Below are 115343 nucleotides of genomic sequence, written 5' to 3'. Positions count from 1 at the left end.
AACACACGGCGCTAAAACTTTTCTGGATCCGGCATTCCGGCAAAAGCACCAAGTTATTGTGGTGTTTCCGCAATGCCCTCAGGATAGCTACTGGTCAAACGTGGAAATCAAACCAGCTACCGCTACCAATCCTGCCAGAACATTTAGTTTCCAAAAAGGCGGCAAGCCAACCAAAGCCATGCATGCTTTGCAGGGCTTATTGTCCGATTTGCTTCATCAACCTTACGTAAATAAACATCAGGTGTATGTAGGCGGTTTGTCTATGGGCGGAATGGGAACGTTTGAGCTGTTGAGGCGCAAGCCTAAAGTGTTTGCAGCTGCTTTTGCCATATGTGGTGGAGGTAGTGCTGAAACGGCAAAAAAGGTTGCCAAACGTGTACCTATGTGGGTGTTTCATGGCGCCAAGGATGATGTTGTGCCAATTGTTAATTCCGAAACGATGGTACAGGCCATTAAAAATGCAGGTGGCGACCCTAAGTATACGGTTTACCCCAACGCCAACCATAACAGTTGGGATAACGCTTTCGCCGAGCCGGAACTATTCAGTTGGCTGTTTAGTCATACCAAAAAGTAATAATTATAATTATTCCTGTTCAGGTGGCTTAGGTTTAATCAGTTTAGGATTAAACCTGGGTTTATATGCGGGCTTGGTTGCAGGTGTTTCAGGTGATGGAACATCAGATTCGGATGGTACAGATATATTATTTTCCTGTATCGGATCTTCTTGTACGGCAGGCTGTGGTGTTACCTCAGGCTCTGCTTTTGTTTCTTCTACAACCTTGGGCGGTACCGGTGCTTTGAAACGAGGTTTGAAACCCATCTGGGGCGTTGATGGAGCCTCTGCAGATGGCGCAGCAGTGTCATCTGCAATCTCTGCTTCGGATGACTCTATTACCGTTGATGCTTTAGGTACTTGTTCTGTAGTATCTGCACTGTCGGTCTGCGTTGGTATCTCAGTCGCTGCCTTAGGGACTATGTTTTTGGCTTGAAAGCGCGGTTTGTAAGCTGGCTTTGGCGTAGCTGATGTTGTTTTTGCTGCTGGCTTCTCAGTATTTTCTGCGGGTGTAACAGCAGGTACCTCGGCTGCTGGAGGTAACTCAGCTGGCGTTTCTTCCACTGGCTTGGCTGGTGCAGCTTTAAATTTAGGTTTAAAACCTAATTTAGGCGCAGGCGTTACTGGTGCTTCATTTTCTGCGGTTGCTTTCTGCTCGGTTGGTGCGCTTGGCGTAGTGGGTACATTTTCTACTGGTACATCCTCAGCCGGTTTTACAGGTGCTGTAGTTCCTGCTTTAAACTTAGGTTTAAAGTCCAGTTTAGGTGCAGCATCACGCGGTGTTGGCTCCGTTAAGGTATCCGCTACAGTTTGTTCGGCTACTTGGTTTTCCATGCGCGACTTTTCGGCTTTTACCTCTGGTGGCAGTGGATATAGGCGGCGCAGTTTATTGAACCAGTATTTTTTGGTGTGGTCAAAGCTTTTTTCGCCCATCTGTTCATAGTGTTCCTTAAATTCCGAAAAAAGTGCCGGCTCGCCCTGTTCCAAGGCAATAAGGCTTATTTTCTTCTTTTTAAAAAACTCTTCAAACAGCATGGTATGATTTTGAATTTCGAATGTTCAATTTCGAACTTGTAATAATTGAACTTACCAGAACATTGTCATTGCGAGCGATAGCGTGGCAATCCCGTCGCTTGCTTATCCATGTGACGGGATTGCTTCGTTCCTCGCAATGACAAGTTTATTATTAAAGGAAACAGGTAGATTGAAGTCTTGTTTCTGATTTCCCGGCTCTAAAACAAACTTACTCAGCCATGTTATGATACACGGCCTGCACGTCGTCGTCTTCCTCTAATTTGTCAATTAGTTTCAACACATCCGCTGCATCTTCTTCGCTAATTTCGGTGGTAGATAATGGAATGCGCTCCAACTTGGCCGATTTCAATTCAATACCCATGGCTTCCAAAGTCTTTTGCATTTTACCAAAGTCTTCATAAGCGGCGTGCAGTACGGCAATGTCTTTGCCTTCTTCATCAGTTTCTACAAACAGTTCTTCTAAACCTGCATCAATTAGTTCAAACTCCAGTTCTTCCAAATCGCGCTCGCCTGGTTCAAAGCGGAAAACTGATTTACGGGAAAATACAAAATCTAATGAGCCGGTTTTACCTAAAGTGCCACTTACTTTAGTGAAGTAGCTGCGTACGTTGGCCACGGTACGATTGGTGTTATCGGTAGCGGTTTCTACCAGTACGGCTACGCCATGTGGCGCATACCCTTCGTATACAATTTCTTCGTAATCTTTCTCGTCTTTGCTGGATGCACGTTTAATGGCTGCCTCTACACGGTCTTTCGGCATGTTTACGGCTTTGGCATTTTGCATAGCCGTACGCAGGCGCGAGTTGGTTTCAGGGTGTGGTCCGCCATCTTTAACGGCCATTACAATCTCTTTACCTAAGCGGGTAAATTGTACGGCCATTTTAGCCCAGCGTTTAAATTTTCTTTCTTTACGGAATTCAAAAGCTCTTCCCATTGTATCGTAAGTGGTTATTTGTTAGTAGTTAATAAGTTTCAGATGCTTTATAAACAACTGTTCATCACATCCGTTCAAATCAACTACAAAACTAATGTATTCTTCAGGTTTTTCAACATAGTATCTGCCAGTGCGTTGATATCATACTCCGGCTGCCAGTTCCAGTCGCGCTGTGCGGTACTGTCGTCAATAGATTGCGGCCAGCTATCGGCAATAGCCTGTCGCGGATCATTGTCGGCATAGGTGATGGTAAACTCGGGCATATGTTCTTTTACTTTTTCCGCCAGTTGCTCAGGCGTAAAGCTAATGCCGGCTAAATTATAGCTGGAGCGGATGCTGATGTTTTCGGCAGGCGCATCCATCAAACTGATAGTAGCGCGAATGGCATCATCCATATACATCATTGGCAGCATAGTATTGGCCGATAAAAAGCTTTCATAAGTGCCGGTTTTCAGCGCTTCATGAAAAATGTGAATGGCATAATCGGTGGTGCCGCCGCCCGGGGCTGCTTTCCAGCTGATGATACCCGGGTAACGTATGCTGCGCACATCCAAACCGTATTTGGCATGGTAATACTCGCACCAGCGTTCGCCGGCTAGTTTACTAAATCCGTAAACCGTGTTAGGATCCATTACGCAATACTGCGGCGTATTTTGCTTGGGTGAGTTAGGACCAAATACAGCAATAGAGCTTGGCCAGAAAACTTTAGCTACATTGAACTCTACTGCTAAATCGAGCACATGAAGCAAACCGTTCATGTTCAAATCCCAGGCTAGTTTAGGTTTTTGTTCGCCAGTTGCAGATAAAATGGCAGCCAGCAAATAAACCTGTGTGGGTTGGTGCTTCTGAAACAAGTGGTGCAGGTTATCTTTATCCAGTACGTTGGCAAACTCGAAAGGGCCGCTGTGCCGTATAGCATAAGCGGGATTGTTGATGTCGGAAGCGATAACCTGTTCGGCGCCGTGTATGCCGCGTAAGGTAGTTACCAATTCTGTTCCTATTTGGCCATTTGCGCCGATAATTAATATTTTTTCGCTCATGCTTGTTGATACGGTTACAGGGCGCAAATGTATAAAAACCGCTAGTAAATCCTTTTACTTATGCAGTACTTTTACAAGTCTGTAACACCTATGTTAGCTTACAGAATTACTCCATTAATTCTATATACATTAAGGCATTTACTAAAAATATGTATATTTGAAATTCAAGTATTTAAAAATTAAAGTATAAGTAAAACAATGAAAGTCGCAGTTGTAGGTGCTACCGGCCTGGTAGGTACCAAAATGTTGCAGGTTCTGGAAGAACGCAACTTTCCGGTAACAGAGTTAATTCCCGTTGCTTCAGCTAAAAGTGTAGGTAAAGAAGTTACTTACAAGGGTAAGCAATACAAGGTGGTTTCTGTTGAGGATGCGATAAAGCAAAAGCCCGATGTAGCCTTATTTTCGGCGGGTGGAAGCACTTCATTGGAGCAGGCTCCGCTGTTTGCAGAAGCTGGCGTAACCGTAATTGACAATTCATCGGCCTGGCGTATGGACCCAACCAAAAAATTGGTAGTGCCCGAAGTAAATGCCGATGTATTAACTGCTGATGATAAAATCATCGCCAACCCTAATTGCTCAACCATACAAATGGTAGTGGCTTTAAAACCACTGCACGATCAATATAAAATTAAACGCGTAGTAGTATCAACTTACCAATCGGTAACCGGTACCGGCGTTAAGGCGGTTGACCAGTTGTTTAACGAGCGTAAAGGTATTGAAGGCCCTAAAGCTTACCCATATCAAATTGACCTGAACGTGTTACCGCACATCGACGTATTTACCGAGAACGGTTACACCAAAGAGGAAATGAAAATGATACTGGAAACCAAAAAAATTATGGGTGATAACAGTATCCGCGTAACGGCCACTACTGTTCGTATCCCGGTAATGGGTGGTCACTCCGAGTCGGTAAATATTGAGTTCGAAAACGATTTTGAACTGAATGAAGTACGTGACATCTTAACTAAAGCGCCCGGCGTGGTAGTGGTTGACGATGTAGCCAATCTGAAATACCCAATGCCGCTGGATGCTCATGAAAAGGACGATGTATTTGTTGGTCGTATTCGCCGTGATGAAACGCAGCCGAATACATTAAACGCCTGGATCGTGTCAGACAATCTGCGTAAAGGTGCCGCCACCAACGCTGTGCAAATTGCCGAGTATCTGGTAGCTAAAAACTTGATTGGTCAGGCTGTAGAAGCGTAATTATTTGAGTTAAGATTTTGAAAAGAGGCTGACCTTATGTAAGGTCAGCCTCTTTTGTATATGAATCTTTTTTGCTCGGATCTTCGCTATACCAATAAGCTCCTGACTTAAGTAATGAACGCCAGCGATCCTTTTTGATGGCGGTGAATGCTAATTGCCTTTTTGCCGATACCAAAAACTGTTTAAGCAACAATGCTTTTTCTGCATCAGCTTTTTGCGAATAATCAGCATCTGTGATAGTTATTTTCTTACCGTTCTTGAATATGATTTTGAGATAGGTGAACGATTTAGTCTGTTCATCATAATTGTAACTGAAAAAGCCTAATACATCCCGCTTTAAATACGAAACATACTCTTGGTTGCCTTGCTTAACATACATCCGCTTCCGGTCAAAATATATGGTTACAGATTTTGATAAATAATTAAATAAAGCTGTGAATATTACGAAGAATAATCCAACAAGCAGGTACATACCACTCATGCCCAGGTAGCGATATCCCTTTATAGCATACAGCATAATCAAGGGCCATGTTATTATTACACATATAAGAAATACAACACGGTTTGAAAGGGTAAGCACTCTTTTAAATACAAATTCAGGGGTGCAGTATTTTTCCATTAAGAATAACTGATATGAACATTATAACCTTTTTTAAATAGCTTAGTTTTAAAGTCAGTTAGCTATGATATGCTCAGTATTAGATGGAATATTCAAATCATGGTTTTTGCAGTATAGTATTGCAGCATGTTAATTTGATAGGGAGATAAACGTCTTGCAAGTAATTTGAATGCAAATTTTAATTGATTTAAAGCAGGATATTCTACTAGTGCAACTAACCCACTGCGGTTGTTCGTTTTGCAGTATAAGAATTTAACATGATGATAAGCACGGTTACAAACATCATCACCAACGTAATATAACAATACTCCCGAAGTAAATCGGTAAGTATTTGGCCTATAACATCCTTCACAGTAAACTCTGTAAGCAGGCACAAAAATATGGTGATGCCCAACAATACTTTTCTGTTGCGAATGAGGATGAACAAATACGTATAAATAAAGCTGGCGCACACATGATGGTGGCCCCAAACCCGGCCGGGGAGCAAAAGGGTGATTAGAAAAATCAGACAAAAATCGGCTGGCGAAAAGTCTTCTTTGCCAAGTGCATAGCGGTCGTACAACAACTTTGCCGTAATTGCTCCTAAAACCAACAGTTGAATGGTAAGCGTTAGTACTTTTAATCCCAATGCGCTTAAATGTAATAGGGAAGGGTAGCCTAGTTGGGCGTTACCTGTATTCATTTTTTCCAGCAGAGCGGGTATGCCCAGGCTGATAATGTTTTCATCAACTTTACCTTTAGAGAATGGCGCCACAAAAGCTTCATAGTAATCCTGCCAATCGTGCAGGCCGGTTGGTAAGCCACGTAACAGCATGGGTAAAACTATAAAGGGTAGCGTTAACAGTATAATTTTGGCCCAGTCTTTAGGTCCGCGTTTCAAGGCCGCAAAAAATAGGAATATGATGGGAGTGATTTTAAAAAAGGTACCTGCTAAAAAAAACAGGTAACTGGCAGTAAACTTCTTTTTAACGTAGTACTCTATTCCCAACAAGGTACAGCATAATACAGGCAAATTAGCATTCATCCACATATAATTGTGCCAGTAAAAGCCAGCTGATAAGATGATGGCTAAGATAAATGGCAGCGTAACATCCTGTTGTAGATACAGGTGATTGAAAATTCGCTTTACCAGCCAAAGTGATACTATCCATAAGCCATAATTTACCAAGAACGTATAAACAAATGCCGATGTATGAAACGGCATCCACGAAAACAAACTGAAAAACATAGCTGCAAACGGCGGATAGGTAAAACCACCGTCAATCAGTCCGGGTGTATACATTTTTTGCCCGCTGATAAAATGCTGACCGGTTTGCCAGTAAATGAAGTAGTCGCCGTTGGTATCAGCTTTTATACCCCGTTTGTAGGCGTTTAATAAAAATATTACAGACAGGATACTTAAGAGGATAAAAAGATACTTTTTATCTATCAGTAACTTAGACGACAGCATGCAGGTAGATTAATGTTGCGAAAGTAAATCAATTATCAGTATAACCAAAAGTTTGTAACAGTAATGTTTTAGTTATAATGGGTTGAAAATTTTACCTTTGACTTGTGCTTACTTAACTCAACAAAGTGCACTAAGATATGATTTCGTTTGCGCACCGCGTTTTTCTGGAAGTTGCCGCTAACCTCAGTTTTTCTAAAGCTGCACAGGTATTGTTTGTTACGCAGCCTGCCATCAGCAAACATATTAAAGCGTTGGAAGATCAGTATAAACTACCGTTGTTTGAACGCAAAGGCAACAGCATCATCCTTACCGAAGCCGGCAAAAAGCTAAACGAATACTTGCTGCAGGCTACGGAAATTGAACGGAAAATAGAGTACGATCTATCCGTGCTCAGCAACCAATCGTACGCAGCCGGACATTTACGCCTGGGGGCTAGTACTACTATTGCTTTGTATATTTTACCTTCCATTTTATCGGGCTTTCAGCGGCAGTATGCTAATGTGGGCGTGCAATTGGTAAATCGAAATTCAGAATATATTTTGAATGCGCTGTTAAACCACGAAGTAGATATTGGCATCATCGAGGTTGATAACAAACTGACCAATGTGTCCTATCAGCCGTTTATGAGTGATGAGGTGGTGCCGGTGTGTTCGGCTAAAAGTACGTTAGCAGGAAAATCATTAACGCTTAAGCAGTTGGTTAAAACACCGATGGCCCTGCGTGAGCGGGGGTCGGGTACATTAAATGCTTTGTTGAAAGCCTTGGCAATACAACATATTAAACCAGCCGATCTATCAGTAAAAATCCGCCTAGGCGGTACTGAGGCCCTGAAAAACTTTTTGCTGGCCGACCAGTGCCTGGGCTTTATGCCACGCCCATCCATTGTGCGCGAACTGGCTGAGGGTGACTTGGTAGAAGTACCGGTTGAAGGGTTAAAAATCACCCGCAACTTCTACTTCATCCGCCGTAAAGGCACGGAGGATTACGGCCTGACCAGTAATTTTATGAACTATGCTTTGCAGCATAAGTAAAACGTCATGTTTTAAACTTCCGAAAACTTTATGATTGGCTTGCTGTAGTTTTTTGTGTAGTTCAACATATAAGTTGCGCTATAATAATTGAAAACTATAATTATGGCAACATTAGATAATCGTAAGGTAGCTATCCTTACTGAAGAGGGATTTGAGCAAGTGGAGTTGACCAGCCCGCGTGAAGCATTAATAGCTGCAGGTGCTACAGTAGATATCATTTCACCACAAAGCGGCAAAATTAAAGCATGGGACCAGGACCATTGGGGTATTGAAGTAGACGTAGATAAAACGTTGGATTCTGTAAGTCCGGATGATTATGATGCATTGGTGTTACCGGGCGGCGTATTAAATCCTGATAAGCTGCGCCAGAATAAAGATGCGGTAGCTTTTGTATCTGCCTTTTTAGACGAAGGTAAGCCGGTGGCGGCTATTTGCCATGGTCCGCAATTGCTGATTGAAACTGGCATGATTAAAGGTCGTACATTAACATCATACCCATCCCTGCAAACCGACTTGATAAATGCCGGTGCTAGCTGGGTTGATCAGGAAGTAGTAACCGATAATGGTTTAGTAACCAGCCGTACCCCGGCCGACTTAGATGCTTTCAACAAAAAGACTATTGAGGAAATAGGCGAAGGTGTGCACGAGCAATAAAGCATATTGCGAATAAAAATAAAAAAAGCAGAACCTTAAAGTTCTGCTTTTTTGTTGTTGGCAGTAAGTGTAACTTATAAAATTATCTCCCCACATTATGCTTCCTGTAAGTTTAAAATTGCCTGGTCCAAAAAGTTCGGGATCATGGTAATCTGGGTAAGCAAAATCTTATCCGGGTCTTCCAGGCGTTCAATCATTTCAGTGTATTTGGCTTCGCCATGTTCATGGATAACCTGTTCTTTCTTTTCGTCGGTTATTAAATAAGCCTTCATCCCAACCGGATCGGCCTCCGGGTGAAACTGCGTGCCTACAAAGTAATCATTAAAGCGCACAGCCATTATGGCGCGCGGTAAATCTATATAGGGGCGTTCTTTTTCAATAGCCAGTAGTTTTGCACCGGTTGCCGTGAATTGCTCTTCATTAGGATGTACCACTTGCCATGAACGTGAATCTACTGCATAGAACGGATCATTCAATCCTTCAAAAATCTGTTCTTCTGCACCTTGCTCTACCTGATGTACGGGCAGTACACCAAATGATGGCGAACGGCGCAGGCTTACATTACCCAGTTGTAAGCGGCGGCACATCAGCTGAAAAGAGTGGCACACAAAAAATACATGCTTTTTAGGGCCATTGTTACTGTGATTATGTGCGTCTAAAGCGTCAATCAATTCCCAGTATTTGGTCTCCCAAACGGAACCTTCACTATCCAGCGGGCTACCTGGGCCGCCGCTTGATATGTAAATGTCAAAACTGGCATCTGGTACTTGTTCGTCTTTTCGTACGTCAAAAACCTCGTAGGTAAGATTTAATTTATTAATCTCCCGGTAACGGTCTAAAATATCCTGAAAACAGCGCATACCCTGGTTGGGTATGCCATCGTATAAATCTAATATAGCCACCCGTATAGGTTGCTGATCTGCTGGTGTCATCTCTCTGCTCAAATCCCTTTTAAAGTTTGCGATGTGATATAGTCTACCACATCTGCAAAGTTACCTTTTTGCTGGTAAACAGCCAATTGCCTATCGGCCCCGGTGCCATGTTCTAATATCTGGTGAATGTAATTTAAATCTTGCCGGCTGCCCAGTTCGTCTACCACATCGTCTACAAAGTCCAGCAGTTCCAATATCAAGGCACGAGTGTTTACTTCCTGCTGCTTGCCAAAATCAATCAACTTACCATCAATACCATAACGCGCCGCCCGCCATTTATTTTCATTAATAAGGGCGCGAGAGTAAGATATAAATGACATATTTTGCATGCGCAGCTTGTACAACTTTGCACATAAGGCCTGAAACAGCGCTGTAAAAGCAATAGTTTCATCCACCAGCATAGGGCAATCGCAAATGCGGAACTCAATAGTTTCATAAAATGGATGCACACGCAAATCCCACCATATTTTTTTGGCGTTATCGATACAGTTGGTTTTAACCAGCAGTTTGATGTAGTTATCATACTCCTCAATACTGCTAAATGCATCAGGAATACCCGTGCGTGGAAATTTATCAAATACCTTGGTGCGAAACGAGCGGTAACCCGTATTGCGGCCTTCCCAAAATGGCGAGTTTGCGCTCAATGCAAATACGTGCGGTAAAAAGTAGCGTACCTGGTTAGCAATATGTATAGCCATTTCGCGCGACTGGATACCTACGTGCACATGCAACCCGAAGATGAGGTTAGAGCGTGCGGCCTCCTGCAATTCATCTACAATTTCGTTATACCGGGGGTGTTCCGTTATCAGCTGGTATTGCCAGTGGGAAAACGGATGCGTACCAGCCGCACCAATGCGCAGGCCCATGTCACCAGCCAGTTGCGCAACCGTGAGGCGCAGTTTACTTACCTCTTTGCGTGCCTCTTCGGTATTGCGGCATATATGGGTGCCTACCTCCACTACAGCCTGGTGCATTTCGGCCTTTACCTGATCCTGATGAATGCGCTGCGCACCATCCACAATCTTCTGCTCGTGCGATTTTAATTCCCGGGTAACCGGGTCAATCACCATAAACTCCTCTTCAACCCCAATGGTAAACTCATTCATAATTGCGCTGCTGTCTAATATCAATTACCATTACGAAGAGCGACAGCGACATGACAATTCCGTTGTTCACTTAGGAATACAACGAGATTGCCGCGCTATCGCTCGCAATGACATATTGTTGCTGTTTATTCTTTCTTTTTAGTAGCCTTTTTGCCTTTTTTAGCTGTTTCCGGTGTTGCAACATTTTCTTCAGCAACTGGTGCCGGAGCGGCGGCAGGTACCGATGTTTTTGCGGCTTTAGCCTTAGGCGCTGCTTTAGCTTTCTTTGGTTTTTCTTCTGCTACCGGTTCTGGCTTAGCCTCCTCGGTAATAGTATGATCGATAGCACCAACTGATACATTCGCTTTAGCGGCAGGTGCACTAGCTTTGGCTGCCTTAACAGGTGCCGATACCAAAGGCGTTTTACCTACCGATGCTTTTAGATATTCACCCCAGGTTAAATTATCTATACCGTCTTTTTGCTGCTTGGCGCGCTCAATGGCGTAGGTAGCGGCAGTTTCAACCACCCAATCAAAGTTTTCTTGGCCTACGCTGTTTATATCAGCATCAGGTGCCGGATTGCAGAAGTCAATAGCATATGGAATACCGTCGCGAACGGCAAATTCTACCGTGTTAAAATCGTAACCCAAATACTGGTTTAGCTTCAATACGTATTCTTCAATGGTTTTCAGCAGCTTTTTATCAGCCGGGGCTTTGCCATGCTCATAGCGTAGGTGGTGCGGGTTACGCGGTTCATATTGCATAATGCGCACATGCTTGCCGCCAATGCAATAGCAACGGAAATAATCGTCAAAAACAATTTCTTCCTGTAAAAGCATCACCAACTCGCCGGTGCCTTCAAACTTAGTCCATAGGTCTTCTTTGTCGCTAATTTTGTAAACATCGCGCCAGCCACCGCCGTCAAAAGGCTTCATATAGGCCGGAAAGCCCACATAATCAAATATCGCATCCCAATCCAGCGGGTAGGCCAGGTTGCGAAACGATTGGTCGGTGGTACCGGTTGGATGCTCGCGCGATGGCAGCAATACGGTTTTAGGTACCGGAATGCCTAGCTTAACAGCTAAAGCGTTATTGAAAAACTTTTCATCGGCGCTCCACCAAAAAGGGTTGTTAATTACCGCCGTGCCCGATATCGCCGCATTTTTTAAAGCGGCGCGGTAAAAAGGAACGTCCTGCGAAATACGGTCAACAATTACTGCATAATCTAACGGTTCGCCCTGCAAAATTTTGTCAATGCGAACAAATTCAGCCGTAATGTCTTTCTCGCCTTTTTCGTTAATGCGGTCTATAAAGGCCTGCGGAAACGTATTCTCTTGCCCAAATAAAATGCCTATTTTTTTCATAGTGATGATATGTGTTGATGTTTAGTTGTCTGTTGTCACTGGCCAGGTTCCGGAAACCGGTTGCCGACCAAAAATCTTTACGCTGTATTCTTAATTTTATACTCTTGTTTCTTTAGCGCTTATCTCTATTTTATCGTCGATAAATAATGCGGAAACATTTCTTTCCAGATGGGCCAGTCGTGGTCGGCATTAGGTCGCACATCCAGCCAGTGGTTTATGTGTTTCTGATTTAGAATATGCGATAGCTGGTAATTGTATCCTTTGCAAATGTCATTATCTGAAGTTCCTAATATGATGTTCATTTGCCACAATTCTGGCTGATTGCTGCCCGGTAAAAAATCGACCGGATTATTGTAGAAGATGTTGTCATCATAATATTCATCGGTAAACATTCTGATATCAAAGGCACCGCTCATACTAAACATATGGGCTACACGCTCGGGGTGTTTAAAAGCATAGTTGGCCGCATGATAGCCACCAAAACTGCAACCGGCAGTGCAAACCTTCCATTTGCCGGTTTCGTGCATAGCCCAGGGCACCACTTCCTCGTGCAACATGCGGTCATAATCGGCATGGCGGCGGGCGCGGTCGGCCGGGTGGACGCTTTTGTTATACCAGCTTTCCTGGTCGATACCATCGGGGCAATAAATTTTGATTAAGCCATTATCTACAAACCAACGCACACTATCAAGCAGGCCGTGGTCTTTGTTTTGATAATAGTGCCCCATCGATGTAGGGAACAGGATAACCGGATAGCCATGGGTGCCAAAAACAAGCATCTCCATGTCGCGGTGTAAGTATTGAGAGTACCAGCGGTGATATTGTTCTGTCAAAACTTATAAATGTTTTTATAGATTGATAATGGTAAGATAGCCGCTTTGTTTTAAAAGGGCAACAAATAGGCAAATAATTATGTATAAGTGTTGACATCCTGTACTTTTGTGCTCCCTGGATTTAATAAAGTTGCTGACTGGAACTGCTGTTGACATGAATAATACCGAACACAAACTAAATATAACTTCCGTCCATTTAAACCGCGAAGTAACCTGCACGCTATTGCGTCCCGAAGGTACAGAACCGGTAAGTCTGCTTTTGCTGAATGATGGTCAGGAAGTAGAAGATTTAAACCTGCAAAGCTGCCTGCAAATTTTACATGAGCGCAGCCATATTGACCCAGTACTGGTGGTTGCCATAACGGCCGGCCCTGATAGGATACAGGAATACGGTGTGGCTGGCGTGCCCGACTTTAAACAACGCGGTGCCCAAGCTGATTTATATGCCCGTTTTGTATTGGAAGAATTGCTGCCTGCAGTTCATAAAGAAGCAGATGTTCAGTCGTTTAAAACAACGGCTTTTGCCGGATTTTCATTAGGTGGCCTATCGGCATTAGATACCGCCTGGCATAACGCCGATGTTTTTAACAAAGTGGGTGTATTCTCGGGCTCATTATGGTGGCGCAGTAAAGATTTAGGGGAAGGCTATACAGATGATGACCGTATTATGCATCGTGTTATTCGCGAAAGCGGTAATAAGCCGGAACTGAAATTCTGGCTGCAAACCGGCACCAAAGATGAAACGGCCGACCGTAACAAAAATGGTATTATTGACTCAATTGATGACACTATTGACTTAATTAAAGAGCTGGAAGCTAAAGGTTATACCCGCCCGGCTGATATTCAGTACGTGGAAGTGGTAGGCGGCGAGCATAATACGGCTACCTGGGGCAAGGCTATGTCAAAGTTTTTGTGCTGGGCTTTTAGCGGATAAGAGCTTTAAAAGCAAAGGATTGTTTAGCTAATAGTTTATGTTCCTTAATTGTTAAGTTATCCGGTAATTCTCAGAACTTTGTAATTTCCGCGCAAAGCTTTCAAATGCAATAAATTAAGCGTATATTTGCGCAAAATTCAAGAGGCATATTTCATGCAAAATCAAATTCGTAATATCGCTATTATAGCACACGTTGACCACGGTAAAACTACATTGGTTGACAAAATTCTGCACAGCTGTGCCATTTTCCGCGACAATCAGGAAACCGGTGAGCTGATCCTGGACAACAACGACCTGGAACGTGAGCGGGGCATTACCATCGTATCTAAAAACGTATCGGTAAGATATAAAGACATTAAAATCAACATCATTGATACACCTGGTCACGCCGACTTTGGTGGCGAGGTTGAGCGCGTGTTAAAAATGGCCGACGGTGTATTGTTGCTGTGCGACGCTTTTGAAGGCGCCATGCCGCAAACCCGTTTCGTAACTCAAAAGGCTTTGGCTTTAGGCTTAAAACCTATTGTGGTTGTTAATAAAGTAGACAAAGAAAACTGCCGCCCTGAAGAGGTGTACGAGCAAATATTTGAATTGTTCTTTAACTTAGATGCTACTGAAGAGCAATTAGAGTTTCCGGTAATTTACGGTTCATCTAAACAAGGCTGGATGAGCACCGATTATAAAGTTAAAACCGAAGATATCTTCCCTTTAATGGACGCTATCCTGGAAAACATTCCACCGGCACCTATCAGTGAAGGTACTTTGCAGATGCAAATCACTTCGTTAGATTATTCATCTTTCGTAGGTCGTATTGCAATAGGCCGTGTGGCTCGTGGTGTTATCAAAGAAAACCAACCGGTATCTTTGGTAAAACGCGATGGCACTATCCAAAAATCAAGAATCAAAGAGCTTTACACTTTCGAAGGTTTAGGTAAAGTTAAAGTTCAGGAAGTAAAATCGGGCGATATTTGTGCGGTTGTAGGTATTGAAGGTTTTGATATTGGCGATACTATTGCCGATTTTGAAAACCCAGAGCAACTGGAAGTAATCCACATTGATGAGCCAACCATGAACATGTTGTTCACCATCAATACTTCACCGTTTTTTGGTAAAGAAGGCAAGTTTGTAACATCACGTCACCTGCGCGATCGTTTGTACAAAGAGATGGAGAAAAACCTGGCGCTTAAAGTTATTGAAACCGAATCGCCGGATTCATACTTGGTTTATGGCCGTGGTATTCTTCACTTATCTGTATTGATTGAAACCATGCGTCGTGAAGGTTACGAGTTGCAGGTTGGTCAGCCACAGGTAATTATCAAAGAAATTGATGGTGTTAAATGTGAGCCTGTCGAAGTATTAACTGTAGACGTACCTGGTGATGTTGCCGGTAAAGTAATTGAACTGGTAACCCAGCGTAAAGGAGACTTACTGGTAATGGAGCCTAAAGGCGACTTACAACACTTAGAGTTCGAAATTCCATCACGTGGTATTATCGGATTACGTAACAACGTATTAACGGCTACCGGTGGCGAGGCTATTATGGCACACCGCTTTAAAGCTTATGAGCCTTGGAAAGGTCAGATCCCTGGTCGTTCAAACGGTGTATTGGTATCTATGGATACCGGTAAAACTACTGCTTTTGCTATCGATAAATTGCAAGACCGTGGTCGTTTCTTCATCGAGCCAGGCGTAGATATTTATGAAGGTCAGGTTTTGGGTGAGCACATTCGCGATAACGATTTGGTGATCAACTTAACCAAAGGTAAGCAGTTAACCAACATGCGTGCATCAGGTAGTGATACCAACGTGCGTATTGCACCGGCCATCAAATTCTCGTTAGAAGAATCAATGGAGTATATTCAGGCTGACGAGTACATTGAGGTAACCCCGCAAAGTATCCGTATCCGTAAAATATATTTGAACGAGAACGAAAGAAAAATTAACGCTAAAAAGTTTGCACAAGCTTAAGCTTTAAAAACTTACTATAAAAAAAGCCCTGTGTGTTATACACAGGGCTTTTTTTTGTGGCTGCAAAATCATTGTATGTATAAATTACTTGCTTTTTAAAATGCCTGCTTTATAAAGCACCTGATTAACCACCCGGTTTATATCGGCTGATAAATTTAAAAAGTATACCGCTGCTCCAAACAGCACGGTTATCAATGTGCTTCTTAAAAAAGCGTTCAATATCCAGTTACTGTTAGCTGGAACCAGCCACGCGGCCAAAAAGTAAACAGCTAGCATAATAATAATTGTTGTCGGTACCTTTAGCGTAAACGGCTGCATTTTAAATACTAGCAGAATAAAAAGATATCTGAAAAAATTAAAAATAATTAGTGCGGCAGCATAAGCTATTGCAGCGCCTGTTAATCCATATTTAGGTATTAAAAGAATGTTTAGCCCAATAGTGATACCAATAAGCAACACATAAAAGAACGAATCGTATTTAAAATAGCGGGATGTGCCTATTAAAATGGCGTTGATACCTGTAGCTGAATCAATTACAAAGCCTAGGCCTACAAAAAACACCACGTACTGGCCCGAGCTGTACCCTTTTGGAAGCCAGTGAAAGATAAAATCGATATTGGCCCATATCAGTATAAAAATAATAAGTGAACTGATAAGCTGGTTGATACAGCTTTTCTCGTATAACTCGCTTATCTGGCTCATGTTATTGTTTTTCCAAGCATCCGCCACTACAGTAAACGCTATGCCATATAAAGCCTTGGTGGGCACAGTAATAATATTGGTTAGATTGAAAGCCAAAGTGTAAATTCCAGCACCAGCCAAACCATAGTTTTTGTTGATGAAATAGGTATCAATGTTTTGTAGGATAATAGGTGCATAGCCGGTTAAAATAGCGAACAGGCAGATGTTTAATAGCTTACGGGCCATTTCCTTGTCTAAAAACTTGAAATCGGGTCGTAGTGGAAATTGCTTGTTGTAAACCAGTTTAACCATCAGTAAAACGGTAGGCAATATATTGGCCACCAGCCACAGTATCATAAACCGTTCGAAGCTAATGGCCTTAAAATAAATCAAAGCAAGCGGAATAAGAATAAATACCCGTTTAATGAACTCGCTTAAAAACGTACCTGTAACTACATCATACAACATGCGAGCATACAGGTTAAACACATTGAAAAACAGCGTAAAAACAGTAAGCGGTACCAAATACCAGTAATACTCTTTAAATAGGTTCGATTTCTGGGCTTTTTGGCTGATAATGTCATCCTTAAACACATAGGCCGCTATCATAAACAACAACGTGCCCACTACAGCTACCGCGCATGATAAAAACAGGTAACCATGATGCTGCTTTTCTTCATTCCTGAAATAAGGAAAGTACCGGGTGGTGCCGTTAAAGCCTAGCATGGCAAACTGAGCAAACAGCAAAGCATAACTAGGTAATAAACCGGTTAAGCCAACCTGCTCTTTTGTTAACGCATGGGGTTGTATTAGATAAAGTGATAGAAAGGCAATGAGTATGCCCAGATAATTATAAAAGGAGCTTTTAAGAGTTTGTTGCTGGATAACGCCCATTTAAGATGTTGCTGTAAATCGGATTGTAAGATAAAGTAATATTTTTGACAAAATTTATGGCAAACATAAAACATAAAATCAGTGTACTAACGGTAACTTACGGTAACAGGTGGAATTTTTTGAGCCAGGTTATTGAACGGGTGCTCGGTTTTGAGCAGGTAAGCAACGTGGTGATCGTGAATAATGCGTCTGATTACAATGTAACTGAGAAAGTAAGCGCTCTGGGCGACAACAGGTTGAATGTTTTAGATTTTGCAGAAAACCTAGGGTCTGCCGGTGGCTATAAAGCAGCGCTTGCCTATGCGCATGAACATACCGATGCTGATTTTTATTTTTTGCTGGATGATGATAATGTGCCTGATGGCAATTTCGCAGAAGTACTTTTGCAAGCCTTTGCCGAGCTAAAATATAAAAATGCCATAACGGCTTTATACAGTCTCCGCCCTGATCGTAAAGCGCATATCAAAATAGCACAGGGCGAAGATCCGAAACGCTATTATCTGGTGCCCAATAATTTTTTGGGATTTAACGTATTCCGTATCCCTTATAATCAGTTACAAAAGTGGCGGGATAAGCAAAACGTGAGCAACAAGGCTTACCAAAAATATGCAGCCTTACCTTATGTGCCATATGGCGGACTATTTTTGCCAAAAAATGTAATAGATATAATTGGTTACCCTGATGAGCGGTTTTACCTGTATGTAGATGATTCTGAATTTTCGTACCGTATTACGGCTGCTGGTGGTGTGATATGGCTGGTGCCGGCATGTCAGGTAACGGATGTAGATAAATCGCAAGGAGTAGGATATAAGCCTAAGGGTGTGTTTTCCTCAGTTTTGCTGGATCAATGGTCGTTTCGTACATATTATCATGTACGTAACCGAATCTTTTTTTATAACCGGGTAGCTACCCAAAGTAAATTTATTTTTAACCTAAATAAATTTTTACTGATGAACTGGCTTAAATTTATCAGTATCATTAATGGTCAAAAAGCTGTGTATAAAAAATTGGCTACTGCTGTTGATGATGGTTTGCACGAACGTCTTGGTAAAGCCGACTCGGCAAAGTTTTAAATACGATAAAACAATCAAATAATTAAAAGATTATAGAGCTATCTTTTATGCCCGAAAAAATAATTGGCGATGATTATAAAACCGCGTATGACGGATTTTATAAAGAGCACGATGAAGCCTGGCGCATGCTGGGCGCTAAGTACAAGGCGCAGCATATCTTAGAGGTTTGCCAGGGCCGCAGTTTCCAAAAAGTATTGGAGGTAGGTGCTGGTGATGGTAGTATACTCAAACATTTGTCGGAACAAAGCTTTGCGCTTGAATTGCATGCGGTCGAGATATCAGGTAGTGGGGTGGAATATATTCTGTCGCGCAATATTGTCAACTTAAAATCGGCACAGGTGTTTGACGGCTATCACTTGCCTTTTGAAGATGATAGCTTTGATTTGATCATTCTGTCGCACGTGCTGGAGCATGTGGAGCATGAACGTATGTTACTGCGCGAAATTAAGCGCGTGGCCAAAATGTGTGTAATTGAAGTACCGCGCGATTATAAGCCCGATGTAGACAAGCGGATTAACCACTTTTTGGCATATGGACACATTAATGTGTATACGCCAACATCTTTACGCTATTTGTTACGTACCGAAGGTTTTGAAATTGTAAAAGATTTAACCTCGATGATAGAACCAGAGGTTACCCGGTTTAATACCTATATCAACCAAAAAAAATCTAAAAGCTTCGTTACCGATTTAAAAATATCAGCAGAATTTGCCATCAAAAAAAATATGGCTGGCTTAATGGGTAAAAAGATGCAGGAACAGCTGGCCAATGCCTATACCGTATTATGTAGCAAAGCATCAGCCCAAACCAAAATATTTTAACACACACTATGCAAAACCTGGCACCCATAGCGCTATTTGTTTACAACCGGCCCGACCACACCCGCCGCACACTCAGCTATTTGCAAAAGAATGTGCTGGCTGAGGAGTCGCGCTTGTATATTTTTTCGGATGGTGCTAAAACGGATGCCGACAATGCCAAGGTAGATGAAGTGCGACAACTGGCCGAGCACGTAACCGGTTTCAAATCGGTCAGGCTTATTAGGCGAGAGCAAAATGTTGGTTTAGCTAATTCTATCATCAATGGCGTAACACAGTTGGTGAATGAATACGGTAAAGTAATAGTGTTTGAAGATGATTTGCTGTCCTCGCCTTTTACACTCGATTACTTTAATGAAGCGCTTGATCGCTATGCCGATCAAGACCAAGTCATGCACATCGGCGCTTATATGTACGATTTAAAAACGCCTAACCTGCCGCAAACCTTTTTTTACCGTGCAGCCACCAGTTGGGGTTGGGCTACCTGGGCACGCGCCTGGCGGTATTTTGAGCCTGATATTGATAAATTGATGCAGCAGTTTGATGCAGGCAAAGTGCATCAGTTTTCTATTGAAAGCACCATGAATTTCTGGAAGCAAATGATGGAGTTTAAGTCTGGCAAAAACAATTCATGGGCTATACGATGGTACGCGTCTATATTTTTACGGGCTGGCTTAACGCTTAACCCTTCGCAGTCGCTCATTCAAAACATTGGGCATGATGGCACAGGGGTGCACTCCAACAATGAAGATATCTATCAGGTAAACATGACCCGGCAGCCGGTAACCCAATATCCTGCCGTAATACAAGAGGATGCAGTAGCCTATCAGGCCATTAAGCAATTCCTTAAAAAACGCAAGGGTAATTTATGGCAAAGAGGAGTGCGGTTTGTAGTGAAGATTAAAACGAAGTATTGGTAAGGTAGAGTTGTGCATTAGTTGCGAGGTTAGTGCTATGTGTTATTGCTGTACCCTGTTAGCATGGGTAAAGTACTTATACCACAGCCTGTGGAAGTTACTTTTTTTTTTACCGCAAAAAAGAAAAGTAACCAAAAGAAAAAGCTCTCGGCCGCACCTTCTTTCTACTTAGGTCAGTACTTCTACATAAGTCAGTAGCTACCGAAAGAAGCTGAATGCCGATTCTTTTTTCGACTCGTTCTGCCAGTGCTTTAGGTTATATAAGAAACAATGTAAAAGAAAACGAAAAGAAGCGCGGAGGCCCGCTGTTGCGCCCGGGCCAGCTATGGCCTTGCGGGCGGAGAGGTGATCGCAACAGCTAGGCCTTTTTGGATACTTTTGTGGCTATGACAAAAGTATCTAGCCCCTGCGGCAATGAGCAGACTGCAATAAGTAAGCAACCACTGAATGTAGTTAAACTAGCAGCACTAAATAAGTATAGCTCAAACTAATTCACTACGTAGGAACGACGAGATTGCTTCGACGGCTACTACGCCATCCACAACTGTCTCGCAATGACGATAACTGAAATCTTGGTTCTTGTTTCTTAGCTCTTACTTCTATTCTTCCTACTTCACTGCCTTCACCACTATATAAGGCGATAAGGCTTTACTTTCAACAGGTACAATCTTCGTAGCTACTTTCCCTGTTAGCCAAAGCAGTTTCAAAAATGCTTTGGTAAGGCCGCTTTGCTGGTTGCGGTTTTCGAGCCAGATAGAGAAATGGCCGTAATAATAAGCTTCCACATCTTTTAAACCCAGCTCGCGGCAGTATTGCGCCAGCGAAGATGGGTTCATGCTGTTGATGTTGTGCTTGTTGTAGTTATCCATATCATAGCTACGCTGCACCCAGCCATTAACGCCGGTAAAGTTGGGAAGCGTAATAAACAGCGTACCACCTGGCTTTAAGAAAGACAGGTGCCGGCTGATCACATCTTGAGTATCGTTGAAATGTTCAATTAATCCGCAGGATAGTACTAAGTCATACTGCTGCTGGGGTTGGTAGCTGAATAGATCACCCTCAATAACTTTTACGTCCTTTTCGGTAAGAGCGTTTGCGGAAAGTACTTCTTTTAGAATAGGCTGGTGAACATAAAAATCGAACAACGATGTATGCAGCCCGAAATACTTTTTTAGAAAAATGGCATAATATCCCGGAAAGCCACCCAATTCAATAGCCGATTGGATAGACCTATTGCCCAGTAGTTTTTTAAACAGCTGATGGAAAGTATAGTTAGCCGGTACATCAAAAGCCAGATCCTTTTTTGATTCCCAGTAGTTTGCCCAGAATTTACGGTCGGTGAGTTCGTTGCTCATTTCAATTGCAAAGAAAAGATTTTTACTGAGATGTATGAGAAAAATCAGATAAGATCAAAAACGTTGTCATCTCGAACGATAGTGAGAGATCTTTTAAAATGATACAAGTTAATCGCTTTTAAAAGATTTCTCGCTAGCACTCGAAATGACATTGTCAGTTTTGCCTTAATAAAAAACAAAAAAGCCATGTACTTAAACATGGCTCAATAACTAATTAAAGTTATATCTGTATTCTTAAATCTGAAATCAATACAACAGTTGGTCATACGGATAGCGCTCGGTGTGTATGGCTATGATTTTGTCATACAACAATTTACGGAACTCATCCACATTCTCTTTTTTCAAGGCCGAGATAAATATCGCCGGACTATTGTTGCTTGCCATCCAGCTGTGCTCAAATTCTTCAATAGTAAGCGGTGTAGCCGGATCTTCGGGATGCGTTTGTACCGGTTGATAAGCGTCAATTTTATTGAATACCGTAATTACTGGTTTGTCAATGGCACCCAAATCTTTCAAGGTTTCATTCACGGTTTTAATCTGGTCTTCGAAATTAGGATGCGATACATCTACCACATGCACTAACACGTCAGCCTCGCGAACTTCGTCCAACGTCGATTTAAAACATTCTACCAAGTGGTGAGGCAGTTTACGGATAAACCCTACAGTATCAGACAGCAGGAACGGCAGGTTATCTACCACAACCTTACGCACCGTAGTATCTAACGTAGCAAACAACTTATTCTCGGCAAACACGTCAGATTTAGACAGCATGTTCATGATAGTAGATTTACCTACGTTGGTATAACCCACCAAAGCCACACGCACCAGTTGATGGCGGTTTTTACGCTGCGTTTCATTTTGACGGTCAATATCCTTCAGCTTGTCTTTCAGCAACGATATCTTATTCAAAATTAAACGACGGTCAGTCTCAATCTGCGACTCACCCGGACCACGCATACCAATACCACCCTTTTGTCGCTCCAAGTGAGTCCACAAGCGGGTTAGTCGTGGTAGTAAATATTGTAACTGGGCCAGTTCCACCTGGGTTTTAGCCTGTGCCGTTTGCGCACGGTTGGCAAAAATATCCAATATCAGGTTGCTTCGGTCCAGTATTTTTACCTGTAGTTCGTTCTCAATATTACGCAGTTGCGATGGCGATAGTTCATCGTCAAACACCACCATATCTATTTCTTCGGCTTTTACATAAGCCTGTATTTCTTCCAGTTTACCGGTACCCACAAAGGTGGCACGTTCGGGCCGCTGTAATTTTTGGGTAAACGTTTTTACGGTTTTTCCACCAGCCGTTTCCACCAAAAACTCCAATTCCTCTAAATATTCCCTTTCCTGTTCTTCGGTTTCATTAGGTGTAATGATACCTACCAAAACAGCGGTTTCCTGCTTTATTGCAGTATCATAAAATTTTTGTTTCATTAACAGTAATATAACAATGTAAATGCCAAGTTACTAAAACCCGTTGAAATGGCGGTTATAATAAACTAGAATGCCATATTAGCAGGGGGCTTTTGGATCAGCATTGTTAGATAAGCCTCAATTTATATCTTTTTTTATATCAGCGTTCCCTAACGGGTCAGGCTTTTCGCTCATACGCCTGCAGGCCTTAGCCACAAGGCCGGTATCCGCTGCAATCCTTAACGCGGGTTGCTTGGAGTTGGTGGAGGATTGGCAGAATGTATGTTTAAATATATCAAGTAGTTTTTGTCATTGCGAGGAACGAAGCAATCCCTTCGCGAGACAAGCAACGTGGATGAGCAAGGGAAGGGATGACCACGCTAACGCTCGCCATGACAAGGGGGAGAGAGAAAAAAAAAGAACGAAAGTTCTAAACCAGACTACAAAAGGTGCGTGAGGCTGGCAGAAAATGCGGGCCAGGGTGTTTTGCCTGTGCGGCTGAACGCTTATTTTCTGCCTTGATGTTTGGTTAGCTTTGCATCTAAGGCAAAGTAACTAGCCTCCGCGGCAATAGAGCGGACAAAGGAAGTTAAATTGCCATTACAGGAGGTTCAAAATGCATAAACCAGTAATAGTAGCATAACTCACGCAGTTGCTTCACGGCCACTATGTAAGCCACAACTTTCTCGCAATGACGATGGGGTTAAATCTTAGCTCTTGTTTCTTGGCTCTTGCTTCTATTTTTCCCTACTTTAAAGCCTTTACAAACTCTTCCATAGCCAAGCCCGGATCAGTCTGGCGCATAAAATTCTCCCCAATTAAAAAGCCGTTGAAACCCGCTTGCTTTAGTTGCTTGATGGTTTCCGGGTTGCTGATGGCACTTTCGGATACTTTTAAAAATCTGTCAGGAATATGTTCGGCCAATTGAAAAGAAGTATCTACCGATACCGTAAAGTCGGCTAGATTGCGGTTGTTTACGCCAATGGCATCCACATTATCGTCAATACTGCGTTCTAGTTCTTCCAAGTTATGCACTTCCAGCAATACGCTTAGCCCAATGCCTTTAGCCAATGCCGCAAAGCTTTTGATTTGTGCAGGGGTAAGGATGGCCGCAATAAGCAGGATGATATCAGCACCCAAGGTTTTGGCTTCTACAATCTGGTATTCATCAATCATGAAATCTTTGCGCAGCAAAGGGATGTCGTTTACTTTACGGGCATTAAGCAAATCATGTTTAGCACCCATGAAGAAATGGCGGTCGGTAAGTACAGATATGGCCGATGCACCAGCTGCTGCATATGCCTGCGTTACATCCTGTACTTTTACCTGATCGTTAATAATGCCTTTAGAGGGTGATTTACGCTTAAATTCAGCAATAATGCCGGTGCGTGCCGGATCAAGCAGAAACTCTTTCATGGATAGCGGCTCGCGCAAAAACATCTCGCGTTCTTCCAGATGTATATAGGGGGTAACTATCTTGGATGCTGCTACCTCTTTCTTTTTCTTTTGTACGATGGTATCTAAAATACTCATAATCCTTTTAACCCCAACAGGGGAATCTTTTGATTAATTAATGTAACGCAAAGTTATTTAATATCATATCGAGCAGGTCAATCCGTTTACTCAGTAACTTCCGCTTTGGGGCGTTGTGGAGTGGCTAACCAGTTGCTCAGCATCTCTTTGCCATATTCCGTCAATACCGATTCGGGGTGAAACTGTACGCCGCGCACATCAAAAGTTTTGTGGCGCAGGGCCATGATCGAGTTATCGGTTTCGTCGATAGCGGTCACGGTCAGTTCTTCGGGTAGTCCTTCGTTTGATACGACCCATGAATGGTAGCGTCCAACATTAATTTGCTCAGGCAGCCCGCTAAACAAGGGCTCGTCTTGGTCGGTTACTTTTACCGGCGTGGCAATGCCATGCATCGGGCGGCTTAAATTATATAACTGCCCGCCAAATACCTCGGCAATAGCTTGCTGGCCCAGGCATACCCCAAATATGCTTTTAGTGGGCGAATAAGTTTTAATGACATCCAATAGCAAACCCGCTTCGGATGGTATACCTGGTCCTGGCGATAAAATGATTTTATCAAACTGCTCCACATCTTCCAGCTTAAACTGGTCGTTACGCCATACTTCACAATCCAAGCCCAGTTCATTTACCAAATGCACCAGGTTATAAGTGAACGAATCGTAATTATCTATAATTAATATCTTGTTACTCATCTCAAAAACCTTTTAATCTATACCAAATTCTCTTTAACTCACAACTCACAACTCACAACTCACAGGCCATTTCCATTGCTTTCCGCAAGGCGGCAATTTTATTATTCACTTCGTTCAGTTCGCTTTCGGGCACAGAGTCGGCAACAATACCTGCGCCGGCCTGGTAATGCAATACATTGTTTTTGCTTAAAAACGACCGGATCATAATAGCGTGATTAAAATCGCCGTTAAATCCTAGGTAGCCAATGGCACCACTGTAAAAGCGCCGTTTAATATTCTCATTCTCGTCAATAATTTCCATGGCCCTGAATTTTGGTGCACCGCTTAGCGTACCAGCCGGAAAAGTGTCGGCCACAATTTTAAACGACGATACATCAGGCCGTAGTTTGCCGCTTACATGCGATACCAGGTGAATAAGATGCGAGTAATACTGCACTTGTTTAAACGATTTTACGTGTACCTGTTCGCAATGGCGGCTCAGGTCATTACGTGCCAAATCAACCAGCATCACGTGCTCGGCCGATTCTTTAGGGTCGGCTTCCAGCGCACGGGCTGCTGCTGCATCTTTTTCGTCATCGCCGCTACGTTTAAATGTGCCCGCAATAGGATAAATGCTGGCTACGCGATTTTTTATAGTAATCTGCGCCTCGGGTGATGATCCGAAGATGCGAAAGTTGCCATAGTCGAAATAAAACAAATAGGGTGAAGGGTTAATGGAACGCAGGGCCCGGTAAACGTTAAACTCATCGCCTAAAAAGGCGCGCGAGTAAGCACGGGAAGGCACTATCTGAAACACATCTCCACGGAAGATATGCTGCTTCACTTTTTTCACTAAGTCCATAAAGCCCTCATCCGTTAGGTTCGATTGTTCTTCGGCTTTAGTGCTAAAGTGATATTCCGGAAAGTCTTTGTTTTTAATTAGATATTCTATTTTTTCAATGCCTTTTTCGTCGTCACCTTCCAATTGGTTCTGGAATATATACAGTTCGTTTTTGAAGTGATCTATTGCAATGATGTATCGGTAAATATGATACTGTATGGTAGGTATCCGGCGAGGATCCTCGTCCGCCTGTTTTAGTCGGATGGTTTCAAAATGTTCTACCGCCTCGTGCGTAAAATAACCGAATAAGCCGTTTGATGCTATCTTAAGAGGTAATACATCGGTTTCAAACTGTTTCAAAAATTCGTCGATGCAACTAACCAATTCAAATGTACCGGCTGCTGATTCCCGGCGGCTACCATCAGGATAGGTTTGGGTAAGCGTGCCTTCATCAAGCACCAGTCCGCTGATGGGCTGGCAGCAAATATAACTTAGACTGTTATCGCGACTGTGATAGTCTGAACTTTCCAGCAACAGTGAGTTGGGAAACACATCCCGCAACCGCAGGTAAATGCTTACCGGCGTGGTCGTGTCGGCTAATAGCTTTTTGTATGTAGTGGTTAGTTTAAATTTTTGCATCAGTTCCAAAATTCTGTTATAACAAAAAAACCCGGCGTGGTTGCGCCGGGTTTCAAATTTGGTTTATAATTGCTTAATCTCTTTTTGTAGTTATGCACAAACTGTCCGGCTGCCTGTATTACTCAGGTGCCACCAGATTAAGTTATGTACTTTGTTTGTCATATTTAACATCAGCAAATATATAAAGAATATATACAATGCAAACTTTTTGTGAAAATATTTTCTTAAGCTGTGATGCCAAGTAAAGGGCGCTTAGCCAGCACAATAGCGGCCACAATTATAACTACTGCCAGCAGATAAAAAATTGCCACAGCACGGTGTTTAGCTTCGGGCAATACCGCTTTTTTAGATTTGCTATGACCGATGGTAATCAATACAATGGCTACCAGCATCATGGTTAAGTGTTCAACGGTCCAGTAACGGATGTCGGGCGCTTTCATGGTATTGCTGCCAAATTGCACAAACGGACTTAAAAAGTATAAAGCAATACCAATAAGTAATTGCGTATGTGCCGATATCATGGCAAACAGGTATAGCTTGCGGTTACCTTGAGTGTAAGCTTTTTTGCCTAACCAGCCAGCCAGTGCAGTTAAGATAGCCAGTACTATCAACAGTAGTACTACAAAGCGAAATCCGGAGTGTAAGTATTTTACAATTTCGTAGCCGTTCATATCAAATTAAAATTTTCGACGAATATACGATATTCTAGTCATCTCTATAAAGAGCTTTAAAGTATGTATGGGATGTATGCGTAAAGCAGCCTGCGATGTGAGTTTACCCGTAACTAGGTAAAATTTGGTTTGCCGGGTATGCGAACAAGCCATTTTGTTTGCTTTGGTATAGCGTTTTTAGCAATTATTTAAAATTATGAAGTTTTTGCAGTGCTTTTTGTTGAAAATACATGTAACAAACGTATTGTTATTAAAAAATAACTGGCACTCAAATAAAATCTTTAAATATCTTTAGAGGAAACTATTCACAATCGCAAAATGAAAAAACTTTTACTTGTTTGTTTTGCCCTTTTGATGGTACACCTCAGTCGTGCGCAGGAAACTTTTCCGGTAAACGGCGCGTGGGATGTGCGGTCGGGGCAGTATGCTTTTACTAATGCCACCATTGTGGTAAGTGCCGGGCAAACCATTACCAATGGTACCCTGCTCGTTAAAGACAAACTGATTGAAGCCGTTGGCCAAAACGTCAGTGTACCTAAAGGGTATGTAACTATTGATTTGAAGGGTAAATATATTTACCCGGCGCTGGTTGATGCCTTTACTACTTATGGTATGCCCGAGGCGCCACGCCAAACCACAGGATTTGGCTTTGGAGGCCGTTCTGGAGTACCGGTATCCACAAAACCCGGTGCTTATGGCTGGAACGAGGCCATCCGTCCGGATGTTAACGCTAAAACGCTGTTTCATGTAAATGCTACCCGTGCCGAAGAGCTGAAAAGAAATGGCTTTGGTACCGTGCAGTCATTTGTACAAGATGGCATTGCCCGCGGTACATCGGTAGTAGTTACACTGGCTGATGATCGTGACAACGAAGTAATGCTGAACGATCAGGCAGCTGCGCATTATTCTTTCAGTAAAGGTACTGCAGCTACCAATTATCCATCATCGCTAATGGGCAGTATCGCGTTGCTGCGTCAAACTTATTATGATGCGCAATGGTATAAAGGTCAAAGCAAAGAATATAATATCTCATTAGCCGAATTTAATCGTACGCAGACCCTGCCGCAAATTTTTGAGGTAAGCGATGTGCAAAGTGTACTGCGTGCCGATAAAATTGCCAAGGAGTTTGGTAAGCAATATATTTACAAAACCGAAGGTCAGGAGTATCAGCGCATCGCCGCTATCAAAGCTTTAAATGCCAGCTTTATTATCCCTGTTAACTTCCCTGCCGCATATGATGTAGAAGATCCGATTGAGGCCCGCAACATCAGCTATGCGCAATTGAAAAACTGGGAGTTGGCACCAACTAACCCTGTTGCTATGGAAAAAGCGGGTGTACGTTTTGCCATCACTTCAGCTGGTTTAACTAACGCGCGCGATTTTTGGACAAATATCCGTACTGCCATCAGCTACGGGTTAACTGAAAAACAGGCTTTGCGTTCATTAACCGAAATTCCGGCCGAAATGCTGGGCGTAAGCAATAAAGTAGGTACGCTGGCTAAAGGCAAAATGGCCAACTTTATGATTACCTCAAATGAGCTGTTCAAAGCTGATAATGTTATTTACGAAACCTGGAGCGGTGGTAGCCGTTTTGCGATCAGCAAAATGGAACTGACCGATTTGCGTGGTACTTATACGCTAAGCGGTACTAACCTGCCGGCATCAACGCTTACTATCAGCGGTACACCGGGCAGCTATGAAGTGAGCCTTTCTCGTTCCGGAGCCGATAGTGCCCGCACCCGTGGTACCATCACTCGTACTGGCGATTTGGTGAATCTGTATTTTGATTTCAAAAACAAACCATCAGGTAACATCCGTTTGGGCGGTTACATTGCATCTGCATCGCCAATCACTTTGCGAGGCGATGGTATTATGCCTGACGGAACCTCAACCAAATGGACGGCTACTTATACGGGCGCAGCGCCTGCCGGCAATGGTGGTTTTGCAGGCCGTGGCGGTGCACAGGGCAATCGTGCGCCAGCGCCGGTAGGTCCGGTAATTTATCCGTTTACTGCTTTTGGTAATACCGAAATTCCGAAAGCCGAAACGGTATTGTTTAAGAATGCAACTGTTTGGACCAACGAAAAAGAAGGTATTTTAAAAGGTGCTGATGTATTGATTGAAAACGGTAAAATTAAAGCCGTAGGCAAAAACTTGTCTGCCGGTGGCGCTAAGGTAATTGATGCTACAGGTAAGCATATTTCGGCCGGTATTGTGGATGAGCACTCACATATTGCCGCTACAGGTGGTATCAATGAGGGTACGCAGTCGGTTACTTCCGAAGTTCGCATTGCTGACGTACTGGATGCCGATGATATCAACATTTACCGTCAGCTGGCTGGCGGTGTTACTACTTCGCATATTCTGCACGGTTCGGCTAATGCTATTGGCGGCCAAACGCAATTAATGAAACACCGTTGGGGTGTACTTCCCGAGCAGCTAAAATTTGAAGGTAGCGATGGCTTCATCAAATTTGCATTAGGCGAAAACGTAAAGCAAAGCAACGTGCCGCAGCAATTTGGCAGTGCTTACATGCGCTTTCCGCAAACCCGAATGGGGGTTGAGCAGGTTTATGTAGATGCCTTTACCCGCGCCAAAGAATACAAAGCTGCCCGTGCCGGTAAAAACAGTACTGCCCGCCGCGATCTGGAACTGGAAGCGTTAGCTGAAATTCTGGACAACAAACGCTTTATTACCTGCCACTCTTACGTGCAATCAGAAATTAACATGCTGATACATGTGGCCGATTCAATGGGCTTTAAGATTAATACTTTTACCCATATTTTGGAAGGTTACAAACTAGCCGACAAAATGCAGGCCCATAAAATTGCCGGTTCTACTTTCTCCGACTGGTGGGCTTACAAAATGGAGGTAGCCGAGGCTATCCCGTACAACGGTAAACTAATGCACGAAGTTGGCGTACTGACCGGCTTTAACTCTGACGATGCCGAAATGGCCCGCCGTCTAAATCAGGAAGCTGCCAAAGCGGTAACCTATGGTCAGTTAAGCCAGGAGGATGCTTTAAAACTGGTTACTTTGAACCCGGCTAAAATGATGCATGTGGACAACCGAATTGGCAGTATTAAACCCGGTAAAGATGCCGATTTAGTATTATGGTCTGATAATCCGCTCTCTATTTATGCCGTTGCCGAAAAAACTTATGTAGACGGCGTTCCTTATTGGGATTACGAAAAAGATGCCGAGCGCCAAAAAGCCATGAAAGCTGATGAAGGCCGCATCATCCAAAAAATGATTGAGGCTAAAGGCCGTGGTACCGCCACCCAGCGTCCGGCTTTCCAGCGCCCTCGTTTGTACGAGTGCCAGGATGTTGAAGACAGCGCTTACACCGTTGCCGATAACTACAATGGTATGCTGCAAAAACAACAAGGTGTAGATCAGCAATCACAAAACAAATAGTAATCCTCATTAAGACACAGACATGAATAAGAAATTTTTATTGGGTTTTGGAGGATTAATGCTCAGCACCATCCTCGCCTTTGGTCAGGCTACTATTATGCCGGCCAAGCCACAAGCCGGTCCGGTGGTTATTACCGGCGCTACTATACACGTGGGTAATGGCCGCATAATTAACAATGGCTACATCGCTTTTAATAACGGAAAAATTACCGCAGTAGGCGAGGGGGCTGCCCCAAGCACCGCTGGTGCTACTGTTGTAAATGCTGCTGGTAAGCAAGTATATCCAGGCTTTATTTGCCCTATCACTTCATTGGGCTTGGTGGAGTTTGAATCGGTACGGGCTACTGATGATGAAACCGAAACCGGCGAACTGAACCCGCATGTGCGTTCACTGGTAGCTTATAACACCGATTCTAAAGTTATACCAACCGTACGTTCTAACGGTGTTTTGCTGGCGCAGCCAACCCCGCAAGGTGGTAATATGCCGGGCCAGTCATCGGTAATGATGCTGGATGGCTGGAACTGGGAAGATGCTGCTTATAAAACCGACATAGGCATTCACATGAACTGGCCGGTAGCCCGTGCCGCCCGCGGTCGTCGTGCGTTTGCTGTTCCGGGTCAAACCCAGGAGTCGCCTGCCGAAAGAGCACAAAAGCAAATAGATGAGTTCACCAGCTTGTTTTCACAAGCGCAGGCCTATGCCGGTGGCAGCAAGCCCGAGGTGACCAACGTGCGTTTAGCGGCTATGAAAGGTTTGTTTAACGGTTCCAAAAAACTGTTTGTAAACGCTAACGGCGCTAAAGAAATTTTGCAGGCCGTTAACTTTGCCAAAAGGTTTAATGTACAACTGGTAATTGTTGGCGGTAAAGAATCGTACCTGGTGGCCGATGTGTTAAAAGACAATAACGTGCCGGTAATTATTCAGGAAACACAAGCCTTACCTGATAAAGACGAGGATGATGTGTACCTGCCTTATAAATTGCCGCACTTGTTGCAAGATGCCGGTGTGTTGTATGGTTTAAGCGGTATTGGTTTCTGGCGTCAGCGCAATTTGCCGTTTGAGGCTGGACAGGCCGTAGGGTACGGCTTATCTAAAGAACAGGCTGTGTCGATGATTACCCTCAATAATGCCAAAATTCTGGGTATCGATAAAACTACCGGTACACTGGAAACCGGCAAGGATGCCAACCTGTTCATTTCAACGGGTGATGCACTGGATATGCTGACTTTAAATGTTGAAAATGCTTACATTAAAGGTAAAAGCATTAGTTTGGATAACCTGCACAAGCAGTTGTACCGCCGTTATGCTGAAAAGTATGGCGTTACACCTAAGTTATAAATTTGCGCATAAACAATAGTTTAAAGCCCCCGGATATTAATCCGGGGGCTTTTTATTTATGAGGTTTGTAAACCGGTAAAATACCTGGCTTTGTTTTGATGCACACTTTTGCACACTGTTAGTTGCGCTTATAAAGGTGGATGGCGCAGCATCGTTTGCATTTAGGTATATTGTTGTATTTAAAAATGTGAGCTGTTATACTTTAACAGGGCTTTATGTATCTGAACGGGCAATTTTGCATGGATATCCTTTACAAGTGCCTGCTTTTTGGATCCAATAGGTATAATATTTATGAATTACACAAAGGTTTTTGATGAAAGTAACTGAAATAAAAAGCCTTACAGGTATCAGGGGGGTGGCTGCGTTATACGTAATTATTCATCATTGGTATCACATTATACCACAGGGTACGCGGCTAACACAAAGTTTTACCATTAATTCATTAACGCAGAATTTTCTGAGGCACGGCTATTTGTCTGTTGATTTGTTTTTTGCTTTAAGTGGTTTTGTGTTGAGTATGAGCTCGTACAATACGTTTGCTACAGGCGTTTCATTGGAAAGTTACAGGTCGTTTATGTTCAGGCGATTTTGCAGAATATTTCCATTGTATATATGCATGACCCTGGTATACTTTGTGATGTTAGGGTGTTTGCTAACATTTGATAAAGTAAGCGTAAGCGACCTTTTGGTTAATTTAACTTTACTGCAAGGTATTATTCCAGCTCATAACGGGTCTTATATTCCGCCGGGCTGGTCGTTAACCAATGAATGGATAATTTATTTTACCGTTCCCTTTTTTCTTTTCATTGTACATCGCTATGTTAAAAACCCAAAGGTGCTTGTTGGGTTAGCTATCTTATTTTTGCTAATCATATCCGGTATCAGAACCTGTTATTTAAACTGGACAGATTATGATAAATTAAAGCATATAGGCGGTTTTTATACAGCCATTCCATACACACGCGGCCCATCCAGCTTATTACGTACCATAGCAGCCTACCTGTTGGGGACATTTGCGTATTTGGTATACAGGCAAAAAGCAAATATTAGTCTTTTAGGGTATGCTATTTTACCCATGATAGCCGTGCTTTTTTCAAGCAGAATAGATATCGTGTTTATCTTATACATTCCCTTTTTGCTGCTGTACATTACCGGGGATAATAGGTTGAATCGGCTTTTATCATGCAGGCCTGTTTACTTCTTAGGGCTGATATCTTATTCACTTTATGTGAATCATTATTTGCTGCTGTATACTTACAAAAGGGTTGCTCACTTTCTGGGCATACAGCATCATTTGATTACGTTTAGCTTGTGTTATGTATTAGCAGGTACGTTTGTAATTAGCCTGATAACCTATTATGTTATAGAAAAAGCAGGCATGCGCTTTTTGAAAAGATATAGTGCTCAATTCTCAATCAAAAAGCTATTTCTTTTCAATATATGATGCTATAAAGTATAATGGTAAAAGTTCCATTGTATTGTCTGTTCTGGTTGTATAAGTTTACAACGAGAAACTAAACTTGCCCATCAATACCGCCGGATTTTGGCCGATAACTACCGGTTCGCCGCACAATGCTTCATTTGCCAGCAGTGCAAATAGTATAGCCTCCTTAGCATCAGCATCCAATCCAATTAAGCTGGTATCAGCAACTGCAACATTAGGAAACGCTTTTTGCAAATAGGTGCTGACGAACTGGTTTTTTGCGCCTCCGCCACTTAGCAATAACTGATCGCAGCCGGTGGGTAATTGCGTTTTAATGAAGCGAACTATTGCCTCGGCGGTAAGAGCGGATAAGGTGGCTATTAAGTCAGGTGCGGTTATATTTTGTGCATCGGCATTGGCTTGAGCCTGCTGTACATAGGTTGAGCTGAATAACTCGGGCCCGGTGGTTTTAGGTGCTGCTTCAGTAAAAAAAGGATAATTTAGCAAGGCATCCAACAATAGCTCATTCACCTTACCACTTAAAGCAATGCGGCCGCCATCATCATAAGGCTGGTTAAAATACTGGCGGCATGCTGCGTCAATAAGAGTATTGCCCGGCCCCACGTCTGTACATATAATATCGGTTTGATTAGCCGGTAACCAAGTTAGATTGGCAATGCCGCCAATATTAAGCAGTATACGATTGAGCTGCGCATCGCTGCCTAATAATACATCGCCATACAAAGCCAATGGTGCACCCTCGCCACCGGCAGCTATATGCTTTTGCCTAAAATCGCTGATGGTCAAAACACCTGTTTTAACAGCAATATGATCACCATCGCCAATTTGTAACGTTGCGTTTGGATAATCGGTTAGCTGGTGCAGACGTTGCGGCGCATGATAAATGGTTTGGCCATGACTGGCAATTACATCAATGTTTGAACGATTAATATTCCAGTCTTTAAGTGCTTGCAAGATCATATCGGCATGTAAAGAGCCAATTTGTGCATTCAGCAGGCATAATTTTTCCAGATCAACCTGCTTTTGTGCAAAAACTTGTTTTATATCCTGCTTGAAATTATCAGTGTACGGAACAGTAGTAAAATTCAGTAGTTTAAACCGCGTGTCAAAGCCGTTACCTGTAAAACGGCACAAGGCGATATCCAGCCCGTCTAACGACGTGCCCGACATTAAGCCGATGATAAGCTTCTCTGGTTTTTGCGCAATAGTAACCAGTTGCTGCAGGTTGCGGTTTAGTGGAGGCATAGCCAAAAGTAGGTAAATACATAAGGATAACTCAAATAATTTAGTGATAGCCTAAATGCAAAGCAGTTGTTAAATACAGTAATTACACCTAAGATTGAACCGCAAATAAATGTTACTTTTATGAGCGTATGGCCACTTATAATTTGAGGTTCCAAAAAGCAAACCGACTCGTTTCACTCGATTTTTTTCGCGGTATAACCGTTGCCACCATGATACTGGTAAATAATCCCGGCGATTGGGGGCATATTTATACACCACTGGAGCATGCCGCCTGGAATGGCTGCACCGTGGCCGATTTGGTGTTTCCTTTCTTTTTGTTCATCATGGGGGTGTCTATGGTGTATGCCATGGAAACGTCCAAAGCCGATCCGGCTAATCATACAAAGCTGATGCAAAAAGTGTTGCGCCGGGCGGCTATCATTGCGTTTTTAAGTTTATTCAAATCGGCTTACTGGTTTTGGGATTTAAGTACACTGCGCATTCCGGGGGTGTTGATGCGCATTGCATTGGTATACCTATTTAGCGGCTTGCTTTACATTAAGACCGGATTTAGGATTCAGGCATTGCTTGTTGTGCTTTTGCTTGTTGGTTATTATGGGTTGATTACTCAAGTCCCTGTTCCGGGTATTGGTCATGCCAGCTTGCAACCCGAAACCAACCTCGGCGCTTGGTTGGACCGGACAGTTTTTGGTACTGCACACTTATGGTCGTTATCTAAAACCTGGGATCCTGAAGGTTTGCTGGGTACCTTGCCGGCCATTGGTACTACGCTCATTGGTATTTTAACCGGCACCTGGCTAAAGCAGAAAGACAAATCTAATCTTATAAAGGTATTTGCTTTATTGGGCGTAGGTGTTGTACTGGTTGCAGTTGGATTGATTTGGAATAAAAGTTTTCCGATTAATAAAGCATTATGGACTAGTTCATATGTATTATTTACCGGAGGATTAGGCATTTTATGTTTAACCTTATGCTATTGGTTGATTGATATACAAGGTTACCGGTGGTTTACCAAACCCTTTATGGTTTATGGCATGAATGCTATTGTGGTGTATGTAGCATCCGAGCTGATGGCACGCACATTGGACCAGTTGACTATCGACTATCAGGGTGAGGATACTAGTTTGGGTAGTGCATTATATCACACTTTTTTTGAACCCTACTTTTCGCCTTATCATGCCTCATTGGGCTGGGCCATTGGTTTTGTACTGGCTTGGATGCTGGTGTTGTGGGTGATGTATAACAGGCGTATATTTATCAAAATTTAATTTCATGAATCTCAACTTAAAACTTGTAGTTGTGTGCTTATTCATCATGATAAGTCATATAGCTAAATCACAAACTGCACCTATATCAGCAACGCGGCTTAAAGCTGCAGAAGGCTTGCTGGATGCCAGTGGCGTAGGCAGTCAGTTAACCGGTATGTATGGCAATATTGTAGATGCTAGCAGTGCACAAATTCCCGACGATAAAAAAGTAAAGTTTAAAGAAATCATGCTGAACTTTTTAAATAAGTATATGAGTTATGCAGCCATTAAACCAGATTTGGCCAAAATGTATGCGCAAGAGTTTAGCGAAGAAGAGTTAAAGCAAATTACCCAATTCTATTTGACACCTGCCGGGAAAAAAATGAACCAAAAGCTGGCTTTGCTGCAGCAAAAAGGTATGGAAATTGGTCAGCAAAAAATGCAGGCACATCTTCCGGAATTTCAGGAAGAATTAAAAAAGGCATTTCCTGGAAATTAAACTAATAAACGTTAATGTTTCATATCATTTATAACAATAAAGGCTTCGTTAAGAAGCCTTTATTGTTATAACAAGTATTTATCAAAAAGTAATCTTTAATGGACGGCTTTTGTTGATAATTATCGCCATTACAATGCTTCGCTATGTTGGCTAATATCCAAACCAACCAGCTCATCCTGCTCGTGCACCCGTAGCGGACTAATTAAGTCGGTTACCTTCAGTAAAATGAATGATCCTACGAAAGCAAATACCGAAACGGCAACCAGCGCAAGCAGATGAATTAAAAATAAATGTGTTTTACCATAGTATAAGCCATTGCCGGTGGTGTTGGCACTATTTACATTGGTATGTGCAAAAATACCGGTAAATAGCATGCCCACCATGCCACCCACGCCATGACATGGAAAAACATCAAGTGTGTCGTCAATGCTGGTACGGGTACGCCAGGCCACCATCAGGTTGCTGACTACCGCGGCTACAATACCGATGATAAGCGAGTGGGCTATAGTTACAAAGCCTGCCGCTGGTGTAATGGCTACTAAGCCAACCACGGCACCTATACATGCACCCACGGCGGTAGGCTTTTTGCCGGTTAAAATATCAAAAAACACCCATGCTGTTGCAGCAGCGGCCGACGCAGTGGTGGTGGTAGCCAGTGCTGTTGCGGCCAGCGCGCCAGAGCCAAGGGCCGAACCGGCATTAAAACCAAACCAGCCAAACCAAAGCAGCCCTGTACCTAAAATAATGTAACTGATGCGGGCGGGTTTATGCGTTGGATCTTTACGGCCTTTTAAGTACAGCGCAGCAGCCAGCGCAGCCCAGCCGGCAGACATGTGTACCACTGTGCCACCTGCAAAATCTAATACGCCTAATTTAAATAATTGCCCATCGGGATGCCAGGTAAGGTGGGCCAATGGTGCATAAATGAATATCATAAACAGGCATATGAAAATCAGGTAAGAATTGAACCTGATCCGCTCGGCAAAGGCACCTGTAATAAGTGCTGGTGTAATTACTGCAAATTTAAGCTGAAACATGGCAAATAGCACCAGCGGAATAGTGGGTGCCAGTTTCCAGGTGGCATTGCCCAGCATGCCTTTCATCATAAAAAAGGTTCTGGGGTCGCCAATAAAGCCTCCAATGCTGTCGCCAAACGCTAAGCTGAAGCCAAATACTGCCCATAGTATGGTAATAAGGCCCATACAAATAAAGCTTTGCAGCATGGTAGATATAACGTTCTTTTTACTAACCATACCGCCATAAAAAAAGGCAAGTCCGGGTGTCATGAGCAATACCAGTGCGGTTGCGGTAAGCAGCCAGGCAGTATCGCCAGAGTCTATTTTGCTGTCGGCAACGTTGGTTACCTCGTTCGATGGGTTAATCAGGGCCAGTATGATAATGATAACTAAGCCCAAAAAGGGAATAAATCTTTTCATGTTTAATAGGGTTGATAAAGTAGATCGAAATGATACTAAGCCTTGCAATATGGGGTTAATGCAAAGCCTTACATAAGATGCCTAACCTAAAGTGAATTAGTAATTTTGAAGCAGGGTTAAGATTACCAAAATGCATGAAAAGGAAAAAGCAGGGTAGTTGACCTATGAAGTCCTTTGTGTTTGCCCCTACTCAAAAGAGAGTTGAATAGCCCAAGTTTGAAATTTAAAATCCCAAATGATGCAAATGTGCTATTTGAATAGTTTAATAGTTTGGCAATTAGTGAAATTAAAACTTGAAGCAGGTAAAGTGAAGTAACTTTCTGCCAAAAAAATGTGGAGTTGCTAAATGTGGTTGTAAAGTTGGTTTCAGCTTGTGATTCGTAAAGGCTTTTAGTGATTGTATCTATGAAATAACAATATAATATTAATAAAATTAAAATAACAGCAGGTTTTAAAATGTTATTTAATCCAATCATGACTACAATTTATAAAATTATAGTCATGATTTATAACAAAAGGATGAAATAATTACATTTTGTGAATTTTATTGTTGCTTTTTTTAAGAAATTCTAGTTTATGATTGAAATATATCGAGATTTATGGTGATTTTTTATCTCAAAAAATTATGTTTACTGGTTTTTGTTAGAATTTTATTGATATATATTCATTAATTTTAAAAGTACGCCGTTTGTCCAGCCAAAACCATCCTGTAATGGGTATTCGCCACCGCCTGCTTTAGCTTTGAGATTTTCGGTGTCGTATTTTTCCAATAACTTACCGCTATGTTCAAACTCTTTCAAATTCAATTTTATCCAGCGCAGGGCAATTGTTTTGGCCAAGGCAGTTTGTTTATAATTGCGTAGGCCCATTATGGTAATGTATTGTAACGGCGCCCAGCCATTGGGACGGTCCCATTGCTGACCTGTTTTATAAAGCGTAGTAGATACGCCACTCGGCTGCAAAAATTTAGATTGAATGATTTTGGCTATGGATGCAGCTTGTTGTTGTGTAGCGATGTTGAAAAATAGCGGAGAGGCAGTAGCAATAGTAATTTGTTTGGTTAACGCTTTTTGTTGCCAGTTATAATCTCCATAGCATCCAGAAGCTTTGTTCCAGCAATATTTATTGATGGCTAATTTTCGTTTTTGAGCTTTTTGTGCAAAAATAGTCGCCTGTTTGGCTTCGCCACTAATGCGGTATGATTGCGCTATGGTGCTTTCCAGGTTATACAACAAACAATTTAAATCTACCGGAATGATGCTGGTAATTTGTGTGGTTTGTAATGTTTTGCCATCGGCCATCCAGCGGCTGCTAAAATCCCAGCCCGATTCGGCCGTTGAGCGGAGGTTGCGGTAAAATTCGGGCAGTGGCTGGTGGGTGCTACGACCGGCCAGCACATCTTCACGGTATGATTCTTCGCGTGGTTTTGTGCTATTGTCCCAATACCGGTTCAACAGGCTGCCGTCCGGCATCCGCACGGTATGATTAAGTGCATCGCCGGGTTTTAACTTTTCTGCGCTATTCATCCAAAAATTATATTCTTTGAGCAGCTGTGGCCGATATTTTACTAAAGCGTCTTGTCCTTGCTTTTTGGCTAGTAACGATACCATTAAAGCAAAAAACGGTGGTTGCGAACGGCTTAAATAATAATTTCGGTTGCCATTGGGTATATGGCCATAGGTATCAATCAGGTAGGCAAAATTTTTCACCATGCTTTCTATTAAGCTATAACGCTTGGCTTCTTCCAATCCCAGCATGGTAAAATATGAATCCCAATAATAAATTTCACGAAAACGGCCACCGGGCACAATGTATCGATGAGGTAAAGGCAGCAGGGAAGTGCCTTTAGTAGTATCGGCAACATGCTGTAAAACTGTCCATAAAGTATCAATATGTTGCCTGATACCTGCTTTAATATTGCTGCGATAAAGCGTGCTGTTACTGGTTGGCGCGGTAAAGTTTTGTTTTACAAAGGCTTTTAAATTAAAATCAGATCTGTTCTTTTGTAATTGGTAATCTTTTAAAATATCATCAGGCTGGCGTTTAGGGGTAGCATCCGGAAAAGTTTTTCCGTCTGAATAAACCTGTTGCATCTGTACCGCGTCAAACAAGCCGGGATATAATTGTGCCGGCGTTTTTTGCTGCGCAACACTTATTAAAATAGAACAGCTAAATAAGCAGTAAAAAAAATATGTTTTCATATCAAAATACTAAACGCATATTAGGGATGAATTGTCAGCAAAAAGCAAAGAAAATTATATGTTTAAACATGTAAATTATTAATATCTATATTTGTATCATTAAATCACAGAAAACAGAACATGAAAAAGTTAACTGCCCTTTTCACAGCAATTATCGCAGTATCGTTAGTTGCATTTAAACCTATTGCCCCGGTAACCTACAAGGTTGATACCCAAAAAAGTTCTATTCAATGGACTGGTAAAAAGGTATTAGGCTCGCACACTGGCACCATTAAATTAGCATCAGGCGCAATTGCTACTAATGGCAAAGTGCCAACCACTGGTACTTTTGTTATTGACATGAATAGTATGGACAATACCGATTTAACTGATGCAGATAGCAAAGGTAAATTGTTAGGTCACTTAAAATCAGATGATTTTTTCGGCGTGAGCAAGTATCCTACAGCTACTTTCCAAGCCACTAAAATTACCCCTGCCGGTGCTGGCGAGGTTAACGTAACCGGTAAATTAACTATCAAAGGTAAAACCGACGTGGTAACTTTCCCTGCCAAATATGTAGTAACAGGCAATACCTTAACAGTTAGTGCAAACGAAGTGAAAGTTAACCGCACTAAATACGATATTAAATACGGTTCAAAAAGCTTTTTTGAAAGCATTGGCGACAAAGCAATTGACGACGAATTTTTGTTGAATATAAATTTGGTTGCTACCCGCTAACTTTTCATATTTACTTAGCGTAAACAAAATCCTGATTCATAAGATCAGGATTTTTATTTTTTAGAACTTTTGGGAGTAAAACATTTTCTTTGAATGTTACGTATAACGAAAATATGATGACTAATTCGGCTAAGCCTTTAAGTATACTGCTTGTAGACGATGATGAAATAAATAACTTTATCTCGGTGAAGTTGATTAAGAAAGCAATTGCGCATACCGAAATAAATTCTTGCTTGGATGGTAGTTACGCAATCAACCAACTACTGGAGATACAACAAGATAATCCGGAAAATTTACCGGATTATATACTGCTGGATATTAATATGCCCATCATGAACGGATGGGAGTTTTTGGATGAATACAAACGCTTGGGAATAGACCCATTGGGTAAATCAAAAATATACATCATTTCATCTTCTGTATTCAGTAATGACATCAACAAAGCTAAATCATACACCTTGGTAAAAGACTTTGTTTCTAAACCGCTTAATGTTGATAGAATTAAAGAGCTTTTTGCAGTCGAAAAAGAAGCTTAATAAGCTGCAATTGTAAAAGCATCCGATTCATAATTTACCTTGCCAATGGCAGTACTTTTAGCATGGTAAAATAAACATATCCAGCCTTCGGCAGCCGCTTTTTTGCCGTACTCGTCGCGCAGTTCCATAGCCTTGCGTCCGTCATAATCATATTTGGCTGCAAAACGTCTTAACAGCTGCTCGGGCTCGGGCAGCTCATCACCACCAAAAAAACATTTCTGATCGCCATCTTCCAGCCAAAACACCTGGTGAAACTCAGTATGTCCGCCAGATAGTTCGTATTGTATACCCGGTTTTAACTCGCCTGATCCTTCTACAAATTCAATCTTAGCGCCGTTTTGCAACGTTTGCAAAATATCCAGATGATAAGATGTTGATTTGCCCGACATTGCATAATCCCATTCTCCTTGTTGAATAACGTGCAAAGCCTGCGGAAAGCTAAGCTCCAGTTTGCCATTGCGCTCAACCACCAATCCGGCCGAATGATCGTAATGTAAATGCGACATTATTACCAAAGTAACTTCACTTGGTGCAAAACCAGCATTACGGATATGCTCATGCAGCCACAGCTCGCCTTGTTTATTTTTAATACCCAAGCCAGCATCCAGCACAATTAAATCCCGTTCGGTTTTAATCAGAAACGGGTTTACATGGATGAACAACGAGCCGGGACGATCTTTTGCATTATCAGTTGCCGGGTTAAAGGGTATAAATTTTTTCGATGAGTCAACTGAGTATGAGCCTTCGCCTAATGCAAAAATTTCCATAATAATATGATGTACGCGTGTGTTTAGAAATGTACCTTTGTTGGTTTAATAAACCTGAGTAATTTAATTACTGTTTCAAAATACAAAAATATGCAAAAACGTTGGGCACTCAAGCATACTCCGGATAATGATGCGGTAAGGCAAATGGCTGCCCAGCTAAATATTGATACTGTTTTAAGTACTTTGCTGTTGCAACGTGGCATACAATCTTTTGAACAGGCTAAATTTTTTTTCAGACCAGACCTGCGCCACCTGCACGATCCGTTTTTGATGACGGATATGGAAAAAGCTATCAGCCGTATTGAAGAAGCAATGGCGGCGGGCGAAAGAATCCTGATTTTTGGTGACTACGATGTGGACGGCACTACAGCCGTGGCATTGGTATACAGTTTCTTCAAAAAGTTATATCCTAATCTGGAATATTACATTCCCGATCGTTACAAAGAAGGCTACGGCATATCATCGCAAGGCATTGATTACGCTGCCGAAAATGGCTTTTCGTTGGTAATTGCTCTGGACTGTGGTATCAAAGCCACCGACAAAATTGCTTATGCCAACGAGCATGGCGTTGATTTTATCATTTGTGATCACCACATGCCGGGTGACGAATTACCAGAAGCCGTTGCAGTACTGGACCCAAAGCGTACTGATTGCAGTTACCCTTATAAAGAACTTTCGGGTTGTGGTATTGGCTTTAAGCTGATACAGGCTTATGCCGAAAAAAATAATGTTCCGTTTGATGAAGTAACGCAGTATCTGGATTTGGTGGTAACGAGTATAGCCTGCGATATTGTGTACATAACAGGGGAGAACAGGACGTTGGCTTATTTCGGTTTGGAAAAGTTGAACAATAATCCTAACACCGGTATAAAGGTGCTGATGGAACTAGCTGGTAAAACAAGTAACTATAGCGTATCAGATATTGTGTTTATGATTGGCCCACGCATTAATGCGGCCGGCCGGATAGATGATGCCAAACATGCGGTAGAGCTGCTTATTGCCGATGATATAATAATGGCCCAGGAAAAAGGGATGCTAATCAGCGAAAAAAATACCGAGCGGAAAGGCCATGATTTATCCATTACCGATGAGGCTTTGAGCATGATAGCTGCTGATACTTTATCAGCCAGTCGTAAATCTACCGTAGTGTTTAATGAAAAATGGCATAAGGGCGTAATAGGTATTGTAGCATCGCGCCTTACCGAAAAATATTACCGGCCTACGGTAGTGCTAACCCGATCAAACGGCCATGTGGCTGGTTCAGCCCGTTCGGTGGTAGGTTTTGATTTATATGAGGCGCTTTGCGGATGCAGCGATTTGCTGATTCAATTTGGCGGGCACAAGTATGCTGCCGGATTAACCATACAGCCCGAACAAGTAGAAGCTTTTGTAGAACGCTTTGAAGAAGTGGTAAGCGCTACAATTACTGAGCAGCAACTGGTACAAGAAATATTGATTGATGCACAGTTGAATTTGAAACAAATTACCCCTAAGTTTTTTAGAGTGTTAGGGCAATTTGCACCTTTCGGTCCCGAAAACATGTCGCCGGTATTTGTAAGCCGTGGGGTGCGCACCTATGGCGGTGTTAACCTGGTAGGTAGCAATCATATCAAAATGACGGTTCATCAGGATGATTCGCCGCTGTTTGATTGCATTGCCTTTAATCAGGGCGAATGCCTGGACGAGATACGCCAGGGCAAACCGTTTGATATTTGCTATACCATTGAAGAAAACATTTGGCGCGATAAGCGTTCTATACAATTAAACGTAAAAGGGATCCGTTGTTGAGATGGAGTTGGCAGTTGTTGGTAGTGTGTTGTCTGAGTTTTTTGCTGACAACCGACAACCGGCAACCGACAACCGATTACTCACAACCCACAACTAACATATGAATCTACGAGCCGACCATCTGATAAAGAAATATAAGCAGCGTACCGTTGTTAATGATGTGTCTTTCAATGTATCGCAAGGCGAAATTGTGGGATTACTGGGGCCGAACGGGGCCGGTAAAACCACGTCGTTTTACATGATTGTAGGTTTGATTAAGCCTAATGAAGGCAAAATATACCTGGACGACGAAGAAATCACGAATGATCCGATGTATCGTCGCGCCCAAAAAGGAATAGGTTATTTAGCACAGGAAGCTTCGGTTTTTCGCAAGCTAACAGTAGAAGATAACATCCGGGCTGTACTGGAAATGGGTAGCCTGAGCAAAGGTGAGCAAAAAGACAAGCTGGAGGAACTGATTGATGAGTTCAGTTTGCATAAAGTGCGTAAAAACCGGGGTGATTTACTTTCGGGCGGCGAGCGCCGCCGTACCGAAATTGCTCGGGCGCTTGCAGCACAGCCAAATTTCATTTTGCTGGATGAGCCTTTTGCTGGTGTAGATCCTATTGCGGTAGAAGAAATTCAAAGTATGGTAGCCAAACTGCGGCATCGTAACATTGGTATCTTGATAACCGACCACAACGTGCAAGAAACTTTATCTATTACCGACCGAGCTTACTTGCTGTTTGAAGGAAAGATTTTGGAGTCGGGTGTGCCCGAGGTGTTGGCAGATAACGAGATGGTGCGTAAAGTATATTTAGGAGCCAATTTTGTGTTGAAACGCAAAACCTTTGTTTAATTTCGCCGGCTACCTATGACGATCATTAATTCAGTTTTTACCTGGTTCATGAAAAAGCGCATTCACCAGATTGAGCTTTTTATGAAGTATCCCAACGATGTGCAGCAGGAATGGTTTAACCGCCTCATTGCCGACGCTGAGGACACGGAATGGGGAAAACAATATCATTATAACAGCATTCACAACTTTCGTGAGTTTCAGCAGCGCGTGCCGCTGCAAAACTATGATACATTGAAGCCCTACATTGAGCGCATGCTCGAAGGCGAACAAAATGTGTTATGGCCATCAGAAGTGCGCTGGTTTGCCAAATCATCAGGTACAACTAGTGACAGGAGTAAGTTTATTCCGGTAAGTCAGGAATCTCTGGAAGAGTGCCACTTTAAAGGTGGCAAGGACATGCTCACCTTGTATTGCAATAACCGGCCCGATACGCAACTGTTTACCGGTAAAAGTTTAACGTTGGGCGGCAGTCATCAGATAGGGCAGCTAAATGCCGATATATCTTTTGGCGACTTATCTGCCGTAATCATGAAAAACCTGCCTTTGTGGGCAGAGTTTTACCGCACACCCGATCTGGACATTGCCTTGCTCGAAAATTTTGAAGAAAAGATTGAGAAGATGGCGTATGCCACCAAAGATGTGAACGTAACAGCGCTTAGTGGTGTGCCTACCTGGAATATTTTGCTGTTTAAACGGGTTCTGGAAATTACCGGCAAAAGTAACTTGCTGGAGGTGTGGCCTAACCTAGAGCTATACTTTCATGGTGCGGTAAACTTTACGCCGTACCGTGAGCAGTTCAAAAAGCTGATTCCAAACGATAGTATGTACTATCTGGAAACCTATAATGCATCGGAGGGGTTTTTTGGGATACAGGATTTAGAAGAGCCCGGCGAAATGCTACTGATGCTGGATTATGGCATTTTTTACGAATTTTTACCGCTCGAAAATTTGAACGACGAGCATCCGCATACACTGACTTTAGATGAGGTGGAGCTGAATAAAAATTATGCCCTTATTATTAGCACTAATGCGGGTTTATGGCGATACATGATCGGAGATACGATTCGGTTTACCTCGCTCAATCCATACCGGATTCAAATTACCGGCCGTACTAAGCATTTTATTAATGCTTTTGGTGAAGAAGTAATCATCGATAATGCCGAACGCGCATTGGAAGAGGCTTGCCGCCAAACAGATGCCATCATTCGCGATTATACAGCCGGACCTATTTATTTTGCCGAAGGCAAATCGGGCGGGCATGAGTGGATTATTGAATTTGAAAAGCAACCGGCCGAGTTTGATCGGTTTGTGGATTTGTTAGATGAAACCCTACGCAAAATCAATTCCGATTATGATGCCAAGCGTTTTAAAGATATGGCGCTATGTAGGCCATCAGTACACAAAGCACCATCGGGCACCTTTATTACCTGGATGAAAAGCCGCGGTAAACTGGGTGGGCAACATAAAGTACCGCGCTTGGCCAACAACCGCGAGTATGTGGATAGTATTTTGGAAATGATGAGATAAAATTTTAATTGTCGTGTCTGACTAAGTTAGGCACGGCACTTTTGTCTGGCTTGCTTTGTTCGTTGCTTTTTTTAATCACACTTATTTCGCCGCTGGTTTCCATATTAATCTCTTCAACATCGGCCAGTGAATTGGTATTGCCTTTGAGCCTTACATCACTTAAAACATCTTTTTCGCTTACAAGGCTGCGTGATAAATTATCGCCATAAAGCTTTCCATTTTTATATAACGGAATAGTTTCGCCCTTCAATAATTTACTGAAAGTTTCGTTTTTAGTGCTTATCCAAGCCAGCAGGCGGTGCATTAATACCAATAGTAAACTGCAGCCCACTGTTGGTACAAAGGGAGAGGCCCCCACCACTGCGCGGCTTAAAATGGCACCCAAAATAATAGCTAATGTGTTATCAAAAGCTGAATGCTTGCCAAACGTACGCCTGCCCGATAACCTGATGAGTATTAATGTTATAAAAAACACTATAAATGCACGGCAGCACATTTGCAGCATGTTCAAATCTTTCCCTTCCCCAAATAACGTTTCTATAAAACCCATAATAGGTCATCCTCCTAGTATTATCTAATAGTTACGTTTGTGTTAAATCAATGTTTGATTAATATTAACTACGGCGGTGTTATTAGTTGATGCAATAATGTAAATAGGTTTTGCTTATATTAGATTATATAACTTAAACCCAATGAAGAAAATCCTTTTGACGCTGCTGCTAATGTGTGTAACAGCAATGATTGGTTTCGCTCAGGATAAAATAGAGCAGTATTGTGAGGTTCGGGTGAGTAAGCGCACCTTTAGTGAAGGTTTTACAGCCAAGATAATTTACGGTACCAATAGTCTCATCATTTCGTCAGACAAAAGTGAGGTGAGCAAAAACTTTCAGACGTTGCCCGACGCTTTAAATTACATCGGTGCATTAGGCTGGAAATTAGTAAGTGCAGAAACTACAGATTTTCAGTACAACAGCAGGAGCTTTATTTTTAAAAAGGAATTTACAAGAACTGAAGAAAAGCAGCAGAGCACAAACTAGCTGGTGGTATTATTCAATACCGCAAACTGTTTCCCAAAGTTTAATGGCTTCAACCGCTTCTTTTACATCGTGTACCCTTAAAATATTAGCGCCTTTGGTTAAGGCTATAGTATTTAAAACGGTGGTACCATTCAACGCCTCCTGGGCTGAGTTACCCAGCAGTCCATAAATCATGCGCTTGCGCGATACGCCTACCAGCATAGGCAGTTCTAACATATCAAAATCGGTAAGGCGGTTTAGCAAGGTATAACTATGTTCTGCTTTTTTAGCAAAGCCAAAGCCGGGGTCTAATATTACATCGTGTACACCCATTTTTCGCAAGGTTTCGTAACGCTGTACAAAGTAATCGAATACATCAGTAAACACATCATCGTATTCTGCCAGCTGTACCATGTTTTGTGGCGTGCCTTTCATGTGCATCAATATGTAAGGTACCTGTAAGCTGGCTACAGTAGCAAACATTTCTGCATCGAGCTGTCCGCCTGAGATGTCATTAATAATATGTGCGCCAGCCTTGATCGCCGCTTCGGCCACTTGTGAGCGGAATGTATCAATAGATAAAATGGCATCAGGATATCTGTCAACTATAGCTTCCACTACAGGTAGTAATCTATTGGTTTCCTCTTGTACGGATATGTTTTCAGCGCCGGGGCGTGATGAATAAGCGCCTAAATCCAAAAAGGTGGCGCCATCAGCCAGCATGCGTTCGGCCTGTGCTACAGCGTCATCTACAGCAGGTTTACGGCTGTCTGAAAAAAACGAGTCGGGCGTAATGTTGATGATACCCATTACTTTCGGGCTGCTTAAATCGATAAGTGTACCACCTGCATTGATGGTTGCCTTTTTCTGAAAAACTGTATCTTTAGCCATTTCCGTAAGGATGCTGTTTATATCCGTTGCGGACAAATATCGCAAAAATTAAATTCTACTGTTTTGAACAACACCATATCCGAATACGAAGCTGTTATTAACGTTTGTAAAAATCTGTTCATCAAAAAAACGCGCGATTATGGTACGGCTTGGCGCATTTTACGGCCATCATCCATAACCGATCAAATTTTTATCAAAGCGCAGCGCATCCGTACGCTCGAAGAAAAGAAAGTATCGAAAGTAGGCGATGATATTACAGGCGAATACATTGGTATTGTAAACTACTGCTTGATTGCCATGATGCAACTGGAATGCGGCGCCGAAACACCGCTGGAATTACCAGCAGAAGATGTAGGACGCTTGTTTGACCAGTTTGCCAACGAGACTAAAGATTTAATGCTGGCTAAAAACCACGACTATGGCGAGGCCTGGCGCGATATGCGCATCAGCTCGCTAACCGATTTGATTTTGATGAAATTACTTCGGGTAAAGCAAATTGAAGATAACGAAGGGCACACCCTGGCTTCGGAAGGTGTAAAAGCTAATTACCAGGATATGTTAAACTATGCTGTGTTTGCCTTGATAAAATTGGGGGTAAAATGAAAAATGCACTCATTTGGTTCTGTCGCATAGCGGTAGGGCTGCTGTTTATCTTTTCGGGCTTAATTAAAGCTAACGATCCGCTGGGGTTTTCATATAAGCTGCAAGAGTATTTCGAGGTGTTCCACCTTACTTTTCTGGATGGCTTGGCGCTTAGTTTATCTATCATATTGTGTGCATTAGAAATGATATTGGGCTTTGCGCTGATATTGGGTTTATGTATAGATGCCGTTTCCTGGGGTTTATTGCTGCTCATAATCTTTTTTGGCTTTCTTACTTTTTATTCGGCCTTTTTTAAAGTGGTGCAAACCTGCGGTTGTTTTGGTGATGCTATACCGCTAACACCGTGGCAGTCGTTCGGCAAAGATATGTTGCTGCTTGTACTGGTATTGGTGCCGTTTTTTTACCGTAAAAGTATGCGCCCGTTGGTGAGTGCCAAAACTGAAGTACGTTGGTTGATTGCTGCTACTGTAATAGCTTTAGGCGTAGGTTTTTACACCTATAACTTTTTACCGGTTATCGACTTTTTACCTTATAAAGTAGGTAATAACATTCCCGAACAAATGAAAACGCCGCCGGGCGCTCAGCCCGATGAGTATGAGCTTACCTATGCGTTAAAAAATAAAGCCACCGGTGCCACTAAAAGCATTAACGATAAAGAATATTTGAAAAGCGGCATTTGGAAAGACAACAACTGGCAAATACAAGGCGACCCTGAAAGACGTTTAGTGAAGAAAGGCTTTACACCCAAAATTCAGGATTTGGTAATACATGATGCTCAGGGTAACGATTATACACAAGAGCTATTAAGCAATCCGTTTTACAGCGTATTCATTGTGGCTTACGATTTAAAGCATACCAACGAAGCCGCTATTAATCGCCTGAATGCTTTGGCTATCAATTTAACGCAGAACTATAATATCCGAACAGTGCTGCTTACCGCGGCAGTGCCCGAAGAGGCGGCGGCCTTTGTTAAGGCTCACCGTTTGGTATCTGAAGTATTTTATGCTGATGGTGTTCCCCTTAAAACCATGGTGCGGGCTAATCCCGGCGTAATGCTGATAAAGAATGGAACGGTAATCAACAAGTGGCATTACCACACCGCGCCCGATTATGATGCGCTGGTAAAACAATATCTGCAAAAACAATAAGCTATAATGATACGCTACCTGCTGCGCAAAATAGTTTACGGATTAGCCGTGATGCTGGGCATTGTGGTAGTAGTGTTTTTTCTGTTTAATATTTTACCGGTTGATCCGGCCCGCATGACACAGGGGCAGCGTGCTGATGTACAGTCACTGGAAGCGGTACGCAAAGAGTTTGGCTTGGACAAACCTCTGCCAATACAGTTTGCCTACTATCTAAATGATTTATCGCCTATAGGCGTACATGAAAATACGCCCGAGTCGCAGGAGAAGTATGGTTATGTAAAGTTATTCCCGGTATCATCTACACATGTACTGGCTTTGAAGTGGCCTTACCTGCGCCGTTCGTACCAAACCCATAAAGAGGTTGCAGCGCTGTTGTTGGAGGTAATACCCAATACATTAATACTAGCCACATGTGCCATGCTGATGGCTATAGTGCTGGGTATATTATTGGGTGTGTTAAGTGCCGTTCATCAAAACACGTGGATAGACCGCTTGGCAGTAGGCTTTTCAGTACTGGGTATTTCGGCTCCGTCTTTTTTTGCAGGTATTATTATTGCCTGGTTGTTTGGCTTTGTGCTAAGTCGCTATACCGGGCTGAACATGACCGGCAGTTTATACAGCTACGATCCGTTTAAAGGCGAAATAATTACCTGGCGTAACCTTGTGTTGCCGGCTGTAACTTTGGGTTTACGGCCATTGGCTATTATTGTGCAGCTTACCCGCAATGCTATGCTGGAGGTATTGAATCAGGATTATATCCGTACCGCCCGTGCAAAAGGATTAAGCCGGAATGCAATTGTATACCGCCATGCCCTGCCCAATGCGTTAAATCCGGTTATTACCGCTATTGCCAATTGGTTTGCCTCGCTTTTGGCGGGTTCTTTTTTTGTGGAATATGTGTTTGGTTACAACGGCTTAGGCAAGGTAACGGTAGACGCTTTGGAAATGTCTGATTTTCCGGTAATCATTGGGTCTATATTGTTTATAGCCTTTATTTTTGTGGTGATCAATATTCTGGTGGATTTAGTTTATGTATGGATTGATCCGCGGGTGAAATTAAGTTAAACGTTTTTGAATGCAGCAAATAGCCTTACCTGATTTATTTTTATTAATTGCTTACCTCAGTTTTCCGGTTTGGTGTATTGCTCGTGCTGTACAGTGGGTGCAGCTCAAAGCAGTGTTCGGTACATCTAAACGTATTATGGTTTTGGCCGCATCTTTATTGGTATCATTTATCCTCACAATTGTTATTTGGGGCAGATGGCCCGGCAATCCAATGATAAGTATCATCAGCATACCGGCATTGTGCGCTGAGGTGATTGTATGGTTGATGACTTTCGTGATTAAAAAATCTCTACTTAAAAAATGGCACGCATCTTCTTAATTGGCTTTATGGGCTGTGGCAAAACCACACTGGGGCGTAAGCTTGCAGCTAAGCTTAATTATACATTTTACGATTTAGACCAATTGCTGGAAGAGCAGGCCGGCATGAGTGTGGCCGAATATTTCTCTAGCTTCGGCGAAACGGCTTTTCGGGTAGCCGAAGCCGAAATTCTGAAGCAAACGCCCTATGCCGAAAATGCGGTTATATCAACCGGTGGTGGTTTGCCTTGCTTTTTTGATAACCTGACTTGGATGAATACCAACGGTCAAACAGTTTATATCAAACTTTCGCCTAAAACCTTAGCCAGCCGGTTAGAAAGTGGCAAAGATGAACGCCCGTTACTGCGTGATAAACACGGTGATGAATTAGTGGCATTTATCGCCGATAAACTATCCGAGCGCGAAAGCTTTTATGAACAGGCTCACATCATTGCTGATGGACTAGGCTTGAGTGCTGAAAAATTAGCGGGCATTCTGAAACTTTAATCTACCAAGGAATCTTGTCTCCGAAACCCCTTTTAGAGCCTAAAGTTTTATGTAAATATCTTGTTACAATAAAATAAGTAAGTTCTTACACAGCTACAGCCGCTTTTTCCTTAACGGCTAGCTGGCCGCAAGCGGCATCAATGTCTTTACCCCGGCTACGGCGAACGTTGGTAATGATACCTTGTTTGCGCAGATAAGCAGCAAAAGCTTCAATTTTATCCTCGCCCGCATTTAAAAAACTAGCGAATGAAATAGGGTTATATTCAATGATATTTACCTTGCAGGGCAGGTGCTTGCAAAACTTGGCCAGCTCCATTGCATCCTGTATATTATCGTTTACACCATCAAACACAATGTACTCGTACGTTACCGAATTTTTGGTTTTGTTGTAATAGTACTTTAAAGCTTCGGCTAATGATTTTAACGAGTTTTGCTCATTAATAGGCATAATAGTATTGCGTTTTTCGTCGTTTGCAGCATGTAACGACAATGCCAGGTTAAATTTCACCTGATCGTCGCCCAGCTTTTTAATCATCTTGGCAATGCCGGCGGTAGATACGGTAATGCGTTTGGCAGCCATGTTCAGGCCATCTTCTGCCGTAATACGCTCTATAGATTTAAGCACGTTGCTATAATTCAGCAAAGGTTCGCCCATGCCCATGTAAACAATATTGGTAAGCCCGATGCCGTAGTTTTGTTTGGCTTGCTGATCGAGCAATACTACCTGATCGTAAATCTCATCGGGATTCAAATTTCGCTTGCGTTCCATGTAACCGGTAGCGCAAAATTTGCAAGTTAAACTGCAGCCCACTTGCGACGAAACGCAGGCCGTCATCCGCTCGGTTGTTGGTATGAGTACGCCTTCAATCAGGTGAGTATCATGCAATATAAAAGAATTTTTTATAGTTTTATCCGCGCTAAACTGGGAGTTGCTGATTTTGACTGCATTGATAGTAAAATTATCCTCCAGCTTTTTACGAAGTTCTTTTGAAATATTGCTCATGCCCTCGAATGAAACGCATGATTTTTTCCAAAGCCACTCGTACACTTGTTTGGCACGAAAGCTTTTTTCGCCCATGGTAACAAAGTGCTGTTGCAAAGCTTCTAAGCTAAGACTGCGGATGTCTGTTTTACCTTTAATGCTATTCACCTTACAAAGGTAAGTATTTTTGTTTTGGGTTGATTTATAGCTAGGTTTTTGAATTGTAAAATTAAAAAACAACAACTAAAAGTTAATTGTAGTAAAGTATCAAATTAAGAGATTGAATGCTGTAATACTTATGCATGAGATTACGATAAATTTCATTTAAATGAAAAGTTTTAGAGCCGATTACGTTTTTCCTATAAATGCCGATCCGATAAAAAATGGAATTGTTACCGTTGATGATAATGGTAAAATAATCTCTATTGATAATTATATGCAGCCGGGTACGCCAGTTCAACAACTGAGCGGCATTATCTGTCCGGGTTTTATAAATACGCATTGTCATCTTGAGCTATCGCACCTGCGGGGCAAAACCAAACAAGGAACAGGACTAGTTGATTTTATTAAAGATGTACAGCAATATCGTAATATCGATAATGGCTTGATTACTGAAGCAGCCATTAAAGCCGACGAGGATATGTACAATAATGGCATTGTAGCCGTAGGCGATATATCCAATAATGCTGTTACTATTCCTATCAAAACCAACAGTAAAATTAAGTATCATACCTTTATTGAGGTATTCAGCTTTTTGCCAGAGCGGGCTAACGAGGTTTTTGAAAATGCACTGGAGTTGCAGCGACAGTTTAAGCCCTTGTCAAGTTCCATTACTCCACATGCACCTTATTCAGTTTCCAAAGAATTATTTAAACTGATTAAAACGTACAGCGATGGTAACCTCAACCTGCTAAGTATACATAATCAGGAAACCGAAGAGGAAAACAAGTTTTACCGGTACAAACTGGGTAACTTTGTGGACCTGTACGAGCATTTTGGTATAGACATCAGTTACTTCAAACCACAGGCCCGTAATTCTATACAATCTGTTTTGCCGCTGTTAAGCAATCGCCAAAACATACTGTTTGTACATAATACGTGCACCAATCTGAAAGATATTTACTTTGTAAAACGGTTTGACCGCCATATTAACTGGTGTTTTTGCCCCAACGCTAACCTGTACATTGAAAGTAAATTACCTAAAGTAGATTTGTTTGTAGACGAAGGTTTTAATTTAACGCTTGGTACCGATAGCCTAGCATCCAACAATGAATTAAGTATTTTGGGTGAGATGCGCACTTTGCAGCATCATTTTTCATCACTTAGTCTACCTATACTGTTAGAATGGGCTACTCTTAATGGTGCACGGTTTTTGGGTATGGATGATGAATTAGGATCACTCGAAATTGGTAAGACCCCTGGTTTAAACTTAATAACCGGACTGGATGGCTTGAAAATTACGCCTGATACACAAGTAAAACGCTTAATTTAAATAAATGCCTTTTACCGTATAAGCCGTATAATTGTACTTTTATACTACTGCTATGATTAAGCATTTGAATATAACTGTACAAGGTAAAGTGCAGGGGGTATTTTATCGTGCCTCAACTAAAGCCGTTGCCGACCAATTGGGCATCCGGGGCTTTGTAAAAAATGAGCGTAACGGAGATGTATACATTGAAGCTGAAGGCGAGGCTTCTTTTTTGGAGATGTTTTTGGAGTGGTGTAACGAAGGGCCAGAACGGGCACGGGTTACGGCAGTTAATACGCAAGAGGGCGAAGTAAAAAACTATCGTAACTTTGAAGTTGTTAAAAAGAGTCTGCTGTAGTTAAATTAACATTTCAATCCTTTGTCAACTGCTAAGAAATTTGCCGGCCAAACAGCCATTTATGGGCTGAGCACTATTATATCCCGTTCGCTATACTTTGTACTTACGCCCATTTTGGTAAGTATATTATCAGCCCGCGTTTACGGTATTTTTACCAAAATGTACAGTTATGCTTCGTTACTGGGAGCTTTGCTGGCCTTTGGTATGGAAACCACTTTTTTTCGCTACCTCAACAAGCGCGATGATGCAAAAGATAAAGTTTACAGTAATTCTTTTTTAGCTGTAGCTGCGCTATCATTGTTGTTTTTGCTGCTCACTGCTTTTTTTGTGCCGGGTATTGCCAACTGGCTGAAGGGCGATAAAACCGGCGATTTGAGTGATTATGCATTTTATGTGAAATGCTTTATTTATATTCTTATTGCCGATGCGCTTTGCGTAATTCCATTTGCTAAGGTACGGGCCAATGGCAGGCCTTTGCGTTACGGGATGATCAAGTTTTTAAACGTAGTTTTTGTAGTGGGACTCAACTTGTTTTTCCTGTTTATTGTTCCGTACATTATTAAAAATCAGTTGCCCGGCACACAGTGGATGGCAGGGTGGTACCGGTTTCATTGGGTAGGGTATGTGTTTCTGTCAAACCTGCTGGCAAGTATATTTACGCTGGTGATGCTTTTGCCTGAGATACTGAGCCTAAAACTACAGTTTGACGGCCCTATGTTTGCCGAAATGTTTCTGTACAGCTGGCCCATGCTGGTAGCAAACATTTCCTATATTATTAATGAAAACCTCGATAAGATCCTTTTAGATAAACTACTGCCCGGCAATTTGAGCGAATTGCAGGTGGGTATTTACGGAGCTTGTGCTAAAATAGCTGTTTTTCTAAGCATTTTTGTTCAGGCCTTTCGGTTAGGTGCCGAGCCGTTCTTTTTTAGTCAGGCTAAAAATAAAAATGCGGGCAATACCTATGCTTTGATAATGGACTACTTTGTTATAGCAGTTTCCTTAATTTTTGTAGCACTGGTAGCCAATATAGAAATCCTGAAATATTTTGTAAAAGCCAAGGAATTAGGGCAGCGGGAATTATACTGGTCGGGCCTTAAAGCGGTGCCGTTACTGCTGTTCGGTTATGTAAGTTTGGGCATTTACATGAATTTATCGGTTTGGTATAAGTTGTCCGATCAAACACGTTATGGCTTATATATATCAGGCGTAGGGGCATTGCTCACTATAGTACTTAACGTACTGTTTATTCCCAAATATGGCTATATGGCATCAGCATGGGTATCTTTAATTGCTTATGCCAGCATGATGGTGTTATCGTATTTGTTGGGTCAAAAACATTATCCCATTCCCTATAATGTCAAAAAGAACCTGGCTTATATAGTAAGTTCAATCATAATTGTATTTTTATCTTTTAACGTGTTTCATCGTAACCTGATAGTAGGTAATTTGCTTTTGGTAGCATTTGCCGGCGCTGCCTTTTGGGCCGAGCGTAAACAGTTAATGGCTATACTTAAAAAGTAAAATGATCATTCGCATAATCAACAACTCTAAAAATAATTTGCCGGCTTATGAAACCCTGCATGCCGCCGGTATGGACCTGCGTGCCGATGTGGAAGCTACTGTAACCTTGCAACCTATGGAGCGTAAGCTGATTCCAACCGGTTTACATATAGAATTGCCCGAAGGTTATGAGGCGCAGATACGACCACGCAGTGGTTTGGCGTTTAAGCATGGTATAGGCATTGTAAATTCGCCAGGTACGGTAGATGCTGACTACCGGGGTGAAATTAAAGTACTGCTCATTAACTTTTCGGACGTGCCATTTGAGGTGAACACTGGTGACCGGATAGCACAGATGGTAGTAGCCAAGCACGAAAAAGTAGAGTGGGAGCAAGTAGAAATTTTGAACGAAACATCCAGAGGAATGGGTGGTTATGGACATACAGGGGTAAGTTAATATGAAATTAAAGCATGTACTTTTAGGCTTGTGGTGGCTACCGGCTGCAGCGGTTGCGCAAAGCAATACGGCAGGCCGAAGGCCAGTTACATCTACCGATAGCCTGATGGTGCAGCAGTTATATTACTCGGCCCTGCGCGAAAAAACAATTGAAAACTTAACCGCCGCGGCAGATTTGTTTAGCAAGGTGTTGCAAAACGATGCCAATAACGATGCGGCTATGTATGAGCTGGCCAACCTCAGCAAAATACAAAACAAGCAAACCAATGCCCAGCAATTGCTGGAGAAAGCGGTAATTCTAAAGCCTGATAACGAATGGTATTGGGTTGCCCTGGCCGATAGCTACGAAAAAACCAATAACATTGCCCGCCTGCAGCATGTGTTTGACGAGTTGCTGCGTTTAAACCCCGATAAGCCAGAGTATTACTTTGACAAGGCCAACGCTTTATACCTGGAAAAAAGGTACGATGAAGCACTGTCCATGTACGATAAATTGGAGGAGCTTACAGGCCTTACTGACGATCTGGTAACCGCCCGGCAACGCGTTTATTTAAGGCAGGGCAAAGTTGATGGCGTAGCCAACGGTTTGGAGCAAATGATTAGCACTAATCCCAACGAAATTAAATATTACCTGCAATTAGGTGAATTATATAATGCCAATAACTTTCCGGATAAGGCATTAAAAGTATTGCAGCGTGGCGAAAAAATAAGTCCGCAAAATGGCTTGCTGCATCTGGCCATGGCCGATGTATATCGCGCTAAAAAGGATAACGAGGCCAGCTTTAGCCATTTGGAAAAAGCATTTGCCGTGCCCGAACTGGATATTGATCAAAAAGTACGAATTGTATTAGGGTATCTGCCTAAGTTTCCGGAAGCTAATGCCAAAGCCAGTGCATTGGCGTTAAGTAAAATATTAGCCGAAACTCATCCCAATGATGCTAAAGCTTTGGCCGTATATGGCGATATGCTGATGCAAAGCGATAAATATAAAGAAGCCAAAGCAGCCTATAAAAAATCTGTTCAACTGAACAGTAATATCTACTCGGTACAGGAACAACTGGTACGCCTGGAATTAGGCGATAACCAGATAGATGAAGCCATTAAAGATGGGGAGAATTCTTTGTCGATGTTCCCGAATCAGGCATGGATGAATTATCTGGTAGGTGTAGCCTGGCTGCAAAAGAAAAATCCGACCAAAGCGTTAAGTTATCTCAAAAATGCAGCGGCCCTTGAGGCGCAGGACAACGAGTTGCTGGCCCAAACTTATGCTACTTTAGGTGACACTTATCATGAGCTGAAAGATGACGCTAAATCAGACGCTGCTTATGAAAAATCGCTTACATACAATCCCGACAACGCATATGCGTTAAACAATTACGCCTATTACCTGTCAGTAAGAGGTGAGCAGCTGGATAAAGCCGCAAAATTATCAAAGCATAGTATCGATTTGCAACCCAACACAGCATCGTTTGAAGATACCTATGCCTGGATTTTGTTCAAGCAAAAAAAGTATGGTGATGCCCGAGTGTGGATGGAAAAGGCTTTGCAACAGGGTAACAACAAAAGTGCAGTGCAAACCGAGCATTACGGCGATATCATGTTTTATTTAGGCGATACAGAAGCTGCTGTACAAAACTGGAAAAAGGCAAAACAAAACGGCGCACAATCGCCGGTATTAGATCGTAAAATAAATGAGAAAAAGTATATTGAGTAAACTTCTGGTGATATGTTGTATAGTAGCAGTTGTTGGATGTAAAGCAAAAAAACAAGTAGTGGCCCGTACGCCGGCCAATAATCCGATAGCTGTAAATCCCGATGCCGGAAAAATATCAAAAATTAAAGCTATACAAAGTAGTCAGGTAAGCTTTAATACCTTTTCTGGCAAAGCCAAAACTAAGCTGAACATCGACGGCAAAACCAATGATGTTACCTTGAATATCCGCATTCAGCGCGATCAAAAAATATGGGTATCTATTACAGCACTTTTAGGCATTGAGGTGGCCCGCGCCCTAATTACGCCCGATAGTATTATGGTGATAAACCGTTTGCAAAGTGTATATCTGAAAAAGCCTTTCAGCTATATTCATAACTATGCCGGTCGTTCCGTAAACTATAAAACAGTAGAGTCATTGCTGATTGGTAATGCCATTCCCGAATTGTTAACACCAGCAGCAACGCTTCAGCAAGGCGATAACGGCAGTGTAACTTTAAAAGGCGATATGCAAGGTTTAATATACTCTTTACTGGTAGGAGCCGATTTAAAGGTTACACAAACCAGTTTGGCTAATCAAAGTGCGGGTCAGGCCTTGCAGGTAACCAACAGCCAGTTTATACAAGCCGATGGCAAGGTTATTCCTTCACAAATTCATATTGCATCGTCTGTAAAAACAAAAAATTTACAAGCTGATTTAGAATACAATAAAGCTGAGTTTAACCAGCCATTGGAATTTCCATTCAGTATTCCCGACAGATTTTCACCAGCCAATTAAAAAGCCTATTTTTGGAATCGGATGAAATTTGTTAGAGCTGTACTGTTTTTAGTTTTTGTAATGGGAGCACTGGGCGTAAAAGCGCAAAGCAGTGCCGAACTGAAACGCCGTCGTGCTGAATTGACGGCCGAGCTGGAAAGCCTGAACCGGGAATACCAGGAAACGCTGAAAAACAAGAAATCTACGCTTAAGCAATTAAACTTACTCAAAGAACAGATTGGCCTGCGCGAGCAGAAGATTAATAATGTGAATGCGGAGATCAGGGGTTTGGATAGCCAGATTTCTGAAAATACGCATACTGTGCATACCCTACAAGGCCAGCTTGATCAGCTGAAGAAAGAGTATGCCGCCATGATTGTATTTGCATATCATAACCAAAGCGCCTACAATAAGCTGATGTTTGTGTTTGCGTCTAAAGATTTTAACCAAGCTTACAAACGTCTTAAATATTTGCAGCAATTCGGCACTTATCGCGAGCGCCAGGCAAATTCTATACAGGGTACGCAAAAAGACCTGCATGTGAAGATTAATGAGCTGGATCGTACCAAAAAGGAAAAGAGCAGCCTGCTGCAAGAGCAGGAAAAAGAAAAGGAAACCTTAGGCAAGCAAAAAAGTGAGCAGGACCAGGTAGTGGCCGGCTTATCTAAGCAAGCTGTAGAATTGCGCAAGCAACAGCGCGATGTTCGTAACCGTATCAACCGTGCCAGTCGTGAAATATCTGCAGCTATTCGCCGCGAATTTGAAGAGCAGCGCCGCAAGGCCGAAGCAGAAGCTCGTGCCGCAGCCGCCCGTGCCGCAGCTCAGGCTGCCGAAAGGGCCCGTGCCGAAAATAAATCAGCCAGCGAAGTAGCGGCCGCAGCCAAGCCTAAACCTATAGCCAGAGTAAGCGATGCGCAGGTACTGGCCGCCACGCCCGAAGCTGCAAAACTATCTAACGACTTTTTAGGTAACCGAGGGCGGTTACCATGGCCGGTGGCTAGTGGTTTTGTAATACAAGGCTTCGGCACCTATTCAGATCAGTATGGCATTAAAAATGATAATAAAGGTATAGACATTCGTACCGGCAACGGCGGTGCGGTAAGAGTTGTATTTGACGGAACCGTAACTACGGTAAAAGATGTTGAAGGTAGTTATCTGGTAATTATCAAGCATGGTCAATACTATACCAGTTATTACAACTTAAAATCAGTAAGTGTATCAGCTGGCCAAAAGGTAAGTACCCGTCAAACCATAGGGACCGTTGCTACAGATCCAATATCAGGTGAAACTTACTTGCACTTTGAGCTTTATGATAAAGGACCGGTGAATCCAAAAAACTGGCTGGCAACACAATAGTTTGAACTTTATGCAGTTATAATTGTATATATTTGTATCTATAATTCATTACCCTATGCATAGTGCGGTTTTATTGTTTCTGAATATTGGAACACCAGAGTTAATTTTAATACTTTTTGTAGCGTTGTTATTGTTTGGTGGCAATAAATTGCCGGAACTGGCACGTGGCTTAGGTAAAGGTATACGTGATTTTAAAGATGCCTCAGAAGGGGTAAAGCGCGAGATACATAATCAGATAAATAACTTTGACGAAAAACCGTCTGCTCCTGTAGTACGTAATGATTATATAGCCGACACGCAAACTTCATTGCCATCAACTACAATTGCTGATGCGGAAGCAAGCAGTGAGCCGGTAACAACAGAAAAAAAAGAATATTAATTTATATAAATTCAAGCAATCATGGGATTAGGAGCACCAGAAATCATTCTGATTATCGTTGCGATTTTAATTTTATTCGGTGGACGCAAAATTCCTGAACTAATGAAAGGTTTAGGTCAGGGCGTTAAAGAATTTAAAGACGCATCGAATAATAAAGATACACACGAAGAAAAATCAAACGTACACCCATAACAGGGCCGTTTATTTTAACTTCAACTTTTTAAACTTATCCGTTGGTAATTTTATGTTATCAACAGATAAGTTTTTTTTATTTTAGCAGCCTATGATGAAAGGCTATACCACTTTAACTGAGATACAAGACGATTTGCGCAGTGGAAACACTACGGTTAAAGCCTTGGTACAACATTACCTGGAAAGGATAACACAATACCAGCACCTTAATGCTTTTAACGAAGTTTTTGCAGATGAAGCACTGCAAAAAGCTGCTGAGTTAGATGCCCGGATGTTGTCAGGTAAAGCAGGTCGTTTAGCAGGATTGGTTATCGGCATCAAAGATAATATCTGTTATAAGGATCATCAGGTAAGTGCCTCATCTAAAATCCTCAGCAATTTTACTTCTATTTATTCTTCTACCGTAGTAGAACGTCTTTTAGCCGAAGACGCCATCATTATTGGCCGTTGTAACTGCGACGAGTTTGCCATGGGGGCCGCTAATGAAAGCTCATACTATGGCCCGGTTAAAAACATGGCCGATGAAACCCGCGTATCCGGCGGCTCATCGGGTGGTTCGGCCGTTGCCGTTCAGGCGGGGATGTGCCATGCTACATTGGGTACCGATACAGGTGGCTCCGTAAGGCAGCCGGCATCTTTTTGTGGTGTTGTAGGTTTAAAGCCTACTTATGGCCGGGTATCACGTCATGGTATCATTGCCTATGCTTCATCATTTGACCAGGTAGGGCCTGTTACGCAATCGGTAGAAGATGCTGCCTTGTTACTGGAAATTATTGCCGGACCCGATGCGTATGATGGAACGCTGTCTCGTACACCAGTGCCTGCATATACCAGTTTGCTGCAAGAAACCGTAGCACCTAAAAAAATTGCGTACCTGCAAGAAGCGCTGGAAAGCCCCGGCTTAGATGCTGAGATTAAAGAAACGCTTTTGCAAACCATAGATAAATTAAAAGCGGAAGGTCATACCGTAGAGCCGGTGTCTTTTGAATATCTGGATTATGTAGTGCCTACTTATTATGTATTGACAATGGCCGAGGCATCGTCCAATCTGTCACGTTATGATGGTGTACATTACGGTTACCGCAGCCCGGCAGCCTTTGATTTGCAGAGTACCTACAAACGTTCGCGGTCCGAAGGATTTGGTAAAGAAGTTAAGCGCCGTATTATGCTGGGTACTTTTGTGCTGAGCGCAGGCTATTATGATGCTTACTATGCCAAGGCTCAAAAAGTGCGTCGTTTAATTAAAGAACGTACCGACGAAATTTTGCAGGCGTACGATTTTATACTGACACCTACAGCGCCTGAACCTGCCTTTAAAATAGGACGGCAAGAAAAAGATCCGGTAGTAACTTATTTAGAAGATATCTTTACAGTACAAGCGTCATTAGCAGGAATTCCTGGTATTTCATTGCCGGTAAAAAACAATAATGAAGGATTGCCGTTAGGTATACAATTCTTAACAAAAGCCTTTGGTGAGGCAGAGTTGTTAAATTTTTCGAAATATTTCCAAAAATTATTTAAAAGTTAATAACTTAGTGATTCACTAAAGCGTAATAATGCCAAACGCTTAAAACCCTAAGTAATGAAGAAACTATTTACAATTGTTGCCTTCCTTATCTCAGCATATACTGGCACTGTAGCCTTTGCGCAAGGCCCCAATGCAGATACAGTTATCAATGAACAAATTCCGGGCCAAAACATTAGCTTTTTACAAAGTTACAAACGCAATGTAGTACCGGCCGCTGTAGCCAAACAGATTCAGCAAAACGCTTACGAAAATTCTACTTTTAAAATCCGTTTAGATTCTATTCAAAAAGATATTCAATTAGATTATAACGAATACGTACAAAGCTACATCAACTCCTATACATCACCTGCCCGCCGTGGCGAGATGGCTCGGGTAATGGGCTTGGCTAAATATTATTTCCCTATTTACGAAAAGGCTTTTCGTGATGCCGGTGTTCCGGAAGAAATTAAATTTTTGTCAATTGTAGAATCGCAGTTAAACCCAAATGCTATTTCGCGTGTGGGTGCAACCGGTCCTTGGCAGTTTATGTATTCTACTGCAAAAATTTACGGCCTTAACATCACTAACTATGTTGATGAGCGCCGCGACCCAATTCAGGCCAGTTACGCTGCTGCTGCTTACTTAAAAGATGCTTATCAAGAATTTGGCGACTGGCTGCTGGCCATTGCCTCGTACAATTGCGGTAAAAGCAATGTAGAGCGTGCCATGCAACAAGCTAATGCTACCGATTTTTGGTCAATCCGCGAATACTTGCCGGCCGAAACCCGTGGTTACGTACCTGCCTATATTGCTACTGCTTACGTAATGAATTATTACAACGAGCATGGCATTATGCCGCAAGCCTGCAGCATTACCTTAAAAACAGATACAGTTCTGGTAAATAAGTTTGTATCGCTTAATAATATGGCGCGTGTGCTGGATATTGATGCGAACGAACTGGCATTGCTAAACCCGGCTTATACCAAGCGTATTGTAAACGCAACACCAAATTCGCCACGCCGATTGGTTATTCCGCAATTGGATAAGGCTAAATACAGTGCATTGTATGATGCGCTTAACTCAAACAGTCTTACTGTAAATGCTCAGCCGGTATATGCCGCTCTGCCTGACGATCAACAACCTGCTGGTGGCCCAAAATTGCCATCGTATCATACGGTGCGCAGGGGCGAAACTTTATCAGGTATTGCCGATAAATATGGAGTAGAGGTGCAGGATTTAAAAGATTGGAATCACTTACGTGGCGCCAAAGCCATGCCGGGCCAGCGTTTAAAAGTAAGTTCTGGCGGCTTGTCTGTAAGTAAAGCAGCGTCTGTTCGAGGTAAAAATTACATTACTTACAACCACTCAAAAGCTGATGAGAATGCAGCTTCAGTAAATTAAAACCATTTATAAAACTAATAGTAAAGCAGCCCTTAAAAGCTGCTTTATTTTTTTACCGGCAATATTATCCTATTTATAATCAGGCATGATGAATGTCTGTTTAAAAAGAATTGTAATTTTGTCGGCTTGAAATTGAGAAGAGATGAATAATACTAACCGTAAAAATGATGCTCTGAATTATCATGCAAAAGGCCGCCCAGGCAAAATACAGGTAATTCCAACCAAACCTACTAACTCCCAACGCGATTTAACCATGGCTTACTCGCCAGGTGTAGCCGAGCCTTGTTTGGAGATTGCCAACAATACAGATGACGTTTATAAGTATACGGCCAAAGGTAATCTGGTTGCGGTAATCAGTAACGGTACAGCCGTATTGGGTTTAGGCAACATTGGCCCTGAAGCAAGTAAGCCGGTTATGGAAGGCAAAGGCTTGTTGTTTAAAATATATGCCGACATTGATGTGTTTGACCTGGAACTGAACACTACCAATGTAGATGAGTTTGTAAATATTGTAAAAGCCCTCGAACCTACTTTTGGCGGCGTAAACCTGGAAGATATATCTGCACCCACCTGTTTTGAGATAGAGCGCCGTTTAAAAGCCGAAATGAATATTCCGGTAATGCACGACGACCAGCATGGTACGGCCATTATATCGGGCGCAGCCTTAATGAATGCCTGTGAAATTCAAGGTAAACAGCTCAGCGAGATTAAAATGGTGGTAAATGGTGCTGGTGCTGCTGCGGTATCTTGTACCAAGATATATCTGGAACTGGGTGTTAAAAAAGAAAATATCGTCATGTTCGACATTGGTGGATTGATTACGCCCGAGCGTACCGATTTGGATGATATTCGCTTGGCTTTTGCCACCGAGCGGAAAGATATTACTACGCTTGCTGATGCCATGCGTGGTGCCGATGTGTTCATTGGTTTATCAGCAGGTAATTTGGTTAATGCCGACATGCTGCGTAGTATGGCACCTAATCCCATTGTGTTTGCGATGGCAAACCCAACGCCCGAGGTATCATATGATGTGGCTATTGCAGCCCGCGAGGATATCATCATGGCAACCGGACGTTCCGATTATCCTAACCAAGTAAACAACGTATTGGGCTTTCCATACATTTTCAGAGGCGCACTGGACGTAAGAGCCACGGCCATTAATGAAGAGATGAAGGTGGCAGCTACTATGGCCATTGCCGAACTCGCTAAAAAGCCCGTACCCGAAGAGGTAAACCTGGCTTACAATACCAAAAATTTAAAGTTTGGGCGCGAATATATTATTCCTAAGCCTATGGATCAGCGGTTAATTACCGAAGTATCTATGGCGGTAGCTAAAGCGGCCATCGAATCGGGCGTGGCCCGTAAGCACATTACAGATTGGGATGCCTATGCCGAAGAGCTACATATGCGCATTGGTGGTGATGACCGTTTGATGCGTTCTCTTACCGGTAAGGCCAAACAGGCTCCAAAGCGCGTTGTATTTGCCGAGGCAGATAACTATAAGATACTTCGTGCTGCGCAGATTGTAAAGGAAGAAGGTGTTGCTGTTCCTATATTATTAGGTGATATCAATCGTATTCAACAAATTATACAGGAAAATAACTTGGATTTAAGTGGTGTGGATATCATTGATCCAATGACCACCACAGACAAATTTGAGCAATACGCCGAGTTTGTATATGAAAAACGGCAGCGCCGGGGTATTACCTTATACGAGGCCAAAAAAATGATGCGCGACCGTAACTATTATGGTGCCTGTATGGTGCACTTTGGTGAAGCTGATGCATTGATTTCTGGTCTTACTAAAAACTATGTAACCACCGTAAAACCTGCCCTGCAAATCATCGGTACCGAGCCGGGTGTACCTAAAGTAGCCGGTATGTACTTGATGATTACTAAGAAAGGTCCGCTGTTTTTTGCTGATACTACGGTAAACGAAAATCCATCTGCCCAAGATTTAGTAGATATTACTTTACTGGTAGAACGTACCGTTAAACAGTTTAACGTAAGCCCTCGTATTGCCATGCTGTCTTACTCAAACTTTGGTTCTAACGAGGGTGAAGTGCCCGAAAAAACACGTCAGGCGGTGAGTATTCTGCATCAGTTATACCCCGATATGGTGATAGATGGAGAAATGCAAGCCAACTTTGCTATGAACCGTGATTTGCTTGCCGATAATTTTCCATTTTCTACTTTAAATGGAAAGCCAGCTAATACGTTGATTTTTCCTAACTTAGAGTCGGGTAATATTGCTTACAAGTTACTACAGGAAGTGGGCGGTGCCGAGGCCGTAGGCCCAATTTTGCTGGGGATGAAAAAGCCTGTGCACATACTGCAGTTGGGCAGCTCTGTGCGCGAAATTGTAAACATGATTACCATTGCCGTAGTAGATGCACAGCAAAAAGAACAACACGCTGCCGATTTAGGGTAGGGTGTTAAAGGTTTTTGAAAAAAGTACAAAAGCCTACAACCACTGTAATTATTTTTCGTATACAATCCTTCTTTGCCGATAGTTTGAAATTTGAGGCGGAGAAGGATTTTATTTAAATAAACATCCTGCTCCGTCGCTAAGAAGTGTGACTGTGTGAAAAGGATGAGAAGTATCAACATTTAAACTGGTAAATTTAGAAGAAACATGTACGCTTATATTGATGGAAAGCTAGTGTTCAAAAGCCCTGCTTATGTAATTATAGAAGCCGGCGGCATTGGCTACCACATTAACATATCCTTAAACACATTCTCCAAACTGGGTGATGCCGAGCGTTGCCGCCTGTATGTATGGCTGCATGTTAAAGAAGATGCTCATACACTGTACGGCTTTGCCGAAGAAGGTGAGAAACGCTTGTTTTTGCACCTGATATCTGTTTCGGGCATTGGGCCTAATACCGGCCGTATGATGTTATCATCTATTACGCCCGATGAGATACAGGCAGCCATTGTAAAAGGCAATGTAACGCAAATACAACGCATTAAAGGCATTGGTCCAAAATCAGCACAACGGGTAATCCTCGAGTTGCAAGACAAATTACGCAAAGAAGGTATGGATACATTAACATCTATGCCTGCCAATGATACTGTTAAAGATGAAGCTTTATCAGCACTGGTAATGCTGGGCTTTGCCCGTAATGCGGCCGAAAAGGTAATTGACCAGGAACTGAAAAAAGCTGAAGACAACTTAACGGTTGAGCAACTGATAAAATCAGCTTTAAAGAGCTTATAAATTATTGTAGCTAATTTTTTTTAGACTTTACGATTGATTAAACATTTTACGACAAGGATTATTGGGGTGGTCTTGTTGTGGACGTTGCTAGGTGGAGCCGAAAAGCTCTATGCGCAAAAAAACACAACAGGAGGTAGGGCAGACTCGTTAAAAATCAGCGTTCCCTACAAAGGGCAAAAGTCAAAAAACTTCCGGTTGCGGGAGGGCGTTCTGGATGCAGATCCACCAAATTTGGTGCGCACCATTGAGTATGATGCTGCATTGAACCGGTATGTGCTCATCGAAAAGGTGGGTAATTTGTTGTATCACGCCCCCCGGGTTTTAACTTTCCAAGAGTACTTGCAGTTAACACAACAACAAAATCGCCGCGAATATTTTCGGCAGTTAACTGATAATTATGCTTACCAGTCGCAACAGCCGGGTTTTATTCCGCAAATTAAAATTCGTAGCCGCACGTTCGAGCAAATATTTGGTAATTCCAACATCGATATCCGGCCGCAGGGTTCGGCGCAATTGATATTTGCCGGTCAGGTAAACAGCAATCAAAATCCGCTTTTCAATACCCGTCAGCGTAAGCAGTTCAATTTTAATTTCGACCAGCGCATCCAAATGAATCTGACCGGTGCCATAGGTGATAAGTTGAAAATTGCAACCAACTATAATACTGATGCGCAATTTCAATTTGAAAACCAAGTAAAGCTGGATTATACCGGTCATCCAGATGAAATCATCCAAAAGATAGAGGCCGGTACGGTAAGCATGCCGCTGAATACGCAGTTGATTCGTGGTAGTCAGGCTTTGTTTGGTGTTAAAACCAAGTTGAAATTTGGCAAACTGGATGTGACCAGCATTTTTTCACAACAGCGCTCACAATCTAAAACCATAACTATCACCAACGGCTCGCAACAAGGCGAATTCAGATTGCAGCCTACCGATTATGAGGCAAACCGCCATTATTTCTTGGCACAATACTTTCGCGATAACTATAACCGTGCTTTGCGAAATATCCCGATCATCAGTTCGAACGTTACCATTACCCGCGTAGAAGTTTGGACCACTAACCGTACCAATACCACTACCGATTCGCGCGATATTGTGGCTTTGTTAGATTTGGGGGAAAATCGCCCATACAACACCACGCGTGTACAAGGTGGTGCCGGATTTTCGGCATTGCCTGCCGGTTTTCAGGGGCCGGGCTTTACTGATCAGTCCAACACATTGCTACGCAATCTGCCTGCCAATGCACGGTTAACTAACAGCAATGATCTGGCTACTTATTTTCAGGGAGCTGGCAATACCGATAACTACGCTAAATTACCTTATGCCCGTAAGCTTACCAGCCGCGAGTATACATTGAATGCGCAGTTGGGTTACATCTCGTTAAACTATCCGCTTAACAATGATGAAGTATTGGCGGTGGCTTTCCGTTATACTTATAACGGTAAAGAGTATCAGGTAGGTGAGTTTTCGAATGATTTACCTGTTGACCCTGCTAACCCACGCGCATTGTATGTAAAATTGTTAAAGAACGAAATCCTGAAAACCAACCTGCCTACCTGGGATTTGATGATGAAAAACATCTACTCATTAGGGGCTTATCAGGTTAGTCCGACAAATTTCAGATTAACAATTGCCCGTTTGGATGATAAAACCAACGTGGAAAAGCAAACGATAGATGAAGGCGTAAATGTGAAAGGTAAACGCTGGTTGCAAATTGCGCATTTAGATACCTTAAATCAGCAAAATGACCGCCTGCCCGAAGGCGATGGCTATTTTGACTTTTTGGAAGGTATTACCATCGATTCGCAAAACGGTCGTATCATGTTCCCGGTGGTTGAGCCTTTCGGTGCCGACCTGGCCCGCCGTTTCACTGCATCTGAACAGGATTTAGCCCGTCGCTATGTATTTCAGCCTTTGTATGATTCTACCCGAACCATCGCCCAACAGTATTTTCCGCAACTGAACCGTTATTTAATTAAAGGTACTTACTCTTCACAATCGGGTTCGGAGTTTCAGTTAAATGCTGTTAATATTCCGCAAGGATCAGTAGCGGTAAATGCCGGTGGCTTGCGTTTGCAGGAAGGAACCGATTTTACAGTAGATTATAACATTGGCCGTATCCGTATTATCAATACTTCGTTATTGCAGTCGGGCCAACCAATTACGGTAAATATTGAAAATAATGAACTGTTCGGTATACAGCAAAAATCGTTGTATGGTTCTCGGTTCGATTATCATGCCAGTAATAAACTGGCTTTGGGTGCTACGGTAATGCACTTGAGTGAACAACCGCTTACCCAAAAGCAGGTAATTGGCGAAGAATCAATATCAAATACCATTATGGGTATGGATGTTAACTACAGTTCCGAATCGCGCCTGCTAACCCGTTTGGTTGATAAAATTCCCTTCATCAACACCAAAGCTCCATCGTTTGTAAACTTCAACGGCGAGGTGGCCCGTTTACTGCCGGGTAGCCCGAGTGCTACCAATTTTGCCGGTTCTAAAAACGGTACATCTTATTTGGACGATTTTGAAGGCAGCCAATCTGTCATCGACTTAAAAAGCGCGCTGGCCTGGCAAATTGCCGGTACACCACAAATGTTTACCGAGTCGCAATTGTTTAATGATTTGAGCTACGGTTACAATCGTGCCCGCCTGGCATTTTACAACATCGACCCTATATTTTATACTTCGAGCTCGAACTTTAGTCTTTCCCGCAGCGACTTGTCAAATCATTATGTAAGGCAGGTGCTCGAAACGGAGGTGTTTCCATATCGTCAGTCTGTTACTGGTCAGCCTTTAATTTTGCCGACACTCGATTTAGCTTATTATCCTACCGTACGTGGTCAGTATAACTATACCACATCGGGTATAAACCCTGATGGTACGCTGCAAAACCCGCGCTCGCGCTGGGGCGGTATTTTCCGTAAGCTGGAAACCAACGATTTTGAATCGTTGAACGTACAGTATATCGAGTTTTGGATGATGGACCCGTTCATTTACAAACCCAACTCACAAGGTGGCGATCTGTACTTCAACTTGGGTAGTATCTCAGAAGATATTTTGAAAGACGGCCGTAAATCTATCGAGAACGGTTTACCGGCAGACGGCGACGCTACCAAAACCGACGAAACGGTTTGGGGCCGTGTACCTAAATTACAACCGGTAATTAACGCCTTTGACAGCAACCCCGACGCCCGCCGTTTGCAGGATATTGGTTTGGACGGTATGAACGACATTGGCGAGCAAACTAAGTTCTCGGGCTTTGTGCAGCAAATGCGTTCTGTGCTCAATCCGCAAGCTGCTGCTGCCATTGTTGCCGACCCTTCATCAGATAACTATCAATACTATCAAGGGCCGCAGTTAGACCAAAACCGTGCAGGCATTTTGCAACGTTATAGCCGTTACAACGGTACCGAAGGTAACTCTAAAACGGCCCAGCAATCACAAGAAGAATTAGGTGTATCTACTTCAGCATCTACTTCATTACCCGACGGTGAAGACCTGAACCGTGATAACAGCATGAGCCAGGCCGACGAGTATTTTCAGTACAAAGTGTCTGTGCGCCCAACTGATATGGTGGTTGGACAGAACTTTATTGCCGATAAAGTAACATCGCAGGTAAAGCTGGCCGATGGTACTACGCAAGCCGTAAACTGGTACCAGTTTAGAGTGCCTATTGTAGGCTATCAATCAAAAGTAGGCAACATACAGGATTTCAAAGCTATTCGCTACATCCGTATGTTCATGACCAATTTTGCCGATACCTCAGTTGTGCGTTTAGGAACGTTGCAGTTAGTAAGAGGTGAGTGGCGCAGCTTCAACACCGAAAAAAATACGACCAAAGTATTGGCTGATACTGCTATTGTAAATGCGCCGCTGGATAATTCAACCTTAGACGTGCAGGCGGTAAACATTGAAGCAAACGGTAATCGTACACCAATACCTTACGTATTGCCGCCGGGTATTGAGCGCCAGCGCGATTATAACAACCTGCGTACCGATACCCGTTTGAACGAGCAATCGTTAGCGGTAATTGTGAAAAACTTACGTACCGGTTATTCGCGTGCTGCATACCGTACCTTTTATAACGATTTGCGTTCGTACAAACGCCTGCAAATGTTTATCCACGCCGAGGGCGAACAGTTAACCGATAACGATATTAACGCATTTATCCGTTTAGGTACCGATTATCAGGATAACTATTACGAGTATGAAATTCCGCTGAAAATAACCCGTCCGGGTACTACGGATGCCAGCTCGATTTGGCCTGACGCCAATGCGCTGGATATAGAATTAGAATTGCTAACCCGTGCCAAATTAGCCCGTAACAGCGCCGGCTGGCCTTCGGATAAACCTTACACATTGGTGGATGGTAATAATAAGGTAACCATTAAAGGTCAGCCAGATTTGAGCCGTTTACGTACTATTATGCTGGGTGTGCGTAACCCCTACCGTGCTAATGGTGGTTTTGATAAATCGGCCACGGTATGGTTCAATGAATTGCGTTTAACCGATTTTGACCAGCGTGGTGGCTGGGCTGCTACCGCCCGCCTGAATGCGCGCCTGGCCGATTTTGCCGATGTTACCGTTGCCGGCAGTAAAACCACCATTGGGTTTGGCTACATTGATCAGCGCGTAAGCGAACGTAGCCGCAGTGATAACCAAACGTATGATGTGGCTGCCAATGTAGAGCTAGGTAAGTTTTTCCCGGAAAAAAGCGGTGTTCATATCCCGATGTATGTCAACGTATCATCGCAGGTAGCTACGCCACAGTTTGACCCGCGCATGCCAGATGTGGAATTGAAAGAAAGCTTAAAAGCTGCCAAAACCGACGAAGAACGGAAAGAAATCAAAGAGGTAAGCCAGGATTACACCATGCGCAAAAGCATCAACTTTACCAACGTGCACAAAGCCAAGGTGAATCCGTCGGAGCCTAACCATGTATGGGATTTAGAAAATTTTACCGGTACATACGCGTACTCCGAATACGAGCACCACGATTTTATTACCGCTAACGATTATCAGAAAGTATATAAGCTAGCGCTGGCTTACAATTACAATAATCAAAATACCCGCTATTATAGTCCGTTTGATAAGGTGATAAAAAGTAATATGCTGGCACTGTTCCGCGATATTAACTTCAGCATACTGCCATCGCGTTTAAACTTCTTAATCAGTTTCGACAGGTTTTATTCAGAAAATACCTTGCGGGATAATAACGATCCGAACAATGCTATCCCGTTATTGTCTGGAAATACCACCTTCAATAAAAACTTTAACATCACCCGTGTATATGGTATCGGCTGGAATCTGACCAAATCTTTACAGATGGATATTGATGCGACCAACTTGTCGATAGTAGATGAACCGGCCGGTCGTGTTAACGGACTAAAACGGGATACCTTATGGGAAAACCTGAAACGCCTGGGTCGTACCACCAACTATAACCATACGTTGAACTTCAACTACAACGTGCCGTTAAATAAAATACCGGGTTTAGATTGGGCCTCTATGGTGGCGCGTTACAGCACGCACTTTAACTGGCAGGCCGAACCAACATTTGCCATCAACGACCCAACACTTAACGTTGGTAACACTATCCAAAACTCACGTACTATTCAGCTAAACCCAACGCTAAATTTAAACTCGCTGTATAACAAGTTTGCTTATATCCGCAAATTTAACAATCAGGGTGCGCCTGTAAGTAAGGGTAGCAAGTTTTTGGTAAACCTGTTAACCAGTGTAAAAAACTTAAGTGGTACCTACACCCGCAGCGAAGGTACTTACCTGCCGGGATATTTGCCATTAAGTAATTTTGCCGGTCAGGATTTAAACTATAATGCGCCGGGCATTGGTTTCTTGTTGGGTAGCCAGGCCGATATCCGCGGAAAGGCCATAGCAAATGGCTGGCTAAGCAACGATACGCTGCAAAACCAGCTTTATAGTACCACCATGAATGAGGATATTCATTTACGCGGTATTATTGAACCGATACGTGACTTACGTATCGAACTGACAGCTTTCCGCACGCAGGATCAGAACTTTCAAACCAACTTTAAATATGTTCAGGACGGAGCAAATTCTGGTTTCCAAAGTTTAAGTCCGGTTACTTCCGGTACTTACAGCGTATCCTATATGTCTATTGCAACCGCATTCGAAAAAGCTAATGGCATCAACAACTTTTCAAGCACATTCCAACGGATGCTGGATAACCGCAGCATCGTATCACAGCGTTTAGGCCAGTTGAATCCTAATTCGGCACGTACCTCAACTGGTGGTTACCGCGATGGGTACGGACCAAACCAGCAAGACGTAATGGTGGCGTCATTCCTGGCAGCTTACTCTGGCAAAAGCCCCGAAAGTGTAAGCCTTAACAGTTTTCCTAAAATACCTATTCCTAACTGGCAGGTTACTTATAACGGTTTAAGCCGTTTGCCTTTGCTGAATGACGTTTTTGATTCGTTTGATATCCGCCATGGTTATCGTTCTACCTACACTGTAAACAATTATAATTCGCTTATCCGGTATGCCGAGGCCAACGGAGCCAGCAGCGAACGTGACGTAAACCAAGACTTTTTACCATTCTACCAATTTAGCCAAGTAACCTTGTTTGAGCAATTTGTGCCGTTGATAGGTATGGATATGCGCTTTAAAAATAGCATGACTATAAATGCCGAATATCGTAAAAGCCGCGCTTTAAGCTTAAGCTTGTTAAATAGTCAGTTGGCACAGCAAAACGAAAATATTATGGTATTGGGCTTTGGTTATCGCACCCGTAATTTCAAATTCCCATTTGGCCTGATGCCGCGCCTGCGCACCAACAACGAGGTGAACTTTAAGCTGGATGTTGCTTTGCGCGATAATAAGATTCTAATTTACCGGGCCGATGTAGAATCTGCCGAGGTATCATCAGGTGCTCAAAATATTACCATTAGGCCATCAATTGATTATGTAATCAATCAGCGCTTTAACCTGAATGTGTTTTATGATAGTAATATCACCAGGCCGTATACCTCACAAACATTCAATACAGCCTTTACCAACTTTGGTATCAATCTAAAGTTACTTCTTCAATAAAAAAAGCCGGCCTTTAACGAGGCCGGCTTTTTTTATATAGCATTGTTTAATCTTATACAATAATTAATTGGCTTTGGTTACGCTACCCGAGCCTATAGTTTTGCTTTCTACCTTAGCGTTACCACTATAAACAACATTGCCCGAGCCTACAATACGGGCGTTGATGGCATCACTGGCTTGCACATAAGCACTGCCCGATCCGCTGATAACGGCAGTGGTGTTGCGTGTACCCAATTCACGGCCGCGTAATTGGCCTGAGCCGTTGATAACCACGTTTACATCGTTGGCTTTGCCGCTCATATTAATGGAACCCGATCCGCTGATAACAGCATGTAATTCATTTGATTTTACGCTGGTGGTGATGTTGCCTGAACCGCTTAAAACAGCGTTGAATTCTTGGGTGTCAATGGTTCCGTCAACCTGTATATTACCCGATCCGCTGTTTACTAAGGCTTTTAAAGATTTTGCAGTGATATACACTTCTGCTTTATCAATCTTGCGCGACCATTTATGGTTTTTCTTGAAACTGATTTTCAAAGTGCCATCTTCTACCTTGGTTTCTACCTCATCGGCCAACTCTTCGTCGATATTCAGTTTTAAGCTTTCGCTGCCATCTATTTTAATGTGTACATTAAACGGGCCAGATGATGCTACGGCGTTAAAGTTGTTAACGTCGCGGGTTTGTTCAATGGTTTTTTGTGCATAAGCATGTATGCCGGTTAAGCTAAGTACAGTTAGCAACAGGATAAGTGTCTTTTTCATTGCAAGGTTGTTTTACAAGTAAAAGACATCTGCTTTGCAACAAACGTTGCACGGAAAATAAAATAAATTGTTTTTAGATATATAGAAGAAAGATTAGTGCCTGGCAGACCGTTTATGTTGTTGCTCCCTGCGCTTCTGGCGCGCTGCTTTTCTTGCCTGACGGTTCTTTTTATCAAGAGTGAATTGTTTAATATGCTGCTTTACCTGCTTTTCGGTGGCTGCATCATACCCTGCACTGGCTTTAATACCTTGCGCCAATGTTTTCCAAATAGTTTTGAAGAACGGTGTATCTGGTTGCCTGATATAGCTTACCTCAACACTTCGCGGTACGTCACCCGGTTTATCGGGGTTGTTGTGTTTGAGGATAAGTGCGTTAGCCATTAACGATACGATGGGGCGCTTTTTGTATCGTGTACTGTCATTTTTTAAAATGCGTATCCGTAAGTCGTTGTATAAAAACGTTACATGGCCATGAGCTTCATTCCGGTTGCCGGTTACATCGAAGCTAAAGTGATTTAATTTACCCGATGCTATCTTAACCAGTGCAAAGGGCATAGAAACACTATTGAACTTTTCCAAGTTCATAGGGCCAAGCGTACCTTTGTAAGCATAAGTTTTGGCCGAGTCGGTAAGGTTAAAAGTTACATTGGCATCCAGCAGTCCTGCATTCATTATTTTTGAGTTGAACTGCATACGGCAAACGTTATTTTGTTGTAAGAACGCTAAATTGTTGCTTACGTTTAAAATGGTGCCGTTAGTATTGTTAAAGGATATATGCCCTTGTTTATGAGATTTTTTACCGTACCCCTGATAGGTAATATTAAAATGCCTTAGTTGTACCGTATCTATCTTAAAGGTGTTTTTAAGTTGAAAAATAGCCACGTTAGGAAAAGAGAGTAACCGGTTGCGTTTTTGTGGCACAGCGCCAGGAATGGTAGTTACATTGAAATCGCCATGGTCAAATACTATTTTAGAACTATTGAAAATGCGGTATTTGTTATAGGCCTTAAAGTCAAAATTATCTATCTGCAACGTGTCGGTATAAAAGGCAAACTGGTTCCGTACCTTGCGGTCGATAAATATGGTTTCTTCAACGGGTGCCACACGAACGCCATACGCTTGCAAACGTGATGTTAAAGTCGAAAACTGTAACAGATTAACGTGATACTTATATAGGCCATTGTTGGATGGCCGGCTGAAATTGTTCAATTCAAACTGCACTTCATTAAAATAATAAAACCTTGAGATGTTGTTTTGGGTAGTTGAGTCGATCAGCAAATCGTTACACGTCAGGTTCATTTCTTTCAGCTCAGATATATCCAGCTTGTTGCCCGAATAGTCATTGTATTTAAACTTTACATCATTTAGCATCACTTGCCCAATGTGTATCGATTTGAGCAGGGGCCTAATGCGCTGCCAGGCATTCCGTTTGTCTTTAATCAAAGTATCACGGGTATGATTCAGTCGGTAGGTTACCTGCAGTTCAGGAGCACTCAATATAATTTGGCCAATATCGAGCTTGTTGTGGAAATACAGCTTTATGGGGTGCATGCGCCGGATAACCAGTTTTTTTACCTTGAGTTCATAAAGATTATTAGGCGCTATCTGATTTTTAACAGTACGCTGGTATACCGCCATGTTAGGCTTTATAGTGATGTTGTATATAACCAGCTTGCCTTGCAGTACATGAAACTCAGCATCTTTAAACTCAGCTTCATATAAACTATCGGTACCGGCCAGTACAGTGCTCTTCACTTTATCGGCCAATATGGGCGACCAGTATCTATTCACAAAAACAGCGGCAATTAGTACAATGGCTATTAAAATGCAAAGGATGACGGCTATACATTTTTGCCATCGGTATTTCAAGAACTTAACCGCCATTATAAATTTGCTTTCCTTTTAATATTTGTTTTAAGGGTAATTCCGTTTCTAACCACATATGCACTTACACATTCAGGTTTTAGTTTTGTTTAGATGCGCATATGTGTTTCCCAAATTAGCTATTTGCGCGGATATTGAGAAATTTGAAAGCTTAGATGAAATTACATGTACTAAATGCGTTATTACAGAGCGGCCGTGGTTAAGATAGGATGCTATTGTTTAACAACATTATAGCTCGGATATTATTTTTTTAAACGCTGACAAACTGTCATTCAGTAATCAAAAATTATGTATTTTTGCAGCTCTAAAATTTTTGATAATGATGGATTTGCTTATTCCGGATAAAACACATGATGAAAGCAGGCAGGGTGAGGCATTGATGCTGGAGCAGGCTGATAATAAATATAATGGGCGCAAACTATACATCGAAAGTTATGGTTGTGCCATGAATTTTTCTGACAGTGAAATTGTTGCCTCTATTTTGCTGAATAAGGGTTTTGAAACTACTACCGATTATAACAATGCCGATGTGGTTTTCATCAATACCTGTTCTATCCGCGAAAATGCAGAGCAGCGCGTGCGCAACCGCCTGAAAGAATTTACAGTGGCCAAGGTGAAAAACCCAGGCATGATTGTAGGCGTGCTGGGCTGTATGGCCGAACGCTTGAAATCTAAGTTTTTAGAAGAAGAGAAACTTGTTGACGTAGTAGTTGGGCCGGATGCTTACCGTGATTTGCCTAATTTGATAGATCAGGTGGACGACGGTGCACGTGCTGTAAACGTATTGCTGTCGCGCGAAGAAACTTATGCTGATATCAATCCGGTACGTTTAAACAGCAATGGTATCAATGCCTTTGTATCTATTATGCGGGGTTGCGATAATATGTGCTCTTTTTGCGTAGTGCCGTTTACCCGTGGCCGCGAACGCAGCCGCGATCCGCAATCCATCATCAACGAGTGCCAATCATTGTTTGACCAGGGTTACCGTGAGGTTACATTATTAGGTCAGAATGTGGATTCATACAAATGGAAGCCAACTGTTGAGGGCGATAGCATCTCTACCGACGAAATAAAAGGAACCAACTTTGCACAGTTGCTGGAAATGGTGGCCTTGATTAGCCCGGAATTGCGTGTTCGTTTCTCTACGTCGCATCCTAAGGATATTACCGACGAGGTGCTATATACGATAGCTAAGTATGATAACATCTGTAATTACATTCACCTGCCGGTACAATCGGGCAATAGTCGTGTACTGGAATTGATGAACCGTACTTACGACCGGGATTGGTATATGGACCGGGTAAACGCCATCCGCCGTATTATTCCGGAATGCGCCATATCAACTGATGTGATTGCCGGCTTTTGTACTGAAACAGAAGAAGAGCATCAGGAAACTCTGAGCATGATGGATTTTGTACGGTATGATTATGCTTACATGTTTATGTACTCTGAGCGCCCTGGCACTTTAGCTGCAAAGCGCTTTGCCGATGATATACCAGATACGGTTAAAAATCGTCGTTTAAACGAAATTGTGAACAAACAGCGTCAACATTCGCACGAGCGTTTGCAGGCGCAGGTAGGCAAGGTGAAAAGAGTGTTGATTGAGGGTTTCTCTAAAAAATCAACTAACGATTACTGCGGTCGTAGCGATCAAAACGCTATGGTAGTTTTTCCGGTAACCGAAAACTATAAACCTGGCCAATATGTAAATGTATTGGTAGAACGATGCACTACAGCTACTTTGATAGGTAAAGTGGTTTAATAATAGAGGCAGGAACCAAGAGCCAAGAAACAAGTTTTTTGAAATGAAGCACAATTTTAAGAATTTGAAAGTTTGGCAAAAAGCAATGGAGTTAACTGATTTAACATATAGTTATTGCAAAGAATTGCCTCCCGATGAACGGTATAATTTGATTGATCAAATTAACAGGTGTTCTTGCTCTATTCCCTCTAATATTGCTGAAGGTTCCGGTAAAAGAACAAATGCCCATACAGCAGAGTTCTTGACTACGGCGTTAACATCATCGTTTGAATTAGAAACACAATTGCTCATATGCAAGCGGAGAGGTTATGGTAATAATGATAAACTTGAGAACTGCCTGAATTCTATTGAGGAAGTTCAGAAAATGATTTTTGCATTCAGAGAGCATGTAGTTCATAGGCCAGTCAGTCAGTAATCTTGGCTCTTGGTTCTTGTCTCTACATTCTATAATCTACTTATGGACGTACAGGAAATTAAACAACGCTTTGGTATCATTGGCAATTCGCTTTTGCTAAACCGGGCTATAGATATTGCCAGCCAGGTAGCACCAACGGATATATCGGTGCTGGTTACCGGCGAAAGTGGTAGTGGTAAAGAAGCTTTTTCACATATAATACATCAACTAAGCGCCCGCAAACATGGGCCTTTTATTGCTGTAAACTGCGGTGCCATTCCCGAAGGAACTATCGATTCTGAATTGTTTGGACATGAAAAGGGAGCTTATACTGGTGCTGTTGGAGAGCGTAAAGGTTATTTTGAAACCGTAAACGGCGGCACTATATTTTTGGATGAAATTGGCGAAATGCCCTTGGGCACACAGGCACGCTTGCTGCGCGTACTGGAGTCAGGACAGTTTATTCGTGTAGGATCATCTAAAGTAGAAAAAACAAATGTGCGGGTAATTGCTGCAACTAACGTAGATGTGTATGATGCAGTGAAAGCAGGCAAGTTTCGCGAAGATTTATATTACCGCTTAAATACCGTACCGTTGCGTATACCGCCGCTACGTGATCGTAAAGAGGATGTTTACCTGCTGTTTCGTAAATTTGCGTCAGATTTTACAGCCAAATATCGTACGCCGCCTATTCAACTGGATGAAGGTGCACAGCAGGTTCTTATGAACTACAGTTGGCCTGGCAACGTGAGGCAACTCAGAAATTTAGCCGAACAATTGGCCGTACTGGAGCGCGATCGTACCATCACGGCCGAAACGTTGATGAATTATATTCCCGCAGAGGCTGGTCGCAGTAATCTGCCTATGCGAGTAGAAAACCAATCGCGCGAGGATTTTTCAGAACGAGATATTCTATATAAAGTGCTGTTTGATATGAAGCGCGATATGGTGGAACTGAAAAAGCTGGTAGCCGATATTATTGAACACGGTGGGGCAGGCGGAAACTATACCGGCAACCCGCAGTTAGTTAGCCAGCTTTACCATCATGATATGGAACTGCCCGGCCATACCGAAACACAATTTACCATACAACAGCCCGTTGTTAATACAAGTAAGGTTAACGAGCCCATCATCACGTCACACACAGAAGAGGTAGAAGAGTCATTATCATTGGTTGATAAAGAATCGGACCTGATACGCAAAGCCCTTAAAAAACATAAAGGCAAACGTAAGCTGGCAGCGCATGAGCTGGGCATTTCTGAGCGGACCTTGTATCGTAAAATAAAAGAATTGAATTTATAATGTTATTAAAACGTGTAACGCTAAGTATTGCACTTGTTCTGGTAAGCATGGGGCTTTTTTCGTCATGCTCGGTAACTCTTAACGGTGCGTCTATACCGCCCGAAATGAAAACCATCAATGTACAGTACTTTGAAAATACTGCCCCGTTGGTAGTGAACAACTTAAGCCAGTTATTTACCGAGGCTATTAAATCACGTATCCGTTCACAAACGCGGCTGGCCATAGTAAGTGGCGAGGCTGACGCCACCTTGTCAGGTGCCATAACCGGTTACAGCATAGCACCGGTTTCGGTACAGGCCACACAAGGTAATCAGGCGCCTATTGCATCGGCGTCAAGGCTTACTATAACCGTTAATGTAAAGTATGTAAACGAAAAAGATAGTAAGCAGAATTACGAGCAGTCTTTTAGCCGGTATACTGATTTTAGGGGTTCTCTCGGAGCACAAGAGCAGCAGCTGATTCAAACCATCAACCAGCAGTTAACCGAAGATATTTTTAATAAAGCTTTTGCCAATTGGTAAGCAAATCGTAGTTTAAACCACGTGGAAGAAAATCAATTTCATCAGTATAAGGATATTTTACGCCAGGTACTCACTAAGCCGCCGGTTCAGGTAAACAACGAGTATACCAGCAAGGTACAAACGCTTGTTCATGCTTTTCCGCAAAGTGGTTTATTCCGGGCCTTGGCTGCTACGCCTGATGATGCGGAAAGTTTGAAACAGGCAGCGGCATGGTTTGCAGGCAAATCATTATATAAGGTAGTGAATGCGCCTCAGAATTTAAAAGAGGTGATGGCAGCGCAAATTATTGTTTTAGACCGAAAGAAGGCCGTTGAACCCGTAACTGAGGTATATGAAGCTGCGGATGTAGAGATTGTACCGGATCCAATAGTGGTGATTGAGGAAATATCGGTAGATAACAATCCGGAAACCAAGGTAAGTATTGTTGAGGTTATAGAGCCGGAAAGCTTGCCGTTAATTGAAAACCCGGCATCAAATACACAACAGTTGGTAAATACGGTTGAAGAGGAGTTGCCTGCACAAACAGCCGAAGATGAAAGACCTGCTGCTTTGCCCGAAACGCAGAAACTGATTATTGAGAACATTGCTTCTAATAACTACTTCGTTTTCGACCGTTCATTTATCGACCGTAATTCTCCGGGAACCGCTCCTGAAAGTTATCAGGAAACAGCCAAGCCCGCACCTGCCATACCCGTTGCAGCCGAAAGTAAGCAGACTATTGATCCGCAAAGTGTAACCCGTTACCATGACGACACCATGCCTTACAGTTTTATGTGGTGGTTGGATAAAACCCGGCGTGAACACAGCGGCATTTACCAGCCATTTGCGAATACAAACAGAGCGGGTGTCAATAAAATAGTGCAGTCCGACCCGGTGCAGCAAGCCATTGAAAGCCGGCGACGCGAAGATCAAATCATAGAACGCTTTATTAAAGAAGAGCCGCAGATAAAGCCGCCCAGCGGCGACAAGTTGGACAATGAAAACAAGGCCCGTTACAGTGCCGAGGACGATGAAGAAATGATTACCGAAACGTTGGCCCGCATATATGTAGATCAAATGCTATATGCAAAGGCCATAGCGGCTTATAAAATTTTAATATTGAAAAATCCGGAAAAAAGCAGTTACTTTGCAACCCAGATTGAAATTTTAGCAAAAAAGACTAATTAACATAAAGAGATGTATATTGTATTACTAATTGTAGCCATCCTGGTTTGCGTATTGTTGGCCATCATCGTATTAGTTCAAAATCCGAAAGGTGGTGGTTTATCATCTAATTTTTCGAGCTCATCACAATTGCTGGGCGTGCAAAAAACAGGTGACATTTTAGAAAAAGGAACCTGGGTTTTGGCCATTACCTTAATGGTGTTATCATTAGGTATCAATGTTGCTGTAAAAAGCAGTTCATCAACCGGCGATGCTTCTTCAGAGTATCATGATCAGATTAAAAGAGGTTCAACTCCATCTGCTACCGGTACAACAACAGCTCCGCTAACTTTACCAAAAGCGCCGGCTGCTAAACCAACTGACACTTCAAAAAAATAAAATTATATCAAAAAGCCCCGACATTAAATCGGGGCTTTTTTCTTTATATGCCTTCTGCCAACCTGGCATTGTCATGGCTTTGTAAGCCCTTCCACTTTCCCCTGATTTATTTAAACCTGACAATCCAACAGCCATTAGCTGACAATTTTTTGTTATTAGGCTGCTTGGCATAATTGCTGTCAAATAGCAAGCGTATAACTCAACATTACTTTATAACATATAAAATCTATAAATTATGTCATTAAACATTAAGCCTATTGCAGACAGAGTAGTAGTAGAAGCTGCTCCTGCCGAAGAAAAGACTGCATCTGGTATCTTCATTCCTGATACCGCGAAAGAAAAGCCTCAAAAAGGAACTATCGTTGCTGTAGGTGATGGTAAAAAAGATGAGCCTTTAACTGTTAAGGTAGGTGACCAGGTGTTGTATGGCAAATATGCCGGTACTGAAATTACCTATGAAGGCAAAGAGTATTTAATTATGCGTGAATCTGACATCTACGCAGTTCTGTAATTATTGAAAGTTTGATGGACTGACGGATTGATTTGATATCCTGTCTGGCATTAATTACTCATTCACTCAACAAATCAAAACTTAAAAAAGACATGGCAAAACAAGTAAAATACAATGTTGAAGCACGCGACGCTCTGAAACGTGGTGTGGACACTTTAGCAAACGCAGTTAAAGTAACTTTAGGCCCTAAAGGTCGTAACGTAATTATCGACAAAAAATTTGGTTCACCAGCTATCACTAAAGACGGTGTAACTGTAGCTAAAGAAATCGAATTAAAAGATTCTTTAGAAAATATGGGTGCCCAAATGGTAAAAGAAGTAGCCTCTAAAACTGCTGATATTGCAGGTGACGGTACTACTACTGCTACTGTTTTGGCGCAAGCTATTATCACTGCTGGTATTAAAAACGTAGCAGCTGGTGCTAACCCAATGGATTTGAAACGCGGTATTGACAAAGCTGTTGCAGCTGTTGTGGCAAACCTGCGCGAGCAATCTCAAACTGTTGGCGAAGACAATAACAAGATTAAACAAGTAGCTAGTATTTCAGCTAACAATGACGAAGTTATTGGTACCCTGATTGCTGATGCTATGGGCAAAGTAGGTAAAGACGGTGTAATTACTGTTGAAGAAGCTAAAGGTACCGAAACTGAAGTAAGAACTGTAGAAGGTATGCAGTTTGACCGTGGTTACCTTTCTCCGTACTTTGTAACCAACGCCGATAAAATGGAAGCAGAACTGGATAGCCCTTATATCCTGATCTACGACAAAAAGATTTCTTCAATGAAGGAACTGCTTCCAATTTTGGAAAAACAAGTACAAACCGGCAAACCACTGGTTATTATCTCTGAAGATTTAGATGGTGAAGCTTTAGCTACTTTGGTAGTTAACAAAATCCGTGGTTCACTGAAAGTGGCTGCTGTTAAAGCGCCTGGCTTTGGTGACCGTCGTAAAGCAATGTTGGAAGACATCGCTATCCTGACTGGTGGTACTGTAATTTCTGAAGAAAGAGGCTTTAAATTAGAAAATGCTGATTTAAGCTTTTTAGGTACTGCTGAGAAAGTAGTTATCGACAAAGACAACACTACTGTGATCAACGGTTTTGGTGATGCAGAAGCGATTAAAGCTCGCGTTAACCAAATCAAAGCTCAAATTGAAACTACTACTTCTGACTACGATAAAGAAAAACTGCAAGAGCGTTTAGCTAAATTATCTGGCGGTGTAGCTGTATTATATGTAGGTGCAGCTACTGAAGTAGAAATGAAAGAGAAAAAAGACCGTGTTGATGATGCTTTACACGCAACCCGCGCTGCCGTTGAAGAAGGTATCGTTGCTGGTGGTGGTGTAGCTTTCATTCGTGCTGTTGCTGCTTTAGCAAACGTTGAAGGTGCTAACGAGGATGAGAAAACTGGTATCCAGATCATCCGTCGTGCTATCGAAGAGCCTTTACGTCAAATCTGTCAAAACGCAGGTATCGAAGGTTCAATCGTAGTACAAAAAGTTAAAGAAGGTACTGCCGACTTTGGTTACAATGCCCGTACAGATAAATACGAAAATTTAATCGGTGCTGGTGTTATTGACCCTACTAAAGTATCACGTGTAGCTTTAGAAAATGCTGCTTCAATTTCAGCGATGTTGTTAACCACCGAGTGTGTGTTAGCTGATGATCCGGAAGATGAAAAAGCTGGTGCTGGTGCCCCTCCAATGGGTGGCATGGGCGGCATGATGTAATATTTATCATCCGTATTAAAATATATACAAACAGAAACCCTGTCTGCTTTTGCAGACAGGGTTTCTTGTTTTTAAAACTAATTGTTTACGAAAAAGGGTGTTTAAAGTTATATTTCGTTAATCAAATGATTAATTTATGACAATTTTAGCTTAGGCATGTTATATTTTTGTATAAAATTTCGAATATATACTTACAGGCATATAGTTTGATATTTTACAAGCATTATGAAACAAATTGCCCAAAGAAAGAAACAGCTGCAGACCAGGATATTTGAGTGGGTAGTACTTAAAGGTCCCGAACTTTTTGTGAGTTTAATGTCGTAAACTTGCTGAATGAATTTTCAGTTATTGTCTTACATTAATTTATTACTAGCCGAAAAGGCACCTGTAAATCCATCTATTACCGATTTATACAATAAAGCATATTTATGGGTAGTTAACAACGGCCCCAAATTGTTAATAGGCATTGTTGTTTTTTTTATAGGGCTGTCATTAATCAGTTTCTTAAGGCGCTGGATGACACGCCGCATGGCTCACAAAAAAGTCCATTCCTCTTTACAACCTTTCTTTTTAAGTTTATCGATCACCGGCCTGCACATGGTGTTGGTTATTGTGGTGATGGAAATAATGGGCATTGAGCTCACTATATTTACCGCCATATTAAGTGCTGCCACCGTAGCTGCAGGTTTAGCCTTATCCGGCACATTGCAAAACTTTGCCGGCGGCGTAATGATTTTGCTGCTGAAACCTTTTGAGATTGACGACAACATTATTGCCCAAGGGCAGGATGGTGTGGTTACGTCTATCCAGATATTTTACACCGTTGTGCTTACGTTTGATAATAAAACCGTTATCATTCCTAACGGCAAGCTGTTTAATGAAGTTATTGTCAATGTATCCCGCGAAGGTAGCCGCCGCCTGGATATCGAAATGAAATTGCCCTTTACGGCAGATATAGATCAGGTAAAAGCTATTTTAGGTAAGTCGATTGATTCTACTGAAAATATTTTGGTTCAGCCTTCTAAATATATTGGCATATCACAGATAGACCCTGATGGTTTTAGGTTTACCATACGTGTGTGGGTACAGCCTACCAATTTTTTAGCAGCCAAGCTAAATTTGCAGGAACGTGTTATTAAAGATCTGAAAAGTTCTGGCGTTAAGCTGCCGGGATTATAAGTGCAGGTTTCGATAAGAAGTAGAACTGTAATTAATACAAGGATGTCATTTCGAGTGTTGACGAGAAATCTTTTAATAGCGATAGGTTAATTAGGTAGTGTCAAAAGATCTCTCGCTAGCGTTCGAGATGACATTTATTTTTAAGTATCCTTATATCCTCTGCCGTGCTTTCAGCTCCAGATATTTATTTACCGTGTTAATAGTCAAATTCTGCGGAGCTGTTAGGATGGATTGGATGCCGTGCTTAGTCAACTCTTTAACCATCATTTTCTTATCATAGGCAAACTTTTCGGCAATGGTTTTAATGTAGATGCCTTCTACATCGGTAGCAGGTTCCTGGCTCACTTTTTTAAGTTCAGTGTTCTCAAAAAATACCACTAGTAATAAATGGAAACTGGCAATGCGCTTTAGAAAAGGCAAATGTCGTTGCAGCGCGGGCAAGCTTTCATAATTGGTAAAAAACACTACCAAGCTGCGTTGCTTAATTACCCTTCGGGTGGTAGCATATAATAGCTCCATATTGGTTTCCAAGTAGCGGGTTTTTTCTTTATATAATACTTCCAGAATTTTGTTAATATGTGCCGGTTTCTTTTCGGCAGGTACTATAGCACCAATTCTTTCGGATACAGTTATCAGTCCCGCTTTATCTTCTTTAAGTAAAGTAACATTTGATAGTACCAAACTGGCATTAATAGCATAGTCCATTAAGCTTAACCCTTCAAAAGGCATTTTCATGGCTCTTGATTTATCGATGATGCAATATACTTGTTGCGACTTTTCGTCAGTGTAATTATTGCTCATTAAGCTGCCATGACGTGCAGATGCCTTCCAGTTAATGGTGCGATAATCATCACCCGGCACGTAAGCTTTAATTTGCTCAAACTCCATACTGTTTCCCAAGCGTCTGATCTTTTTGATGCCTAGTTCGTTTAATCGATTAGAGATAGCCAGTAGTTCGTACTGTCGCATTTGCAGAAAAGAAGGATAAACCGGCAATACTTCAGTTTCTTCAAAATTGTATCGGCGGCTAATTAGGCCCAGCGGTGATTGCACATAAACCCGTATCAAGCCAAATTCATATTCGCCGCGCTTTAAAGGTTTAAGTAAGTAATTTATCAGCTTATGCTGGCGTGGTTTCAAGCTGGTTTTAAACCAAATATCACGCTTTTGAAACTGGTGAGGAATCTCGTCTATAATACCGGCCCGAATGTTAAAAGCATAAAAGTTTTCGATGAATACGCCCAGCTCGTTATTGTCGCCATTGCTCAGCCGTTCAGGCGCTTCACGGCGGGCAAATATGCCGTTGCGGGTGCCGTATAGCATCAAGCAATCTAATACCAGCAACAGTACTAATGCACCGAAAAATAAATTGGGTAATACGCCCAACCAAGTAAAAAAGAAACGGAAAACAAAAAATACAGCACACCCAATTAACCTGCCCAACAGGCGGTTGGTTAAAAATAAATTTTTGTAATATAAGCTGTATAAATTTTTCACGTGTTAGCGGGGTATTTCAATTTTTTGGATAATTTGAGACACTACCTCATCTGGTGTAACACCTTCCATTTCCTTATCAGGTGTAAGCATAATGCGATGTCTTAACACGGCTGGTGCTATCCAGATAATATCTTCAGGGGTTACAAAGTCTCGCCCTTTCATCGCGGCCAGAGCCTTTGCTCCATTAATGATAGCCAGTGACGCACGTGGCGAGCCGCCTAAGTATAATGATTTGCTTTGGCGGGTTTCAAATACAATCTTGGCTACAAATTCCAGCAGCTTAGGCTCTACAAACAGTTCGCGTACCTGCTTACGAATGGCTACAATATCCTGCGCTGATAACACCGGCTGAATTTCGGTTAACTGCTCGGTAGTTTTATGCTGGTGCTGCTGAGTCAGGATAGCAATCTCATCTTCCAGTGTAGGATATTTTACCTCTATTTTAAATAAAAAGCGGTCCAACTGCGCTTCGGGCAGGCGGTAAGTTCCTTCCTGTTCTACCGGGTTTTGTGTAGCGAGGATGATGAAAGGCTCATCCATCTGATAGCGATGTCCGTCTACGGTAACCTGCCGCTCTTCCATTACCTCAAACAAGGCTGATTGCGTTTTGGCCGGTGCGCGGTTCACCTCATCAATCAACACAATATTACCAAACACCGGGCCTTGCTTAAACTCAAACGCTGTTGTTTTTGGATTGAATACCGATGTGCCTATCACATCAGACGGCATTAAGTCGGGCGTAAACTGTATACGTGAGTAACGCGCATCAATGGCACGTGCAATAAGTTTGGCGGTTAAAGTTTTGGCTACGCCAGGCACGCCTTCAATCAGTAAATGCCCATCGGCTAAAATGCCTGCTATCAGCAAATCAATGGTTTGCTGCTGCCCAACCACAATTTTGCTAATGGTTGCTTTAATTTGCTCTACAGCATGGTTTAGGCGGCTCAGGTCTGTTCGGGGTACAAATATTTCGTCTTCCATGTTATCTGGATTCTGCATAAAATTCTTCTATCAGTTGGTTTAGCTTTATCAATTCGTTGTCGGCAATTTTTGTGTGATTGTGCAGGTAGTTAATCATCATCACCAGTTCGGTAGCCCGCTCAGGCGAAATACCGGTTTTTTGTGCAAGTGCGTCTGTAAATTCTTTATTAAGGATGTTTGTTTTCAGGTTATAAACCGTACGTATATGTTCCAGCAGGTAAGTGATTTTTTTGTGGGTGATATCACTATTGTTGCGCTGTTCATAATACACCTGGCCAACTACATTCACAAAATCAAGCGTTGCATTTTGCAGCGGTTCTATTACCGGTATTACACGTTGCCGACGCTTCATTTGGTATATTATAAAAATCAGCGTTGTGAATAAGGCAATGTAATAAGCGTAGCGCAAGCTATCGTTGCCAAAAATAACCCGCAACGGCGACTCATCTTCGGCGATGTCTTTATTTTGAAATTGATCCCAATAAATTTTATTAGTAACTGGCAGGTAGGATAAGGCTTTTGCTGCATATTCAGCTCCTTGTGGCGAAAGCAAACTGTAATTGGTAAACAGATGCGGATTGGCGCATAAATACAAGCTACCTTTGCCAAACTTCAATTGCAGATAATTGCTGTGGCCCAACCGGTTTTGCCCCAGCACAACAGCTTTTGCAGTATCAAATTTACTAAAATACTGATTGCTGATATCGTGCTGAAAGTGATACAGTTTGGCAGGTTGTAAATGTGGACTGGTAAATCGCAAATCTACATTGCCATTCCTGAATTCAGAACGTGTACGCAATTTCAAAGTATCGGCCAAAAACCCATTCCATACAAAAGTGGTGATAAATACATTGTTACCGGCTTTCAGGTATTTAACCAGTTCGTTGTAATCATACTTATTAAATTCGGTGGTATTGGCAAAAACAAGATAGGTGCCTGCCGTTTGGCTGTTATGCAATATTTTACTTAGCGGACTATTGGTTCTGACGACCGAAGCGCCCGGAAATACCTGACTCAATTGTTGATGCAGGACGGCTGTACCAAACGGTATCTTATCCTTATAATACAGTGAAGGCTTCCAATTTACCCTTGGTGGGCGGTTGTATTGGGCTATGGCATAAACCAGCAATCCGCCAAAACATACCAGCATCAAAAGTTTAAAATCTTTCATGCCAGTGTTTGTTTAAAGTGCGTAAAAAGGGTGTTGATGTTTTGAAACACCTGCCCGTTAATAGTAAACTCGCCATACCATACGTACTCAAACTGTCGGGTTAACACCGTAAAAGCTTCACGTTGTTCGATGTTTTGCAATTCGCTGATATAAGTACTGTTGGTTTTGTCTATCTGCCAATGAATAAGTCCGGCATCATTTAACTGTTTCAGCGATTTAAGATATAATAAACGCACGGCCAGCCGGTAATTATGCTGACTAATGGCCTGTTCTATACTATCATCAAAATTAATTTCATGGATGTTCTCCAAGCTTTCATTATAGGGCACTTCTGCACTAACAGGCTTTTTTTTGATGATGCTTAATATATCAACACCTATTAACCGTAAAATAAGAAATACCAGTGCGGCGATACCTATAGTTATAAAAAGGTATTTAAAAATTATAACCAGATAATATAAAGCAACATTTTTCTTGTCAGGCGTCATCCCATCAAATAAATGCCAAAACCAGCGCCAAAAGCGTGTCCATAATGATGGTTCTGCTTTTGCTTCATCATATTGAAACACCGGCAGTTTGCGGCAACTGTCCAGGTAAGATTTACTAAGGTATCGGGGCGTTATAACAGAGCTGTCGGTACGTAAAGTTATCTTGGGTTTGGGCACAGCAGCCGCTAACACAAAGCCGGTATGCATTATGATAATGAAAGTTAATAAATTGAGCCAGCGCTTCATTTAATATTCTTCGGCAGGTAAATTGGAGTCGGTTTGGGTGCCAAAGCGTTTAATGCGATCAATGAGGCCTGTACCTTCTTTAATTTCATTCAGGTTAAAATAGCATAATGCCGACGTAACTAGCGGCATTACAGTAAGTGTTATGCTTAATGTTTGCAATAAAGTCACTACTGCAATAATAGGTACCGATTTGGCAATACTTGGTGCGTGAAACAGAAGATTGATTACCATTAACACAACAGATGGCATACTAAAAATCAAGGCGGCAATGTATGTAATGATAAACATAATGATCATGGCGCCGAAAGTTGCCCACCAGTGGTTGTTGATTAAATTAAAGCTCCGGTTAAAAGCGTAGCCAAAACCGGCATTTTCAAAAACCATAATCGGAAATATCAATCCAAATATGGGGGATAACCAAACGCCAGGAATTAAGCATAATGCAAAGGCAAATGCCAGTAGTATACTTAGCAATAGCGTGCTGCCAAAAATTCTTAAAAAAAAGTATTTAATGTATACCCACAATTGTTCAATAGTAGGTGGCACGTTACCATGTTCTCTATACAAACTCATGTAACTAAATACAGTTACTGTTAATGTGGTATAGCCCAAAAGCATAAAAATTATACTTAAAAAATATTCTATACCAAACCGGCCGGATCTGCTGAAGTAATTACCATAGTCTGGATCAGTCATAGCTTGGCGTGTTAAGTCGACTGTTTTAATTTGCTGCAAAGTTTGCGTAATGGCCACCGCAATAAAGAAAAAGCCGCAAAAAATAGCTAATGCCTTAATAAGCGGCTTAAAGTTTTGCCTGATGAAGGTAAAAGTGTCAGAAACTAGTTCGCCAAATTCACGGCTTTTGGCCAGTTCAATCTTCTGCGGAGTCATGTAAAATAGAGTTTTTGTATAGTTTAATAGGATAAATTAAAACATACCAAATGATGAAGGCCAGCGATGATCCCAAAATGGTGAGGCTTAACCACAGCGGCATACCAGTATGGCGGGTTACAAAGCTTTCAAAAAAGGCAGCTATGGCAAAAATAGGCACCAGGCCAATCACAATTTTTAGCCCATCCTTAGCACCCCGTTTAAAGGATACCATACGTTTATAAGTTTTTGGGAAAAGCAGGCTGTTGCCTAAAATTAATCCGGCTGCGCCAGCAATTACAATAGATGAGATTTCAAGTGTTCCATGTATCCAGATAACCAGTATAGATTGCCAGCCTAAACCCTTGCTAAAAAAGAAGTATTCAAACGAGCCTAGCATCAGCCCATTGCGAAACAAAAAGAATACGGTACCTGCACCGCCAAAAATGCCCAGGATGTAGCATACAAATGATACATAAATATTATTCAGCCCAATCTGAAAAAACATTAAGAATTCGTTCTCGCTGTTATATACACCAAAGGGCTGGCCTTTGGCAATGTTGGCATTGGTCATGGCCACATATTCGTGCCCTAAAATGAGTTCCACAAACTGCTCATCATATTTGGCCGATAAAACGCCTAACAGGCAAAAAGTAGTGAAGAATAAAAAGGAATAAAGCATTTGCTTTTGGTAGGTGGCAAATACTTCGGGCAACTCATACTTCCAAAAAGCAACAAACCGGTTGCTTTTTACTTTTTTGTTTTTGTAAATAGACTGATGCAGTTTGGCCGCCAGGCCATTAAGATAAGTGGTGGTTTTAGATTTAGGGTAAAAAGTTTTGGAATACGCTAAGTCGTCCGTTATTTGAATAAAACGGTCGGCCAGCTCATCAGGGGTATGGGTTTTGGCCTCCTCAAAGCTTTTCCATTTGTCTGAATTTTGTTTAACAAACAGGGGTTCGCGCATGGCTTAGGTATGATAAAATTAATGGCTCAAAATAGATATAAAATTATTGGTTTTCAATTAAAATATCGGGCGGCGTTATATATTTGTTTGTATGCAAACCATTACTATAACCACCTCACAAAACATTGATATTGATTACGAAGTAGCCGGCCTGGGCGAACGCATTTTAGCCTACCTGATTGATGGCGGCATATTTATGGCACTATATTTTTTAGGTGTTATTATTGCTGTTGCCACAGCAAGCGTTGCTGCAAGTAGCATAGGTTACATTATAGCTATAGCCGTATATTTTGGTCTGTATGTATTTTACGATTTAGTTTGCGAAATATTTATGAACGGCCAAAGTCTAGGTAAGCGGGTAATGAAAATTAAAGTGGTTAGCCTGGATGGCGGACAGCCAACCATTGGCCAATACCTGTTGCGCTGGTTGTTCCGTATAGTAGATGTTACCATAACTTCGGGCGTTTGTGCGCTAATAACCGTAGCTGTTTCTGATAAAAGCCAGCGGGTTGGCGATATGGTAGCTGGTACTACCTTAATTAAAACCAATCCGCGTACCAAAATGGATAGTATAGCCTTTATGCCGGCGGGCCAAACAGACTACGAGCCGGTTTATAAAGAAGTAACACAGCTTAATGATAAAGAGGTTGCGTTGATACATGAAGTAATACATACCTACATGCAAACCGGAAATACAGCTGTAGTATACAACATGGCTGCACGCATTAAAGAGCATTTAAATGTGCAGGCGATGGAACGGATGGACGATTTACAGTTTCTACAAACCGTTGTAAAAGATTACAATTACATCTCGGCCAATGCCGATTATAATTTTAATGCTTAAGCGGAAACCCCGGTAAGTTTCGGATAATCCAGAATGCTACTACAATTACAGTTAAAATTTTAGGTGTTAATGGGTGGTAAATCACTTTCCACTTATAACTTTTTTGCTTGACAAAAGAGAGCGCTTGATAGCCAGAGTGAATAGCTAAAAAAGGCAGGCTGATAATTAATAGCAAGTTTTGGTGGATGGCACCGATGATATTACCATGTAATAGAGCATAAATGGCTCTTTGCGAGCCACAGCCTGGGCAGTCCAATCCGGTTAAGTAATGGAAGGGGCATTTAGGAAAAAAGCTATATTTCGCCGGATTATAATTAAAATATATACCAATTAGTATTAGTATACCAATTCCTATAAGTGCAAAATATAGCTTTTTACGTTTCATTTAATGACGACCTAAAAGGGCTGCTCCACCTAGTAAAAACATGAAGCCGAACCACAGAACGTATACTACTATGCCAATCCAGAAACCAATTTTAGTCCATTTGCCAGCTTGTGCAGAAGCGCGCTGAGCATCCTCATAATCGCCTCCGTCATAACGTCCGTTTACGTTAACGGCATTTACAATACCTGCAATTCCAAAAGGTAAGCAGCAAAAAAGAGTAACTAAAATTGATTCTACCAGCCAATTTTTAGGGCGTGGTACAGGAGATTGTGAAAAAGGTTTTTGTTAAAAATCAATGTGTAGTTTGGTATTAAATAATTGCCTGAAATTATTAATACAATTTAATATTGGCAATAGCGTTACAGATTATCTTGTAGTATCTTTGTGACACATGCAAAAAGAGCAGTTATCCGTATTTGATATATTTAAAATTGGTATTGGCCCATCCAGTTCTCACACCTTAGGCCCTTGGCGGGCAGCGCAGCAGTTTGTACAAGGGTTGCAGCAGAAGGATTTACTGGATAAAGTGGCACAAATAAAAATATTATTGTACGGATCTTTAGCTAAAACCGGTAAAGGGCACGGTACAGACGTGGCTATTTTGTTAGGCTTAAACGGGCATGATCCGGTTACGTTTGATGTAAACCAAATTGATACCGAGATCGAGTCTATCAATCAGCAGCACAAACTTACTTTAGGCGGTGTGCAATCGGTAAGCTTTTTTTATGAAGATGACGTATTGTTTTTGTTTGCTGAAAGCTTGCCTTTTCACCCCAATGCAGTCACTTTTCAAGCTTTCTTAAGCACAGGCAAGGCTATATCCGAAACCTATTATTCTATAGGCGGCGGCTTTGTGGTGAAAGAAGGTGCATCCAACCAGCAAAAACTAGAGGTGGATTTACCTTTTCCGATTGATACCGCTAATGATATTTTGCATTGGTGCCGCAAAACCGGTTTAAAAATATCGGAAGTGGTGCTGGAAAATGAGCAGGCTTGGCGTCCGGAAGAGGAAACACGGTCTGGGATATTAAATATTTTTAAGGTAATAAAAGAGTGTATGTACCGGGGCTGCCATACCACCGGTTATCTACCTGGCGGTTTAAATGTAGCCCGTAGGGCATCGGCTTTAAACCGCAGGCTTACTAAAGAAGCTACGTATAATAACTTTGACGAATGGATGAATGTAATTCGCCAAACCGGTAACAGCTTTCAAAATATTTTAGATTGGGTAAGCTGTTTTGCATTGGCCGTAAATGAAGAGAATGCTTCATTTGGCCGTGTAGTAACCGCACCTACCAATGGTGCAGCAGGTGTAATACCTGCCGTACTGCAATATTACATTGTGTTTTGTGACGGCTATTCGGATGAGCGCATACTACAGTTTTTACTAACAGCTTCCGAAATTGGTTGTATCTTTAAAAAAGGCGCTACTATATCAGCTGCAATGGGTGGATGCCAGGCCGAAATTGGCGTATCGTCAGCTATGGCTGCAGCGGCACTTACGGAATGTTTGGGCGGTTCGCAACGCCAAGTATTAATGGCAGCCGAAATTGCCATGGAGCATCACCTCGGCTTAACCTGCGACCCAATTGGTGGCTTAGTACAAGTGCCTTGCATTGAGCGTAACACTATGGGAGCTATCAAAGCCATCACTGCTTCGCAACTGGCCCTACAAAGTAACCCCGACAAGGCCAAGGTAAGCTTGGATGCTGTAGTAAGAACCATGTGGGAAACCGCCTTGGATATGAACTCTAAATATAAAGAAACCTCGGATGGTGGACTGGCTACCAATATTCCGATCAGTTTGCCTGAATGTTAGATTGGAATTGTTGGTTGCGTGTTGTCAGTTAGAAAAGAACATACAGGGTAATTTTACTTGCACCGCCAGCATTGTTTTGCAACGCTGAAAAACACCAAAACATAATTTGATTATTTCAGAAATAGCAGCTTAATCAACTGAAACGGTTAAGCCTTCTTGCTGTAATATCTTGCGGTAAACCTCCATTTCAGTAAATGAGCCTTCCAGAACAGCACATTTACCTTCATTGTGTACTTTCCAGGCAATTTTTTCGGCTTGAGATTCGGAATAATCCAGGTACTTCATCATGCAATAAATAACGTGATCGAAGGAATTTACATCATCGTTCCACAAAATCAAGCGGTGCATTTCTTTTAAGCTCGCCAGTATCTCTTCAAGTGTAAGTGTTTCTTCCTGTATTTCTGTTGGCATATCACAGCAAAGTTACCTAAAAGCTGCAATAAATCATTATTAAAACGCTAAACGTGTAGCCCCCTTGGCATAAGTTGAAATTATCTTTTTTATATAACGGGTAAGAAAAGTGAATACTTAGTATAATATTCAATTAATCTTAAAAGCTTTCTATCTGTCTGCAGTGTTGATAAAGACAGATAGAAAATTCCGGAAAAATTACTTAACCGTATATCGATACACCTGACGGCCGATATTACCCTCACCATCAATGCCTTCAATCACCACGCGGTAAGTGCCAGGCGAGCCGGCGTTAAAGTATTCGAACGATGCATGGCCATTGTCATCAGTAACAATATTAGGTTTCCAGAATATAGTGGTCCGAACATCAGCCACAGCCTGGTTGGTTTTTGGATCATCGTACTGCGGCGAATAAAATTCACGTGCTCTGTAATACCCTTTGGGTGTATAGGTAATTACACCCGGGGAGTAGATCTGTGAGGCATTATTAGTATAGTCGTTGCCACGCCGGGTGTTGATAAGCAAAACTCCGGCACCACCTCTTGATCCATAAATGGCAGTGTTTCCTATAGAGCGTAATACTTCAATACTGGCAATATCAATCGGGTTAAGAGATTGTATATAGCTGGCATCTACATAAATGCCGTCAACTATAATTTGCATAGGCGTGTTTGAACCGGCATTGCGGGTAGAGTAGGGTATACCTCCTCTAAATATAACACCCACCAAACGTCCTTGCAAACATTGATCAATAGTAACACAGCCCATTTTGGTAAATAGATCACCCATTATAACCTGATCGGCATTACCAGCACCATTTAGGTTGGATGAATTTTCGAGTGCTGTTTTTCGTTTTTCAGTAATGGTTACCTCTTTAAGTACAACGGTATGGTTGCCTAAGCCATAACGCGTTTCGGTATCATACTGCTGCTTGCTGTATTTCAAATAGGTTGCCAGCTTGCTGTCGGTGTTTATTTCTATGCCGGTGATGTTGCGGTTTTTTACAACTGCCGCCTGGCCTACGTTATTGTCGAGTGCAATTTCTACATTCTTGCCATTTTTAGCGGTGCGGGCTTGTAGTACAAATTTAATACTGTCTTTAAATACTAAATTTTTGAACGCAAACCTGCCTTGCGTATCTGCAACAGTGTCAATGATAAAAGTACCACCTGCTGTAGTAAATAGCGTTATTTTGGCATTGGGTACTGGTTTGCCGCCAGATGTTTTAACGGTGCCTGCTATTTGAAGCGCCTTTTCGGGCTGATAAACTGGTGCTGCAAAGGTGCCGGCCAATATGGGTTTCCAATCAAAGCGGCGATAGCCTTGTGTCAGCATCAAAACATCTAAATCAGTCTGTGTTTTTTCGTTTACCTGAGTAAAATAGTAATTAGGCTGTTCAATATAGCCGCGTAGATCAGAGGTAAGCAGCAGGCTGGATAGGATAGAAATTTCGGTAGCCTCATCAGTTTTTACCTTACTTTCATCAATCACAGCTGCCGAAAAGCTGCCCACCACAGGCTTATTGCTGCTATTAACAGCATTTAAATCGATTTTTACTTTTCCGCGAACATTGCTTGTTGCTGAACCTGCTTTAACGTTCAGCTTCAATAAATCATTGCCGTGCTGTACAAATACAATGCGCTCATTCAAAGGTTCGCCAGTGGATGAGAACAATGTAAACTGCACAATGCCCGACGGAAAACGGCTTTTAGGAATGAGTGTACCAAACGTATTGGTGCCGGGTTTGCTTTTAGCCACAAAGGTTATATTCCCGCCTGATTGGGCAACTATATACACAGGTGCGTCATTGTTAACATTGCTGCCGGTTACCCGCAAACTAATGGTGGCCGAATCGGGCATGCCTACGGCTAAAACGTAGCCTTGATTTAAAGCTGTGGGCAGGTTCACCGTGTTTTGCGAACCATCTTTATAAGTAATTTGCGCTTTGTAAGTTTTACCGGCTTGCGGTGTCAATGCAAAATATCCCATCCCGGCATGGCGGGTGGTCAGAATAGCTACCTGTTGATTTTCATTGTCTGTAACTACACCCTTTATATCTGTACCTAAACCATCAGCGCCTAGAGCTTTAAAAGCAACTTTAGAACGTACACCATTCACCAGAGAGCCGCTCTCCGGAAAGAACTGCACATTCACCTGATTGGAGGTAGCTTTTACCGGAACAGTTTTCGTTACTACTTTTTTATCGGCTACCTGAATTTCGGTAGTAATGCGGCCTGATGTAAGCAGGGCAGGGTTGCTGTTAGTAAAATCAACAGTTAAATTGCCTTGGTTATCCGTTACGCCTTTGCCTCTCGTAATTTGCTTGTCATTCAACTGTACGCGGTAACTAACGGGCTTGCCTGAATAAGGGTTGCCTGATAAGTCTGTATAGTTAATTATGGTGCTTACTTTTTGCTGATTGTTGAGGGTGCTATAAGTAAAATTCGTTTTGGTAAATACGGTATTGGTTGCGGCATTACCAATACTGATGGTTTTGTTAAAAAAGTAATCTTCGCCGGCGTTGCGCATCCAGTTGGTATAAGCGCGTATGCGGTAGGTACCTTCCTGTAAGGTATCACTCAAAGCAAAATCGCCCCAGGCAGTACCGCTTATCACAGGCAGCTTGATGTATTGCTTAATGGAATCGCGGTCGTCAATCAATTCTACGTTTAAGGCACCGCTGATGGCCGAAAGCCGGTGGTCACTACCTACGGTTATATAGGCTTTAAACCAAATATTATCGCCTACGGCATAGTATGGCTTGTCAAACTGCAGGTAAACTTTTTCTTGCGGATTGGCGTTAATCCATTTTTCCAGCTGACTGGTTATTTTGTTAAGAATAGGGTCGTCATCAATCCGGATAAAGCCAACTAACCCGGTTATCATCCCTATGGTAAGAATGTAAAAAAACGTTTTTCTGAAATTCATTTGAATCAGGTATACTTATTTAGGTATACCAACGGCAAGCAGAATAAGTTTTAATAAGCCGTTGGCATATAGATGATAACGGTAAAATTAGAATTTATTTTTCCACATCATACTTTCTACCGGCCGTGTAGTAGGATTGTTATATTTGGCGTTGCCTTTGGTATTATACATGGTTTCAATTTCGCCTTCTACCACAAAGTAAATAAGCTGACCAATTGGCATGCCGGCATATATGCGCACAGGTTGCGAAACAGATATTTCTAACGTCCAGGTGTTGCAAAAGCCTACATCGCCTTTACCGGCGGTGGCATGTATATCTATGCCCAATCGTCCGGTGCTCGATTTGCCTTCCAGAAAAGGAACGTGTTTGTGAGTTTCGGTATACTCCATGGTTACACCCAGGTACAAAGTGCCGGGTTGCAGTACAAAACCATCTTTCGGAATCTCAAAATAGTCAATTTCGTTATGCACTTTAGCATCCAGTACACGGTTGCGGTAGGTGGCCAGATGTTTGCCTAAATGTACGTCGTATGAGTTGGTACCCAGGCATTCACGGTTAAAAGGTTCAATGATGATATTGCCTTTTTCAATTTCTTCCAGTATTCGTTTGTCCGATAAAATCATAATGCCTTGAGGGGAGAGATAGATGGAATAAAATTAAGATTATTTACACTAATTTTGCTTTCCGTATTTGTAAATTATTTATGGCCATAGCATTTCAAAAGCAGGTTGACAGTGATACCGAGTTTGCCCTTTGGCGCATCGAGGAAGATGCCGTTACACTGTACAATCAGTTGCAGTTGAATGATGAAGAAAAAGCTTTTGTAGAGCAGCTGGCCAACGGTAAACGTAACCTGCATTGGTTAAGTACCCGCGTTTTATTACGCACCATGCTAAATACCGAAGAGTATATTGATTGCAAAATTGATGAGCATGGTAAGCCTTACCTGGCCAATCTGCCTTATCATATATCGCTTAGCCATTCGTTTGATTATGCAGCCGTGATGATTAGCCGCTCGCGCCCGGTGGGAATAGATATTGAGCAAATTAAACAGAAGGTAGAGCGTATTGCCCATAAGTTTATGAAACCTGCCGAAATGGCTTTTATCAGCTCGCAAATGCCCATTGAGCATTTGTATGTATGCTGGTGTGCAAAAGAGGCGGTATATAAGTGCTACGGCCGGAAAGAGGTGTCTTTTTTAGATAACATCGATTTAAAGGCCTTTGAAGTAAATACATCAGGTAATTTAGATGCTTCTTTGCGTAAAGACGATGTTGCACTGGATTACCGGGTAGACTATTTGCAATACGAAGATTATATGGTTGGTTACGTAAAGGGATAAATGGTATGAAAAATAAACAAGTTACGTTTCAGGACTGGGGCTTGATTGATTATAAAGATGCTTGGGACAAGCAGGAAGCGCTTTTTGCTGGAACCGTTAAACTAAAAACGGAGCTTCGTAACCGGCATCTGGCTGTACCAGCAGGCGAAACGGAAGAGGAAAATGTACTGACACCTAATTACTTAATTTTTTGCGAGCACCCGCATGTATACACTTTAGGTAAAAGCGGTAAGCCAGAGCACTTGTTGCTGGATGAAGCAGGCCTAAAAGAAAAGAATGCTACTTATTACCCTATTAACCGTGGCGGCGATATTACTTATCATGGTCCTGGTCAGTTGGTGGCTTACCCAATATTGGATTTAGATAACTTTTTTACCGATATACACCTTTACTTGCGTACGCTGGAAGAAGCTGTAATCAACACACTGGCAGAGTACGGTATCACTGCCGGCCGATACCCGGGCTATACTGGTGTTTGGATAGATGCGGATAATGAGCGGGCCCGCAAAATATGTGCGATGGGCGTACGTTGCAGCCGCTGGGTGACGATGCATGGCTTATCGTTCAATGTTAATTCCGAGCTTGATTATTTTAACAACATTGTACCTTGCGGTATTGATGATAAAGATGTAACCTCTATCAAACGTGAACTTGGTCGTGAGGTTGATTTAAATGAAGTAAAGCAAATCCTGAAACACCATATTTCCGTACAGTTTGGTATGGAGATAATTGGATGAAAACAGTAAGCTTATTTTTATGGACATTGGCAGCCTTGTTTGGTTGCAAATCAAAAGATATGGATGATGTTCCTTACGTACAGCCTGCTACTAATACCGCACCTGTACCCATGCCAACCGGCAATGGTACAGCGGTTACTTATTTAGCTTTAGGTGACTCGTATACTATTGGCGAGACGGTTACCGCACCCGAGTCTTTTCCTTATCAGCTTACGGCCGAATTAAACAAGCTTAATTACAAAGCTGCTGCACCAGTTATCATTGCCCGCACTGGCTGGACAACCGATGAACTAATCAACGCCATCAGTGTCCAAAACTTAGCACAAAAGTTTGATATAGTTACGCTGCTGATTGGGGTTAACAACCAGTATCGCGGCTACAACATAAATACTTATCGTACTGAATTTGTGCAATTGCTTAATACCGCTATTAGCTATGCCAACGGTAACAAGAAGCATGTTTTTGTAGTGTCTATACCCGATTGGGGCGTTACGCCGTATGCCAGTGGTCGCGACCGCAATAAGATTGCAGCCGAAATAGACCAGTACAATGCTATCAACAAGCAGGAAACTGAAAAGGCTGGCATCAGTTATACCAACATTACCCCCGGCTCGCGGCTAGCAGCACAAGATCGTACGCTGATTGCGGCAGACGGGCTTCATCCTTCCGGTAAAATGTATGCGCAATGGGTGCAGCAGTTAATTGTTGAGGTAGCAAAGAGTTTAAAATAGGAAGACAATTTATATATAAAAGCAAAAGCCTCAGATAACTTCTGAGGCTTTTGCTTTTATTCAGTATTCAATTATACGGTGTAATTCCATCCATGTTCGTCGGCTACACGGCCGTAACGGATATCGTTCAACTTTTTAAACAATTTGGTTGAAAACTCACGGCTGGCTGGGTCACTCAGGTGATATTCTTCGCCTTCATAAAATATAGAGCCTACCGGTGCAATCGTGGCAGCGGTACCTGCACCAAAGGCATCGGTTAATTTACCACTTTTAGCACCTTCAATAATCTCGGCAATCGAAACACGGCGCTCTTCAATCGGCATGCCCCAATCGCGTGCAATAGCTAATACAGTATTGCGGGTTACACCGTCCAAAATAGTGTCGCGGGTAGATGGCGTAACCAAAGTGCCATCCAGTACAAACATTACGTTGGCAGCGCCCATCTCTTCGGCATATAGGTGCTCTTTGGCATCGGTCCAAATCATTTGGTCAAAACCTTGTTCTACCGCACGGCGGGTAGGTAGCATAGCACCGGCATAGTTACCGGCTGCTTTAGCATATCCAAAACCGCCTTCGGCAGCGCGGGTATACTCGGTTTCAATTTTAACACGCAAAGGCTTAGAAAAATATGGACCTACCGGACCAGTAAGTACCATAAACTTATATGTTTTAGATGGCACTACACCCAAATAAGGGTCGGTAGCGAACATAAACGGACGGATGTAAAGCGAATGATTTTCGGCTGTAGGCACCCAATCGCGGTCTACATCAACCAGTGCTGCTATACTCTGCACAAAAATATCTTCAGGCAAATCGGGCATGCACAAACGCTGAGCTGATTTATTAAAGCGGGCCGCATTCTTATCCGGGCGGAATACAGAAACAGTGCCGTCTTCGTGTTTATAGGCTTTCAAACCTTCAAAAAAAGCTTGTCCGTAATGTAAGGCCGAAATAGCCGGACTCAGGCCAATTTCGCCATAGGGAACAATTTGGAAATTTTTCCATTCGCCATCGGCATAGTCGGCCACAAACATATGGTCGGCAAAAGTGTGGCCAAATACCAGATTGTCGAAATCGGTTTCGGCCAAGCGTGAATGGTTAGTTTTAGTTATCTTGATGTCAAGCGTTTCTGTAGTCATGGCTCGATGAAATTTGAAAAATGGCAAGGTATGAATTTTTGAGGGGAAATGGTAGCCTAATATTGATATGAAAGCCTGGTAGTTTATTGATAAATAAGCTGCAGAATAATAAAGTCAGTGTAATTTGATACGATTACAAATTCAATTTTACATTGATGGTGTTCAAAATATTTTTCATATTTGCTTTCATTCAAACACAAGGTGATGGTGCTCCACCTAATTGAACCGCTTGCAAAAGCTGATGGCGCCTGCTTAAAATAAGTAGATATTTATTTAATTGCAGGCTCATGTTCAAAAATTACTTTTCCAAATCTTACATCGTAGGTCATTACATTATCCGCTGGATACTGATTACTGTTCCGGTTGCTGTAGCCATTGGCAGTATGGTGGCCTTATTTTTATGGCTGCTTAACTGGGCTATCCATTACAGGTTTGCCCATACTTGGTTGTTGTACCTATTGCCTTTGGCCGGGGTAGTTATCCATTTTTTATATAAACTTTATGGCCGATCGGCCGAGCGTGGCAATAACTTAATTATCGACGAGATATATGAACCGGGGGCTGGTGTGCCCCGTCGTATGGCGCCGTTAATTCTGATAACTACTGTAATAACTCACCTTTTTGGCGGATCGGCCGGGCGTGAGGGAACGGCGGTGCAGATAGGAGGTAGCATAGCTAATATGCTGGGCACCTGGTTTAAGTTGCAACCGCAAGACAAGCGTGTTGTTTTAACCGCCGGTATAGCTGCCGGTTTCGGTGCGGTATTTGGCACACCACTGGCCGGGGCAGTGTTTGCTATGGAGGTATTAGTTATTGGCCGTATACAATATACTGCTTTGCTGCCATGCCTGGTTGGTGGGTTAATTGGTGATGCTACGGTGGCCGCCTGGGGCGTGCAGCATACGCATTATCATATCGGTAATATATCGGTTGGGCAAAGCATTTACGGACATTACCTGACTGTTGATTTTTGGTTGTTGTTAAAAGTTGTACTGGCGTCGGTTTGCTTTGGGATAGCCGCTTATGCTTTTGCCGTTACGGCACATGGTGTTAAAAATTTAGCTAACCGTTTTGTTAAAACGCCCTGGCTAATACCAGTATATGGCGGTTGTATTATTGTTGCCCTCACTTTTATTTTGGGCAAGCCAGATTACTTGAGCCTAGGAGTCGATCCCGAATATCCGGGCGCTGTTACCATTGTATCGGCTTTTCAGCAAGGCGGCGCACATTTTTTTAGCTGGTTTTGGAAGTTGATTTATACCTGCATAACCCTCGGAACGGGTTTTAAAGGAGGCGAAGTTACACCGTTGTTTTATATAGGTGCAACGTTGGGCAATACATTAGCAGGCTTGTTAAATGCGCCGGTTAGCCTTTTTGCAGCTTTGGGCTTTATTGCTGTATTTGCTGGCGCTACCAATACCCCTTTGGCTTGTACCCTGATGGGGATTGAATTGTTTGGCAGTGAGCATGCTTTATTATTTGCCGTAGCATGCTTTATAGCCTATTACTGCAGCGGCGATACCGGCATTTATAGTGCCCAACGGAAGGGTGAAGCAAAAGGTGGATGAATGGTTAAGTAGTTGAGTTGTTAAGCAGTTGATAAAGTTTGAAAAGATAAAACAACTGTGACAGGATGCAAATTAGTTAAATCAACCAATCAACCAATCAACCAAACAACCAACGCAAAACAAATTGAAGTTCATCTGTTATTATCATACAACATCAAACCTGAAATTAGATGATACCTTCAAGAATATTAATCGGCATAGATAATAGTAAGTATTCAGAAAATGCAGCAGCATTTGGCTTTGAACTGGCTCGCAAATTTGATGCTACAGTAGGTGTAGTGAGTATTGTTGAGCCCATGCCGGCTACCAGTTCACCCATGAACGACAGTACTTTTGGTTTACCTTTTGAGGGCACGGCCGATATGGTAAATGTAGACGTAATGAATGCGCAGAACGATGCTGCTGATACTATAATGAATAATATTGTGCAAAGATATGCATCCGATCTTGAGGTTACCAAGTTTACTGATTTTGGTACCACCGCCGATGGTATATTGACCTGTGCCGGCCATTTTGAGGCCGATTTGATTGTTATCGGTACCCATCGCCGTAGCGGTTTAGACCGCTTGCTGATGGGCAGCGTAGCCGAGCGCGTTATCCGCGAATCGGTTGTGCCGGTATTGGTAGTGCCAATGGCAGAAGAGAAATAGTTAATTGGGTGATTAGTCAAATAAGTTAATCACCCAATCAATATTAATAAAGTAATCTGAACTTGATAGTAAAGTCGATTGCCTTTAATTCGTTTAATACCTGCTCGTCATAACCAGCGTTAACGTCGGTTATAACATAGCCGATCTGGTTGTTAGTTACCAGAAACTCACCTACGATATTGATTTTGTGGCGTGCAAATACGTCATTTATCTGCGCCAGTATACCGGGCACGTTTTTGTGGATATGAATTAAACGGTGAGCGTTATTGATACGCGGCGGCTGCAAATCCGGAAAATTGCTGCTCATGTGCGTTTTACCCTCGTTCATAAAGGCAATTACCCTTTTCGAAATAAAATCGGCATTGCGTGGGTTATGCTTCGGGTCGTCAAAAATAATGATGCCGTTGTCGCAAGCCACTTCCAGGGCTTTGCGGTTGTTCATCTTACCAAAGCAGCCAATCACCTTTAATTTACCGGCATTTTGCAATTGTTCGGGTGTGGGTTGATTGGCTTCATCGCAAAACAATATGCCCGCTTCTTGTAAATATTTTTCCTGGATAGAATCCTGGTGTCTGATGTTATAGCCTTCCTTGCGCATCTGGGCAAGTGCTTCATCCTCTACATCACCAACTACTAAACACTTAATACGGTTTTTAGGGTAAGAGATAGCGCGTGGTAACCGGTTAATGTACAAAAACTCATCCAGGCTGGGTGTTACATAATCGGCTTTTTCTACTACCGATTTACGTTCAATATTCTCCGTAAAAGCAAAGAACTTTTTTATCATTCCCGATTCTTTTAACTGAAAATCAGAATAGCCATCGCCGATGCCATAAATATCGCCTTGCAGGTTTAGTTCTTTTAGCAACTTAACCTTGCCGCCCTCTTGCGATAGGGGATTATCACGGTCGTAACCAATAATATTGCCTTCCTCATCAAACTTAAAGGTGTTGGCATAGATATTCTCTTTGTTGATATAGTATTCGGTAACAACAGGGGTGATAAACTCTTTAAAGCCGCCCGATACGATCAGTACATCATCGGCATGTTCTTTAAAAAATACGCTGTTACGTAAAAATGATGGTGATACTTTTTTGCGAAGGTGCTTAACCAGCAGGTGCAAATGCTCGCGGTTGGCTTGCAGTAATTTAACCCGGCCTTCCAAGCTATCAGCAAAAGATAACCGACCTTCCATAGAGGCGTTGGTGAAATCTTCAATCTGTTTATAAATCTTTTCCCGGTCGGGATGATCTTTTAACGATATACGTGCCAGTTCATCAAGCGCTTCTACCTGGGTAAAAGTGCTGTCAAAGTCGATAATATAATACTGCCCCATGGTTGAGCAAATATAGGATTTTGGTTGATTGGTGGGTAGGTGAGTAGTTGATTAGTTAAGTGGTTGAATTAATAAATAGTTGAAATGCGGAGAAATAAGCAAGGTAGTCAAAGCGTAGTTCCAAGTAATTTATTATTGCTTTAACGCTTCACAGATCTCTGCAATGCTTTTCTCTATCGGCTTAAATTTAATACCAATAGCCTTTTTAATTTTAGCATTATCATAATTCTGTACAACACTGGCTGATTGAGCGGCCATCTTATCTAATGAAGGATTTTTACCGGTAATACCAGCCCAAGCTGATGAAGCGCGCCAGGCAATATCAAGCATCCAGGGTTTGGCTTCTGTAGTTGGTGGTTTAATACCAAAATATTGAGCTATGGTAGTCATTAAATCTTTAAAGTACCAGTTTTCGGCATTGATGATGTAGCGTTGGTTGGTGAGTTTACTATTCATCAGGGTAATCATGCAACGGGCTACATCTTCTACATCTACCAATCCGCAGCTGCCACGCGTGTAAAATTTAAGCCCTTTGCGTACCGTTTCAAATATTTGGCCGCTGCCGTCCGTTCCCGCTGTTGGACCAATAATTACAGATGGGTTCACAATAACAGCGTCCAGCCCTTCGGCAATGCCGCGCCAAACTTCCATTTCACTTTCTAATTTAGATATAGAATAGCCATTATTGGCAGGCGTTTCTTCCAGGTGATGTTTTTCAGTAATCAATTCGCCGGGTTTTGCCTGACCGATAGCGGCAATGGAGCTAACGTGCACTAGCCGGGCGTTGTATTGTAAACACATCTCTACCACATTGGCTGTGCCAGTAATGTTGGTGCTGATCATGGGCTCTTTATCGGCCTCCTTAAAGGATACCCAAGCGGCGCAATGGTAAACCTGTGTAACGCCGGCAAAAGCGTCTTCCAGTGCAAAAATGTCTAATATATCGGCTTCTACCCACTCAATCAGGTGTTGGTAAGGGGTTAAAAAGCCGGGAATTACTGATGTGCTGCGTTTGGTACAGCGGATGCGGTTGTTTTGCTGCACCAACTGCTTAGCCAGTATAGCGCCTAAAAAACCTGTTGCACCCGTAACCAGAATCATGTAGTGAGTTTGATAAAAACAGCGCAATTTAATTTAAAATAATGGATATTTGAACTTTTGTAGAATACGGATATGTCGTTAGCGGATTTCTTTACCCCGGTTGATTTAGGAAAACTGGCACCCGGTGAAGGGTATAACCCCAACCACTTGGGTAGCTTGGTGCAGGTTAATACCGGTAATTTTCCTGATTTGGATGAGCAAAAACCCGATTTGGTGATTTTTGGTGTGCAGGATGATCGTAATGCGGTAGGTAACCAAGGCTGTGCATTGGGGCCTGATTACATTCGTGAAAAGTTATATCGTTTGTATCAAGGTGATTACCGTACACCCAACATCTTTGACCTGGGCAACATTAAGCAAGGGGCAACGGTGAATGATACCTACTTTGCATTGAAAACTGTACTGGCCGAGTTTGTAAAGAAAGATATTGTAGCTGTGATTCTAGGCGGTGGTCAGGATTTGACTTACCCGCAATATCTGGCTTATGAAGATACCGAGCAAAAGGTAGATATGGTGGTGATCGACTCGCACTTTGACCTGGACGAAAGCGCCGAAATGGAGGAAAATGATTCTACAACCTCACTATCTTACCTCAATAAAATATTTTTGCACGAGCCCAACTACCTGTTCAATTTTAGCAATCTGGGGTATCAAACTTATTTTGTAAGCCAGGAAAGTTTGCGGGTGATGAACAATTTGTTTTTTGACGTGCACCGCCTGGGCGAACTAACCGGCCATATGGGTGTAACAGAGCCTATCATACGTAATGCCAACATGATCAGCTTTGATATCGGTGCTATCCGTTCATCAGACGCAGCAGCCAACGCCAATGCTACACCTAACGGGTTCTATGGTGAAGAAGCCTGCCAGATGTGCCGATATGCCGGTTTTAATGATAAACTGACCTCGATCGGTTTTTATGAATTTAATCCGGCGTATGACACTAACGGACAGACCGCCACTTTACTGGCCGAAATGATTTGGTATTTTATCGACGGTTTTTATAACCGAAAACAGGATTTTCCGCTGCATCCAAAATCGCAATACTTGGTTTATAAAACCACGCTTACACATGATGATCATGAAATGGTATTTGTGAAAAGCAAAAAATCTGACCGCTGGTGGATGCAGGTGCCTTACCCAACCGCAGGGTCTATGAACGAGCGTTATCACCTGGTACCCTGCCGTTATGATGATTATACGCTTGCCGTATCCGGCGAAATGCCCGATTTATGGTGGCGTACTTATCAAAAACTAGCATAACACCAATAATGTATACTTCTTAACATTAACTATCAAATACTTAAATGGTACTTACCACGTTAGTGTATTTATTCGTACGGAAATAATGCTTAAAAAAATATTTGTCCTTTTAGTAAGTGCTCTGCCCATAACTGCTTCGGCACAGGTAGCGGGTAGCTTTATTGTAAATGGTAAACTTGCCAAAGTAACTAAACCTGTCAAAGCGTATCTTTTATATAAACTGGGTAGCGATAATGTGCTTGACTCTACTACCTTGATAGACGGTAAATTCCAGTTTGCCGGCACCGTTCCGGCACCTGTAATGGCTGCTTTGGCTATTGACCATAGCGACAAAGGTGCTACAGGTTTAAATGAAAAAGATGATATTTTAAACTTGTATCTGGAAAAGGGAAACATCTACATTTCCGGTTCTGATTCGCTATCGCACGCCACTATTTCCGGCTCTGCTTTGAATGAGGATAATCAGGTCATTGCAGTTGCGTTGAACAGCATTAATACCAGAGCTACGCAATTATATAGAGAGGTGCAAAAAGCTTCGCCCGAAGAGCAACGTTCTCCCGTGTTTCAAAATACTATGCAGGATAAGTTTAAAGCCCTGCAGGTAGAGCGCGAAAAGGCTATTCAAAACTTTATCAGTACTCATCCCAACAGTTATTTAAGCTTAATGGCGCTGAATGATATCAGCCGCCCTACCGCTAATCCGGTTACGCTGGCCTCATTATACGCCGGACTATCACCCTCATTAAGAGATTCTGAAGTAGGCAAACAATTAAAATCAAATATCGACAAACTGCAGTCTACCGGTATTGGTGCAATGGCGCCCGATTTTACACAAAATGATGTGAACGGCAATCCCGTAAAGCTTTCATCGTTGCGTGGTAAATATGTCCTGCTCGATTTTTGGGCTTCATGGTGCGGCCCATGCCGTCAAGAAAACCCCAATGTGGTGCGGGTGTATAACAAGTATAAAGACAATAACTTTACTGTGCTAGGCGTATCGCTTGATCGTCCGACAGGAAAAGCCGACTGGCTTAACGCCATCAAAGCTGATGGCTTGACCTGGACACAAGTATCAGACCTGAAGTTCTGGAACAACGATGTGGCCGTTTTATATAACATTCGCTCTATCCCGCAAAACTTTTTAATTGACCCTACCGGCAAAATTATAGCCCGCGATTTGCGTGGCGGCGATTTGGAAGGTAAGCTGATTGAAGTTTTGATGAAGGGGGATAAAAAGGTTAAGGCTGAGTAGTTTTTAGGCAGTGCTTTATTTTGGTATAGTGCCTTGTTAGGATAAGGATGTTTTTATACCACAGCCTGTGGATGTTACTTTTTCTTTTGCCGGAAAAGAAAAAGTAACCAAAAAGAAACCTCTCGGCCAGGGATTTTTGCTACTTAAGACAGCCGTTGTACCTAGTGCAGTAGCTACCGCAAAAATCTAATGCCGATTCTTTTTTCGTAGTTGTTCTGTCAGTGCTTTATGTTGAATGATAAAAGCAAAAAGCGTAAAGGCCCGCTATCGCGCCCGGGCCAACGTGGGGATTGTGGGTAGACAGGGGATCGCGAGAGCTAGGCCTTTTTGTTTCTTTTGTGGCTATGACAAAAGAAATAGCCCCTGCGGCAATGAGCAGACGGAGTATGTAAATAACCACTGGCTTACGTTAAACTAAAAGCACCAAACAAGTATAGTAGTATAACTTAAGCCAGTTGTGAAGAGCCACTTCTAAGTACTGCGCATCCTTAGAATTAACTATAAAAAGATATAACCTTTATATCAAATCAAACCCAATATCTTTTCTAAAATACTTACCATCATAATAAATGCGGCTGGCATCCAGTGTGGCTTGTTGCAGCGCAGTGAACATATCATCCTGTAATGAAGTGATTGCCAAAACTCTGCCGCCAGTAGTAATGACATCCTCGCCTTGCTGGCCGGTACCGGCATGAAAGGCAATGGAGCCACGAACATTTTCCAGTCCGCTGATGGCTTTATTTTTTAAGTACTCACCGGGATAACCGCCGGCTACGCATACAACAGTAGCGGCAATCTTATTGGATATTGATAGCTCCTTTTCGTGTAGGTTGCCTTCGGCTACACCTTGCATTAAATCTACCAGGTCAGATTCAACACGAGGTAAAACACTTTCCGTTTCCGGGTCGCCCATGCGGCAGTTATATTCAATAACATAGGGTTCGCCGCCGCAATTCATCAGGCCAATGAAAATAAATCCTTTATAAGGGATGTTTTCTTGTTTTAAGCCCTCGACTGTAGGAATTACAATAGTTTGCTCCACCTTTTGCATAAAAGCGGCATCTGCAAATGGCACGGGTGATACGGAACCCATGCCGCCTGTATTTAGGCCAGTGTCGCCTTCACCAATACGTTTATAATCTTTCGCTTCAGGCAGTATTTTATAACTGTTGCCATCCGTTAGAACAAAGACAGATAGTTCGATGCCTTGTAAAAATTGCTCTACTACTACTTTTGAACTGGCTTCGCCAAATTTGGCTTCGGTTAACATTTCTACCAACTCTTGCTGAGCTTCTTGCAGGCTAAGGCAAATTAATACGCCTTTTCCGGCTGCTAAGCCGTCAGCTTTTAATACCACCGGCAAGCCAGCAGTAGCTAAGTAGCTCAAACCATCCTGTAAAGTTTCGCGGGTAAACGTGCGCGATGCGGCAGTAGGAATGTTATGCCGCTGCATAAACTGCTTTGAAAAATCTTTGCTGCCTTCCAGCTGGGCGGCTTCTTGCTGCGGGCCAATCACCGGAATATTTTTCAACTGCTCATCATTCAAAAAGAAATCATGAATACCTTTTACCAAAGGTTCTTCAGGACCCACAATCACCATATCAATGCCATTGCTTAGTGCAAAAGCTTTAATGCCTTCAAAATCGGTTACCTTCAGGTTAACATTGGTGCCGTATTGCCCGGTACCGGCGTTACCTGGTGCAATAAACAGTTGTTCGCATTTGGGGCTTTGTGAAAGTTTCCAGGCAAAAGCACTTTCGCGTCCGCCTGAACCGATGAGCAGGATTTTCATGGTGCCAAAGATAAAAGTTTTTGTTACTGTGTGAGGTGCTTAATTATACAGATAATGGTTATTTGAACGTTAAATATGTCAAAACGCCATTAATTGCCTTGTCGGTTTTGTCATGGAAAAATCATCGTGTAAAAAGCCATAAAACTTAAAATCTTGTCAATTAACCCGCTTCTGCAATTATACACTACCGAAAAAAACTGTACCTTTACCTGCCATAATGGCTTTTAAAGCCTGTTGGCGCAATTGTTGGGATAGAAGTATTATATCAAATTATAACATGTTAGGATTTATCAGTAAGCTTTTTGGAAACAAATCGGAGCGTGATGTGAAAGGCATCCAGCCTCTGGTAGAAAAAATAAAAAGCGAATATGCCAAGCTCGAATCATTGAGCAATGACGAGCTAAGAGCTAAAACCATAGATTTTAAAGAGAGAATACAGCAAGGCCTTGCCCCGATTGATGAGCAGATTAAAGCTATTAAAGAAGAGGTAGAAGGCAACGAAAATATAGATGTTAACGATAAGGTAGAGTTGTATACCCGTATCGATAAACTGGAAAAAGACCGCAACAAAGAGCTGGAAGTAATATTGATGAATATTATGCCTGAAGCTTTTGCGGTAGTAAAAGAAACAGCACGCCGTTTGGCTGGTAACCCTACTATAGAAGTTACAGCAACAGATTTTGACCGTGCATTGGCGGCCCGTAAAGGCAACGTGGTTATTAAAGGTGATAAGGCTTTTCACGCCAATACCTGGATTGCTGCAGGTAACCAGGTAACCTGGAATATGGTGCACTATGATGTGCAGCTGATAGGTGGTATTGTACTGCACCAGGGTAAAATTGCCGAGATGGCTACCGGTGAGGGTAAAACCTTAGTGGCTACCTTGCCAGCTTACCTGAATGCATTGGCCGGACAAGGTGTACACATTGTAACGGTGAACGATTACCTGGCCCGTCGTGACTCGGAGTGGATGGGCCCGCTGTACGAATTCCACGGTTTATCTGTTGATTGTATTGACAGACACGAGCCAAATTCAGAGCAGCGCCGTAACGCTTACTTAGCAGATATTACTTTCGGCACCAACAACGAATTTGGTTTCGATTACCTGCGCGATAACATGACCCGTACGCCAGAAGAGCTGGTGCAACGCAAGCTGCATTTTGCTATGGTGGATGAGGTTGACTCTGTATTGGTGGATGATGCCCGTACGCCTTTGATTATATCTGGCCCAATTCCGCGTGGTGATCAGCACGAGTTTTATATGCTGAAACCACGTATCGAGCGTTTGGTGAACGCACAAAAAACTTATATCAATACCGCTTTGAACGAGGCAAAGAAACAGCTTGCTGATGGCAAGACTGGCCCGGATGAAGGTGGTATGGCTTTATTGCGTGCGCACCGTGGTTTGCCTAAAAGCAAAGCTTTGATTAAGTTTTTGAGTGAAGGTGCCAACAAAACCGTACTGCAAAAAACCGAAAACTATTACATGCAGGATCAGGGTAAGGATATGCCTAAGGTAGATGCCGATCTGTTCTTTGTAATTGACGAGAAAAATAACTCGGTTGAGTTAACCGAAAAAGGTATTGAGCTGATCACTGCATCGGGCGAAGATTCTCGTTTCTTCGTAATGCCTGATGTAGGTACCGAGATTGCCAATATTGAAAAATCAAATCTGAGTGCTGAAGAGAAAGTTACACGCAAAGATGAATTGATGCGCGATTTCTCCATTAAATCAGAACGTATTCACTCTATCAACCAATTACTGAAAGCTTATACTTTGTTTGAAAAAGATACAGAGTATATTCTGGACGATGGCAAGGTGAAAATTGTGGATGAGCAAACCGGTCGTGTACTGGATGGTCGTCGTTACTCTGATGGCTTGCACCAGGCAATTGAAGCGAAAGAGAATGTAAAGGTTGAGGATGCAACCCAAACGTTTGCTACGGTTACATTGCAAAACTACTTCCGTATGTACCACAAGCTTTGTGGTATGACCGGTACTGCTGTAACTGAAGCTGGTGAGCTTTGGGAAATCTATAAATTGGATGTGGTGGAAATTCCAACCAACACACCAATCCGTCGTGACGACCGCCAGGATTTGGTTTACCGTACCATGCGTGAAAAATACAACGCGGTAGCCGACGAGATTGTGAAATTAACACAAGCTGGTCGTCCGGTACTGGTAGGTACCACTTCGGTTGAAATTTCTGAGTTACTGAGTCGTATGTTGAAGTTGCGCGGCATTAAACATAACGTACTGAATGCTAAACTGCACCAAAGAGAAGCTGATATCGTTGCTGAAGCTGGTCAGGCGGGTACCGTAACTATTGCTACCAACATGGCTGGTCGTGGTACGGATATTAAATTAGGCCCAGGTGTTAAAGAAGCCGGCGGTTTGGCCATTGTAGGTACCGAGCGTCATGAATCGCGCCGGGTTGACCGCCAATTGCGTGGTCGTGCCGGTCGTCAGGGCGACCCAGGTTCATCTCAGTTCTTCGTATCGTTAGAAGATAACCTGATGCGTTTATTCGGTTCAGAACGTATATCTAACTTGATGGTGCGCATGGGTATCGAAGAAGGCGAGGTAATTCAGCACTCGATGATTACTAAATCTATTGAACGTGCGCAGAAAAAAGTAGAAGAGAACAACTTTGGTATCCGTAAGCGTTTGCTGGAGTATGATGACGTGATGAACTCACAACGTACCGTAGTTTACGCTAAACGTAAAAACGCCTTGTTTGGCGAACGTTTGGACGTAGATATCAACAATACTATTTACGATGTAGTAGAGGACGTGGTAACTGAGTACAAAGAAGCCAATAATTATGAAGGCTTGCAATTAGAAATCATTCGCTTGTTCTCGGTAGATATCGAACTGTCACAAGATCAATTTGCCGGTACAAACTTACCTCAGTTGGTTGATACGGTTTACCACCACGTAACCGATTTCTACAACCGCAAAAAAGAAGCAATTGCCGAGCAGGCTCTTCCTGTATTGCAAGATGTGTATGAAACCCGTGGCGAGTTTATCGAGAATATTATTGTGCCTTTCACTGATGGTGTACATGGTATGCAGGTAGCTGTACCGCTGAAAAAAGCGGTTGATAATCATGGTCACGAAGTGTTTAAGTCGTTCGAGAAAAACGTAATTCTGTATCACATTGATGATGCCTGGAAAGAGCACCTGCGTGAAATGGACGAATTAAAGCAATCGGTGCAAAATGCCGTTTACGAGCAAAAAGACCCATTGCTGGTTTATAAATTCGAAGCCTTCCAACTGTTCCGCCAAATGCTGGCTAATGTGAATAAAGAACTGGTAAGCTTCCTGTTCAGAGGCGGTATTCCGGTTCAGCAAGCTCCAGAAGAAGTACATGAAGCTCGCCCGGAACCTAAAACCGATATGCGCCAGATGAAGGTATCAAAACCAGAACTGGTTGCAGAAAGTAACGGCGTACCGGTTGAAGATTTGCAGGAACTGCAAAAGCCAACCCCGGTAAAAGTGGAACAAAGAATAGGTCGTAATGATCCTTGTCCATGTGGCAGCGGCAAAAAGTTCAAAAACTGCCACGGCGCTTAAGCGTTAGAAATAGAATTTAATACGTCATTGCGAGAAAAGAAGCAAACGCTGTACAGGAAAATTAAGCCTGTTCAGACCAAGCTGATTTCTTGCAATGACGTTTTTTTGTTAAGTTAGCAATGAAGCAAGGCGGCCCTGTTTATGTAATGATGAATGAAATTAAAATAAATAATATAGTAAAATTTATACTAACTGTTATGGTGTTGGTATTAGCTGGTTCTGCCGCTCATGCCCAAACACGTGGCAAACTGGAAATCATCAAAGATTCGCGCGTTGACACCTTGATAGCACACCGTTACAGTACCAATAAGGCAAGCGGTGGCCGGACTTCTAGCGGCGGCATCTCTACTCGCGGTTACCGTGTGCAATTCTTTTCCGGCTCCAATCGTAAAGAAGCATTTAGTGCACAAAATAAATTTCAGCAAAAACATCCCGAACTGCGTACATACATCACTTACAGCGAACCTAATTTTAAAGTAAAAGGTGGCGATTTTCGTACCCGGTTAGAAGCTGCTAAACTGATGCAGGAGTTACGTGGTACGTTTGTAACCATGTTTGTTATCTCAGAAAGAATTAATTTGCCTAAACTGGCAGATCCTAATATACCGCAATGATGAAAG

The 115343-nt window shown here is 42.4% G+C and carries 102 protein-coding genes and 1 riboswitch (2 of these 103 cut by a window edge); of the genes, 60 read left to right on the top strand and 42 right to left on the bottom strand.

Annotation, left to right across the window (positions count from 1 at the left end; translation table 11 throughout):
* Positions 1 to 574, top strand: partial view of a carboxylesterase family protein gene (locus tag GPM24_RS03445; protein ID WP_158825335.1) — the 3' portion only. The gene continues 230 nt to the left of window position 1, outside the view; 574 of the gene's 804 nt are visible here — the last part of the coding sequence; its start codon lies off the left edge, out of view; it ends in the stop codon at positions 572 to 574.
* 9 nt (positions 575 to 583) lie between these two features.
* On the opposite strand, the gene GPM24_RS03440 is transcribed toward GPM24_RS03445, so the two are convergent.
* The 3 genes from GPM24_RS03440 to GPM24_RS03430 form a co-directional block, all read right to left on the bottom strand.
* Entirely contained in the window at positions 584 to 1588 is a 1005-nt protein-coding gene (locus GPM24_RS03440) for a hypothetical protein (protein WP_158825334.1), read from the bottom strand.
* 208 nt (positions 1589 to 1796) lie between these two features.
* Positions 1797 to 2522, bottom strand: coding sequence for a YebC/PmpR family DNA-binding transcriptional regulator (locus GPM24_RS03435; RefSeq protein WP_158825333.1), 726 nt, complete (start codon positions 2520 to 2522; stop codon positions 1797 to 1799).
* 83 nt (positions 2523 to 2605) lie between these two features.
* The gene (locus GPM24_RS03430; protein ID WP_158825332.1) at positions 2606 to 3562 is read right to left on the bottom strand and encodes an NAD-dependent epimerase/dehydratase family protein; all 957 of its coding nucleotides are present in this window, start codon (positions 3560 to 3562) and stop codon (positions 2606 to 2608) included.
* 198 nt (positions 3563 to 3760) lie between these two features.
* Here GPM24_RS03430 and GPM24_RS03425 point away from each other — a divergent pair, with 198 nt between their 5' ends.
* Positions 3761 to 4768: an aspartate-semialdehyde dehydrogenase gene (locus GPM24_RS03425; RefSeq protein ID WP_158825331.1), complete on the top strand. Its 1008-nt coding sequence runs from the start codon at positions 3761 to 3763 to the stop codon at positions 4766 to 4768.
* A 34-nt stretch (positions 4769 to 4802) separates the two neighbouring features.
* On the opposite strand, the gene GPM24_RS03420 is transcribed toward GPM24_RS03425, so the two are convergent.
* Together GPM24_RS03420 and GPM24_RS03415 are read right to left on the bottom strand one after the other, a co-directional pair.
* Positions 4803 to 5387: a PH domain-containing protein gene (locus tag GPM24_RS03420; protein WP_500784470.1), complete on the bottom strand. Its 585-nt coding sequence runs from the start codon at positions 5385 to 5387 to the stop codon at positions 4803 to 4805.
* 214 nt (positions 5388 to 5601) lie between these two features.
* Positions 5602 to 6837 carry a glycosyltransferase family 87 protein gene (locus tag GPM24_RS03415; RefSeq protein ID WP_158825329.1) on the bottom strand — a complete coding sequence of 412 codons (1236 nt, stop codon included), beginning with the start codon at positions 6835 to 6837 and terminating at the stop codon, positions 5602 to 5604.
* A gap of 137 nt (positions 6838 to 6974) precedes the next feature.
* Here GPM24_RS03415 and GPM24_RS03410 point away from each other — a divergent pair, with 137 nt between their 5' ends.
* Both GPM24_RS03410 and GPM24_RS03405 read left to right on the top strand, forming a co-directional pair.
* The gene (locus tag GPM24_RS03410) at positions 6975 to 7868 is read left to right on the top strand and encodes a LysR substrate-binding domain-containing protein (protein ID WP_158825328.1); all 894 of its coding nucleotides are present in this window, start codon (positions 6975 to 6977) and stop codon (positions 7866 to 7868) included.
* 102 nt (positions 7869 to 7970) lie between these two features.
* Positions 7971 to 8522 (top strand): type 1 glutamine amidotransferase domain-containing protein, encoded by a 552-nt coding sequence (locus GPM24_RS03405; RefSeq protein WP_158825327.1) that lies wholly within the window; start codon positions 7971 to 7973, stop codon positions 8520 to 8522.
* A gap of 95 nt (positions 8523 to 8617) precedes the next feature.
* Here GPM24_RS03405 and GPM24_RS03400 read toward each other — a convergent pair whose 3' ends face one another.
* The 4 genes from GPM24_RS03400 to GPM24_RS03385 all read right to left on the bottom strand — a co-directional run bounded on the left by GPM24_RS03400 (position 8618) and on the right by GPM24_RS03385 (position 12688).
* Positions 8618 to 9466 (bottom strand): type 1 glutamine amidotransferase, encoded by an 849-nt coding sequence (locus GPM24_RS03400; RefSeq protein WP_233268724.1) that lies wholly within the window; start codon positions 9464 to 9466, stop codon positions 8618 to 8620.
* The gene (locus GPM24_RS03395) at positions 9463 to 10560 is read right to left on the bottom strand and encodes a carboxylate-amine ligase (RefSeq protein ID WP_158825326.1); all 1098 of its coding nucleotides are present in this window, start codon (positions 10558 to 10560) and stop codon (positions 9463 to 9465) included. The genes GPM24_RS03400 and GPM24_RS03395 overlap by 4 nt, the downstream gene beginning before the upstream one ends.
* A 125-nt stretch (positions 10561 to 10685) precedes the next feature.
* A complete protein-coding gene (locus tag GPM24_RS03390) occupies positions 10686 to 11903 on the bottom strand; it encodes an ATP-grasp domain-containing protein (protein WP_233268723.1) in 1218 nt (405 codons plus the stop codon).
* 125 nt (positions 11904 to 12028) lie between these two features.
* Positions 12029 to 12688, bottom strand: a complete 660-nt coding sequence (locus GPM24_RS03385) for an alpha/beta fold hydrolase (protein ID WP_233268722.1) — start codon at positions 12686 to 12688, stop codon at positions 12029 to 12031.
* Between the two features lie 202 nt (positions 12689 to 12890).
* Here GPM24_RS03385 and GPM24_RS03380 point away from each other — a divergent pair, with 202 nt between their 5' ends.
* The gene (locus tag GPM24_RS03380; RefSeq protein ID WP_158825324.1) at positions 12891 to 13670 is read left to right on the top strand and encodes an alpha/beta hydrolase; all 780 of its coding nucleotides are present in this window, start codon (positions 12891 to 12893) and stop codon (positions 13668 to 13670) included.
* 153 nt (positions 13671 to 13823) lie between these two features.
* A complete protein-coding gene (typA, locus tag GPM24_RS03375) occupies positions 13824 to 15638 on the top strand; it encodes a translational GTPase TypA (RefSeq protein ID WP_158825323.1) in 1815 nt (604 codons plus the stop codon).
* Between the two features lie 84 nt (positions 15639 to 15722).
* Here typA and GPM24_RS03370 read toward each other — a convergent pair whose 3' ends face one another.
* The gene (locus GPM24_RS03370) at positions 15723 to 17213 is read right to left on the bottom strand and encodes a lipopolysaccharide biosynthesis protein (protein ID WP_158825322.1); all 1491 of its coding nucleotides are present in this window, start codon (positions 17211 to 17213) and stop codon (positions 15723 to 15725) included.
* 56 nt (positions 17214 to 17269) lie between these two features.
* Between GPM24_RS03370 and GPM24_RS03365 the strand changes: the two genes are divergently transcribed.
* From GPM24_RS03365 to GPM24_RS03355, 3 genes are read left to right on the top strand one after another with little or no spacing between them, the layout of a single operon-like run.
* Positions 17270 to 18286 (top strand): glycosyltransferase family 2 protein, encoded by a 1017-nt coding sequence (locus GPM24_RS03365; protein WP_158825321.1) that lies wholly within the window; start codon positions 17270 to 17272, stop codon positions 18284 to 18286.
* Between the two features lie 47 nt (positions 18287 to 18333).
* Entirely contained in the window at positions 18334 to 19107 is a 774-nt protein-coding gene (locus GPM24_RS03360) for a class I SAM-dependent methyltransferase (RefSeq protein ID WP_158825320.1), read from the top strand.
* A gap of 8 nt (positions 19108 to 19115) precedes the next feature.
* Complete coding sequence (locus tag GPM24_RS03355; protein ID WP_158825319.1) at positions 19116 to 20024, top strand: glycosyltransferase; 909 nt, start codon at positions 19116 to 19118, stop codon at positions 20022 to 20024.
* Positions 20025 to 20629: 605 nt separating this feature from the next.
* Here the strand turns inward: GPM24_RS03355 and GPM24_RS03350 are convergent.
* The 6 genes from GPM24_RS03350 to GPM24_RS03325 form a co-directional block, all read right to left on the bottom strand.
* On the bottom strand, positions 20630 to 21376 hold the full coding sequence (locus GPM24_RS03350; protein ID WP_158825318.1) for a class I SAM-dependent methyltransferase: 747 nt from the start codon (positions 21374 to 21376) through the stop codon (positions 20630 to 20632).
* A gap of 246 nt (positions 21377 to 21622) precedes the next feature.
* Positions 21623 to 22807, bottom strand: a complete 1185-nt coding sequence (hflX, locus tag GPM24_RS03345; RefSeq protein WP_158825317.1) for a GTPase HflX — start codon at positions 22805 to 22807, stop codon at positions 21623 to 21625.
* Positions 22808 to 23533: 726 nt separating this feature from the next.
* Positions 23534 to 24319, bottom strand: coding sequence for an indole-3-glycerol phosphate synthase TrpC (gene trpC, locus GPM24_RS03340; protein WP_158825316.1), 786 nt, complete (start codon positions 24317 to 24319; stop codon positions 23534 to 23536).
* An 86-nt stretch (positions 24320 to 24405) separates the two neighbouring features.
* A complete protein-coding gene (locus GPM24_RS03335) occupies positions 24406 to 25011 on the bottom strand; it encodes an anthranilate synthase component II (protein WP_158825315.1) in 606 nt (201 codons plus the stop codon).
* Positions 25012 to 25063: 52 nt separating this feature from the next.
* Positions 25064 to 26470: an anthranilate synthase component I family protein gene (locus tag GPM24_RS03330; RefSeq protein ID WP_158825314.1), complete on the bottom strand. Its 1407-nt coding sequence runs from the start codon at positions 26468 to 26470 to the stop codon at positions 25064 to 25066.
* 224 nt (positions 26471 to 26694) lie between these two features.
* Complete coding sequence (locus GPM24_RS03325) at positions 26695 to 27141, bottom strand: cytochrome B (RefSeq protein WP_158825313.1); 447 nt, start codon at positions 27139 to 27141, stop codon at positions 26695 to 26697.
* A gap of 318 nt (positions 27142 to 27459) precedes the next feature.
* Here GPM24_RS03325 and GPM24_RS03320 point away from each other — a divergent pair, with 318 nt between their 5' ends.
* From GPM24_RS03320 to GPM24_RS03310, 3 genes are all read left to right on the top strand, one after another.
* Entirely contained in the window at positions 27460 to 30558 is a 3099-nt protein-coding gene (locus GPM24_RS03320) for an amidohydrolase family protein (protein ID WP_158825312.1), read from the top strand.
* A gap of 22 nt (positions 30559 to 30580) precedes the next feature.
* Complete coding sequence (locus GPM24_RS03315) at positions 30581 to 31897, top strand: amidohydrolase family protein (protein WP_158825311.1); 1317 nt, start codon at positions 30581 to 30583, stop codon at positions 31895 to 31897.
* 313 nt (positions 31898 to 32210) lie between these two features.
* Entirely contained in the window at positions 32211 to 33341 is a 1131-nt protein-coding gene (locus GPM24_RS03310; protein WP_158825310.1) for an acyltransferase family protein, read from the top strand.
* A gap of 57 nt (positions 33342 to 33398) precedes the next feature.
* Here GPM24_RS03310 and GPM24_RS03305 read toward each other — a convergent pair whose 3' ends face one another.
* Entirely contained in the window at positions 33399 to 34586 is a 1188-nt protein-coding gene (locus tag GPM24_RS03305; protein WP_158825309.1) for an anhydro-N-acetylmuramic acid kinase, read from the bottom strand.
* A gap of 128 nt (positions 34587 to 34714) precedes the next feature.
* On the opposite strand from GPM24_RS03305, the gene GPM24_RS03300 reads away from it, so the two are divergent.
* Complete coding sequence (locus tag GPM24_RS03300) at positions 34715 to 35854, top strand: acyltransferase family protein (RefSeq protein ID WP_158825308.1); 1140 nt, start codon at positions 34715 to 34717, stop codon at positions 35852 to 35854.
* Positions 35855 to 35858: 4 nt separating this feature from the next.
* Positions 35859 to 36332 (top strand): DUF2059 domain-containing protein, encoded by a 474-nt coding sequence (locus tag GPM24_RS03295; RefSeq protein WP_158825307.1) that lies wholly within the window; start codon positions 35859 to 35861, stop codon positions 36330 to 36332.
* A gap of 128 nt (positions 36333 to 36460) precedes the next feature.
* Here the strand turns inward: GPM24_RS03295 and GPM24_RS03290 are convergent, their stop codons facing one another.
* The 3 genes from GPM24_RS03290 to treF all read right to left on the bottom strand — a co-directional run bounded on the left by GPM24_RS03290 (position 36461) and on the right by treF (position 39969).
* Complete coding sequence (locus GPM24_RS03290) at positions 36461 to 37768, bottom strand: ammonium transporter (RefSeq protein WP_158825306.1); 1308 nt, start codon at positions 37766 to 37768, stop codon at positions 36461 to 36463.
* A 122-nt stretch (positions 37769 to 37890) separates the two neighbouring features.
* Positions 37891 to 38244: a hypothetical protein gene (locus tag GPM24_RS03285; protein ID WP_158825305.1), complete on the bottom strand. Its 354-nt coding sequence runs from the start codon at positions 38242 to 38244 to the stop codon at positions 37891 to 37893.
* A 174-nt stretch (positions 38245 to 38418) separates the two neighbouring features.
* Positions 38419 to 39969 carry an alpha,alpha-trehalase TreF gene (gene treF, locus GPM24_RS03280; protein ID WP_158825304.1) on the bottom strand — a complete coding sequence of 517 codons (1551 nt, stop codon included), beginning with the start codon at positions 39967 to 39969 and terminating at the stop codon, positions 38419 to 38421.
* Between the two features lie 120 nt (positions 39970 to 40089).
* On the opposite strand from treF, the gene GPM24_RS03275 reads away from it, so the two are divergent.
* Both GPM24_RS03275 and GPM24_RS03270 read left to right on the top strand, forming a co-directional pair.
* Positions 40090 to 40686, top strand: coding sequence for a YceI family protein (locus tag GPM24_RS03275; protein WP_158825303.1), 597 nt, complete (start codon positions 40090 to 40092; stop codon positions 40684 to 40686).
* Between the two features lie 113 nt (positions 40687 to 40799).
* Positions 40800 to 41222 carry a response regulator gene (locus GPM24_RS03270; protein WP_233268721.1) on the top strand — a complete coding sequence of 141 codons (423 nt, stop codon included), beginning with the start codon at positions 40800 to 40802 and terminating at the stop codon, positions 41220 to 41222.
* On the opposite strand, the gene GPM24_RS03265 is transcribed toward GPM24_RS03270, so the two are convergent.
* Positions 41219 to 41989 carry an MBL fold metallo-hydrolase gene (locus GPM24_RS03265; protein WP_199269681.1) on the bottom strand — a complete coding sequence of 257 codons (771 nt, stop codon included), beginning with the start codon at positions 41987 to 41989 and terminating at the stop codon, positions 41219 to 41221. The genes GPM24_RS03270 and GPM24_RS03265 overlap by 4 nt on opposite strands.
* Before the next feature lie 90 nt (positions 41990 to 42079).
* Between GPM24_RS03265 and recJ the strand changes: the two genes are divergently transcribed.
* From recJ to GPM24_RS03250, 3 genes are all read left to right on the top strand, one after another.
* Positions 42080 to 43777 (top strand): single-stranded-DNA-specific exonuclease RecJ, encoded by a 1698-nt coding sequence (gene recJ, locus GPM24_RS03260; protein ID WP_158825302.1) that lies wholly within the window; start codon positions 42080 to 42082, stop codon positions 43775 to 43777.
* 100 nt (positions 43778 to 43877) lie between these two features.
* Positions 43878 to 44615: an LPS export ABC transporter ATP-binding protein gene (lptB, locus tag GPM24_RS03255; protein ID WP_158825301.1), complete on the top strand. Its 738-nt coding sequence runs from the start codon at positions 43878 to 43880 to the stop codon at positions 44613 to 44615.
* Positions 44616 to 44630: 15 nt separating this feature from the next.
* Complete coding sequence (locus GPM24_RS03250; RefSeq protein ID WP_158825300.1) at positions 44631 to 46142, top strand: GH3 auxin-responsive promoter family protein; 1512 nt, start codon at positions 44631 to 44633, stop codon at positions 46140 to 46142.
* Positions 46143 to 46146: 4 nt separating this feature from the next.
* On the opposite strand, the gene GPM24_RS03245 is transcribed toward GPM24_RS03250, so the two are convergent.
* Complete coding sequence (locus GPM24_RS03245; protein ID WP_158825299.1) at positions 46147 to 46692, bottom strand: DUF421 domain-containing protein; 546 nt, start codon at positions 46690 to 46692, stop codon at positions 46147 to 46149.
* A 142-nt stretch (positions 46693 to 46834) separates the two neighbouring features.
* On the opposite strand from GPM24_RS03245, the gene GPM24_RS03240 reads away from it, so the two are divergent.
* Positions 46835 to 47179 (top strand): hypothetical protein, encoded by a 345-nt coding sequence (locus GPM24_RS03240; RefSeq protein ID WP_158825298.1) that lies wholly within the window; start codon positions 46835 to 46837, stop codon positions 47177 to 47179.
* A 9-nt stretch (positions 47180 to 47188) separates the two neighbouring features.
* On the opposite strand, the gene folP is transcribed toward GPM24_RS03240, so the two are convergent.
* Positions 47189 to 48049, bottom strand: a complete 861-nt coding sequence (gene folP, locus GPM24_RS03235; RefSeq protein ID WP_158825297.1) for a dihydropteroate synthase — start codon at positions 48047 to 48049, stop codon at positions 47189 to 47191.
* A 63-nt stretch (positions 48050 to 48112) separates the two neighbouring features.
* On the opposite strand from folP, the gene GPM24_RS03230 reads away from it, so the two are divergent.
* The 5 genes from GPM24_RS03230 to GPM24_RS03210 are packed head-to-tail and all read left to right on the top strand — an operon-like array spanning position 48113 to position 51669.
* Entirely contained in the window at positions 48113 to 48652 is a 540-nt protein-coding gene (locus GPM24_RS03230) for a DUF1599 domain-containing protein (RefSeq protein WP_158825296.1), read from the top strand.
* Positions 48649 to 49800 (top strand): BT_3928 family protein, encoded by a 1152-nt coding sequence (locus tag GPM24_RS03225; RefSeq protein WP_158825295.1) that lies wholly within the window; start codon positions 48649 to 48651, stop codon positions 49798 to 49800. Before GPM24_RS03230 ends, GPM24_RS03225 begins: the two co-directional genes overlap by 4 nt.
* A gap of 6 nt (positions 49801 to 49806) precedes the next feature.
* Positions 49807 to 50865: an ABC transporter permease gene (locus tag GPM24_RS03220; RefSeq protein WP_158825294.1), complete on the top strand. Its 1059-nt coding sequence runs from the start codon at positions 49807 to 49809 to the stop codon at positions 50863 to 50865.
* A 10-nt stretch (positions 50866 to 50875) separates the two neighbouring features.
* Positions 50876 to 51184: a hypothetical protein gene (locus GPM24_RS03215; RefSeq protein ID WP_158825293.1), complete on the top strand. Its 309-nt coding sequence runs from the start codon at positions 50876 to 50878 to the stop codon at positions 51182 to 51184.
* Positions 51166 to 51669 (top strand): shikimate kinase, encoded by a 504-nt coding sequence (locus GPM24_RS03210; protein ID WP_158825292.1) that lies wholly within the window; start codon positions 51166 to 51168, stop codon positions 51667 to 51669. Before GPM24_RS03215 ends, GPM24_RS03210 begins: the two co-directional genes overlap by 19 nt.
* Before the next feature lie 85 nt (positions 51670 to 51754).
* Here GPM24_RS03210 and rlmN read toward each other — a convergent pair whose 3' ends face one another.
* The gene (gene rlmN / locus GPM24_RS03205) at positions 51755 to 52819 is read right to left on the bottom strand and encodes a dual-specificity RNA methyltransferase RlmN (protein ID WP_158825291.1); all 1065 of its coding nucleotides are present in this window, start codon (positions 52817 to 52819) and stop codon (positions 51755 to 51757) included.
* 160 nt (positions 52820 to 52979) lie between these two features.
* Between rlmN and GPM24_RS03200 the strand changes: the two genes are divergently transcribed.
* The 14 genes from GPM24_RS03200 (at position 52980) to sov (ending at position 74043) form a co-directional block, all read left to right on the top strand.
* Complete coding sequence (locus GPM24_RS03200) at positions 52980 to 54143, top strand: amidohydrolase family protein (protein ID WP_158825290.1); 1164 nt, start codon at positions 52980 to 52982, stop codon at positions 54141 to 54143.
* A gap of 55 nt (positions 54144 to 54198) precedes the next feature.
* Positions 54199 to 54480 (top strand): acylphosphatase, encoded by a 282-nt coding sequence (locus GPM24_RS03195; protein WP_158826035.1) that lies wholly within the window; start codon positions 54199 to 54201, stop codon positions 54478 to 54480.
* Positions 54481 to 54501: 21 nt separating this feature from the next.
* Positions 54502 to 56004, top strand: coding sequence for an oligosaccharide flippase family protein (locus GPM24_RS03190; protein ID WP_158825289.1), 1503 nt, complete (start codon positions 54502 to 54504; stop codon positions 56002 to 56004).
* Between the two features lies 1 nt (position 56005).
* A complete protein-coding gene (dut, locus tag GPM24_RS03185; protein WP_158825288.1) occupies positions 56006 to 56440 on the top strand; it encodes a dUTP diphosphatase in 435 nt (144 codons plus the stop codon).
* A 1-nt stretch (position 56441) separates the two neighbouring features.
* Complete coding sequence (locus tag GPM24_RS03180; RefSeq protein ID WP_158825287.1) at positions 56442 to 58154, top strand: tetratricopeptide repeat protein; 1713 nt, start codon at positions 56442 to 56444, stop codon at positions 58152 to 58154.
* Positions 58132 to 58929 carry a lipoprotein insertase outer membrane protein LolB1 gene (lolB1, locus tag GPM24_RS03175; RefSeq protein ID WP_158825286.1) on the top strand — a complete coding sequence of 266 codons (798 nt, stop codon included), beginning with the start codon at positions 58132 to 58134 and terminating at the stop codon, positions 58927 to 58929. The genes GPM24_RS03180 and lolB1 overlap by 23 nt, the downstream gene beginning before the upstream one ends.
* A 21-nt stretch (positions 58930 to 58950) precedes the next feature.
* A complete protein-coding gene (locus tag GPM24_RS03170) occupies positions 58951 to 60264 on the top strand; it encodes a murein hydrolase activator EnvC family protein (RefSeq protein WP_158825285.1) in 1314 nt (437 codons plus the stop codon).
* A 55-nt stretch (positions 60265 to 60319) separates the two neighbouring features.
* Positions 60320 to 60643 carry a Sec-independent protein translocase subunit TatA/TatB gene (locus GPM24_RS03165; protein ID WP_158825284.1) on the top strand — a complete coding sequence of 108 codons (324 nt, stop codon included), beginning with the start codon at positions 60320 to 60322 and terminating at the stop codon, positions 60641 to 60643.
* Between the two features lie 21 nt (positions 60644 to 60664).
* On the top strand, positions 60665 to 60835 hold the full coding sequence (locus GPM24_RS03160) for a Sec-independent protein translocase subunit TatA/TatB (protein ID WP_158825283.1): 171 nt from the start codon (positions 60665 to 60667) through the stop codon (positions 60833 to 60835).
* Between the two features lie 91 nt (positions 60836 to 60926).
* Positions 60927 to 62363, top strand: coding sequence for an Asp-tRNA(Asn)/Glu-tRNA(Gln) amidotransferase subunit GatA (gene gatA, locus GPM24_RS03155; protein ID WP_233268720.1), 1437 nt, complete (start codon positions 60927 to 60929; stop codon positions 62361 to 62363).
* 54 nt (positions 62364 to 62417) lie between these two features.
* Positions 62418 to 63743: a lytic transglycosylase domain-containing protein gene (locus GPM24_RS03150; RefSeq protein ID WP_158825282.1), complete on the top strand. Its 1326-nt coding sequence runs from the start codon at positions 62418 to 62420 to the stop codon at positions 63741 to 63743.
* Positions 63744 to 63885: 142 nt separating this feature from the next.
* Positions 63886 to 66174 carry an NADP-dependent malic enzyme gene (locus GPM24_RS03145; RefSeq protein ID WP_158825281.1) on the top strand — a complete coding sequence of 763 codons (2289 nt, stop codon included), beginning with the start codon at positions 63886 to 63888 and terminating at the stop codon, positions 66172 to 66174.
* 204 nt (positions 66175 to 66378) lie between these two features.
* On the top strand, positions 66379 to 66963 hold the full coding sequence (ruvA, locus tag GPM24_RS03140) for a Holliday junction branch migration protein RuvA (protein WP_158825280.1): 585 nt from the start codon (positions 66379 to 66381) through the stop codon (positions 66961 to 66963).
* A gap of 36 nt (positions 66964 to 66999) precedes the next feature.
* Entirely contained in the window at positions 67000 to 74043 is a 7044-nt protein-coding gene (gene sov, locus GPM24_RS03135; RefSeq protein ID WP_439650749.1) for a T9SS outer membrane translocon Sov/SprA, read from the top strand.
* A gap of 63 nt (positions 74044 to 74106) precedes the next feature.
* Here sov and GPM24_RS03130 read toward each other — a convergent pair whose 3' ends face one another.
* Both GPM24_RS03130 and GPM24_RS03125 read right to left on the bottom strand, forming a co-directional pair.
* A complete protein-coding gene (locus GPM24_RS03130) occupies positions 74107 to 74805 on the bottom strand; it encodes a head GIN domain-containing protein (protein ID WP_158825279.1) in 699 nt (232 codons plus the stop codon).
* A 93-nt stretch (positions 74806 to 74898) separates the two neighbouring features.
* Positions 74899 to 76689, bottom strand: coding sequence for a hypothetical protein (locus GPM24_RS03125; RefSeq protein ID WP_158825278.1), 1791 nt, complete (start codon positions 76687 to 76689; stop codon positions 74899 to 74901).
* A gap of 319 nt (positions 76690 to 77008) precedes the next feature.
* Here GPM24_RS03125 and miaB point away from each other — a divergent pair, with 319 nt between their 5' ends.
* From miaB to secG, 6 genes are read left to right on the top strand one after another with little or no spacing between them, the layout of a single operon-like run.
* Positions 77009 to 78451: a tRNA (N6-isopentenyl adenosine(37)-C2)-methylthiotransferase MiaB gene (miaB, locus tag GPM24_RS03120; RefSeq protein ID WP_158825277.1), complete on the top strand. Its 1443-nt coding sequence runs from the start codon at positions 77009 to 77011 to the stop codon at positions 78449 to 78451.
* A gap of 43 nt (positions 78452 to 78494) precedes the next feature.
* Positions 78495 to 78866, top strand: a complete 372-nt coding sequence (locus tag GPM24_RS03115; protein ID WP_158825276.1) for a four helix bundle protein — start codon at positions 78495 to 78497, stop codon at positions 78864 to 78866.
* Positions 78867 to 78908: 42 nt separating this feature from the next.
* Entirely contained in the window at positions 78909 to 80147 is a 1239-nt protein-coding gene (locus tag GPM24_RS03110) for a sigma-54 interaction domain-containing protein (RefSeq protein ID WP_158825275.1), read from the top strand.
* Positions 80147 to 80668, top strand: a complete 522-nt coding sequence (locus GPM24_RS03105; RefSeq protein ID WP_158825274.1) for an LptE family protein — start codon at positions 80147 to 80149, stop codon at positions 80666 to 80668. Before GPM24_RS03110 ends, GPM24_RS03105 begins: the two co-directional genes overlap by 1 nt.
* Before the next feature lie 21 nt (positions 80669 to 80689).
* A complete protein-coding gene (locus tag GPM24_RS03100; RefSeq protein ID WP_158825273.1) occupies positions 80690 to 81835 on the top strand; it encodes a hypothetical protein in 1146 nt (381 codons plus the stop codon).
* 9 nt (positions 81836 to 81844) lie between these two features.
* Positions 81845 to 82210 (top strand): preprotein translocase subunit SecG, encoded by a 366-nt coding sequence (gene secG, locus GPM24_RS03095; protein ID WP_158825272.1) that lies wholly within the window; start codon positions 81845 to 81847, stop codon positions 82208 to 82210.
* On the opposite strand, the gene GPM24_RS03090 is transcribed toward secG, so the two are convergent.
* Positions 82199 to 82381, bottom strand: coding sequence for a hypothetical protein (locus GPM24_RS03090; protein WP_158825271.1), 183 nt, complete (start codon positions 82379 to 82381; stop codon positions 82199 to 82201). The genes secG and GPM24_RS03090 overlap by 12 nt on opposite strands.
* 64 nt (positions 82382 to 82445) lie before the next feature.
* On the opposite strand from GPM24_RS03090, the gene GPM24_RS03085 reads away from it, so the two are divergent.
* From GPM24_RS03085 to GPM24_RS03075, 3 genes are all read left to right on the top strand, one after another.
* Complete coding sequence (locus tag GPM24_RS03085; RefSeq protein ID WP_158825270.1) at positions 82446 to 82721, top strand: co-chaperone GroES; 276 nt, start codon at positions 82446 to 82448, stop codon at positions 82719 to 82721.
* 92 nt (positions 82722 to 82813) lie between these two features.
* Positions 82814 to 84448 carry a chaperonin GroEL gene (gene groL, locus GPM24_RS03080; protein ID WP_158825269.1) on the top strand — a complete coding sequence of 545 codons (1635 nt, stop codon included), beginning with the start codon at positions 82814 to 82816 and terminating at the stop codon, positions 84446 to 84448.
* 333 nt (positions 84449 to 84781) lie between these two features.
* The gene (locus tag GPM24_RS03075; RefSeq protein ID WP_158825268.1) at positions 84782 to 85627 is read left to right on the top strand and encodes a mechanosensitive ion channel family protein; all 846 of its coding nucleotides are present in this window, start codon (positions 84782 to 84784) and stop codon (positions 85625 to 85627) included.
* Positions 85628 to 85777: 150 nt separating this feature from the next.
* Here GPM24_RS03075 and GPM24_RS03070 read toward each other — a convergent pair whose 3' ends face one another.
* The 6 genes from GPM24_RS03070 to GPM24_RS03045 are packed head-to-tail and all read right to left on the bottom strand — an operon-like array spanning position 85778 to position 91847.
* Entirely contained in the window at positions 85778 to 87124 is a 1347-nt protein-coding gene (locus GPM24_RS03070; RefSeq protein ID WP_158825267.1) for a DUF58 domain-containing protein, read from the bottom strand.
* A 3-nt stretch (positions 87125 to 87127) separates the two neighbouring features.
* Positions 87128 to 88105, bottom strand: coding sequence for an AAA family ATPase (locus tag GPM24_RS03065; protein ID WP_158826032.1), 978 nt, complete (start codon positions 88103 to 88105; stop codon positions 87128 to 87130).
* A 1-nt stretch (position 88106) separates the two neighbouring features.
* Complete coding sequence (locus GPM24_RS03060; RefSeq protein ID WP_158825266.1) at positions 88107 to 89276, bottom strand: DUF4350 domain-containing protein; 1170 nt, start codon at positions 89274 to 89276, stop codon at positions 88107 to 88109.
* Positions 89273 to 89971 carry a DUF4129 domain-containing protein gene (locus GPM24_RS03055; RefSeq protein ID WP_158825265.1) on the bottom strand — a complete coding sequence of 233 codons (699 nt, stop codon included), beginning with the start codon at positions 89969 to 89971 and terminating at the stop codon, positions 89273 to 89275. The genes GPM24_RS03060 and GPM24_RS03055 overlap by 4 nt, the downstream gene beginning before the upstream one ends.
* Positions 89972 to 90010: 39 nt before the next feature.
* Positions 90011 to 90901, bottom strand: a complete 891-nt coding sequence (locus GPM24_RS03050) for a hypothetical protein (protein WP_158825264.1) — start codon at positions 90899 to 90901, stop codon at positions 90011 to 90013.
* Positions 90882 to 91847 carry a stage II sporulation protein M gene (locus tag GPM24_RS03045; RefSeq protein ID WP_158825263.1) on the bottom strand — a complete coding sequence of 322 codons (966 nt, stop codon included), beginning with the start codon at positions 91845 to 91847 and terminating at the stop codon, positions 90882 to 90884. The genes GPM24_RS03050 and GPM24_RS03045 overlap by 20 nt, the downstream gene beginning before the upstream one ends.
* Positions 91848 to 91938: 91 nt before the next feature.
* On the opposite strand from GPM24_RS03045, the gene GPM24_RS03040 reads away from it, so the two are divergent.
* Positions 91939 to 92691: an RDD family protein gene (locus GPM24_RS03040; RefSeq protein ID WP_158825262.1), complete on the top strand. Its 753-nt coding sequence runs from the start codon at positions 91939 to 91941 to the stop codon at positions 92689 to 92691.
* Here the strand turns inward: GPM24_RS03040 and GPM24_RS03035 are convergent.
* A complete protein-coding gene (locus GPM24_RS03035; RefSeq protein ID WP_158825261.1) occupies positions 92681 to 93076 on the bottom strand; it encodes a DUF2752 domain-containing protein in 396 nt (131 codons plus the stop codon). The genes GPM24_RS03040 and GPM24_RS03035 overlap by 11 nt on opposite strands.
* Positions 93077 to 93316 (bottom strand): CD225/dispanin family protein, encoded by a 240-nt coding sequence (locus GPM24_RS22360; protein WP_158826031.1) that lies wholly within the window; start codon positions 93314 to 93316, stop codon positions 93077 to 93079. It lies immediately after the preceding gene.
* Between the two features lie 151 nt (positions 93317 to 93467).
* Between GPM24_RS22360 and GPM24_RS03025 the strand changes: the two genes are divergently transcribed.
* Positions 93468 to 94895, top strand: a complete 1428-nt coding sequence (locus GPM24_RS03025; protein ID WP_158825260.1) for an L-serine ammonia-lyase — start codon at positions 93468 to 93470, stop codon at positions 94893 to 94895.
* Positions 94896 to 95024: 129 nt separating this feature from the next.
* Here GPM24_RS03025 and GPM24_RS03020 read toward each other — a convergent pair whose 3' ends face one another.
* The 3 genes from GPM24_RS03020 to dcd all read right to left on the bottom strand — a co-directional run bounded on the left by GPM24_RS03020 (position 95025) and on the right by dcd (position 98858).
* Positions 95025 to 95306: an ATP-dependent Clp protease adaptor ClpS gene (locus GPM24_RS03020; RefSeq protein WP_158825259.1), complete on the bottom strand. Its 282-nt coding sequence runs from the start codon at positions 95304 to 95306 to the stop codon at positions 95025 to 95027.
* Between the two features lie 198 nt (positions 95307 to 95504).
* Positions 95505 to 98234, bottom strand: a complete 2730-nt coding sequence (locus GPM24_RS03015) for a TonB-dependent receptor plug domain-containing protein (protein ID WP_158825258.1) — start codon at positions 98232 to 98234, stop codon at positions 95505 to 95507.
* An 87-nt stretch (positions 98235 to 98321) separates the two neighbouring features.
* The gene (gene dcd, locus GPM24_RS03010; protein ID WP_158825257.1) at positions 98322 to 98858 is read right to left on the bottom strand and encodes a dCTP deaminase; all 537 of its coding nucleotides are present in this window, start codon (positions 98856 to 98858) and stop codon (positions 98322 to 98324) included.
* Between the two features lie 80 nt (positions 98859 to 98938).
* On the opposite strand from dcd, the gene GPM24_RS03005 reads away from it, so the two are divergent.
* From GPM24_RS03005 to GPM24_RS02995, 3 genes are read left to right on the top strand one after another with little or no spacing between them, the layout of a single operon-like run.
* Positions 98939 to 99577 (top strand): 4'-phosphopantetheinyl transferase family protein, encoded by a 639-nt coding sequence (locus GPM24_RS03005; RefSeq protein WP_158825256.1) that lies wholly within the window; start codon positions 98939 to 98941, stop codon positions 99575 to 99577.
* Between the two features lie 5 nt (positions 99578 to 99582).
* Positions 99583 to 100314: a lipoyl(octanoyl) transferase LipB gene (gene lipB, locus GPM24_RS03000; RefSeq protein ID WP_158825255.1), complete on the top strand. Its 732-nt coding sequence runs from the start codon at positions 99583 to 99585 to the stop codon at positions 100312 to 100314.
* The gene (locus GPM24_RS02995) at positions 100311 to 101045 is read left to right on the top strand and encodes an SGNH/GDSL hydrolase family protein (protein ID WP_158825254.1); all 735 of its coding nucleotides are present in this window, start codon (positions 100311 to 100313) and stop codon (positions 101043 to 101045) included. The genes lipB and GPM24_RS02995 overlap by 4 nt, the downstream gene beginning before the upstream one ends.
* Before the next feature lie 71 nt (positions 101046 to 101116).
* On the opposite strand, the gene GPM24_RS02990 is transcribed toward GPM24_RS02995, so the two are convergent.
* The gene (locus tag GPM24_RS02990) at positions 101117 to 102184 is read right to left on the bottom strand and encodes a branched-chain amino acid aminotransferase (RefSeq protein ID WP_158825253.1); all 1068 of its coding nucleotides are present in this window, start codon (positions 102182 to 102184) and stop codon (positions 101117 to 101119) included.
* A 191-nt stretch (positions 102185 to 102375) separates the two neighbouring features.
* Positions 102376 to 102442, top strand: a riboswitch (Fluoride riboswitch).
* A gap of 29 nt (positions 102443 to 102471) precedes the next feature.
* Here GPM24_RS02990 and GPM24_RS02985 point away from each other — a divergent pair.
* Positions 102472 to 103752, top strand: coding sequence for a voltage-gated chloride channel family protein (locus GPM24_RS02985; protein WP_158825252.1), 1281 nt, complete (start codon positions 102472 to 102474; stop codon positions 103750 to 103752).
* A 170-nt stretch (positions 103753 to 103922) separates the two neighbouring features.
* On the top strand, positions 103923 to 104402 hold the full coding sequence (locus GPM24_RS02980) for a universal stress protein (RefSeq protein WP_158825251.1): 480 nt from the start codon (positions 103923 to 103925) through the stop codon (positions 104400 to 104402).
* Between the two features lie 43 nt (positions 104403 to 104445).
* Here GPM24_RS02980 and GPM24_RS02975 read toward each other — a convergent pair whose 3' ends face one another.
* Both GPM24_RS02975 and GPM24_RS02970 read right to left on the bottom strand, forming a co-directional pair.
* Positions 104446 to 105738 (bottom strand): HAD-IB family phosphatase, encoded by a 1293-nt coding sequence (locus GPM24_RS02975; RefSeq protein ID WP_158825250.1) that lies wholly within the window; start codon positions 105736 to 105738, stop codon positions 104446 to 104448.
* Positions 105739 to 105870: 132 nt separating this feature from the next.
* The gene (locus GPM24_RS02970) at positions 105871 to 106839 is read right to left on the bottom strand and encodes an NAD-dependent epimerase/dehydratase family protein (RefSeq protein ID WP_158825249.1); all 969 of its coding nucleotides are present in this window, start codon (positions 106837 to 106839) and stop codon (positions 105871 to 105873) included.
* 72 nt (positions 106840 to 106911) lie between these two features.
* On the opposite strand from GPM24_RS02970, the gene GPM24_RS02965 reads away from it, so the two are divergent.
* Positions 106912 to 108102, top strand: coding sequence for a formimidoylglutamase (locus GPM24_RS02965; protein WP_158825248.1), 1191 nt, complete (start codon positions 106912 to 106914; stop codon positions 108100 to 108102).
* An 85-nt stretch (positions 108103 to 108187) separates the two neighbouring features.
* The gene (locus GPM24_RS02960) at positions 108188 to 109354 is read left to right on the top strand and encodes an AhpC/TSA family protein (protein WP_158825247.1); all 1167 of its coding nucleotides are present in this window, start codon (positions 108188 to 108190) and stop codon (positions 109352 to 109354) included.
* Positions 109355 to 109871: 517 nt separating this feature from the next.
* Here GPM24_RS02960 and purD read toward each other — a convergent pair.
* Positions 109872 to 111146, bottom strand: a complete 1275-nt coding sequence (purD, locus tag GPM24_RS02955; protein WP_158825246.1) for a phosphoribosylamine--glycine ligase — start codon at positions 111144 to 111146, stop codon at positions 109872 to 109874.
* Positions 111147 to 111423: 277 nt separating this feature from the next.
* Between purD and secA the strand changes: the two genes are divergently transcribed.
* The 3 genes from secA to GPM24_RS02940 form a co-directional block, all read left to right on the top strand.
* Positions 111424 to 114723: a preprotein translocase subunit SecA gene (gene secA / locus GPM24_RS02950; RefSeq protein ID WP_158825245.1), complete on the top strand. Its 3300-nt coding sequence runs from the start codon at positions 111424 to 111426 to the stop codon at positions 114721 to 114723.
* 197 nt (positions 114724 to 114920) lie between these two features.
* Positions 114921 to 115337 (top strand): SPOR domain-containing protein, encoded by a 417-nt coding sequence (locus tag GPM24_RS02945; protein ID WP_158825244.1) that lies wholly within the window; start codon positions 114921 to 114923, stop codon positions 115335 to 115337.
* A protein-coding gene (locus tag GPM24_RS02940) for a M20 metallopeptidase family protein (RefSeq protein WP_158825243.1) crosses the window boundary here: on the top strand, positions 115334 to 115343 show its 5' end (the start). Its footprint extends 1181 nt past the window's final position; the window shows 10 of its 1191 coding nt (coding positions 1–10); its start codon is at positions 115334 to 115336; its stop codon lies beyond the right edge, outside the window. Before GPM24_RS02945 ends, GPM24_RS02940 begins: the two co-directional genes overlap by 4 nt.

Source organism: Mucilaginibacter lacusdianchii, from assembly GCF_009770985.1.
GTDB lineage: Bacteria > Bacteroidota > Bacteroidia > Sphingobacteriales > Sphingobacteriaceae > Mucilaginibacter > Mucilaginibacter lacusdianchii.
The sequence above is the reverse complement of the archived record's forward strand: the minus strand, read 5'-3'. Positions and strand labels throughout refer to the sequence as shown.

What these genes read in the sequence shown, in the direction of transcription:
- GPM24_RS03440 (WP_158825334.1), bottom strand. Translation starts at nt 1,588, where the DNA reads ATGCTGTTTGAAGAGTTTTTTAAAAAGAAGAAAATAAGCCTTATTGCC.
- GPM24_RS03435 (WP_158825333.1), bottom strand. Translation starts at nt 2,522, where the DNA reads ATGGGAAGAGCTTTTGAATTCCGTAAAGAAAGAAAATTTAAACGCTGG.
- GPM24_RS03430 (WP_158825332.1), bottom strand. Translation starts at nt 3,562, where the DNA reads ATGAGCGAAAAAATATTAATTATCGGCGCAAATGGCCAAATAGGAACA.
- GPM24_RS03425 (WP_158825331.1), top strand. Translation starts at nt 3,761, where the DNA reads ATGAAAGTCGCAGTTGTAGGTGCTACCGGCCTGGTAGGTACCAAAATG.
- GPM24_RS03420 (WP_500784470.1), bottom strand. Translation starts at nt 5,387, where the DNA reads ATGGAAAAATACTGCACCCCTGAATTTGTATTTAAAAGAGTGCTTACC.
- GPM24_RS03415 (WP_158825329.1), bottom strand. Translation starts at nt 6,837, where the DNA reads ATGCTGTCGTCTAAGTTACTGATAGATAAAAAGTATCTTTTTATCCTC.
- GPM24_RS03410 (WP_158825328.1), top strand. Translation starts at nt 6,975, where the DNA reads ATGATTTCGTTTGCGCACCGCGTTTTTCTGGAAGTTGCCGCTAACCTC.
- GPM24_RS03405 (WP_158825327.1), top strand. Translation starts at nt 7,971, where the DNA reads ATGGCAACATTAGATAATCGTAAGGTAGCTATCCTTACTGAAGAGGGA.
- GPM24_RS03395 (WP_158825326.1), bottom strand. Translation starts at nt 10,560, where the DNA reads ATGAATGAGTTTACCATTGGGGTTGAAGAGGAGTTTATGGTGATTGAC.
- GPM24_RS03390 (WP_233268723.1), bottom strand. Translation starts at nt 11,903, where the DNA reads ATGAAAAAAATAGGCATTTTATTTGGGCAAGAGAATACGTTTCCGCAG.
- GPM24_RS03385 (WP_233268722.1), bottom strand. Translation starts at nt 12,688, where the DNA reads ATGGAGATGCTTGTTTTTGGCACCCATGGCTATCCGGTTATCCTGTTC.
- GPM24_RS03380 (WP_158825324.1), top strand. Translation starts at nt 12,891, where the DNA reads ATGAATAATACCGAACACAAACTAAATATAACTTCCGTCCATTTAAAC.
- typA (WP_158825323.1), top strand. Translation starts at nt 13,824, where the DNA reads ATGCAAAATCAAATTCGTAATATCGCTATTATAGCACACGTTGACCAC.
- GPM24_RS03370 (WP_158825322.1), bottom strand. Translation starts at nt 17,213, where the DNA reads ATGGGCGTTATCCAGCAACAAACTCTTAAAAGCTCCTTTTATAATTAT.
- GPM24_RS03365 (WP_158825321.1), top strand. Translation starts at nt 17,270, where the DNA reads ATGGCAAACATAAAACATAAAATCAGTGTACTAACGGTAACTTACGGT.
- GPM24_RS03360 (WP_158825320.1), top strand. Translation starts at nt 18,334, where the DNA reads ATGCCCGAAAAAATAATTGGCGATGATTATAAAACCGCGTATGACGGA.
- GPM24_RS03355 (WP_158825319.1), top strand. Translation starts at nt 19,116, where the DNA reads ATGCAAAACCTGGCACCCATAGCGCTATTTGTTTACAACCGGCCCGAC.
- GPM24_RS03350 (WP_158825318.1), bottom strand. Translation starts at nt 21,376, where the DNA reads ATGAGCAACGAACTCACCGACCGTAAATTCTGGGCAAACTACTGGGAA.
- hflX (WP_158825317.1), bottom strand. Translation starts at nt 22,807, where the DNA reads ATGAAACAAAAATTTTATGATACTGCAATAAAGCAGGAAACCGCTGTT.
- trpC (WP_158825316.1), bottom strand. Translation starts at nt 24,319, where the DNA reads ATGAGTATTTTAGATACCATCGTACAAAAGAAAAAGAAAGAGGTAGCA.
- GPM24_RS03335 (WP_158825315.1), bottom strand. Translation starts at nt 25,011, where the DNA reads ATGAGTAACAAGATATTAATTATAGATAATTACGATTCGTTCACTTAT.
- GPM24_RS03330 (WP_158825314.1), bottom strand. Translation starts at nt 26,470, where the DNA reads ATGCAAAAATTTAAACTAACCACTACATACAAAAAGCTATTAGCCGAC.
- GPM24_RS03325 (WP_158825313.1), bottom strand. Translation starts at nt 27,141, where the DNA reads ATGAACGGCTACGAAATTGTAAAATACTTACACTCCGGATTTCGCTTT.
- GPM24_RS03320 (WP_158825312.1), top strand. Translation starts at nt 27,460, where the DNA reads ATGAAAAAACTTTTACTTGTTTGTTTTGCCCTTTTGATGGTACACCTC.
- GPM24_RS03315 (WP_158825311.1), top strand. Translation starts at nt 30,581, where the DNA reads ATGAATAAGAAATTTTTATTGGGTTTTGGAGGATTAATGCTCAGCACC.
- GPM24_RS03310 (WP_158825310.1), top strand. Translation starts at nt 32,211, where the DNA reads ATGAAAGTAACTGAAATAAAAAGCCTTACAGGTATCAGGGGGGTGGCT.
- GPM24_RS03305 (WP_158825309.1), bottom strand. Translation starts at nt 34,586, where the DNA reads ATGCCTCCACTAAACCGCAACCTGCAGCAACTGGTTACTATTGCGCAA.
- GPM24_RS03300 (WP_158825308.1), top strand. Translation starts at nt 34,715, where the DNA reads ATGGCCACTTATAATTTGAGGTTCCAAAAAGCAAACCGACTCGTTTCA.
- GPM24_RS03295 (WP_158825307.1), top strand. Translation starts at nt 35,859, where the DNA reads ATGAATCTCAACTTAAAACTTGTAGTTGTGTGCTTATTCATCATGATA.
- GPM24_RS03290 (WP_158825306.1), bottom strand. Translation starts at nt 37,768, where the DNA reads ATGAAAAGATTTATTCCCTTTTTGGGCTTAGTTATCATTATCATACTG.
- GPM24_RS03285 (WP_158825305.1), bottom strand. Translation starts at nt 38,244, where the DNA reads ATGATTGGATTAAATAACATTTTAAAACCTGCTGTTATTTTAATTTTA.
- treF (WP_158825304.1), bottom strand. Translation starts at nt 39,969, where the DNA reads ATGAAAACATATTTTTTTTACTGCTTATTTAGCTGTTCTATTTTAATA.
- GPM24_RS03275 (WP_158825303.1), top strand. Translation starts at nt 40,090, where the DNA reads ATGAAAAAGTTAACTGCCCTTTTCACAGCAATTATCGCAGTATCGTTA.
- GPM24_RS03270 (WP_233268721.1), top strand. Translation starts at nt 40,800, where the DNA reads ATGATGACTAATTCGGCTAAGCCTTTAAGTATACTGCTTGTAGACGAT.
- GPM24_RS03265 (WP_199269681.1), bottom strand. Translation starts at nt 41,989, where the DNA reads ATGGAAATTTTTGCATTAGGCGAAGGCTCATACTCAGTTGACTCATCG.
- recJ (WP_158825302.1), top strand. Translation starts at nt 42,080, where the DNA reads ATGCAAAAACGTTGGGCACTCAAGCATACTCCGGATAATGATGCGGTA.
- lptB (WP_158825301.1), top strand. Translation starts at nt 43,878, where the DNA reads ATGAATCTACGAGCCGACCATCTGATAAAGAAATATAAGCAGCGTACC.
- GPM24_RS03250 (WP_158825300.1), top strand. Translation starts at nt 44,631, where the DNA reads ATGACGATCATTAATTCAGTTTTTACCTGGTTCATGAAAAAGCGCATT.
- GPM24_RS03245 (WP_158825299.1), bottom strand. Translation starts at nt 46,692, where the DNA reads ATGGGTTTTATAGAAACGTTATTTGGGGAAGGGAAAGATTTGAACATG.
- GPM24_RS03240 (WP_158825298.1), top strand. Translation starts at nt 46,835, where the DNA reads ATGAAGAAAATCCTTTTGACGCTGCTGCTAATGTGTGTAACAGCAATG.
- folP (WP_158825297.1), bottom strand. Translation starts at nt 48,049, where the DNA reads ATGGCTAAAGATACAGTTTTTCAGAAAAAGGCAACCATCAATGCAGGT.
- GPM24_RS03225 (WP_158825295.1), top strand. Translation starts at nt 48,649, where the DNA reads ATGAAAAATGCACTCATTTGGTTCTGTCGCATAGCGGTAGGGCTGCTG.
- GPM24_RS03220 (WP_158825294.1), top strand. Translation starts at nt 49,807, where the DNA reads ATGATACGCTACCTGCTGCGCAAAATAGTTTACGGATTAGCCGTGATG.
- GPM24_RS03215 (WP_158825293.1), top strand. Translation starts at nt 50,876, where the DNA reads ATGCAGCAAATAGCCTTACCTGATTTATTTTTATTAATTGCTTACCTC.
- GPM24_RS03210 (WP_158825292.1), top strand. Translation starts at nt 51,166, where the DNA reads ATGGCACGCATCTTCTTAATTGGCTTTATGGGCTGTGGCAAAACCACA.
- GPM24_RS03200 (WP_158825290.1), top strand. Translation starts at nt 52,980, where the DNA reads ATGAAAAGTTTTAGAGCCGATTACGTTTTTCCTATAAATGCCGATCCG.
- dut (WP_158825288.1), top strand. Translation starts at nt 56,006, where the DNA reads ATGATCATTCGCATAATCAACAACTCTAAAAATAATTTGCCGGCTTAT.
- GPM24_RS03180 (WP_158825287.1), top strand. Translation starts at nt 56,442, where the DNA reads ATGAAATTAAAGCATGTACTTTTAGGCTTGTGGTGGCTACCGGCTGCA.
- lolB1 (WP_158825286.1), top strand. Translation starts at nt 58,132, where the DNA reads ATGAGAAAAAGTATATTGAGTAAACTTCTGGTGATATGTTGTATAGTA.
- GPM24_RS03170 (WP_158825285.1), top strand. Translation starts at nt 58,951, where the DNA reads ATGAAATTTGTTAGAGCTGTACTGTTTTTAGTTTTTGTAATGGGAGCA.
- GPM24_RS03165 (WP_158825284.1), top strand. Translation starts at nt 60,320, where the DNA reads ATGCATAGTGCGGTTTTATTGTTTCTGAATATTGGAACACCAGAGTTA.
- GPM24_RS03160 (WP_158825283.1), top strand. Translation starts at nt 60,665, where the DNA reads ATGGGATTAGGAGCACCAGAAATCATTCTGATTATCGTTGCGATTTTA.
- gatA (WP_233268720.1), top strand. Translation starts at nt 60,927, where the DNA reads ATGATGAAAGGCTATACCACTTTAACTGAGATACAAGACGATTTGCGC.
- GPM24_RS03150 (WP_158825282.1), top strand. Translation starts at nt 62,418, where the DNA reads ATGAAGAAACTATTTACAATTGTTGCCTTCCTTATCTCAGCATATACT.
- GPM24_RS03145 (WP_158825281.1), top strand. Translation starts at nt 63,886, where the DNA reads ATGAATAATACTAACCGTAAAAATGATGCTCTGAATTATCATGCAAAA.
- ruvA (WP_158825280.1), top strand. Translation starts at nt 66,379, where the DNA reads ATGTACGCTTATATTGATGGAAAGCTAGTGTTCAAAAGCCCTGCTTAT.
- GPM24_RS03130 (WP_158825279.1), bottom strand. Translation starts at nt 74,805, where the DNA reads ATGAAAAAGACACTTATCCTGTTGCTAACTGTACTTAGCTTAACCGGC.
- GPM24_RS03125 (WP_158825278.1), bottom strand. Translation starts at nt 76,689, where the DNA reads ATGGCGGTTAAGTTCTTGAAATACCGATGGCAAAAATGTATAGCCGTC.
- miaB (WP_158825277.1), top strand. Translation starts at nt 77,009, where the DNA reads ATGATGGATTTGCTTATTCCGGATAAAACACATGATGAAAGCAGGCAG.
- GPM24_RS03115 (WP_158825276.1), top strand. Translation starts at nt 78,495, where the DNA reads ATGAAGCACAATTTTAAGAATTTGAAAGTTTGGCAAAAAGCAATGGAG.
- GPM24_RS03110 (WP_158825275.1), top strand. Translation starts at nt 78,909, where the DNA reads ATGGACGTACAGGAAATTAAACAACGCTTTGGTATCATTGGCAATTCG.
- GPM24_RS03105 (WP_158825274.1), top strand. Translation starts at nt 80,147, where the DNA reads ATGTTATTAAAACGTGTAACGCTAAGTATTGCACTTGTTCTGGTAAGC.
- secG (WP_158825272.1), top strand. Translation starts at nt 81,845, where the DNA reads ATGTATATTGTATTACTAATTGTAGCCATCCTGGTTTGCGTATTGTTG.
- GPM24_RS03090 (WP_158825271.1), bottom strand. Translation starts at nt 82,381, where the DNA reads ATGCCAAGCAGCCTAATAACAAAAAATTGTCAGCTAATGGCTGTTGGA.
- GPM24_RS03085 (WP_158825270.1), top strand. Translation starts at nt 82,446, where the DNA reads ATGTCATTAAACATTAAGCCTATTGCAGACAGAGTAGTAGTAGAAGCT.
- groL (WP_158825269.1), top strand. Translation starts at nt 82,814, where the DNA reads ATGGCAAAACAAGTAAAATACAATGTTGAAGCACGCGACGCTCTGAAA.
- GPM24_RS03075 (WP_158825268.1), top strand. Translation starts at nt 84,782, where the DNA reads ATGAATTTTCAGTTATTGTCTTACATTAATTTATTACTAGCCGAAAAG.
- GPM24_RS03065 (WP_158826032.1), bottom strand. Translation starts at nt 88,105, where the DNA reads ATGGAAGACGAAATATTTGTACCCCGAACAGACCTGAGCCGCCTAAAC.
- GPM24_RS03060 (WP_158825266.1), bottom strand. Translation starts at nt 89,276, where the DNA reads ATGAAAGATTTTAAACTTTTGATGCTGGTATGTTTTGGCGGATTGCTG.
- GPM24_RS03055 (WP_158825265.1), bottom strand. Translation starts at nt 89,971, where the DNA reads ATGCATACCGGCTTTGTGTTAGCGGCTGCTGTGCCCAAACCCAAGATA.
- GPM24_RS03050 (WP_158825264.1), bottom strand. Translation starts at nt 90,901, where the DNA reads ATGACTCCGCAGAAGATTGAACTGGCCAAAAGCCGTGAATTTGGCGAA.
- GPM24_RS03045 (WP_158825263.1), bottom strand. Translation starts at nt 91,847, where the DNA reads ATGCGCGAACCCCTGTTTGTTAAACAAAATTCAGACAAATGGAAAAGC.
- GPM24_RS03040 (WP_158825262.1), top strand. Translation starts at nt 91,939, where the DNA reads ATGCAAACCATTACTATAACCACCTCACAAAACATTGATATTGATTAC.
- GPM24_RS03035 (WP_158825261.1), bottom strand. Translation starts at nt 93,076, where the DNA reads ATGAAACGTAAAAAGCTATATTTTGCACTTATAGGAATTGGTATACTA.
- GPM24_RS03025 (WP_158825260.1), top strand. Translation starts at nt 93,468, where the DNA reads ATGCAAAAAGAGCAGTTATCCGTATTTGATATATTTAAAATTGGTATT.
- GPM24_RS03020 (WP_158825259.1), bottom strand. Translation starts at nt 95,306, where the DNA reads ATGCCAACAGAAATACAGGAAGAAACACTTACACTTGAAGAGATACTG.
- GPM24_RS03015 (WP_158825258.1), bottom strand. Translation starts at nt 98,234, where the DNA reads ATGAATTTCAGAAAAACGTTTTTTTACATTCTTACCATAGGGATGATA.
- dcd (WP_158825257.1), bottom strand. Translation starts at nt 98,858, where the DNA reads ATGATTTTATCGGACAAACGAATACTGGAAGAAATTGAAAAAGGCAAT.
- GPM24_RS03005 (WP_158825256.1), top strand. Translation starts at nt 98,939, where the DNA reads ATGGCCATAGCATTTCAAAAGCAGGTTGACAGTGATACCGAGTTTGCC.
- lipB (WP_158825255.1), top strand. Translation starts at nt 99,583, where the DNA reads ATGAAAAATAAACAAGTTACGTTTCAGGACTGGGGCTTGATTGATTAT.
- GPM24_RS02995 (WP_158825254.1), top strand. Translation starts at nt 100,311, where the DNA reads ATGAAAACAGTAAGCTTATTTTTATGGACATTGGCAGCCTTGTTTGGT.
- GPM24_RS02990 (WP_158825253.1), bottom strand. Translation starts at nt 102,184, where the DNA reads ATGACTACAGAAACGCTTGACATCAAGATAACTAAAACTAACCATTCA.
- GPM24_RS02985 (WP_158825252.1), top strand. Translation starts at nt 102,472, where the DNA reads ATGTTCAAAAATTACTTTTCCAAATCTTACATCGTAGGTCATTACATT.
- GPM24_RS02980 (WP_158825251.1), top strand. Translation starts at nt 103,923, where the DNA reads ATGATACCTTCAAGAATATTAATCGGCATAGATAATAGTAAGTATTCA.
- GPM24_RS02975 (WP_158825250.1), bottom strand. Translation starts at nt 105,738, where the DNA reads ATGGGGCAGTATTATATTATCGACTTTGACAGCACTTTTACCCAGGTA.
- GPM24_RS02970 (WP_158825249.1), bottom strand. Translation starts at nt 106,839, where the DNA reads ATGATTCTGGTTACGGGTGCAACAGGTTTTTTAGGCGCTATACTGGCT.
- GPM24_RS02965 (WP_158825248.1), top strand. Translation starts at nt 106,912, where the DNA reads ATGTCGTTAGCGGATTTCTTTACCCCGGTTGATTTAGGAAAACTGGCA.
- GPM24_RS02960 (WP_158825247.1), top strand. Translation starts at nt 108,188, where the DNA reads ATGCTTAAAAAAATATTTGTCCTTTTAGTAAGTGCTCTGCCCATAACT.
- purD (WP_158825246.1), bottom strand. Translation starts at nt 111,146, where the DNA reads ATGAAAATCCTGCTCATCGGTTCAGGCGGACGCGAAAGTGCTTTTGCC.
- secA (WP_158825245.1), top strand. Translation starts at nt 111,424, where the DNA reads ATGTTAGGATTTATCAGTAAGCTTTTTGGAAACAAATCGGAGCGTGAT.
- GPM24_RS02945 (WP_158825244.1), top strand. Translation starts at nt 114,921, where the DNA reads ATGGTGTTGGTATTAGCTGGTTCTGCCGCTCATGCCCAAACACGTGGC.